General features: G+C 70.9%; 102 protein-coding genes, 2 tRNA genes and 1 other RNA gene (2 of these 105 running past the window's edge). 66 read left to right on the top strand and 39 right to left on the bottom strand.

Annotated features, from left to right (window positions below; translation table 11 throughout):
• Positions 1–974, top strand: partial view of an MFS transporter gene (locus ACLBXP_RS05255; RefSeq protein ID WP_447666513.1) — the 3' portion only. The gene continues 343 nt to the left of window position 1, outside the view; the window shows 974 of its 1,317 coding nt (coding positions 344–1,317); its start codon lies off the left edge, out of view; it ends in the stop codon at positions 972–974.
• A 9-nt stretch (positions 975–983) separates the two neighbouring features.
• Entirely contained in the window at positions 984–2,003 is a 1,020-nt protein-coding gene (locus tag ACLBXP_RS05250; RefSeq protein WP_447666511.1) for a histone deacetylase family protein, read from the top strand.
• Positions 2,004–2,161: 158 nt separating this feature from the next.
• On the opposite strand, the gene ACLBXP_RS05245 is transcribed toward ACLBXP_RS05250, so the two are convergent.
• Positions 2,162–2,236, bottom strand: a tRNA-Gln gene (locus ACLBXP_RS05245).
• A 129-nt stretch (positions 2,237–2,365) separates the two neighbouring features.
• On the opposite strand from ACLBXP_RS05245, the gene ACLBXP_RS05240 reads away from it, so the two are divergent.
• Together ACLBXP_RS05240 and ACLBXP_RS05235 are read left to right on the top strand one after the other, a co-directional pair.
• Entirely contained in the window at positions 2,366–3,121 is a 756-nt protein-coding gene (locus ACLBXP_RS05240; RefSeq protein WP_447666510.1) for an SDR family oxidoreductase, read from the top strand.
• Between the two features lie 129 nt (positions 3,122–3,250).
• Positions 3,251–4,885 carry a peptide chain release factor 3 gene (locus ACLBXP_RS05235; protein ID WP_447666508.1) on the top strand — a complete coding sequence of 545 codons (1,635 nt, stop codon included), beginning with the start codon at positions 3,251–3,253 and terminating at the stop codon, positions 4,883–4,885.
• A 13-nt stretch (positions 4,886–4,898) separates the two neighbouring features.
• Here ACLBXP_RS05235 and ACLBXP_RS05230 read toward each other — a convergent pair whose 3' ends face one another.
• Both ACLBXP_RS05230 and ACLBXP_RS05225 read right to left on the bottom strand, forming a co-directional pair.
• Entirely contained in the window at positions 4,899–5,354 is a 456-nt protein-coding gene (locus ACLBXP_RS05230; RefSeq protein ID WP_447666507.1) for a response regulator, read from the bottom strand.
• An 18-nt stretch (positions 5,355–5,372) separates the two neighbouring features.
• On the bottom strand, positions 5,373–5,846 hold the full coding sequence (locus ACLBXP_RS05225) for a BLUF domain-containing protein (protein ID WP_447666505.1): 474 nt from the start codon (positions 5,844–5,846) through the stop codon (positions 5,373–5,375).
• Positions 5,847–6,083: 237 nt separating this feature from the next.
• Between ACLBXP_RS05225 and ACLBXP_RS05220 the strand changes: the two genes are divergently transcribed.
• From ACLBXP_RS05220 to ACLBXP_RS05205, 4 genes are all read left to right on the top strand, one after another.
• Complete coding sequence (locus ACLBXP_RS05220) at positions 6,084–7,457, top strand: flagellar hook protein FlgE (protein ID WP_447666504.1); 1,374 nt, start codon at positions 6,084–6,086, stop codon at positions 7,455–7,457.
• Positions 7,458–7,489: 32 nt separating this feature from the next.
• The gene (gene flgK / locus ACLBXP_RS05215; protein WP_447666503.1) at positions 7,490–9,355 is read left to right on the top strand and encodes a flagellar hook-associated protein FlgK; all 1,866 of its coding nucleotides are present in this window, start codon (positions 7,490–7,492) and stop codon (positions 9,353–9,355) included.
• A gap of 8 nt (positions 9,356–9,363) precedes the next feature.
• Complete coding sequence (locus tag ACLBXP_RS05210) at positions 9,364–10,947, top strand: flagellin (protein ID WP_447666502.1); 1,584 nt, start codon at positions 9,364–9,366, stop codon at positions 10,945–10,947.
• Between the two features lie 101 nt (positions 10,948–11,048).
• Positions 11,049–11,399: a porin gene (locus ACLBXP_RS05205; protein ID WP_447666501.1), complete on the top strand. Its 351-nt coding sequence runs from the start codon at positions 11,049–11,051 to the stop codon at positions 11,397–11,399.
• A gap of 7 nt (positions 11,400–11,406) precedes the next feature.
• Here ACLBXP_RS05205 and ACLBXP_RS05200 read toward each other — a convergent pair whose 3' ends face one another.
• Genes ACLBXP_RS05200 through ACLBXP_RS05190 form a run of 3 tightly spaced genes read right to left on the bottom strand, consistent with a single transcriptional unit; the run spans position 11,407 to position 13,386 of the window.
• Complete coding sequence (locus tag ACLBXP_RS05200) at positions 11,407–11,883, bottom strand: hypothetical protein (RefSeq protein WP_447666500.1); 477 nt, start codon at positions 11,881–11,883, stop codon at positions 11,407–11,409.
• Positions 11,867–12,229, bottom strand: coding sequence for a rod-binding protein (locus ACLBXP_RS05195; RefSeq protein WP_447666499.1), 363 nt, complete (start codon positions 12,227–12,229; stop codon positions 11,867–11,869). Before ACLBXP_RS05195 ends, ACLBXP_RS05200 begins: the two co-directional genes overlap by 17 nt.
• Before the next feature lie 41 nt (positions 12,230–12,270).
• Positions 12,271–13,386: a flagellar basal body P-ring protein FlgI gene (locus ACLBXP_RS05190; protein WP_447666727.1), complete on the bottom strand. Its 1,116-nt coding sequence runs from the start codon at positions 13,384–13,386 to the stop codon at positions 12,271–12,273.
• Positions 13,387–13,640: 254 nt separating this feature from the next.
• On the opposite strand from ACLBXP_RS05190, the gene ACLBXP_RS05185 reads away from it, so the two are divergent.
• The 5 genes from ACLBXP_RS05185 (at position 13,641) to ACLBXP_RS05165 (ending at position 17,586) form a co-directional block, all read left to right on the top strand.
• Entirely contained in the window at positions 13,641–14,066 is a 426-nt protein-coding gene (locus ACLBXP_RS05185) for a flagellar assembly protein FliX (protein ID WP_447666498.1), read from the top strand.
• Positions 14,067–14,189: 123 nt separating this feature from the next.
• Entirely contained in the window at positions 14,190–15,563 is a 1,374-nt protein-coding gene (locus tag ACLBXP_RS05180; RefSeq protein WP_447666497.1) for an MBOAT family O-acyltransferase, read from the top strand.
• A gap of 4 nt (positions 15,564–15,567) precedes the next feature.
• A complete protein-coding gene (locus ACLBXP_RS05175; RefSeq protein WP_447666495.1) occupies positions 15,568–16,608 on the top strand; it encodes a hypothetical protein in 1,041 nt (346 codons plus the stop codon).
• Between the two features lie 174 nt (positions 16,609–16,782).
• Positions 16,783–17,202: an RNA polymerase-binding protein DksA gene (gene dksA / locus ACLBXP_RS05170; protein ID WP_447666494.1), complete on the top strand. Its 420-nt coding sequence runs from the start codon at positions 16,783–16,785 to the stop codon at positions 17,200–17,202.
• 207 nt (positions 17,203–17,409) lie between these two features.
• Positions 17,410–17,586 carry a hypothetical protein gene (locus ACLBXP_RS05165; RefSeq protein ID WP_447666493.1) on the top strand — a complete coding sequence of 59 codons (177 nt, stop codon included), beginning with the start codon at positions 17,410–17,412 and terminating at the stop codon, positions 17,584–17,586.
• 24 nt (positions 17,587–17,610) lie between these two features.
• Here the strand turns inward: ACLBXP_RS05165 and flgH are convergent, their stop codons facing one another.
• From flgH to flgF, 4 genes are all read right to left on the bottom strand, one after another.
• Complete coding sequence (gene flgH, locus ACLBXP_RS05160; protein WP_447666492.1) at positions 17,611–18,375, bottom strand: flagellar basal body L-ring protein FlgH; 765 nt, start codon at positions 18,373–18,375, stop codon at positions 17,611–17,613.
• A 31-nt stretch (positions 18,376–18,406) separates the two neighbouring features.
• Positions 18,407–19,399: a flagellar basal body P-ring formation chaperone FlgA gene (gene flgA, locus ACLBXP_RS05155; protein WP_447666726.1), complete on the bottom strand. Its 993-nt coding sequence runs from the start codon at positions 19,397–19,399 to the stop codon at positions 18,407–18,409.
• Between the two features lie 131 nt (positions 19,400–19,530).
• On the bottom strand, positions 19,531–20,322 hold the full coding sequence (gene flgG / locus ACLBXP_RS05150; protein WP_447666490.1) for a flagellar basal-body rod protein FlgG: 792 nt from the start codon (positions 20,320–20,322) through the stop codon (positions 19,531–19,533).
• A 17-nt stretch (positions 20,323–20,339) separates the two neighbouring features.
• Positions 20,340–21,080, bottom strand: coding sequence for a flagellar basal-body rod protein FlgF (gene flgF / locus ACLBXP_RS05145; protein ID WP_447666489.1), 741 nt, complete (start codon positions 21,078–21,080; stop codon positions 20,340–20,342).
• A 264-nt stretch (positions 21,081–21,344) separates the two neighbouring features.
• Here flgF and fliL point away from each other — a divergent pair, with 264 nt between their 5' ends.
• Genes fliL through ACLBXP_RS05125 form a run of 4 tightly spaced genes read left to right on the top strand, consistent with a single transcriptional unit; the run spans position 21,345 to position 24,439 of the window.
• The gene (fliL, locus tag ACLBXP_RS05140) at positions 21,345–21,869 is read left to right on the top strand and encodes a flagellar basal body-associated protein FliL (RefSeq protein ID WP_447666488.1); all 525 of its coding nucleotides are present in this window, start codon (positions 21,345–21,347) and stop codon (positions 21,867–21,869) included.
• Between the two features lie 17 nt (positions 21,870–21,886).
• Positions 21,887–23,104, top strand: coding sequence for a flagellar motor switch protein FliM (fliM, locus tag ACLBXP_RS05135; protein WP_447666487.1), 1,218 nt, complete (start codon positions 21,887–21,889; stop codon positions 23,102–23,104).
• A 16-nt stretch (positions 23,105–23,120) separates the two neighbouring features.
• The gene (locus ACLBXP_RS05130) at positions 23,121–23,600 is read left to right on the top strand and encodes a DUF6468 domain-containing protein (RefSeq protein WP_447666486.1); all 480 of its coding nucleotides are present in this window, start codon (positions 23,121–23,123) and stop codon (positions 23,598–23,600) included.
• Entirely contained in the window at positions 23,597–24,439 is an 843-nt protein-coding gene (locus ACLBXP_RS05125) for a MotE family protein (protein WP_447666485.1), read from the top strand. Before ACLBXP_RS05130 ends, ACLBXP_RS05125 begins: the two co-directional genes overlap by 4 nt.
• A 93-nt stretch (positions 24,440–24,532) precedes the next feature.
• On the opposite strand, the gene ACLBXP_RS05120 is transcribed toward ACLBXP_RS05125, so the two are convergent.
• A complete protein-coding gene (locus ACLBXP_RS05120) occupies positions 24,533–25,084 on the bottom strand; it encodes a GNAT family N-acetyltransferase (protein ID WP_447666484.1) in 552 nt (183 codons plus the stop codon).
• 143 nt (positions 25,085–25,227) lie between these two features.
• Entirely contained in the window at positions 25,228–26,394 is a 1,167-nt protein-coding gene (locus tag ACLBXP_RS05115; RefSeq protein WP_447666483.1) for a type III PLP-dependent enzyme, read from the bottom strand.
• Positions 26,395–27,115: 721 nt separating this feature from the next.
• Between ACLBXP_RS05115 and ACLBXP_RS05110 the strand changes: the two genes are divergently transcribed.
• Entirely contained in the window at positions 27,116–27,619 is a 504-nt protein-coding gene (locus tag ACLBXP_RS05110; protein WP_447666482.1) for a GNAT family N-acetyltransferase, read from the top strand.
• Between the two features lie 61 nt (positions 27,620–27,680).
• Here the strand turns inward: ACLBXP_RS05110 and ACLBXP_RS05105 are convergent, their stop codons facing one another.
• Positions 27,681–27,920, bottom strand: a complete 240-nt coding sequence (locus ACLBXP_RS05105) for a hypothetical protein (RefSeq protein ID WP_447666481.1) — start codon at positions 27,918–27,920, stop codon at positions 27,681–27,683.
• A 186-nt stretch (positions 27,921–28,106) separates the two neighbouring features.
• Here ACLBXP_RS05105 and ACLBXP_RS05100 point away from each other — a divergent pair, with 186 nt between their 5' ends.
• The 3 genes from ACLBXP_RS05100 (at position 28,107) to glcF (ending at position 32,282) form a co-directional block, all read left to right on the top strand.
• The gene (locus ACLBXP_RS05100; protein WP_447666480.1) at positions 28,107–29,549 is read left to right on the top strand and encodes a lipopolysaccharide biosynthesis protein; all 1,443 of its coding nucleotides are present in this window, start codon (positions 28,107–28,109) and stop codon (positions 29,547–29,549) included.
• A gap of 83 nt (positions 29,550–29,632) precedes the next feature.
• Positions 29,633–30,814 carry an FAD-binding protein gene (locus tag ACLBXP_RS05095; RefSeq protein WP_447666479.1) on the top strand — a complete coding sequence of 394 codons (1,182 nt, stop codon included), beginning with the start codon at positions 29,633–29,635 and terminating at the stop codon, positions 30,812–30,814.
• Between the two features lie 112 nt (positions 30,815–30,926).
• Complete coding sequence (gene glcF, locus ACLBXP_RS05090) at positions 30,927–32,282, top strand: glycolate oxidase subunit GlcF (protein ID WP_447666478.1); 1,356 nt, start codon at positions 30,927–30,929, stop codon at positions 32,280–32,282.
• Positions 32,283–32,287: 5 nt separating this feature from the next.
• Here glcF and ACLBXP_RS05085 read toward each other — a convergent pair whose 3' ends face one another.
• A complete protein-coding gene (locus tag ACLBXP_RS05085) occupies positions 32,288–33,268 on the bottom strand; it encodes an MBL fold metallo-hydrolase (RefSeq protein ID WP_447666477.1) in 981 nt (326 codons plus the stop codon).
• Between the two features lie 65 nt (positions 33,269–33,333).
• Between ACLBXP_RS05085 and ACLBXP_RS05080 the strand changes: the two genes are divergently transcribed.
• Complete coding sequence (locus tag ACLBXP_RS05080) at positions 33,334–34,113, top strand: helix-turn-helix transcriptional regulator (protein ID WP_447666476.1); 780 nt, start codon at positions 33,334–33,336, stop codon at positions 34,111–34,113.
• Between the two features lie 6 nt (positions 34,114–34,119).
• Here ACLBXP_RS05080 and ACLBXP_RS05075 read toward each other — a convergent pair whose 3' ends face one another.
• From ACLBXP_RS05075 to fumC, 3 genes are all read right to left on the bottom strand, one after another.
• Complete coding sequence (locus ACLBXP_RS05075) at positions 34,120–34,338, bottom strand: ribbon-helix-helix domain-containing protein (protein ID WP_447666475.1); 219 nt, start codon at positions 34,336–34,338, stop codon at positions 34,120–34,122.
• A complete protein-coding gene (locus ACLBXP_RS05070) occupies positions 34,335–34,544 on the bottom strand; it encodes a DUF4169 family protein (protein WP_447666474.1) in 210 nt (69 codons plus the stop codon). Before ACLBXP_RS05070 ends, ACLBXP_RS05075 begins: the two co-directional genes overlap by 4 nt.
• 121 nt (positions 34,545–34,665) lie before the next feature.
• The gene (gene fumC / locus ACLBXP_RS05065) at positions 34,666–36,081 is read right to left on the bottom strand and encodes a class II fumarate hydratase (protein WP_447666473.1); all 1,416 of its coding nucleotides are present in this window, start codon (positions 36,079–36,081) and stop codon (positions 34,666–34,668) included.
• A 118-nt stretch (positions 36,082–36,199) separates the two neighbouring features.
• Between fumC and ACLBXP_RS05060 the strand changes: the two genes are divergently transcribed.
• Positions 36,200–37,585, top strand: coding sequence for a cytochrome P450 (locus ACLBXP_RS05060; RefSeq protein ID WP_447666472.1), 1,386 nt, complete (start codon positions 36,200–36,202; stop codon positions 37,583–37,585).
• A 28-nt stretch (positions 37,586–37,613) separates the two neighbouring features.
• On the opposite strand, the gene ACLBXP_RS05055 is transcribed toward ACLBXP_RS05060, so the two are convergent.
• A complete protein-coding gene (locus tag ACLBXP_RS05055; RefSeq protein ID WP_447666471.1) occupies positions 37,614–38,228 on the bottom strand; it encodes an SspB family protein in 615 nt (204 codons plus the stop codon).
• A 67-nt stretch (positions 38,229–38,295) separates the two neighbouring features.
• Positions 38,296–38,669, bottom strand: a transfer-messenger RNA (tmRNA) gene (ssrA, locus tag ACLBXP_RS05050).
• On the opposite strand from ssrA, the gene ACLBXP_RS05045 reads away from it, so the two are divergent.
• The 6 genes from ACLBXP_RS05045 (at position 38,661) to ACLBXP_RS05020 (ending at position 44,906) form a co-directional block, all read left to right on the top strand.
• On the top strand, positions 38,661–39,476 hold the full coding sequence (locus ACLBXP_RS05045; protein ID WP_447666470.1) for a CPBP family intramembrane glutamic endopeptidase: 816 nt from the start codon (positions 38,661–38,663) through the stop codon (positions 39,474–39,476). The genes ssrA and ACLBXP_RS05045 overlap by 9 nt on opposite strands.
• An 89-nt stretch (positions 39,477–39,565) precedes the next feature.
• A complete protein-coding gene (locus ACLBXP_RS05040) occupies positions 39,566–40,360 on the top strand; it encodes a thymidylate synthase (protein WP_447666469.1) in 795 nt (264 codons plus the stop codon).
• Between the two features lie 24 nt (positions 40,361–40,384).
• Positions 40,385–40,873: a dihydrofolate reductase gene (locus ACLBXP_RS05035; protein ID WP_447666468.1), complete on the top strand. Its 489-nt coding sequence runs from the start codon at positions 40,385–40,387 to the stop codon at positions 40,871–40,873.
• A gap of 193 nt (positions 40,874–41,066) precedes the next feature.
• Positions 41,067–42,224, top strand: coding sequence for an FtsH protease activity modulator HflK (hflK, locus tag ACLBXP_RS05030; RefSeq protein ID WP_447666467.1), 1,158 nt, complete (start codon positions 41,067–41,069; stop codon positions 42,222–42,224).
• On the top strand, positions 42,221–43,180 hold the full coding sequence (hflC, locus tag ACLBXP_RS05025; protein WP_447666466.1) for a protease modulator HflC: 960 nt from the start codon (positions 42,221–42,223) through the stop codon (positions 43,178–43,180). Before hflK ends, hflC begins: the two co-directional genes overlap by 4 nt.
• 178 nt (positions 43,181–43,358) lie before the next feature.
• Positions 43,359–44,906, top strand: a complete 1,548-nt coding sequence (locus tag ACLBXP_RS05020) for a DegQ family serine endoprotease (RefSeq protein ID WP_447666465.1) — start codon at positions 43,359–43,361, stop codon at positions 44,904–44,906.
• 21 nt (positions 44,907–44,927) lie between these two features.
• Here ACLBXP_RS05020 and serB read toward each other — a convergent pair whose 3' ends face one another.
• On the bottom strand, positions 44,928–45,824 hold the full coding sequence (gene serB / locus ACLBXP_RS05015; protein WP_447666464.1) for a phosphoserine phosphatase SerB: 897 nt from the start codon (positions 45,822–45,824) through the stop codon (positions 44,928–44,930).
• Positions 45,825–45,829: 5 nt separating this feature from the next.
• Between serB and miaA the strand changes: the two genes are divergently transcribed.
• Entirely contained in the window at positions 45,830–46,762 is a 933-nt protein-coding gene (gene miaA / locus ACLBXP_RS05010; protein ID WP_447666463.1) for a tRNA (adenosine(37)-N6)-dimethylallyltransferase MiaA, read from the top strand.
• A gap of 4 nt (positions 46,763–46,766) precedes the next feature.
• Here miaA and ACLBXP_RS05005 read toward each other — a convergent pair whose 3' ends face one another.
• Positions 46,767–47,633 carry an NAD(P)-dependent oxidoreductase gene (locus tag ACLBXP_RS05005; RefSeq protein ID WP_447666462.1) on the bottom strand — a complete coding sequence of 289 codons (867 nt, stop codon included), beginning with the start codon at positions 47,631–47,633 and terminating at the stop codon, positions 46,767–46,769.
• A gap of 215 nt (positions 47,634–47,848) precedes the next feature.
• Here ACLBXP_RS05005 and ACLBXP_RS05000 point away from each other — a divergent pair, with 215 nt between their 5' ends.
• The 5 genes from ACLBXP_RS05000 to ACLBXP_RS04980 all read left to right on the top strand — a co-directional run bounded on the left by ACLBXP_RS05000 (position 47,849) and on the right by ACLBXP_RS04980 (position 54,355).
• On the top strand, positions 47,849–49,912 hold the full coding sequence (locus ACLBXP_RS05000; RefSeq protein ID WP_447666461.1) for a carbon starvation CstA family protein: 2,064 nt from the start codon (positions 47,849–47,851) through the stop codon (positions 49,910–49,912).
• 4 nt (positions 49,913–49,916) lie between these two features.
• The gene (locus tag ACLBXP_RS04995; protein ID WP_447666460.1) at positions 49,917–50,141 is read left to right on the top strand and encodes a YbdD/YjiX family protein; all 225 of its coding nucleotides are present in this window, start codon (positions 49,917–49,919) and stop codon (positions 50,139–50,141) included.
• A gap of 85 nt (positions 50,142–50,226) precedes the next feature.
• Positions 50,227–50,424, top strand: coding sequence for a DUF3606 domain-containing protein (locus ACLBXP_RS04990; RefSeq protein ID WP_447666459.1), 198 nt, complete (start codon positions 50,227–50,229; stop codon positions 50,422–50,424).
• A gap of 92 nt (positions 50,425–50,516) precedes the next feature.
• The gene (locus ACLBXP_RS04985; protein WP_447666458.1) at positions 50,517–50,951 is read left to right on the top strand and encodes a tellurite resistance TerB family protein; all 435 of its coding nucleotides are present in this window, start codon (positions 50,517–50,519) and stop codon (positions 50,949–50,951) included.
• A gap of 128 nt (positions 50,952–51,079) precedes the next feature.
• Positions 51,080–54,355, top strand: coding sequence for an efflux RND transporter permease subunit (locus ACLBXP_RS04980; RefSeq protein WP_447666457.1), 3,276 nt, complete (start codon positions 51,080–51,082; stop codon positions 54,353–54,355).
• Positions 54,356–54,393: 38 nt separating this feature from the next.
• Here ACLBXP_RS04980 and gph read toward each other — a convergent pair whose 3' ends face one another.
• Complete coding sequence (gph, locus tag ACLBXP_RS04975) at positions 54,394–55,092, bottom strand: phosphoglycolate phosphatase (RefSeq protein WP_447666456.1); 699 nt, start codon at positions 55,090–55,092, stop codon at positions 54,394–54,396.
• 195 nt (positions 55,093–55,287) lie between these two features.
• Here gph and ACLBXP_RS04970 point away from each other — a divergent pair, with 195 nt between their 5' ends.
• The 7 genes from ACLBXP_RS04970 (at position 55,288) to ACLBXP_RS04940 (ending at position 61,853) form a co-directional block, all read left to right on the top strand.
• Positions 55,288–55,761, top strand: a complete 474-nt coding sequence (locus tag ACLBXP_RS04970; protein WP_447666455.1) for a hypothetical protein — start codon at positions 55,288–55,290, stop codon at positions 55,759–55,761.
• Between the two features lie 140 nt (positions 55,762–55,901).
• Positions 55,902–56,624: a ribose-5-phosphate isomerase RpiA gene (gene rpiA, locus ACLBXP_RS04965; protein ID WP_447666454.1), complete on the top strand. Its 723-nt coding sequence runs from the start codon at positions 55,902–55,904 to the stop codon at positions 56,622–56,624.
• Between the two features lie 73 nt (positions 56,625–56,697).
• A complete protein-coding gene (locus tag ACLBXP_RS04960; RefSeq protein ID WP_447666453.1) occupies positions 56,698–57,255 on the top strand; it encodes a DUF2059 domain-containing protein in 558 nt (185 codons plus the stop codon).
• Between the two features lie 25 nt (positions 57,256–57,280).
• Complete coding sequence (locus ACLBXP_RS04955) at positions 57,281–58,507, top strand: O-antigen ligase family protein (protein ID WP_447666452.1); 1,227 nt, start codon at positions 57,281–57,283, stop codon at positions 58,505–58,507.
• On the top strand, positions 58,504–59,889 hold the full coding sequence (gor, locus tag ACLBXP_RS04950; RefSeq protein ID WP_447666451.1) for a glutathione-disulfide reductase: 1,386 nt from the start codon (positions 58,504–58,506) through the stop codon (positions 59,887–59,889). Before ACLBXP_RS04955 ends, gor begins: the two co-directional genes overlap by 4 nt.
• A 61-nt stretch (positions 59,890–59,950) precedes the next feature.
• Positions 59,951–60,280, top strand: a complete 330-nt coding sequence (locus tag ACLBXP_RS04945; RefSeq protein WP_447666725.1) for an RNA polymerase sigma factor region1.1 domain-containing protein — start codon at positions 59,951–59,953, stop codon at positions 60,278–60,280.
• A 175-nt stretch (positions 60,281–60,455) separates the two neighbouring features.
• A complete protein-coding gene (locus tag ACLBXP_RS04940) occupies positions 60,456–61,853 on the top strand; it encodes a class II 3-deoxy-7-phosphoheptulonate synthase (protein WP_447666450.1) in 1,398 nt (465 codons plus the stop codon).
• A 230-nt stretch (positions 61,854–62,083) separates the two neighbouring features.
• On the opposite strand, the gene ACLBXP_RS04935 is transcribed toward ACLBXP_RS04940, so the two are convergent.
• Entirely contained in the window at positions 62,084–64,906 is a 2,823-nt protein-coding gene (locus tag ACLBXP_RS04935) for an EAL domain-containing protein (protein ID WP_447666449.1), read from the bottom strand.
• 217 nt (positions 64,907–65,123) lie between these two features.
• Here ACLBXP_RS04935 and ACLBXP_RS04930 point away from each other — a divergent pair, with 217 nt between their 5' ends.
• Complete coding sequence (locus ACLBXP_RS04930) at positions 65,124–65,504, top strand: plastocyanin (protein WP_447666448.1); 381 nt, start codon at positions 65,124–65,126, stop codon at positions 65,502–65,504.
• An 18-nt stretch (positions 65,505–65,522) separates the two neighbouring features.
• Here the strand turns inward: ACLBXP_RS04930 and ACLBXP_RS04925 are convergent, their stop codons facing one another.
• A complete protein-coding gene (locus ACLBXP_RS04925; protein WP_447666447.1) occupies positions 65,523–66,797 on the bottom strand; it encodes an efflux RND transporter periplasmic adaptor subunit in 1,275 nt (424 codons plus the stop codon).
• A gap of 184 nt (positions 66,798–66,981) precedes the next feature.
• Positions 66,982–67,056: transfer RNA gene (locus ACLBXP_RS04920), tRNA-Val, on the bottom strand.
• A 132-nt stretch (positions 67,057–67,188) separates the two neighbouring features.
• On the opposite strand from ACLBXP_RS04920, the gene gltX reads away from it, so the two are divergent.
• Positions 67,189–68,532: a glutamate--tRNA ligase gene (gene gltX / locus ACLBXP_RS04915; protein ID WP_447666446.1), complete on the top strand. Its 1,344-nt coding sequence runs from the start codon at positions 67,189–67,191 to the stop codon at positions 68,530–68,532.
• 204 nt (positions 68,533–68,736) lie between these two features.
• Here the strand turns inward: gltX and ACLBXP_RS04910 are convergent, their stop codons facing one another.
• Entirely contained in the window at positions 68,737–69,057 is a 321-nt protein-coding gene (locus tag ACLBXP_RS04910; RefSeq protein ID WP_447666445.1) for a hypothetical protein, read from the bottom strand.
• A complete protein-coding gene (locus ACLBXP_RS04905; RefSeq protein ID WP_447666444.1) occupies positions 69,054–71,378 on the bottom strand; it encodes an FdhF/YdeP family oxidoreductase in 2,325 nt (774 codons plus the stop codon). The genes ACLBXP_RS04910 and ACLBXP_RS04905 overlap by 4 nt, the downstream gene beginning before the upstream one ends.
• A gap of 211 nt (positions 71,379–71,589) precedes the next feature.
• On the opposite strand from ACLBXP_RS04905, the gene ACLBXP_RS04900 reads away from it, so the two are divergent.
• Positions 71,590–71,877: a hypothetical protein gene (locus ACLBXP_RS04900; RefSeq protein WP_447666443.1), complete on the top strand. Its 288-nt coding sequence runs from the start codon at positions 71,590–71,592 to the stop codon at positions 71,875–71,877.
• 4 nt (positions 71,878–71,881) lie between these two features.
• Here ACLBXP_RS04900 and ACLBXP_RS04895 read toward each other — a convergent pair whose 3' ends face one another.
• Complete coding sequence (locus tag ACLBXP_RS04895; protein WP_447666442.1) at positions 71,882–72,958, bottom strand: quinone-dependent dihydroorotate dehydrogenase; 1,077 nt, start codon at positions 72,956–72,958, stop codon at positions 71,882–71,884.
• Positions 72,955–73,302, bottom strand: coding sequence for a DUF952 domain-containing protein (locus ACLBXP_RS04890; protein ID WP_447666441.1), 348 nt, complete (start codon positions 73,300–73,302; stop codon positions 72,955–72,957). Before ACLBXP_RS04890 ends, ACLBXP_RS04895 begins: the two co-directional genes overlap by 4 nt.
• A gap of 321 nt (positions 73,303–73,623) precedes the next feature.
• Between ACLBXP_RS04890 and ACLBXP_RS04885 the strand changes: the two genes are divergently transcribed.
• Together ACLBXP_RS04885 and ACLBXP_RS04880 are read left to right on the top strand one after the other, a co-directional pair.
• A complete protein-coding gene (locus ACLBXP_RS04885) occupies positions 73,624–74,256 on the top strand; it encodes a S24 family peptidase (RefSeq protein ID WP_447666440.1) in 633 nt (210 codons plus the stop codon).
• Between the two features lie 99 nt (positions 74,257–74,355).
• Positions 74,356–75,438, top strand: a complete 1,083-nt coding sequence (locus ACLBXP_RS04880) for an ATP-binding protein (RefSeq protein ID WP_447666439.1) — start codon at positions 74,356–74,358, stop codon at positions 75,436–75,438.
• A 26-nt stretch (positions 75,439–75,464) separates the two neighbouring features.
• Here ACLBXP_RS04880 and ACLBXP_RS04875 read toward each other — a convergent pair whose 3' ends face one another.
• On the bottom strand, positions 75,465–78,731 hold the full coding sequence (locus ACLBXP_RS04875; protein WP_447666438.1) for a hypothetical protein: 3,267 nt from the start codon (positions 78,729–78,731) through the stop codon (positions 75,465–75,467).
• 271 nt (positions 78,732–79,002) lie between these two features.
• Between ACLBXP_RS04875 and ACLBXP_RS04870 the strand changes: the two genes are divergently transcribed.
• The 3 genes from ACLBXP_RS04870 to ACLBXP_RS04860 all read left to right on the top strand — a co-directional run bounded on the left by ACLBXP_RS04870 (position 79,003) and on the right by ACLBXP_RS04860 (position 82,692).
• The gene (locus ACLBXP_RS04870) at positions 79,003–80,793 is read left to right on the top strand and encodes an acyl-CoA dehydrogenase C-terminal domain-containing protein (protein WP_447666437.1); all 1,791 of its coding nucleotides are present in this window, start codon (positions 79,003–79,005) and stop codon (positions 80,791–80,793) included.
• A gap of 94 nt (positions 80,794–80,887) precedes the next feature.
• On the top strand, positions 80,888–82,096 hold the full coding sequence (locus ACLBXP_RS04865) for an acetyl-CoA C-acetyltransferase (RefSeq protein ID WP_447666436.1): 1,209 nt from the start codon (positions 80,888–80,890) through the stop codon (positions 82,094–82,096).
• 116 nt (positions 82,097–82,212) lie between these two features.
• Positions 82,213–82,692: a hypothetical protein gene (locus tag ACLBXP_RS04860; protein WP_447666435.1), complete on the top strand. Its 480-nt coding sequence runs from the start codon at positions 82,213–82,215 to the stop codon at positions 82,690–82,692.
• A gap of 35 nt (positions 82,693–82,727) precedes the next feature.
• Here ACLBXP_RS04860 and ACLBXP_RS04855 read toward each other — a convergent pair whose 3' ends face one another.
• Positions 82,728–83,519 (bottom strand): EAL domain-containing protein, encoded by a 792-nt coding sequence (locus tag ACLBXP_RS04855; RefSeq protein ID WP_447666724.1) that lies wholly within the window; start codon positions 83,517–83,519, stop codon positions 82,728–82,730.
• Positions 83,520–83,626: 107 nt separating this feature from the next.
• On the opposite strand from ACLBXP_RS04855, the gene ACLBXP_RS04850 reads away from it, so the two are divergent.
• On the top strand, positions 83,627–85,825 hold the full coding sequence (locus ACLBXP_RS04850; protein WP_447666434.1) for a 3-hydroxyacyl-CoA dehydrogenase NAD-binding domain-containing protein: 2,199 nt from the start codon (positions 83,627–83,629) through the stop codon (positions 85,823–85,825).
• Between the two features lie 15 nt (positions 85,826–85,840).
• Here the strand turns inward: ACLBXP_RS04850 and ACLBXP_RS04845 are convergent, their stop codons facing one another.
• Together ACLBXP_RS04845 and ACLBXP_RS04840 are read right to left on the bottom strand one after the other, a co-directional pair.
• Positions 85,841–86,686: a 3'-5' exonuclease gene (locus tag ACLBXP_RS04845; protein ID WP_447666433.1), complete on the bottom strand. Its 846-nt coding sequence runs from the start codon at positions 86,684–86,686 to the stop codon at positions 85,841–85,843.
• 47 nt (positions 86,687–86,733) lie between these two features.
• Positions 86,734–89,292: an ABC transporter ATP-binding protein gene (locus ACLBXP_RS04840; protein WP_447666432.1), complete on the bottom strand. Its 2,559-nt coding sequence runs from the start codon at positions 89,290–89,292 to the stop codon at positions 86,734–86,736.
• 281 nt (positions 89,293–89,573) lie between these two features.
• On the opposite strand from ACLBXP_RS04840, the gene ACLBXP_RS04835 reads away from it, so the two are divergent.
• The 14 genes from ACLBXP_RS04835 to ACLBXP_RS04770 all read left to right on the top strand — a co-directional run bounded on the left by ACLBXP_RS04835 (position 89,574) and on the right by ACLBXP_RS04770 (position 103,749).
• On the top strand, positions 89,574–90,233 hold the full coding sequence (locus ACLBXP_RS04835) for a cytochrome c3 family protein (RefSeq protein ID WP_447666431.1): 660 nt from the start codon (positions 89,574–89,576) through the stop codon (positions 90,231–90,233).
• A complete protein-coding gene (locus ACLBXP_RS04830) occupies positions 90,230–93,199 on the top strand; it encodes a TAT-variant-translocated molybdopterin oxidoreductase (protein ID WP_447666430.1) in 2,970 nt (989 codons plus the stop codon). The genes ACLBXP_RS04835 and ACLBXP_RS04830 overlap by 4 nt, the downstream gene beginning before the upstream one ends.
• Positions 93,200–93,202: 3 nt before the next feature.
• Entirely contained in the window at positions 93,203–95,233 is a 2,031-nt protein-coding gene (locus tag ACLBXP_RS04825; RefSeq protein ID WP_447666429.1) for a quinol:electron acceptor oxidoreductase subunit ActD, read from the top strand.
• Positions 95,230–95,757 carry a c-type cytochrome gene (locus ACLBXP_RS04820; protein ID WP_447666428.1) on the top strand — a complete coding sequence of 176 codons (528 nt, stop codon included), beginning with the start codon at positions 95,230–95,232 and terminating at the stop codon, positions 95,755–95,757. Before ACLBXP_RS04825 ends, ACLBXP_RS04820 begins: the two co-directional genes overlap by 4 nt.
• On the top strand, positions 95,754–96,797 hold the full coding sequence (locus ACLBXP_RS04815) for a hypothetical protein (RefSeq protein ID WP_447666427.1): 1,044 nt from the start codon (positions 95,754–95,756) through the stop codon (positions 96,795–96,797). The genes ACLBXP_RS04820 and ACLBXP_RS04815 overlap by 4 nt, the downstream gene beginning before the upstream one ends.
• A complete protein-coding gene (locus ACLBXP_RS04810; protein ID WP_447666426.1) occupies positions 96,794–97,243 on the top strand; it encodes a hypothetical protein in 450 nt (149 codons plus the stop codon). The genes ACLBXP_RS04815 and ACLBXP_RS04810 overlap by 4 nt, the downstream gene beginning before the upstream one ends.
• 4 nt (positions 97,244–97,247) lie before the next feature.
• Entirely contained in the window at positions 97,248–98,213 is a 966-nt protein-coding gene (gene coxB / locus ACLBXP_RS04805; protein WP_447666425.1) for a cytochrome c oxidase subunit II, read from the top strand.
• Positions 98,210–99,895: a cytochrome c oxidase subunit I gene (locus ACLBXP_RS04800; protein WP_447666424.1), complete on the top strand. Its 1,686-nt coding sequence runs from the start codon at positions 98,210–98,212 to the stop codon at positions 99,893–99,895. The genes coxB and ACLBXP_RS04800 overlap by 4 nt, the downstream gene beginning before the upstream one ends.
• On the top strand, positions 99,892–100,560 hold the full coding sequence (locus ACLBXP_RS04795; protein ID WP_447666423.1) for a cytochrome c oxidase subunit 3: 669 nt from the start codon (positions 99,892–99,894) through the stop codon (positions 100,558–100,560). The genes ACLBXP_RS04800 and ACLBXP_RS04795 overlap by 4 nt, the downstream gene beginning before the upstream one ends.
• An 8-nt stretch (positions 100,561–100,568) precedes the next feature.
• Positions 100,569–100,880, top strand: a complete 312-nt coding sequence (locus tag ACLBXP_RS04790) for an oxidase (protein WP_447666422.1) — start codon at positions 100,569–100,571, stop codon at positions 100,878–100,880.
• Positions 100,881–100,978: 98 nt separating this feature from the next.
• A complete protein-coding gene (locus tag ACLBXP_RS04785) occupies positions 100,979–101,794 on the top strand; it encodes a class II glutamine amidotransferase (RefSeq protein WP_447666421.1) in 816 nt (271 codons plus the stop codon).
• Between the two features lie 167 nt (positions 101,795–101,961).
• Positions 101,962–102,699 carry a NepR family anti-sigma factor gene (locus ACLBXP_RS04780; RefSeq protein WP_447666420.1) on the top strand — a complete coding sequence of 246 codons (738 nt, stop codon included), beginning with the start codon at positions 101,962–101,964 and terminating at the stop codon, positions 102,697–102,699.
• A 188-nt stretch (positions 102,700–102,887) separates the two neighbouring features.
• On the top strand, positions 102,888–103,301 hold the full coding sequence (locus ACLBXP_RS04775; protein WP_447666419.1) for a DUF1236 domain-containing protein: 414 nt from the start codon (positions 102,888–102,890) through the stop codon (positions 103,299–103,301).
• A 175-nt stretch (positions 103,302–103,476) separates the two neighbouring features.
• On the top strand, positions 103,477–103,749 hold the full coding sequence (locus ACLBXP_RS04770) for a hypothetical protein (RefSeq protein WP_447666418.1): 273 nt from the start codon (positions 103,477–103,479) through the stop codon (positions 103,747–103,749).
• Between the two features lie 4 nt (positions 103,750–103,753).
• On the opposite strand, the gene mscL is transcribed toward ACLBXP_RS04770, so the two are convergent.
• The 5 genes from mscL to ACLBXP_RS04745 form a co-directional block, all read right to left on the bottom strand.
• Entirely contained in the window at positions 103,754–104,182 is a 429-nt protein-coding gene (gene mscL, locus ACLBXP_RS04765) for a large conductance mechanosensitive channel protein MscL (RefSeq protein WP_447666417.1), read from the bottom strand.
• 89 nt (positions 104,183–104,271) lie between these two features.
• Positions 104,272–105,099 (bottom strand): CDP-diacylglycerol--serine O-phosphatidyltransferase, encoded by an 828-nt coding sequence (pssA, locus tag ACLBXP_RS04760; protein ID WP_447666416.1) that lies wholly within the window; start codon positions 105,097–105,099, stop codon positions 104,272–104,274.
• A 9-nt stretch (positions 105,100–105,108) separates the two neighbouring features.
• Entirely contained in the window at positions 105,109–105,819 is a 711-nt protein-coding gene (locus ACLBXP_RS04755; RefSeq protein WP_447666415.1) for a phosphatidylserine decarboxylase, read from the bottom strand.
• A 98-nt stretch (positions 105,820–105,917) separates the two neighbouring features.
• Positions 105,918–107,831, bottom strand: a complete 1,914-nt coding sequence (locus ACLBXP_RS04750; protein ID WP_447666414.1) for an ABCB family ABC transporter ATP-binding protein/permease — start codon at positions 107,829–107,831, stop codon at positions 105,918–105,920.
• A gap of 110 nt (positions 107,832–107,941) precedes the next feature.
• The gene (locus ACLBXP_RS04745; protein WP_447666413.1) at positions 107,942–109,492 is read right to left on the bottom strand and encodes a LysM peptidoglycan-binding domain-containing protein; all 1,551 of its coding nucleotides are present in this window, start codon (positions 109,490–109,492) and stop codon (positions 107,942–107,944) included.
• A gap of 262 nt (positions 109,493–109,754) precedes the next feature.
• Here ACLBXP_RS04745 and ACLBXP_RS04740 point away from each other — a divergent pair, with 262 nt between their 5' ends.
• On the top strand, positions 109,755–110,351 hold the full coding sequence (locus ACLBXP_RS04740; protein WP_447666412.1) for an LOG family protein: 597 nt from the start codon (positions 109,755–109,757) through the stop codon (positions 110,349–110,351).
• Positions 110,352–110,374: 23 nt separating this feature from the next.
• On the opposite strand, the gene cysS is transcribed toward ACLBXP_RS04740, so the two are convergent.
• Positions 110,375–110,950, bottom strand: the end of a protein-coding gene (cysS, locus tag ACLBXP_RS04735) for a cysteine--tRNA ligase (protein WP_447666411.1). It continues 807 nt past the right edge of the window; only the last 576 of its 1,383 coding nucleotides appear in the window; the start codon falls outside the window, past its right edge — the gene reads right to left on this strand; its stop codon occupies positions 110,375–110,377.

The following is a 110,950-nucleotide window of genomic DNA, read 5'->3' as shown; positions in this document are numbered from 1 at the left end:
CACCGGTGCTGCTCGTGACGCTCCGTTTCGTCCAAGGCATCGCGGTCGGTGGCGAATGGGGCGGCGCAGTCCTATTGGCCGGCGAGCATGCTCCGACACAGGATCGCCGAACGTTCATGGCGTCGTTTGCCCAGCTCGGCAGCCCGGCTGGACTGATCCTCTCCATGCTCATGTTCAAGCTCGTGACCCTTCTCCCGGAGAGCGATCTGCTGTCTTGGGGGTGGCGAATGCCGTTTCTCTTCAGTGCGGTGCTGCTGGCAATCGGCTTCGCGATCCGCGTAGGCGTGAACGAATCACCGGACTTTGTAGCGGAACGCGAGCGGCGTCTCGCCGCGCGGGAAGTTGAACAGGCTCCGCTTCGCGAGATCTTCTCGACTTCGAAGACGATCCTTGTTGCTGCGATCTGTAGCAACGTCCTAAGAATTGCCGGATTTTACTTTACAAACACTTTTATGATTTCTTACGCCACAACGTATCTGGGCATAACACGCGCAACTATCATTGATTGTCTTTTGATCGTGTCCGTCATGCAGTTCGCGATTACGCCGCTTTCCGCCTATATCGCCGACCGAACCTCTGTATTTCGGTTCCTGGTCTGCGTAGCCGCGTATTCCATTGTCGCTCCCTATGCTATGTTCATGCTCGTCGAGCGTGGCGACCTAGTCAGCGTAACGTTGGGCATCGGCATCGCGGTTGCCGGGCTCGGGGCCTTCTACGCGGTCATCGCGGGATACGTGAGCACGTGCTTCCCGACACGCTATCGCTATACCGGCATCTCCATGGCCTATCAGGTCAGCGGGGCCGTGTTCGGAGGCCTTACGCCGATCATCGGGACGATGCTGGCCCAGAGCTATAGCGGCAGCTGGATGCCTCTCGCGATCCTCTTCAGTGCCATCTCCGCGTTGTCGCTGGCTTCGGTTCTGACCTTGCAGGCCCTGCGCAACAGGCCAAGCGCTATTCCACAAGCAGCCTGAGGATCGGCCATGAAAACCTATTTTCACCCGGATCAGATGCTGCACACCCCGCGCACCCTCTTTTCCCGGGGGCGAATGAGGACACCCCAGGAGGTGCCGGCACGCGCCTCGATGCTCCTCGCGGCTGCGCGAGACATGGGCTTCCTGATGACGGAAGCGCGGGATGCGGGCTTGGCACCGATCCAGGCCGTGCATGACGCCCAATACCTGTCGTTCCTGCGCTCCGCGCACGCGGAGTGGATGGACGTGGGTGAGGATTGGGGCGAAGAGGTGATGTCGAACATCTTCGTTCCCGTAGATGATCCGGTGGGTATTCTGGCGAAGGCAGCATGCTACATTGCCGATGGGAGTGCGCCGATCGGAGCGGAGACGTACGCCGCGGCCTACGCCTCAGCGCAGTGCGCGGTCGCGGGGGCTGACGCCATACTGGCCGGGTCCCGCGAAGCGTATGCGCTGTGCAGGCCGCCCGGACATCATGCCCGCCGCGCTTCAGCAGGTGGCTTCTGTTACATAAACAACGCCGCGGTGGCGGCTGAACGGATGAGCGGTCGTCATCCTCGGGTTGCTGTCCTCGACACGGATATGCATCACGGGCAAGGCATCCAAGAAATTTTCTACGAACGCAAAGACGTATATTACATCTCGATCCACGGTGATCCGACAAATTTCTATCCCGTGGTGGCCGGGCATGCGCATGAAGTCGGTTCCGGCGACGGGATCGGCTTCAACCTGAACCTGCCTATCCCGGCCGGATCCCCGGAAAGGGCGTTCTTCGAACAGTTGGACTTGGCCCGCTCCGCCTTGGACCGCTATGCACCGGACGTTCTCATCCTGTCGCTCGGCTTCGACATCTACGAGCATGATCCCCAGGCTAGGGTCGCGGTCAGCGCAGGCGGCTTCGAACGCCTGGGTCGGATCATCGGATCACTCGGCCTGCCGACGCTTGTCGTCCAGGAGGGAGGTTACGCGTTGGACAGTCTCAAGGCACTCTCGACGCGCTTCTTTTCGGGCTTCTGCGCCAGCCGATGAGGGTGAGCCGCATCGCCAACGCGCTGTGCTCCTTCGAGAATAACAGGTCCGACATCCTGAGGACGTTGACCTCGTGCACGTATGCCAGCCTTCGCCTGGGCCGGGTGCGAGCGATCTGAAAGGTGGCCTGAACGACGCTCGATGGCTTAGCGAGGGCTTGGCTGGGGCGCCAGGATTCGAACCTGGGAATGGCGGTACCAAAAACCGCTGCCTTACCACTTGGCGACGCCCCACCGGCGGAAGCCGCGGGCGTGTCTAGACGGACGGGCCGCCGGAGGCAACAGAGGAGTCCGGGCGCCGGGAGCACTTGGGGCCGGGAGCACTTGGGGCCGGGGGGCTTGGGGGTCGGGAGGGCTAGCGACATGGCGGATCGGGCGGGCAGGGCGGTCGCGGTGGTGACCGGGGCGGGGACGGGGGTCGGGCGGGCGGTCGCCCTCGGCCTCGGCGCGGCGGGCTACGCCCTCGTGCTCGCCGGGCGGCGGCCGCAGCCGATCGCCGCGGTGGCGGCCGAGATCGGTCAGGGTGCGCTCGCGGTGGCGACCGACGTGACGGACGCGGCCTCGGTCGAGGCGCTGTTCGCGCGTGCGCTCGCGCAGTTCGGGCGCGTCGACGTCCTGTTCAACAACGCCGGCATCTTCACGCCGGCGGCGGCCGTGGATGAGATCACCCTCGAGGACTGGCGCGCCAGCGTCGACACCAACCTCACCGGTGTCTTCCTGTGTACGCGGGCCGCGTTCCGGATCATGAAGGCGCAGGAGCCCCGCGGCGGCCGCATCATCAACAACGGCTCCATCTCGGCGCAGGTGCCGCGGCCCGCCTCGGCGCCCTACGCGGCGACGAAGCACGCGCTGACCGGCCTCACCCGCGCGACCGCCCTCGACGGGCGCGCGCACGACATCGCGTGCGGGCAGATCGATATCGGCAACGCCGCGACGGAGATGACCCAGGGCTTCGCGGCGAGCGCCCGGCAGGCGGACGGATCGATGCGGCCGGAGCCCGTCATGGACGCCCGGCACGTCGCGGACGCAGTGGTCTACATGGCGGGCCTGCCGCTCTCCGCGAACGTGCCCTTCATGACCGTAATGGCGACGGCGATGCCCTATATCGGGCGGGGTTGAGGGGACCGGGGCCCGCTTTTGCGAATCCGCGCCCGAGGCCCTAGATAGGCGCGGGCGGCCCCGGGCCGCCCGATCCCGACATTCGCCCCCGTGCCGCCCCTCCGGGCGCAGCCCCGAACGTTGCCCGCCATGCTGATGCAGACCGAGACGAAGAGTGAGGCCGCTCGCGCCGCCGCGGCGCCCGCCGACCCCGTCGCGCGCCGCCGCACCTTCGCGATCATCTCGCACCCGGACGCGGGCAAGACCACGTTGACCGAGAAGCTGCTCCTGTTCGGCGGCGCCATCCAGCTCGCCGGCGAGGTCAAGGCGAAGCGCAACCGCGTCTCGACGCGGTCCGACTGGATGGGCATCGAGAAGGAGCGCGGCATCTCGGTCGTGACCTCGGTGATGACGTTCGAGTACGGGGACTGTGTCTTCAACCTCCTCGACACGCCGGGCCACGAGGACTTCTCGGAGGACACCTACCGGACGCTGACGGCCGTCGACTCGGCCGTGATGGTGATCGACGCTGCCAAGGGCATCGAGGCGCGCACCCGCAAGCTGTTCGAGGTCTGCCGGCTGCGCGACATCCCGATCGTCACGTTCGTGAACAAGCTCGACCGCGAGGCCCGCGACCCGTTCGAGCTCCTCGATGAGATCGAAAAGACGCTCGCCCTCGACGTCGCGCCGGTGACCTGGCCGATCGGGCGGGGCCGCAACTTCGCGGGCACCTACGAGCTCGGCTCGAGCCGCGTCCGCCGCCTCGACGCCGCCGACGATGCCGGCACGGTGTCGGTCTCCGGGCTCGACGATCCGCTGTTCGACAGCCTCCTCACCGAGGACGGCGAGGCCGCGACGTGGCGCGAGGAGGCGGAGCTCGCCGAGGGCGGCCTCAAGGCCTTCGACCTCGCCGCGTTCCGGGAGGGCCACCTCACGCCGGTCTTCTTCGGATCGGCGCTGCGCAACTTCGGGGTGCGCGACCTCATCGACGGCCTCGCCCGCTTCGCGCCGCCGCCGCGCGGCCAGGACGCGGACAAGCGCCTCGTGGAGCCCACCGAGCCAAAGATGACGGGCTTCGTCTTCAAGATTCAGGCGAACATGGACCCGAACCACCGGGACCGGATCGCCTTCATGCGCGTCTGCTCCGGCCGCCTCAGCCGGGGCATGAAGGCCCGCCTCGTGCGGACCGCGAAGCCGATCTCGCTGTCGGCGCCGCAGTTCTTCTTCGCGCAGGACCGCGCCATCGCGGACGAGGCCTTCGCGGGCGACGTCGTCGGCATCCCGAACCACGGCACGCTGCGCATCGGCGATACCCTCACCGAGGGCGAGGACCTGCTGTTCCGCGGCGTCCCGAGCTTCGCGCCCGAGATCCTGCGCCGCATCAAGCTCACCGACGCCATGAAGGCCAAGAAACTGCGCGAGGCCCTCCAGCAGATGGGCGAGGAGGGCGTGGTGCAGCTCTTCCTGCCGCAGGACGGCTCGGGCGCGATCGTCGGCGTGGTCGGCGCCCTTCAGCTCGACGTGCTCAAGGAGCGCCTTGCTGCCGAGTACGGGCTCCCGATCGACTACGACACCACTCGGTTCTCGGTGTGCCGCTGGATCGCCTCGGATTCGGAGGCCGAGCTCGACAAGTTCATCGGAAGCCACGGCTCGTCAATGGCGAGCGACCTCGACGGTGCACCGGTGTTCATGGCGACCACCGCGTTCTCGCTCCGCTACGAGGAGGAGCGCTACCCGGCGATCCGCTTCACGGACATCAAGGACTACCAGAAGCGGGCGGCCTGAGCGGAACCGCCGCTCAGAATTTGCCCAGCATCGGGAAGTCGACGCTGAGCGTCGACTCGGTGGCGAGCGGCGCCTCGCGCTTGCGCGGCTTGCGGTTCAGCACCTGCTTGAGCTTGCCCTTCAGCACCGCCATGTCGAACGGCTTGAGGATGAAGGCGTCCGCCCCCGCCTGATGGGCGAGATTCACGTCCTCGAAGTCGAACGATGATTCCGTCAGGATGAAGGGCGTGTTCATCAGGTCGTCGTCCGCCCGGATCTCGCGCAGCAGGGCGAGGCCGTCCATCGGCTCCATGTCGAGGTCCGAGATGACCAGGGCGTAGCGACGCTCGCGCAGGCGCTCCAGGGCCTCGGCGCCGCTCGTCACCCCGTCGACCTCCGGGAAGCCGATGCGGCCCATCAGCATGACGACGAGCTTCAGGAGCTTCTCCTGGTCGTCGACGACGAGGATCGGAGGTGTCGTCTCGCTCATGGGCGGCTCGCGACGCGTTCAGATGAAGAGGTGGTCGATGCCCTGCTTCGTCATCGCGTCGGTCTGGAGGCCGACCGCGAGGGCGTGCAGGGCGCTCGCGCGCGGGGTGCCGCGCTGGAGCATCGGCAGCAGGTTCGCCTTGGCGAACAGAGGTTCTGTGGCCGTGGTGCGCAGGCCGGTCTTGAAGGAATGCACGAACTCGCGCTTGGCGATCTCGCGCCACTCGCAGATCTGCACGTCCCGATGGCGCTGGTCCTCCGCGATGCGGTTGAAGGTCTCGTGGACCGACACGCGCTCGCCCTCGATCACCTGGATCGCGAAATTGCCCTCGATGATGAGGAAGCTCGTGATCACGGAGAACTCGTTCTTTTTCTGGGCCTGACGGGTGATGTCGCCGATCTGGCCGGCCCGGAGCTGAGCGTCGGACGACAGGTTGAGCCGGGAGAAGTAGATCAGGTGGACGAGGCTCGTCCGTTTCGCCCGGGTAGACACGACACGCCCTCGGATTGGTGCGCCTCGACCCTAGGCGAGCGGCCATAACGCTGGGTAAACGCCGCAGCGCTCGGCAAAAGCTGCCGCGCGGCAGCCGCGAACGCGCCGATTCTGCCGGGCCGCGACGCGCCCGGTCCTTTCGGATCAACGGCTTAGCTCTGGCACGCGGGTTGCGCGACGATGCCGGGGACGCGTGCCGCCGTGGCACCGCCCGCCGCGTCGCCGGGGTTTCGTGCCATGGATATCTTCACAGCTCTGCAGACGGCAGTCACCGGCCTGCAGGCGCAGTCCTACGCGATCAGCAACATCTCGGGGAACATCGCGAACTCGCAGACGACCGGCTTCAAGCGCATCGACAGCAGCTTCGTCGACCTGCTCAGCGAGCAGTCCCCGAAGCACGAGGTCGCCGGGACCGTCGTGGCCCAGTCCCGCCTCACGAACACGCTCCAGGGCAACATCATCGCCACGAAGGTGCCGACCAACATGGCGCTGAACGGCGACGGCTTCTTCGTCGTGCAGAGCACGCAGGTCTCGGGTTCGTCGTCGAACACGAACCTGTTCACGCGACGCGGCGACTTCGCCCTCGACAAGTCCGGTCACCTCGTCAACGGCTCGGGGGGCGTGCTGCAGGACATCAACGTCGACAAGGTCACGGGCGCGGTCACCTCGAACGGGCCGATCACCATCAAGACCACGACGCAGGCGACGGCGACCACCTCGATCAGCTACGGCGGCAACCTGCCGGTCAGCCCCGGCTCGACCACCTCGTCGGCCTCGACGTCGCTGCTCTACAGCCCGACGGCCACGCCGAGCCCCGTGGTGCTCACCGGCACCGGGACCGGCACGGTTCCGGCCGACACCGGCACCACCACCGATGCCTCGACCTTCTACAGCAACAGCATCGCGGGCCCCTCGCTGACCATGTACGACACGGAGGGCAACGCGGTGCCGCTCCAGACGCGCTGGGCCAAGGTCGCGGATGCCACGGGTACGCCGCCGGCCGGCGCCACCTGGAACCTGTTCTACGCCAACACGAGCGGCGTCGATGCGGGCAAGACGGACTGGACGAATGTCGGCGACGCCTTCGTGTTCGACAAGGACGGCAAGCTCCCGACCACGATGACCGGTTTCACGATCGAGGCGCCGACCATCAACGGCAAGACCCTCACCGACATCACGGTCAAGCTCGACGGCGACGGCCTGACCCAGACCGGCACAACCGGCAGCGCCGTCACCGACACCCTCGCGCAGAACGGCTCGCCCGCCGGCACCCTCAACGACGTCTCGATCACCGCCGAGGGCAAGATCGTCGGCACCTACTCGAACGGCCTGACCACCGAGGTCGGCACGGTGCCGATCGTCAAGTTCGTCAATCCGGACGGCCTGAAGCCGCAATCGGGCGGGAATTACAGCTACACGCTCGACGCCGGAGCGGCCACCAAGGACCTCGGCAACACCGTCATCCTCGGCTCGAACGTCGAGCAGTCGAACACCGACATTGCCGACGAATTCTCTAAGATGATCGTAACCCAGCAGGCCTACTCTGCGAACACGCGGGTCATGTCGACGGCCCAGCAGATGATGTCCGATCTGCTGAACGTGATCCGCTAGCGGAGGCGTGACGGGGCCGGGAGGGTGTTGCGATGCCGGTGAACCCGCTCAGCACGGCAACCGCCGGCCTGCAGGCGATGCGCGACTCGATCGGCGTCGTCTCGCAGAACGTCGCCAATGCCGGCACCGCCGGTTACGTGAAGCGCACGCTGTCGACGGTCTCGACGGGGCCCGGCAATGCCGGCGTCTCTGTGGGCACGCTGACGCGCTCGTTCGACGCCGCGGCCCTCAGCCAGCTCCGCCTGGAGACGAGCGGGGCTGCCTACACCGCCACGAAGGCGGACATCCTCGCCCAGGTCGACAAGCTCTACGGCACGCCGGGCGACAGCACCGCCCTCGACGGCGTGATGAACAGCTTCACGCAGAGCCTGCAGAACCTCGCCACCAACCCGACCTCGGCCTCCGCCCGCACGGCCGTCGTCTCGGCGGCCTCGACCCTCGCCAGCCAGATCGGCAACATCGCGCAAGGCGTGCAGAACCTCCGGACCGGCGTCGAGACGCGCCTCGGCACCGAGACGCAGGAGGCGAGCGGCGTCCTCGCGACGATCGCCAAGCTCAACCTCAAGATCGCGGCGACGAGCGACGACGGCACCCGCGTCAGCCTGCTGGACCAGCGCGACCAGGCGCTCACGCAGCTCTCCGGCTACTTCGACGTCAAGACGCAGACCGAGGCCGACGGCACCCTGACGGTGCGAACGAACTCCGGGGCCACCCTCGTCGAGCGCGGCGTCGCGGCGACCCTCAGCTTCGACGGCCGGGGCACGCTCGCCGCCGACGACGCCTATTCGGCCGATCCGACGAAGCGCGGCGTTGGCACCGTCATCGCGACGACGCCGGGCGGCGCAAAGGTCGATCTCGGCGAACCCGGGGTCCTGCGCTCCGGGACCATCGCGGCCGAGTTCGAGCTGCGCGACACGATCCTGCCCCAGGCGCAGCGTCAGCTCGACGACCTCGCCGGGGGCCTCGCGCGGTCGCTCACCGACAAGACCGTCACGGGAACCACGACGACGACGGGCGGCACGAGCACAACGGCGATCGACCTGACCGGCCTCAAGGCCGGCAACAGCCTCACCATCCCGGTCACCGTGAACGGCGCGGTGCGCAACGTCGTCCTCGTGGCCGCGAGCGGCACCACGCGGGCCGCCGACCCCGCGATGACGGCGGACGGCAGCGCGCTTGCGCAGACCTTCGACATCACCGGCGCCCCGGGCAGCCTGGTGGCCAACATCACCGCGGCGCTCACGGCCCTCGGGGCACGGACCGGAACGGGGGCGCCGAGCATCACGGTCGGCGGCACCGGGGCGGCGATCACCCTGACGGGCGGCACCGGCACCGTGGTGAACGGCGCCTCGGCCTCGATCACGCAGCCGACGAAGGCGGACGGGGATTTCGGGGACAGCTTCCCACAGATCCCGCTGTTCGTCGACGGCTCGCCGGGCTCCGTCTTCACCGGCTCCCCGATCACGGGGCTCGCGCAGCGCCTGCGCGTCAACGCGGCGATCGTCTCCAACACGACGTCCCTGACGGCGCCCAGCGCCGGCGGGTCGACGCCCGACGCCACGCGCCCGAACTTCATCTACGACGCGCTCACGAGCGCCAAGCAGGTCTTCTCCTCCGCCAGCGGCATCGGCGGCATCCAGGCGCCCCACAGCGCGAGCGTGGTCGGCTTCACGCAGGAGGTCATCGCCTTCCAGGGCGAGGCCTCGACCACCGCCGCGAGCCTCGACCAGGGACAGCAGGTCGCGCTGTCGACGGCCCAGGGACGCTTCGCCGACAGCGCGGGCGTCAACATCGACGAGGAGATGTCGCGGCTCATCGAGCTGCAGACCGCCTACACGGCGAACGCCCGCGTGCTGACGGCCGCCCGCGACATGCTCGACACCCTGCTGCGTATGTGAGGACCGCCATGACGACGATCGCTCCCTTCGCGGCCGGCAGCTACGGCACGGCGCGCAACACGCAGAACCTCCTCAACCTGAAGACCCAGCTCGACGGCCTGTCGACGCAGCTCAGCACCGGCAAGACCGCGGACACCTACGGGGGCCTCGGCATCTCCCGCACCACCAGCCTCAGCGCCCACGCGACGCTGAGCGCCCTCGACGGGTACGATCACGCGATCGACGCGGCGCAGACCCGGGTGTCCCTCGTCTCCGCGAGCCTCACCCAGGTCGCGAGCCTGACCACCACGTTCCGGACCAGCGTGACCAACGCGCCCCTGAACAACGCCGGTACCGCGACGAACAACGCGCAACTCGCCCGCAACGGGCTGGACGCCGCGATCGAAGCGCTGAACCAGCAGGTGGACGGACAGTACCTCTTCGGTGGACGCATCTCGGACACGCCCCCCGTCGCATCGACGGCGTCCCTGCTGTACGGCGACGCTACGGGCGACGGCCTGAGCACCCTCGTCGACGAGCGGATCGATGCCGACCTCGGCAACGATTTGGCGTCGCCGAACACCGGGCTCGGGCGCCTGACGATCGACCCGCCGGGGAGCGGCTCGCCCGCGACCCCGACGAACCGCGTCAGCCTCACCGAGGAGAACGACGACGCGGTGCGGGCTGCCTTCGGCTTCGGCCTCCCGAGCCAACCGACCACCACCGGCAGCTCCCTCTCCGTCGCCTACACGCCGGCGACCGCGACGTCGCCGGCCTCCTTTTCGGTCGACGTGGCGTCGCTGCCGAAGGCGGGCGACAGCATAACGGTCCAGCTGGCGCTGCACGACGGCACCACCACGACCCTGACCCTGACCGCGCAGAACAGCGCCGCCGGCACCTCGACGACCGACTTCGCGATCGGCGCGACGCCCGACCAGACCGCGAGCAACCTGTCCGGTGCGCTCCAGCGCGCCCTGCAGAGCGCCGGGCAGAGCACGCTCGCGGCGAGCTCCGTCGTGAAGGCCACGCAGGACTTCTTCACGGGTTCCCCGGTCCCGCGGATCACGGGTCTGGCCACCCATGCGCCCGCCTACCTGACCACGCAGACCGCCCTCGACACGGCCGGCCTGAAGACCGTGAAGTGGTACCGCGGGGAGGTGTCGGCGGCCGGCGACGCGGATGCCCGCGCCTCGGCGAGCGTGCGCACCGGCGCGACCAGCACGGCGGAGCTCGGCGCCCGGGCGAACGAGACGGCCATCCGCTCCGCCCTGATGGCCTTCGCGGCCGGCGCCCTGTCCAACGCCGAGACCAGCATGTCCACGGACGCGGCGCGCTGGAAGGCCGTCGCGCAACGCACCACGGCCCTGCTGCCCGGTACCGGCGACCTAGAAGCCACCGCGTCGAGCTTCGGCCTCGCGTCGAGCGCGCTGAAGACCGCGAAGGACAGCAACCAGACCACCCGCGCGACGCTCCAAGGCTCCCTCGACGGGGTCGAGAACGTCTCGACCGAGGAGGTAGCCGCCAAGCTCCTGGCGGTGCAGAACCGGCTCCAGGCGAGCTATCAGGTCACGGCCTCACTCTCGAAGCTGTCGCTCGTGAACTACATGAGCTGACAAACGCGCGAGGACCCGGCAGTCACGCGGCAAGCACCCTTGCCCGACGGGCGGGCGCTCCCCTACGCCTCTGACGGGCAGGGTCGGCAGGAGGTGGGTCGGTGATCGCTCGCATCGTCATCGGCGGCCTGGCCGCCGCGCTCGTCCTCGCGACGCCGCTTGCCGCGCAGGAGCAGCGCGTGCCCCGCCAGCCCGTCGCGGCGAACCGCGCCGAGCCAACGCCGCTGCAGCCGTGTCCCAGTTACGGCGCCGGGTTCGTGCGAGTGCCGGGCAGCACCACCTGCCTGCGCCTCTCCGGCCGCGTGCGGGCCGGGGCCGACGCAGGCAGCGCGCCGGCCCGCCTCGCCCCCGTCGAGCCGCCGGTCTCCGGCCGCTTCTCGATCGACACCCGGTCCGACACCGATTACGGGCCGGTGCGGACCTTCGTGCGGGCCGGCAACGGCCAGCCCTGATGGGCGCTCACAGGCTCCGCGACAGCACGAGCGGCCCGCTGCGCGCACCGGTCCCGTAGGGCGACGGGCCGACCGACGGCGCCCCGTACACGCTCGGGGTGCGGGCCCGGCCGATCTCCGCAGCGAGATTCCGGACGAGCCCTTCCGAGACCGTCTTGGCCGTCGCCAGCACCGCTTGGTTAGCCTCGACGCGCGTCGCGAACTGCTGATGTGCCGCCTTCAGTCCGGCGATCCCCTCGGGGGCGAAGCGGGCGAGGGCGATCGCGTTGGCCTTGGCGGTCTCAAGGCCCTGCATGTAGGCCGCCGCGAGGTCGCGCTTGCGCTCCGTCTGGGCCAGAGCCTCCTTCAGCCGGCCGGCGCGGACCTCGCTTGTCTCCTGCGCGAGCACGGCGTCGAGAGCCTGCATGGTGGCGAGGATCGAGGCCACCAGGGCGTCGGCCCCGGCGCGGTCGGCGATAGCCGGCAGCCTAGGCTTTGGTTGCACCGCCTGCCTCCTGCATCTTCATCATCTCGCGGAACACCTGGTCCGCGATGCCGACGCCGCCGCTCTTCACGATCTGGCCGGCATATTCCTTCGTGAGCATCGAGCGGTAGACGCCGCCACCTGTTCCGTTCTCGCCGAGCGGCCCGTCGGTGCCCTCGGACTGGGCGATGCGATCGATGCTCTGTTCGAGGAACATCGACTCGAAGTCCGTTGCGGTCTTGCGCGCCTTGGTCGCCGCGGCCGAGAGCTGCGTGTCGGCCTTCGACAGGCTCTGCGCGAGGTTTCCGACGATCGACTTGCCGACGCCGATGGCGGCGGAGGCGGCGAAGGTTGCGAGCGGCAGCATGGTTCACCTCGCGTCTGGGTGGGAGAGGGATGGCCGGTCCATCACATCAGCTCGATGTCGGCCTGGAGGGCGCCGGCGGCCTTGATGGCCTGGAGGATCGAGATCAGGTCGCGCGGGCCGACGCCCAGTGCGTTGAGCCCGTCCACCAGCTCGCGGAGGGTGACGCCCTCCTTGACCAGGGCGAGCTTGTTGCCGTCACCGGTATCGACCTTCACGCCGGTGCGGGGGACCACGACGGTCTGGCCCTGCGACAGCGGGTTCGGCTGGCTGACCTGGGGCTGCTCGGTGATCGTCACGGTCAGGTTGCCCTGCGCGATCGCCACCGTGGAGACGCGGACGTCCCTGCCCATCACGATGATGCCCGAGCGCTCGTCGACGATCACCCGCGCGGTCTGGTCGGGCTCGACCTTCAGCTGCTCCACCTCGGTGATGAGGCGGATCATGTTGCCGTTGTAGCGCGGCGGGATCTGGATCGTGACGGTGGCGGGATCCGTGGGCTCGGCGGTGTCGGCGCCCATGAAGTCGTTGATCGCGGAGGCGATGCGCTTCGAGGTGGTGAAGTCGGCATTACGCAGGGAGAGGCGAAGCGTGCGCGCGTCGTTCAGCCGGAAGGCCACCTCCCGCTCGATGTTGGCGCCGTTGGCGATGCGCCCGTTCGTCGGCACGCCGCGGGTGATCTTGGCGGCGTCGCCCTCGGCCGCGAAGCCCGCGATCGCAACGGAGCCCTGCGCCAGCGCGTAAACCTCGCCGTCCGCGCCGAGGAGCGGCGTGACGAGGAGCGTGCCGCCCTGCAGCGACTTGGCGTCGCCGAGGGACGAGACCGTCACGTCGATGCGCGTGCCCTGCGCGGCGAAGGGCGGCAGGTTCGCCGTCACCATCACGGCGGCGAGGTTCTGGGTGCGCATGGTGGCGCCCCGGGTGTTCACCCCGAGCCGCTCCAGCATCGCCTGGAGCGACTGCTTGGTGAACGGGATGTTGTTGAGCGTGTCGCCGGTGCCGTTCAGGCCGACCACGATGCCGTACCCGACGAGTTGGTTCTGCCGGACCCCCTCGATGGAGGCGAGATCCTTCACGCGCGACAGGGCGAGGGCCGGCCGGCTTCCGCCGGCGGCGAGCGCCAGCAGGATCAGCAGAAGCAGGAGGCCGTTCGAACGCATTGTCATGCCGGGCTTCGTTTCCGAGCGGAGCTCAGTCCGACCTAGGATCAGCGAGGAGCGTGCCACATCGGCGTGACGGGCAAGCTTCGGAAATACAAAGCATTTTCCGAAGGCGGCACTCGCCGGACGCCCGACGATGCCGGGACGCTTCGTGCCGGGCCGGCAGGATCTGCCGGGGTGTTTACCGGCGCTTAACCCTGCGGGGCGGAAGTGTCGTATGGCGGCCCAGGGATCGGGCCGGGCGGGCGGCTGGTATGCGCATCGACTCACGTTTCTCCGCGCCGGGCGCGGGCACGGTGACGGGCACCAGGCGGCCCGAGCCGGGCCGCGCCTTCAGCCTGACGACCGGGAATGAGCCGGCCACGACCCAGGGCGCTGCCGCGCCCGCGACCCTCGCGGGCCTCGACGCGGTCATCGCCCTCCAGGGCAACGACGAGCAGCCGGCCGAGCGTCGTCGACGCCACGCGCGGCGCGGTCACGATCTCCTCGACGGGCTCGACCGCCTGAAGGCCGCGCTCCTCTCTGGACGCGTGCCGACCCGGGATCTTCAGGCCATCGCTGGGCGTCTCGCCGCCCGCGACGGACACAGCGGCGATCCGCGCCTCGACGATCTGATCGACGCAATCGAACTGCGGGCCGCCGTGGAGCTCGCGAAGCTGCAGGTCGGGCAGCGGGCGTGACGGCGGGCCGTTGACGCTGCGGCCCCGATTGCCGACAAGGCGGCCGCCTTCCGCGGCCGCGCCGGGCGCGGAAGTCCCGGCGGCGCGGCCGGGGCCGCAGACCGCGCCGCTCCTCCGGCCCGCATGCTGTTCAATTCCTTCGTCTTCCTCCTCGCCTTCCTGCCGGCCGCGCTGATCCTGCACGGTCTCGCGGAGCGTTTCCGGCCGAGCTGGCGCCTTCCCGTCCTCGTCGGCCTGTCCTTCGTGTTCTACGGCTGGTGGGATCCGCGCTTCGTCCCGCTGCTGGCGGTCTCGATCCTCGGCAATTGGCTCGTCGCCCGCAGCTTCCTGGCGCACAACCGCGGCGGCCTGATCACCCTCGCGATCGTCCTGAACCTCTGCGTCCTCGGGCTTTTCAAGTACCTGAACTTCTTCGCGGACCTGCTCGCCCTCATCCCCGGCCTGAGCCTGCCGCACAGCGACTGGGTGCTGCCGCTCGGCATCTCGTTCTTCACCTTCCACCACGTCATGTACCTGACGGACCTGCGCGCGGGCCGGGCGCCCGCCTACGGCCTCGTCCGCTACGCGCTGTACATCGCCTTCTTCCCACAGGTTCTCGCCGGCCCCCTGGTGCGCTGGAGCGAGATCATGCACCAGCTCGACGAGCGGCCCTATGCCCGCCCCGACGCCGCCGAGCGGATCGGGCGGGGGCTGCTGCTGCTGACGGTCGGCCTCGCCAAGAAGGTGTTCCTCGGCGACCCGCTGGCCACCTACGTAAACCCGGTGTTCCAGGCGGCCGCCGCCGGCAAGGCCGTCTCCGTGGTGGAGGCCTGGCAGGCGACGCTCGGCTTCACCTTCCAGATCTACTTCGATTTCTCCGGCTACACCGACATGGCGCTCGGCATCGCGCTCCTGTTCGGCATCGTGCTGCCGCAGAACTTCGACGTGCCCTACCGCGCCACATCGCTCCGCGACTTCTGGCGGCGCTGGCACATGACCCTGTCGCGCTTCCTGCGCGACTACCTCTACATCCCCATGGGCGGGAATCGGCGCGGCCTCCCGCTGCAAGTCGGCGCGTTGGCGGCCACCATGACCTTGGGCGGCCTGTGGCACGGGGCGGGCCTTACCTTCGTGGCCTGGGGCGCGGCTCACGGCATCGGCCTCGGGGCGGGCGTCCTATCGCGGCGCGCGGGGCTGCGCCTCCCGGCAATCCTCGGCTGGGCCCTCACGGCCCTCTTCGTGGTGCTCACCTGGGTCCTGTTCCGGGCCCCGACCTTCGAGGCCGCCATCCTCGTCTTCAAGGGGCTGTTCGGGTTCGCGCCGACGGGCTCCGGGTTCAAGTGGCGCACCATCGCCCTCGCGGCGGCGGTGGCGATGCTCGGTCCGACCGCCTGGAACGCCGTCCACCGCGCGGGGCCGAGCCGGTGGCTCGCCGGTCTCGCCGCGCTGCTGTTCGTGGTCATCCTCCTGAAGATCGGGGACGATGCGAACTACGAATTCATCTACTTCCAGTTCTGACGCGATGGCACCGGCGCCTGCGGCACAGGAGAGCGAGGGGGTTGCGGCCAGGTGGCCGGCCTTCGCGCGCACGTTCCTCGGGACGCTCGTCGGCCTCCTCGCGGGTTACCTGGCGCTCGCCTTCGCGGTTGACCCCTACGACAGCGGGCGCTCGAACCTCCTGTCGGTCGGCGCCGTCCGGCCGCAGGGGCCGCGCACCGCAGCGGCGAGCCGGGGACGCGATCCCGCCTTCACCTCGGCGATCATCGGCAACTCGCACATCCAGCTCATCGAGCCGGCGCGCCTCTCGCGCCTGACGGGGCTTTCCGTCGTCAACCTGTCGGTGCCCGCCACCGGGCCGGGGGAGCAGATGCTCCTCCTCGACTGGTACCTGCGCCATCACCCTGTGCCCGAGGCATTGGTGATCGCGCCGGACACCTATTGGTGCACCGACGATCCCGCGCTGCCCAACGCCAAGCCGTTCCCGTTCTGGCTGTTCTCCGACGAGCCCATCGCCTACCTGCGGGGTCTCCTGCGGTTCTCGGTCGCCGAGGAGGTGGCGGGCCGCCTCGGCTGGCTCATGGGCCGAAAGCGGTCGCGTGCCACCCCGGACGGCTGGTGGGACTACGAGCCCGACTACCTGCGCCAGGGCTATGCCGACGATCCCCGCCTCGTCGCCGACCGTGAGACGCGGCCGCCCGACACCCCCGACCCCGGCCGCGCCGGGCCCTTCCCGGCGGCTGCCCGCTTGGCCGACATCCTGGAGCGCGTGCCCGGGACGACCGCGGTCGTGCTCGTCTTCCCGCCGGTCTACGCCGCCGGGCTGCCGCGGCCCGGAACCGCGCGCGCCGACACCGAGGCAGCCTGCAAGGCGGCCATCGCGGCCGCGGTGCGGACCCACCCCCGCAGTGCGGTCCTCGACTGGCGGCGGGACCGGCCGGAGCTCGGCCGATCGGACCTCTTCTTCGACCAGACCCACTACCGCCATCCCCTGGCCCGGAGCCTGACGGACGACCTCGCGAACACCCTCAGGTCGCTTAAGGGAAAGGATACGCCTCCCAAATAGACCTCAAGTCTCGGTTCCACGTGCGAAAAGCGTGGCGCGATTGCCGCATTCCGTGAGGCTCTGCGTCGCTTGTCGTCCCCGTGGCACCGCATCCGTTGTGGCGGTGGGGCGCCTCGACTATACGGCACGAAACATCGCCGCAGACCGGCCGTACGGGAAGTGTGAGGGCGACGCATGGCGAAGGTGACGCTCGAGGAAGGATATGTTCCGTCCGACAACGAGCCCTTCATGAATGATCGGCAGCGCGAGTATTTTCGGCGCAAGCTCCTCGGTTGGAAGAACGACATCTTGCGCGAGGCGCAGGACACGCTGGTCGCGCTGCAAAGCGAGAACGAGAACCACCCCGATATCGCCGACCGCGCCTCGTCCGAGACGGACCGCGCCATCGAGCTCCGCGCCCGCGACCGGCAGCGCAAGCTGACCGGCAAGATCGACGCGGCGCTCTCCCGTCTCGAGGACGGCTCGTACGGCTATTGCGAGGAAACCGGCGAGCCGATCTCGCTCAAGCGCCTCGACGCCCGGCCCATCGCGACGCTCTCGCTGGAGGCGCAGGAGCGGCATGAGCGGCGGGAGCGAGTCTACCGCGACGACTGATCGAAGGGCCTCGCCAGCAAGGGCAAGGCGCTGGGCGCTCATGGTGCAGTGCCGAAAGCGAGAAGTCGCCGCCTCGGGTCGAAAAGACTTCACGCTCAAGCGTGACAGTCTTTAGGCCTGCACAAGCGTCGCACAGGCATCATCGACTGGAACAAAGGCCGGCATCGGCCTCTTTTGCCCGGATAGCATCACATCCGAGGCATTCCCATGGACAATGAAGTCCTCATCCTCGTGCTCGCCCTGGCGACGCTCGCGATCGTCATCGGCGTCGCGATGTGGTCCCGCGGGCGCGTCGCGCAGGCCAAGCGCGATCCCCAACGGTCTGCATTCACAGAGCAGCACGGCGGGCCCCCGCGCCAGAACCGGCCTGGGACCGAGCACTGACGCGAGGACCTGTAGCGGGATCGCTCAGAACGGCAACACGATGTCGACGAACTGCTGTCCGTAGCGGGGCTGCTGCACGTCGGTGATCTGCCCGCGGCCGCCGTAGGCGATGCGCGACTGGGCGATCTTCGCCGAATCGACCGTGTTGTCGGACTCGATGTCCTCCGGCCGCACGATGCCTGCCACGATCAGCTCGCGCACCTCGAAGTTCACCCGGATCTCCTGCTTGCCCTCCACCACGAGGTTGCCGTTCGGCAGCACCTGCGTGACGATGGCCGCGACGTTCGTGGTCACCTGCTCGGCGCGCTGGATCGAGCCCGCCCCGTCGCTCGCAGAGGTGGAGGTGGCGTTGAGGAGCTTGTCGGCGGAGATGCCGACCGCCGCGACGCCTGCCGATTTCTCGAGGCCGAAGGCGTTCGGCAGGCCGAAGCCTTCGGCGTTCGAGCGTGAGCGCTTAGTCTCGTTGTTGAGGTTGGCCTTGTCGGTGACGTTGACCTTCACGGTCACGAGGTCGCCGATCCGTGCGGCGCGCTGATCCTTGAAGAAGGCCCGTGAACCCGTGCGCCACAGCGAGTTCGGCGCGTAGGAGACCGGCTGCACCTCCGGCATGGGCAGGCGCACCGGCTTGTAGCCGGGCTGGCTCGTCGGGTCCTCGATGGCCGAGAGGGCCGGGCGCTCGCCGATCTTCGAGAGCCGATCGACGGTGTTGCAGGCGCCGAGGCTGGCCGCACCCGCGAGAACCGCGGTGCAGGCGAGGAGGCGGGCGAGGGGATGAGGGCGGGCGGGCATCTTGAACTCCACGCGACGACGGTGCGGGGCTTCAGCGGAGGGTGGTCGCCGCGTCGGCGCTCGCCTGGCGCTGCGGGCCTGCGGGACCGACGGAGACGCGGCCGGGGCCGATCACTGTCGCCTGAAGGACTTTCTTGGACGCGACGTTGAGGACGCTGACGGTGGCGCCGAGCCGGCCGCTCTCGTTGGCCTGGCCTCGCATCGACAGGCTGATCCCTGGCGTCTCGTAGACGATGCTGACCGCATCGCCCCGCGCGACGAGGTCGGGCGGGGCCGTGTCGCCGCCGCGCAGGACGGTTCCGGCCGCGAGCGCGCGCTGGGCGACCTCACCTGCGGTGGCCGCCGCCTGCGCGTCCGGGGGTGTGCCCTCGCGGGGGCGGCGCTCGATCACGACGTCGGCGGGGTTGACGGCCTCACCGCGATTCACGCCCCGCGTGAGCACGGCGACCTCCCGCATCTCGATGCACAGGCCGGTCACCCGCAGCGAGGCCTGACGCTCGCCGAGGCTGATCAGCCCACCGACGCGGCGCGACCGGGGATCGTAGGTGACGTCCAGCGCGACCGCCTGCCCGTTGAGGTCGAGCGGCGCGAGGAGAGTCGGCGCCTCGCCGTCGAGGCGGATGCTCAAGGCCTTCGCGTCGAGCCCGTAGGCGGTCTCCAGCGTGCGCTTGAGCGCCGCCTCGATCTCGGGCGGCCCGACCCGCCGCACGGCGCGCTGCACGGCGATCTGCACCCGGCCTCCGGTCTCGACGCTGCCGAGGCCGAGCGCCGCCACGGCCTCGACGATGCGATGGGCCTGGATGGTACCGGTGGCACCGAGCGCCGGCGCCCGGAACAGCGCGCGCTTCGCGCTCTCGCCGCCCGCGCCCTCCACGAGGTCGCCGAGCGTCAGGACGTCGCCGCGCGCGGTGACGTCGCCGCGCAGGCGCAAGGCCTCGGCGGCCGCCGCCGGCAGCACCAGGAAGCCGACTGCGAACAGCGTCACGACGGAAGCGACGAGGCGCAGCACGATGCCGGCGCTCATCGGTGCGACCCGCGGGGCGGGCACCGGCTCGACGGACCGGAGGGCGACGACCGCCTCGGGGAGGGCCGGGTCGGCTGCTTGGGACAGGGTGGCGGATCGGGCAGACATGGCTCGGTGGCTCACGGACGGGATCAGCTGCGGAACATCTGGGAGGTGGTGGAGAGCATCTGATCGGCCGCGGTAACGACCTTCGAGTTCATCTCGTAGGCGCGCTGCGCCGCGATCAGCGACGAGATTTCCGTGACGGCGTTGACGTTCGCCTCCTCGAGGTAGCGCTGCTGCAGGCTGCCGAAGCTGTCCGTGCCGGGGTTGCCGGTGAGCGCGGGGCCTGATGCTGCGGTCTCCAGGAAAAGGTTGTCACCCATGGATTCGAGGCCCGTCTTGTTGACGAACCGAGCGAGCTGGAACTGACCCAGCGTCTGCGGCGCGGTCTGCCCCGGCAGCGTCGCCTGCACGACGCCGGTGGCACCGATCGTGACGTCGCTCGCGTTGTTCGGGACCGTGATGCCGGGATCGATCAGGTAGCCGTCGCGGGTGACGAGTTGTCCCTGCGCGCTGAGGTCGAAGGAGCCGTCGCGGCTGTAGGCGGTGCGCCCGTCCGGCAGCGTGACGCGGAAGTAGCCCTCGCCGCGGATCGCAACGTCGTAGTCCTTCTCGGTCGGCGTCAGCGTGCCCTGCGACATCACCCGGGCGGTCGACACCGTCTTCACGCCCGAGCCGAGGGAGAGCCCCGCCGGAAGCTGCGTGTTCTGGTCGGAGGTCGCCGCGCCGGAGCGGCGGAGATTCTGATAGAGCAGATCCTGGAAATGCGGCTGCTGGCGCTTGTAGCCGGTGGTGCGCAGGTTCGCGATGTTGTTCGAGATGACCTGGACGTTGAGTTCCTGGGCCGCCATGCCGGTAGCGGCGGAGTAGAGGGCGCGCATCGTCTAGCTCCCAATTCTCACGCGACGTCGGCGAGGCGGCGGATCGCCGTGCCCCGCAGGTCGTCGAGGCGCGAGATCACGCTGGAGACCATGTTGTAGGTCCGGTTCACGTCCATCAGCCGCGTCATCTCGATGACCGGGCGCACGTTCGACCGTTCCAGCGCCCCCGATTCGAGGCGGCCGGCGAGGCCCGCGGGCTGCGCAGGCGCGGTCGAGGCGTAGACGTTCGCGCCCTGGTTCGTGAGGGCCTGCGGGTTCGGGAAGGTTACGAGACGCAGGCGCCCGCGCACGCCGAGGTTGGTCGAGACGGTGCCGTCCGGCCCGATCGCCACGCCGCTCTCCTGCGGGCTGATCTGGATCGGACCGGCCTCGCCCTGCACGGCGTAGCCGTCGCTCGTCACCAGTGTGCCCTGCGCGTTGAATTCGAGCGCCCCGTTGCGCGTGTAGCGCTCGCCCTCGGGTGTCTGCACGGACAGGAACGCCTCGCCCCGGATCGCGACGTGGAGCGGGTTGCCGGTCTGCTCGATCGGGCCCTGACCGAGGTTGAGGCTGGTGCCCTGGTCGATGACGTAGGAGACGCGCCGGTCGCTGCCCTTGAAGGTGTCGGCGCTCGCCACCGGCATCAGGTATTCCTGAAAGCGCGCATTGCGGGCCTTGAAGCCGGTAGTCGAGACGTTCGCCATGTTGTTGGCGATGACGTCGAGTTCGCGCTGGAGCGCGACCTGGCTCGACACACCGATGAAGAGGGCGTTCTGCATGGGGTTGTCCGATGCGGGCGCCACCGCGGCGCCGTTAAGCATGCCCGCATCGGCCGTGCCAAGCCGAAAGATTGAATTTTCTTGAGATAAATCAGAAGCTTGGATGGAAAGGATCGGCGCGGGCCCATGCGGCGTCGGCCACCACGCGGCAAAGCCGACCCGGCAGAAACTGCCGCCTTAACGCTGCATTAACCCTGCCCGCCGATACCTGTGATGGAAGCCCGGACCGCTGCGCGCGCTCGGCCGGCGCCCGGAGCACGGCAGATGGCCAAGAAGCCCACCAAGGCGCCCGCCGGGGACGGGGAGGGTGGGGGCGAAGCCCCGAAGAGCAAGAAGAAGCTCGTCATCATCATCGCGGCCGCGGTGCTGCTCCTCGCCGGCGGCGGCGGTGGCGCCTACGTCCTGATGAAGAAGCGGGCGGCCCAAACGGAAGCTGCTCAGGCCGCCGACGGCCACGGCGCGACCGAGTCCAAGAAGACCGCCGCCTTCCTCGACGTCCGCGAGCTGATCCTCAACCTCACGCCGGAGACCGGCGGGGACAAGGCGCGCTTCGCGAAGCTCCGGATCGTGCTGGAGCTTAAGGACGCGAAGGTCGAGGGTGACGTGCGCCCGCTGCTGCCTCGGATCGAGGACACCTTCCAGGTCTACCTGCGGGAGCTGCGCGTCAGCGACCTGTCCGGCTCCATGGGCCTGTATCGGCTGCGCGAGGAGCTGCTGCGCCGGGTCAACATCGCCCTGTACCCGACGAAGGTCGAGGCGGTGCTCTTCAAGGACGTGATCATCCAGTAGGCCGGCCGAGCAAGCGAATGGAACCGGACGACCCGAACCTCGACGACGACGATTGGTCCGCTGCGCTGCTCGAGCAGAACGGCGAGGGCGGGGACGCGTCGCTTGCCGAGGAATGGGGCGCGGCGCTCGCCGAGCAGGGCACCACGCGCAACGCCAGCGACGTCGCCGCCGAATGGGCGACGATGATCGAGGACGGGGAAACCGACAACCTCCCCGAGCTCGCCGGCAACGATCGCATCCTCAACCAGGACGAGATCGACGGCGTCCTGGGCTTCTCCCTGCGCGAACTGTCCGCCTCGGGGGCGGGCGGCGTGCGCGCCATCGTCGATTCCGGCGTCGTCCAGTACGAACGCCTGCCGATGCTGGAGATCGTCTTCGACCGGATGATCCGGTTGCTGTCGACCTCGCTGCGCAACTTCTTTCAGGACAACGTCGAGGTCACCCTCGACAACATCACCTCGGTCCGCTTCGGCGACTACCTCAACGCCATCCCGCTCCCAACCCTGCTGGGGGTTTTCCGCGCCGACGCCTGGGAGAATTCCGGCCTCGTCACGGTGGAGTCGAATCTCGCCTACTCGACGCTCGACCTGCTCCTCGGGGGCAAGCGGGGCGGCTCCTCCACCCGCCTCGACGGCCGCCCGTTCACGACGATCGAGATGCAGCTCGTGCGGCGCCTCGTCGAGATCATCCTGGGCGACCTGGAGTTGTCGTTCCAGCCGCTCTCCCCGGTGCGCTTCGGCATCGACCGTATCGAGACGAACCCGCGCTTCGCCACGATCACGCGGCCGGCCAATGCCGCGATCCTGATCGGCCTGCGCCTCGACATGGACGGCCGCGGCGGCCTCCTGCAAATCCTGTTTCCCTACGCCACGATCGAGCCGATCCGTGAACTGCTCATGCAGAGCTTCATGGGCGAGAAGCTCGGTCGCGATCACGTGTGGGAGGGCCACCTCGCCACCGAGATCTGGCAGGCCGACGTCGCCATGGAGGCGGTGCTCCACGAGATGATGCTGCCGTTGAAGCGTGTCCTGTCGCTGAAGATCGGCGATACGCTGATGTTCGACGCCAAGCCCACCGACCTGATCACCGTGCGCTGCGGCGACTGGGCGCTGACGCAGGGGCGGATCGGGCGGGTCGACGACAACATCGCCGTGCAGGTGACGCGGCCCCTGCGCCGCTCGCGCACGACGCTCCAGGCCTTCGAGGCCTCGATGAACAACCGGACGGACGGCTAGAGATGGGTCTGACACCATGAGCCTCGCCGTGACCCTCCTCGCCGACGCCCTCGTGGCGATCCTGCTCGTGGCCACCATCGTGTCGTCGATGCGGCTGTCGCGACGCATCGCCCTGCTCAAGGGTGACGAGGCCGCCCTCAAGCAGACCATCGGCGACCTGATGGTGGTCACCGGCACCGCCGAGCGGGCGATCCTCGGCCTGCGCACGGCAATCGACGAATGCGACCGGACGCTGGCGGAGCGGCTCGCCACGGCGGAGCGCTACGCGGGCGAGATCGCCGGTCATGTTCAGGCGGGCGAGGGCGTGATCTCGCGGATCGGCGCCATCGTCATGCAGATGCAGGCGGTGCCGCGCCCGTCTGCGCCGCCCGTACAGCCCGTGCCGGCTACTCCGGTCGCGGAGGGGCCGAACAACGAGCGTCTCGGTGCCGCCGCCGCGGCCGCCCTGGCCATGACCGAGCGCGCCCTCAGCCGGGTCCGGAGCCGCGCCGCGTGAAGCGACCCGCCGCCAAGCGCGAGCCCGCAGCGCCGCTCGCAAAGCCCGCGGCACCCGCCCTCGGCCGGTCGCGCCCGCGCGTGCCCCGCCCGTTCCGGCTCCGGCTGATCGACGCCGTGACGCTGGCGGCCGGCGGCCTCTTGGTGCTGAAGGTGTCGGCCATGGTCGTGGAGGCGCCTGGTCTGCAGGTCGAGCCGACCGGCTTTCCCCGGGCGCTCGCCAACGCGCGCACCAACTACGAGCCGCCGGACCCGACAACCACCGGTTCGGTCAGCCCCAAGGAGCCGGAGAAGGAGGCCCGGAAGGCCGAGACGCCGCCGCGTGCCCAGCCGCTCGTGCCGGACCAGGCGACCTCGCCGACGGAGCGCGCGCTCCTCGAGAAGCTCGGCGCGCGCCGGGACGCGCTCAAGCAGCGCGGCGAGGAACTCGACCTGCGCGAGAAGCTGCTCGGGGAGGCCGAGCGCAAGATCGAGGGCAACCTCGGCGACCTCAAGGAAGCCGAGGACAAGGTCGAGACGGGCATGCGCAAGGCTGCCGAGGCCGAGAAGGCCGGCCTCAAGAACATCGTCACGATGTACGAGAGCATGAAGCCGAAGGACGCCGCGCGCGTGTTCGATCGCCTCGGCCACGATGTGCTGGTGCCGATCGTCCTCGCGATGAACCCGCGCAAGATGGCGGAGGTCCTCGCCGTCATGCAGCCGGAAACGGCCGAGAAGCTCACGGTCGCCCTCGCCCTGCGCGCCCGCGGCGGCGCCGGCCCGCAGGCGCAGGCGCAGGCAGGCACCGGCCTGCCGCCGAACGAGCTGCCGGCCATCGATCCGGGCACCGGCGGACGCTGAGCCTGCGCAGGCCGACCCGCTCCGTCCACGCTATCGTGGGACAGCCGGGGTGAGGGATCTCAGGCTTTCGGAGGAACCGCCAGGACCTGCGCTTCAGGCCGCGCGTCGTCGCGCGTCCGTCGCAACGGCTGCCACCGCCTCGGCGGGCAGGGGCACGCCGGTCGCCCGCACCAGCCCCTCGGCACCCGCAAGCGCGCCGTTCCGCAATTCCAGGCCGAGGAAGCGCTCGCGCTCGAACGGGCCGGGCAGCCAGAGGCCGGACGCCGTGGCCTGCGAAAAGCCGAAGCGGGCGTAGTAGGGCGCGTCGCCGACCAGCAGAACGGCCCCGTGGCCCAGCGCCTCGGCGCGACCGAGGGCCGCCTGCATCAGGACGCGGCCGAGGCCCTGCCCGTGGAGCCCCGGATCGACCGCCAGGGGGCCGAGGAGCAGCGCTGGGCGCGCCGGGCCGGCCTCGACGTGCCACAGCCGCACGGTGCCGACGACCCGTGCCTGGTGGGTAGCCGTGAGCGACAGGCCGCGCGCCGGATGGCGGCCCTCGCGCAGGCGCTCGGAGGTCTTGGCAAAGCGCGCGGCGCCGAAGCAGGCGTCGAGGAGCCGCTCGCGGGCCGGCACGTCGCCGGCATGCTCATCGCGGATCTGGATCACGGCCGTAACCCTCCCGGGGTTGGATATCGTGGGAGAAGCGACAGCCCTCGCACCGGCGCGTGGGCACCGGCCGTCCGGGACGGTGGGGTAGGGAAAGCCTCGGACCGGGGCGCCGGGTGGTCCTCCCGCCCGGCGCCAAGTCCTCAGATCACGTATTGCTGCAGCGGGGGGAAGCCGTTGAAGGCCACCGCGGCATAGGTCGTCGTGTAGGCGCCCGCACCTTCGATCAGCACCTTGTCGCCGATCGAGAGGGAGATCGGCAGCGGGTAGGGCACCTTCTCGTAGAGGACGTCGGCCGAGTCGCAGGTCGGGCCGGCGAGGACGCAGGGGCTCATCCGATCCTCGTCATGCTCGGTGCGGATCGCGTAGCGAATCGACTCGTCCATGGTCTCGGCCAGACCGCCGAACTTGCCGATGTCGAGGTAGACCCAGCGCACCTCGTCCTCGGCCTCCGACTTCTTCGACACGAGCACCACCTCGGCCTCGATGATCCCGGCATTGCCGACCATGCCGCGGCCCGGCTCGATGATCGTCTCCGGCAGCCGGTTGCCGAAGTGCTTGGTGAGGGCCCGGAAGATCGCGTCACCGTAGGATTCCACGCCCGGCACCTGCTTGAGGTACTTGGTCGGAAAGCCGCCGCCGAGGTTGACCATCGACAGGTTGATGCCGCGCAACGCGCACTCCCGGAAGATCTCCGAGGCCGAGGCTAGCGCGCCGTCCCAGGCGCCGGTGTTGCCCTGCTGCGAGCCGACGTGGAAGGAGACGCCGTAGGCGGTCAGGCCCTCGCGGTGGGCGTGCTCCAGCACGCCGACGGCCATCTCGGGCACACAGCCGAACTTGCGGGAGAGGGGCCACTCGGCGCCGGCGCCGTCGCAGAGGATGCGGCAGAACACCTGTACGTCGCGCGGGTCGATCTCGGCGGCCGTCGCGGCGCGCGTGATCTTCTCGACCTCGGCCTCGCAATCGACCGCGAACAGCCGCACGCCGAGCCGGAGGGCGCACCCGATGCAGCGCTCCTTCTTGATGGTGTTGCCGAAGGAAACCCGGTCGGCCGTGGCGCCGGCGGCGAGCGCCATCTCGATCTCGACCACCGAGGCGGTGTCGAAGCAGGAACCCATGTCGGCGAGCAGGCGCAGCACCTCGGGGGCCGGGTTCGCCTTTACGGCGTAGAACACGCGGGTGTCCGGCAGGGCGCGGGCGAACGCGGTGTAGTTTTCGCGCACGACCTCGAGGTCGAGGACCATCACGGGGCCCTCGTCGCGGCCGAGGTCGCGGCGTGCGCGCAGGAAATCGCGGATGCGATCGGTCATGGACGTCCCCACCACAGGTTCGCAGGCGCCCTTCGCGGGGCGCGATGTCGAAGGTCTGACGGTCCGCGGGGACCGCCGGCGTCAGGGGGCGATGCGTCGCGCGGGCCCGTGCGCTTTGGAGACGCGCGGGTCCGAACGGGCGCAGAGCACCCGGAAGCTGCCGTGGATTGGTAGGGGGAACCCCAACCGCACGCCGGGCAAGGAGAAACAAGCCTCTTCGGTGTCGGCCTTTGGAGGGCCGACGAGACCAAAAAAGCCCGTTCGTCGTTGCTTTAAGCTGCGTCCCCCGTGGAGAGCGGGGTTCGCCGGTTTCGCCTCCGGCTGCCGGTTGTTGTCGGGGTCCGGTGTTGCCACCTGGATGCCGGCCGGAGGGAATCCACCCTGTCGACCATCGATCCTTTAAGACCCCTGGCGGCTGTCCGGCAGTTGACCGGATGCCCACCAACCGACACGCGGCCACAGGCACGTGCGAAATTGGGCAAGCGCGATATACGGTTCGGGCGCTTCGGCCACAAGGGAAATCGTTGGGCGCTGCGGAGGATTTCCCCGTTCTTTCGCGGGCTTGTTGCAGAAAAGCGTCGGCAGGGTTGAGACGGCCTTTCCAACAGGCCGGAGAGGGCGCATCTCACGGACCCGAAGCGGCTGCGACCGCGCCGGCACGGGAATCCGAAGTGAGGCTGATGAGCGCGACCCACAGCATCCGCAGCGGTCGGGCGGCGGCGTGAGCGCACCCGCCGGCGACATCGTCCCTGCCCTGACGGTACGGGCGGCCACGCGGGCCGACCTCGACGCGCTGATGGCGCTGGAGCAGGCGGCCTTCGTGTCGGACCGCGCGGAGCGTCGCGCCATACGCCACGCCATCGACGTGCCGAGCATGACCGTGCTCGTGGCGACCATCGAGGATGAGAGCGGAGAGTCGATCCTCGTCGGTGCGGCGACGCTCGAGCGCCGCCGCAACACCGACATCGCCCGCCTCTCCTCCATCGCGGTGTCACCGGCACGGGCCGGCCTCGGCCTCGGCGGACGCCTCCTCGATGCCGCCGAGGCGGATGCGCGGGCGCATGGTCGCCGTCGCCTTCGGCTCGAGGTGCGCGCCGACAACGGGGCCGGCATCCGGCTCTACGAGCGCCGCGGCTACGACCGCTTCGCGACGGTCGCCGACTACTACGAGGACGGGATGGAGGCCTGGCGCTACGAGAAGCGCCTCGGCGAACCTAAGCGGTGAACGACCGCGCCTCGGAGCCCGGGCGCGGCGTCGTCGGTTTCGCGCGCCGGGAGCCGCCGGCTCAGTCGCAGCTCTCCTTGTGAACCGTCTTGCGGTTGCCGTCCTCATCCGTCTTCGTCACGGTCTTCGAGGCGCAGCCGTCGCTGGTCTCGCGCGTCTCCACCGTCTTGCGCTCCACCGCGGGACGATCAATCACGACCGTGTCCGGCGCATCGCGGCGGATCACCGTAGTCTCCGCCGTCGCAGCCTGGGCGCCGACGAGCCCGAGCAGCGCCGCGGTCACCAGAAGCTTCGTCGCCATAGTACCCTCCGTTGCATGGATCAAAACACCGCAAGCAACGGTGAGCCGAGCGTAACTGTTCCGCGCGGCGCGCGCGCATCCTCAAGGCCTTCGGCCGAACTCTCGCCAGATTAGGGGAATCTTACCGGGCGATCCGCAGTCTCACCGTCCGATCCCGGCCCGTGACCCGCGAGGCATCGAGCGTCCATGGCCGTCATCGCCGCCTTCATTCTCAATGCCGGGCTGAACTTCCTTCTGGGCCTCGTCATCGCCAAGCTGCTCGGACCGGCCGATTTCGGCCGGTTCGCCCTGGCAACCGCCGGCGCCATCGTGGTCAACACGGTCGTCTTCGAGTGGCTGCGCTTGTCCGCCACCCGGTTCTACTCGGCGCGTGTCCGCGGGGAGGAGCCCTGGATCCGCCACGGGCTCGACCGGGCCTACGCCGTCCTGGCCGCGCTCCTCCTCGGGGCGGCCCTTCTGTGCGCGGGCCTCGGCCTCGGCGAGGGGGCGGACGGCGCGGGGGCCATGATGGGCGGCACCGCGCTTGCGGCACTCGGCATCGGGGTGTTCGACTACCAAGCCGCGCTGGCGCGGGCGCGCTTTGAGGGGCGCCTCTACTTCGGGCTCGTCGCGCTGAAGAACCTGTTCGCGGTCGCGATGATGGCGGCGGCCGCCTGGTTCCTGCGCGAACCGGCCTGGGTTCTGGCCGCGGCGGGGCTCAGCCAGCTTGCGGCGGTGCTGTTCCTCCGTGGGCCCCTGCGCGACCCGGCGGTGCCGATCGTGCGCGTGCGGCTGCGCGAGACCCTGCGGCTGTTCATGCTCTACGGGCTGCCGCTGATCCTGGCCAACACCGTCTACCAGCTCCTGCCGGTGTTGAACCGCGCCACGCTCGCGGCCCACTCGGGCTTCGCGGAGGCCGGCTACTTCGCCCTCGCGGCGGACGTCAGCGCGCGCAGCCTCACCACCCTCGGGACGGCCCTCGACCTCCTGCTGTTCCAGCTCGCCGTGCGGGCCGAGGAGCACGAGGGTCGCGCCGCGGCCGAGCGGCAGGTCGCCGCCAACGCGGCCACGGTCTACGCCCTGCTGCTGCCCTGCGCGGTCGGGTTCTGGGCCGTGCTCCCGGCGTTGGAGGCGCTCGTCGTCCCGGAGGCCTTCCGAGGGCCGTTCACGCTGTACGCGACCCTGCTGATCCCCGGTCTCTTCGGGTTGTCGCTGATGTACTACGCGCTGAACCCGGTCTTCCAGATCCGGCGCCGGACGCTGCCGGTGATCGCCGCCTCGGCGATCGGTCTCGGCGTGAACGGCCTCGGCCTCCTAACCCTGCCGTCGCTCCTCGGGCCGCCGGGCATCGCCGTCGCGCAGAGCCTGGGGCTCACGACCGGGTGCAGCTGGCTCGCGCTGCGGGCCCTCACGGGTCGGGAGCGCCTGCACCTGCCCTGGCGGGATATCGGCGCGGCGAGCCTCGCCGGCCTCGCGATGGGTCTGGCGCTGCTGCCCCTGCGCCACCTTCCGCCCGTGCAGGCCCTCGTGCTCGCCGTGCCCCTCGGCGCCGCGCTCTACGGTCTGCTCGTCTGGCTGTTCGACATCGCCGGCCTGCGCCGGGAGGTCGAGGCGCGGCTCAGGGCGAGACATCCGGCGGCGGCCGAATAGCGAAGCCCTTTGAAAGGCGGCTGCAATCCCCCATCATCCTGGACTAAAGGATCCCCGAAAATGATCCGGCAGGGCAGGGAACGATGGGCGCATACGAGCCGCAGGATGAGGCGGGCGCGGCGGAGATCGTGCGCGGCGCCGCGGGCCGCGCCGAGCGGCTGCGCCTCGTTGGGTCGGACACCAAGGCCGGCATCGGGCGGCCGGCCCAGGACAAGGCGACCCTCTCGGCTGCAGGCCTGACGGGCATCACCCTCTATGAGCCCGCCGAGATGGTGATCGCGGCGCGCGCCGGCACCCCGCTCTTCGAGGTCGAGGCGGCGCTCGCCGCCAGCGGCCAGATGTTGCCCTTCGAGCCCGTGGACCACCGGGCCCTGATGGGAACCACCGGCGAGCCGACCTTCGGGGCCGTTGCGGCCGCGAACAATTCCGGGCCGCGCCGGATCAACATGGGTGCTGCGCGCGACAGCCTGATCGGCGTGCGCTTCGTCAACGGGCGCGGCGAGGTGATCAAGTCGGGCGGCCGCGTCATGAAGAACGTGACCGGCCTCGACCTCGTGAAGCTCATGGCCGGCTCCTGGGGCACGTTGGGCTTCCTGACCGAGGTCACCTTCAAGGTGCTACCGGTCCAGGAACGCGCCACCACACTGATGTTCCGGGACCTCGACGACACCCGGGCGATCGAGGCCCTCTCCGCCGCCCTCGGCTCGCCCTTCGAGCTCACCGGCGCCGCCCATCTGCCAGCCGGCCTCGGTTCGCCGGAAGCCCGGACGCTGATGCGGCTCGAGGGCTTCACCGATTCGGTCGCCTACCGGTTCGGGGAGCTGCGGCAGCTGCTCCGGCGCTTCGGCGCGCCGGAGGCCGTGGAGGGCGAGGCCTCGGCCGACCTCTGGCGGGGCGTGCGCGACGTCGCCCCCTTCGCGGGGAGCACCGAGGCGGTCTGGCGCATCTCCACCGCGCCGACGCGCGGTGCCGAGGTCACCCACGCCATCGGGCGGGCGCTGGCCGCGCGCTGGTACTACGATTGGGGCGGCGGCCTGATCTGGCTCGCCACGGATGCGGGCGGGGATGCGGGTGCCAGTGTGATTCGGTCGGCCCTCGGAGCGGGCGGCCACGCCACGCTGGTGCGGGCGCCGGACGCGGTACGGGCGGCCGTGCCGGTGTTCCAGCCGCTGGCCGAGCCCCTGATGCGCGTCACCCAGGGGATCAAGGCCGCCCACGACCCGGGTGGACTGTTCAATCCTGGTCGGATGTACGCCGGCGTGTAGCGGTCTGCGACGATCCCGCCTCCTCCTGCGCGGGATCCAGCGTATAAGAGTTCCAAGAAAGAACAGCCTGTCCGGCCGGCCCCACGCGACCGGCCGCCCCGAGGAAACGCCGGTGCAGACGAATTTCAGCCTCGCGCAACTCGCCGACCCCACGATGGCGGCGTCGGAGAAGATCCTGCGCACCTGCGTGCATTGCGGCTTCTGCACGGCGACCTGCCCGACCTACCTGCTGCTCGGTGACGAGCTCGACAGTCCCCGGGGGCGCATCTACCTGATCAAGGACATGCTGGAGGGCGGCAAGGCGGCGAGCGCCGAGGTGGTCAAGCACGTTGACCGCTGTCTGTCGTGCCTGTCCTGCATGTCCACCTGTCCGTCCGGCGTGCATTACATGCACCTCGTCGACCATGCCCGCGCGCATGTCGAGGAGACCTATCGCCGGCCGGTGGACGACCGGTTGCTGCGCGCCGTCCTGGCCATCGTGCTGCCCTACCCGGGTCGGTTCCGCCTCGCGCTCCTCGCGGCCAAGCTCGGGCAGCCGTTCCGCCCACTGGTCGCCCGGCTGCCGCGGGTCGGCAACCGCCTCGCCGCGATGCTCGACCTCGCGCCCGCGATCCTGCCGGGCCGCAACCCCACCGACCGGCCGGGCCGCTTCCCGCCGCCCGCCAACACCAACGCCCGGCGGGGCCGCGTCGCCCTGCTGCGCGGCTGCGCCCAGAGCGTACTGCGACCGGACTTCAACGAGGCCGCGATCCGCCTCCTCAACCGGCACGGCGTCGAGGTGGTGCAGGCCAAGGGCGAGGGCTGCTGCGGAGCGCTGACCCACCACATGGGCAAGGCCGACACCTCCCATGCGCAGGCGCAGCGCACGATCGACGCCTGGATCGCCGAGATGGACGGGCCGGACGGGGGCCTCGACGCCATCATCGTGACGGCCTCGGGCTGCGGCACGACTATCAAGGACTACGGCTTCATGTTCCGCAACGACCCCGTCTACGCCGAGAAGGCGGCGCGGGTCTCGGCGATCGCGAAGGACGTCACCGAGTACGTCGCGACCCTCGGCTTGATGCAGCCCGTGGTGGAGACTGACCTCGTGGTGGCCTACCACTCCGCGTGCTCGATGCAGCACGGCCAGGGCATCCGCACGGAGCCGAAGAACCTCCTGAAGCGGGCGGGCTTCACCGTGAAGGACGTGCCCGAGGGCCACATCTGCTGCGGCTCGGCCGGCACCTACAACATCCTGCAGCCCGAGATCGCCGAGCGCCTGCGCGCCCGCAAGGTCGCCAACATCGAGCGGATGCGGCCGGACCTCATCGCTACCGGCAACATCGGCTGCGCCACCCAGATCGGGAAGGGCACGCCGCTGCCGATCGTCCACACGGTCGAGCTCCTCGACTGGGCGACCGGCGGCCCGAAGCCGGCGGCCCTCGAAGCGCTGCCGGAGGTGCGGGTGCCCGCGGCCGCGGAGTAGGGGGCTCACGCATCGAGCTGGTAGGTGAGGGGTATCCAGCGGTACCCCGTCCCCCGGCGCGCCACGTAGCCGAGCGACGGGAAGCTCGTGTGATAGGCCGCGACGAGCACATCCTCGGTGGCGGCCAACTCGTAGATCCGCCGCCGCGTGGCGGCGCCGGTCGCCTTGTCCATATCGAACAGCGCGTGCCACTCGGGATGCGCCAGGGAAGCCACCTCGTGGTGGGCGCAGTCTCCCCAGATCAGCAGGCGCCGCCCCGCGCTCTCGACGTGGAAGGCCGTATGCCCGGGCGTGTGGCCCGGCGCCGCGAGCGCCCGGATGCCGGGTACGATCTCGTCACCGTCCGAGATCAGGCGCGTTCGATCGCGAAGCGGCAGCAGGTGGCTGCGGAAGACCTGCGCCGATCGATGCTCGTTCGTCTCGGGTGATGCCGCCAGGCGGCTCTCGTCCGACCAGAAGGCGTGCTCGGACCCCGCGATGACGACGCCCGCCTGGGCGAAGGCGGGTCTGCCGTCCTCCATCAACCCGCCGATGTGGTCGGTGTGGGCGTGGGTGATCACGACGAGGTCGATGCTGGCGGGGTCAATCCCGGCCTGCCTCAGGCGCTCGCCGAGCCGGCCGCCCGCCGGACGCGGCACGAAGCCGACCGCGCCGTTGCCGGTATCGAACAGGACGCGCGCCCGCCCCGTGTCGACGAGGACCGGCGTGAAGCCCGGGCGGAAGCGCGTCGGCGGAAGCCGGTTCTCCCGCATCAGCGCCGCGATCTCGGCCGGCGTCCGATCCTCGCCCACGATCGGCCACGGCCCGTCGATCATCGCCGCCGCGTCGAGGAGCATCGTCACCGTGAAGTGACCGAGCGCGAAGCGATGGTGGGACGGCTCGCTCACGGGAAGCGGCGCCGAGGTGGCCCGAGCCGGAGCGCCGCGGAGCATCACGGGCAGTGCCAGGCCCGCGAGGGCGAAGCGGCGGCGGTTTGCGTCTATCATCGGGCGAGGCCTCCCGCTCGGCGCAGCTGCGCCGGACTGGAGACGGCGTAGCAGCGTGGCCGGAGATGCACTTGTACGAACGTGCTGCAACCTGCACCGGGCAGGGCCCCCTCTGGCACGTCGCCGGCGATCGGACCTTCTTCGCGGGCCCGCTCACCTACAACGCGGCCCACCAGCACGGCGCGCCGGTCTTCCTCGCGGGCCTGCACGGACGCTTTCGCCTGCGCGCGCAGGGCGGCGCCTGGCTGTGGTGCCGCACGGCGGTGGTGCCGGCTGGGACGATGCACGAGCTCGAATTGCGCGGCGATCCGGTCGCGGTGCTCTACCTCGAGCCGGACGGTGCGGGCCCGCACGGGCTCATTCCGCTGGTGTCCGGCGCGCGGGAAACGGACGGGATCGTCGTCGGCGAGGGGGGCGAAGTCGGGCCTCTCCGCGCGCTCTTCGAGGATCGGTCCGCCGTCGAGGCGGCGGGCCCGGTGCTCGGGGACCTTCTGCGCTTCGCCGTGCCGCGGGCGAGGCGCACCGGGGACGCGCGCATCCGGTGCGCGGTCGAGGCGCTGCGCGCGCGGGCCGGCGCAAAGGTGCCGGTCTCGTCGCTCGCCGCGCGCGCCGGTCTCTCGGCCTCGCGCTTTCAGCACCTCTTCACGGCGGAGGTCGGCGTGCCGTTCCGGCGCTACAGGGCGTGGCTGCGGATGCGAGCCGCGATCGGAGAGATCGTGGGTGGCGCGAACTTCACGCAGGCCGCGCACGCGGCGGGCTTCGCGGATCAGGCGCATTTCGCCCACGACTTCCGCCGCACCTTCGGCGCTCCCGCATCCTGGAGCCTCACCGGCGTGCGCCGCTGAGCCCGGTCAGATGGGTCGGGAGCGCTCGGCGAGTACGAACACCCGGATCGCCGACGACAGGTTCTGGCCGTCGCGGCCGGCGTCGATCGTGCCGATCAGGGCCTGAACGGATGCGCCGCGCGCGTCGGCGATCGCGCGCAGCGCCGTCCAGAACGGCTCCTCCAGGGAGACGCTGGTACGGTGCCCGGCGATCATCACCGATCGCTTGACGATGCCCCGGCTCACGCCTCCCGGTCGTCGCCCGAGGTGGAGGCGTCGGGCGTCAGGCGGTGGCCCTCGTGTCGATCCCGCTCGAGGGCCTTGCGGGTCTCGGCAAGCGTCTTCGCGCGCTTCGGGCGCCCGAACACCACCCGGTTCTCGCCCGCCCGGGCCTCCTTCTCGGCGCGCTCCCGCGCCTTGCGGAACTGTCGCAGGTTGATGATCTCGGCCATGGCCCGGATCCTTGCGCGGGGTGAGCGGGCGCCGTCGGCGCCCGACCCGATGTTAGGGCCTTCGTGCGGTCGAGGAGAAGCGGTTTCCGGTCCTCCGTCGGGACCGTCGAGGTCGTAGAACTTAGTCGGCGCTCGGCGCCAGCATGTCCTCGGGGCGGACCACCCGGTCGAACTCGGCGTCCGTCACGTAGCCGAGGCGCAGGGCCTCCTCCTTCAGGGTGGTGCCGTTCTTGTGCGCGGTCTTGGCGATCTCGGCCGCCTTGTCGTAGCCGATGGTGGGGGCGAGCGCCGTCACCAGCATCAGCGACCGGCTCATCAGGTCGGCGATCTTGTCCTCGTTGGCCTTGATGCCGACGACGCAATTGTCCGCGAAGCTCACGGCGGCGTCGGCCAGGAGCCGCACCGACTGCAGGACCGCGTTGGCGATGACGGGCTTGAACACGTTCAGCTCGAAGTTGCCCTGGCTGCCCGCGAACGACACGGTGGTGCCGTTGCCGATCACCTGCGCGCAGACCATCGTGAGCGCCTCGCACTGGGTCGGGTTGACCTTTCCGGGCATGATCGACGAGCCGGGCTCGTTCTCTGGCAGCGACAGCTCGCCGAGGCCGGAGCGGGGTCCGGAGGCGAGGAAGCGGATGTCCTGCGCGACCTTGAACAGGCCCGAGGCCAGCGCGGTCAGCGCACCCTGCGTGAACACGAGGGCGTCATGCGTCGCGAGCGCCTCGAACTTGTTCTCCGCGGAGGTGAAGGGCAGACCGGTCAGCTCGGCGACCTTGGCCGCGAAGGCCTCGGCGAACTTCGGGTGGGCGTTGAGGCCGGTGCCGACCGCCGTGCCGCCCTGCGCGAGTGCCAGCACGCCGGGGAGCGTCGCGGCGATGCGGGCGCCGCCGAGCGCCACCTGCTGGGCGTAGCCGGAGAATTCCTGTCCGAGGGTGACCGGCGTCGCGTCCTGCAGGTGTGTCCGGCCGATCTTGACGATGCTCTCGAAGGCCCGAGCCTTGGCGTCGAGGGCCCCGTGCAGGTGGCTCAGGGCCGGCATCAGGCGGCCCTGGATCTCGCGCGCGACCGCGATGTGCATGGCGGTCGGGAAGGTGTCGTTCGAGGACTGGCCGCGGTTGCAATGGTCGTTCGGATGAACCGGGCTCTTGCCGCCCCGCTGGCCGCCCAGCCGCTCGTTGGCGAGGCTCGCGATCACCTCGTTGGCGTTCATGTTCGACTGGGTGCCCGAGCCGGTCTGCCAGACCACGAGGGGGAACTCCCCGTCGTGGCGCCCCTCCACCACCTCGGCGGCCGAATCCGCGATGGCCTGCGCGAGGCGCGGCTCCAGCGCCCCGAGATCCTCGTTCACGAGCGCGGCCGCCTGCTTCACGAGGCCGAGGGCATGCACCAGCGGCGCCGGCATGTGCTCGGTGCCGATCCGGAAGTTCTGGATCGAGCGCTGCGTCTGCGCGCCCCAGTACCGGTGCGCCGGGACCTCGATCGGGCCGAAGGTGTCGGATTCCGTGCGGGTGGCGGTCTCGGGGGCGTGCGGCGACATCATGGCCTCTACGTCTGGGTCAGGGCGGCCCCTACTTACGGCAGGGGACCCGCAAGTGCGATGCCGCTTTTCGGCGGTCCTGACAAAAGCGGCGGCCTGTTCCGCCCGATGGGAGCCGATGGACATCGCCCGCGACGACACGATCCGCGCCCGCTTCCGGCCCGCGGTGCCGCCGCCCCGGCGCGAGCCGATGGGGCTCTTCGCCTTCCTGAGGGCCGCCCGCGCCAACCCCATCACCACGTGGATGGAGGACCACTTCACCGCGCCGGTCGTGGCGGGGGAGGGCGCCATGGGGCGCATCACCGTGGTGAGCGACCCGGCGCTGATCCGCCACCTGCTCGTGGACAATGCGGGCAACTACCGCAAGGACGACCTGCAGCGCCGCGTACTCGCCCCGGGCCTCGGCAACGGGCTCCTCACCGCCGAGGGCGACGAGTGGCGCCTGCAGCGGCGCACGCTCGCGCCGGTCTTCTCGGCCCGCACGGTGCGGAGCTTCACGGAGCCCATGAACGCCGCCGGCGCGCGCCTTGGTCGCCGCCTCGCCCGGCGGGACGGCGCGTCGGTGGACGTCGCCCTGGAGATGACGCGCGTCACCCTCGACGTGCTGGAACGGACGATCTTCACGCACGGGCTGCCGAGCGACCCGGACGCCCTGGGGCGGGCCATCACCCGCTTCCTGGAGGCGGTGGGGCCGATCGACCCGCTCGACGTGTTCGGTGTGCCGGCCTTCGTGCCGCGCATCGGCCGGCTGCGGGCTCGGCCCGCGCTCCGCTTCTTCGCAGAGGTCGTGGACGAACTGATCGCGCGGCGCCGCGCGCTGATGCGGGCCAGCGAGGCGCCGCAGGACCTTCTTACGCTCCTCCTCGCAGCCGAGGATCCCGAGACCGGGAAGGGGCTGACCGAGCTGGAGGTGAAGGCGAACATCGTCACCTTCATCGCGGCCGGCCACGAGACCACCGCGAACGCGCTCACCTGGGCGCTCTACTGCCTGTCGCAGGACGCTGAGGCCCGCGCGCGCCTGGAGCGGGAGGTCGACGCCGCCGGCACCGGCGACCTCTCGGTCGAGGACCTGCCGTTCGCCAAGGCGGTGATCGAGGAGACCCTGCGGCTGTTCCCGCCGGTGCCGTTCCTCAGTCGGCAGGCGCTGGCGGACGACCGGATCGGCCGCATCAAGATCCCGCGCGGCTCGCTCGTGATGGTGGCGCCGTGGGTGCTGCACCGGCATCGCACCCTCTGGGACGACCCGGCGGCCTTCGTGCCGGAGCGCTTCCTCGCACCCGCGCGCGAGGCGATTCCCCGCTTCGCCTACCTTCCGTTCGGGGCGGGGCCGCGGGTGTGCATCGGCCAGAGCTTCTCCGTGCAGGAGGCGGTGATCCTGCTCGCGCACATCGTCCGCGCTGTCCGGTTCGACCTGCCGGCCGGGCACCCGCCGGTGACGCCGCTGCATCGGGTCACGCTGCGGCCTGAGCACGGGTTGCGGATGCGCTTGGCGCGGCGGGCTTAGGGCGAGCCGCACCGCTGCCGAGCCGCTCTCAGCTCTTCTTGCGGAAGGCGTCCAGGCTGACGACCTCGGCGCTGCCCTCGGCCGCCTCGGCATCCTTCTTCGGGGCGGGCTTCGCCTCGTCCGCCTTCGCGGCGGCCGGCGGAAGTGCGGGCACCACCTTCGGGCCGCCGCCGAGGGCCGGCAGGCCGACATTGCCCGGCTTCATCTCGCTCGGCTCCGAGGCCGCGCCGCGGGGTCCGTTGCGCGGGACGCCCTGAAGCTCGGCGGGTTCCGGCACCTCGCTCCCATCGCTGAGATCGAACTTGAGGCCGAACTGCACCGAGGGGTCGAAGAAGCCCGTCAGCGCGTCGAAGGGCACCAAGAGCCGCTCCGGCACGCCCGAGAAGGACAGGCCGACCTCGAAGTTGTGCTCGTTGACGCCAAGGTCCCAGAACTGGTGCTGGAGGACGATGGTCATGTCCTGCGGGTACTTCTCCCTAAGGCGCTGCGACATGCGCACGCCCGGCGCCTCGGTGCGGAACGAGACGTAGAAGTGATGCTCGCCGGAGAGCCCGTCCCGGGCCGCGTCTGTCAGGACCTTGCGGACGACGCCGCGCAGGGCGTCCTGCACCAGGAGATCGTAGCGGATCAGATCGTCTGCCATCTGCGGTCGCTTTACCCGGGCTGCCGGCCGGCTATGCCGAGGGTCGGGCGCACCGGATGGAAAAATGAGTGGAGGCTTCTGTTGCCAGGTGCCTCCGAACCCCGCCTATGCGGTGCTACCCGCTAGGACTTCAGGTCGGTTTTGGGAACTGCTTACGCAGCCACCGCCACCGGAGCAAAGTTGTCGTTGGCAACTATTGCAAAGGCCCGATAACGGCGGAACCATGCCGAGCGAAAGCTCACCCTTTACGCCCTCGTCGATCCTATTTCGCCCCCGCCGAAGCCCAACGCCGCGCGTGCGTCCAATGGCCCTGGGCTCGGGTGGAGGCGCCGGGTACCGCCCCCGGGTCCGATAGGTTTATTGCGAAGAACGTTTATCGCCATAGCCGGCCTTGCGACCGGCAAGGGGAATATAGAGGGGATCGCCCCGGTTTTGAAGCCCGATCGTGGAGCCGATGCGCCCGATGTTGCGGCTTTCCGCGCCGGTGGCCTTCGCGCCGCGGGTCTCGCGGTCCTGCGCCTCGCCGGGCTGCTCGTCGCCGTGCTCCTCTATCTCGGCGCCGCGAGCCTCCTCGCGATCCTCGTCGTGCGGGTCGGCGCGGACCTCCTCGACGGCATCGACCCGCTGACCCCGCAGGCCCTGCGGCCGCCCCTCGGGATGAAGAAGCTCGCCCACCGCGAGCTCGCGGTCGACGTCGCACGGCAGCTGATCCTCGCGGCGCTCGTCCTCGCGACGGTGGTGATCCGCGACCGCGGGGCCTGGCGGCGGCGCCTCGCCCTCGACCGCGAGCGGCCGAACGGCATGCGGGCGCGCAACCTCCTCCTGATCCTCCTGCTCTGGCCCATCCTGCACATCGCCTGGGTGAGCGGGACGGCGGAGGCCTTCGGGGCGACCTTCGGACAGGGCGTGCGACTGTCGCCCGCCATGAGCGCCTGGGCCGTCGCGGCCTGGCTCGCCTACGCGGTGGTCCTCGCGCCAGCCGCCGAGGAGCTACTGATGCGCGGCGAGGCCTACGCGCAGGCGGCGCGCTTCCTGCCGCCGGCCGGGGCCATCCTCGCGACCGCGCTCTTGTTCGCCGCGGCCCACCTCTCCGCCTGGGGCCTCGCGCGCCCGGTCTCCCTCCTGCCCCTCGCGCTGATGCTCGGCTGGCTCCGCTGGCGCACCGGCCGCCTCTGGCCCTGCATCGCGCTTCACGGCTGGAGCAACCTCGCCCTCATCGCCTATGTGCTATGGCCCGAGCCGGCGTAGGTCTTAGGTCCGGCGCGGCAATCTGGTAACCCGATGCGGGGAGAATGCCGCCCCCGCCCCGGACTAGCTGGGCCAGAGGATCACGGGCGATGCACGCCTACCATCAGCTTCTCCGGCGCATCCTCGACGAGGGCGTGCGCAAGGAGGACCGGACCGGCACCGGCACGCTCTCGGTGTTCGGCCACCAGATGCGCTTCGACCTGCGCGAGGGCTTCCCCCTCGTCACCACGAAGCAGCTGCACCTGCGCTCCATTATCCACGAGCTGCTGTGGTTCCTCGCCGGCGACACCAACGTGCGCGCCCTCCAGGCCGAGGGGGTGACGATCTGGGACGAATGGGCCGACGAGCAGGGCGACCTCGGGCCGGTCTACGGCAAGCAGTGGCGCTCCTGGGCCAAGCCGGACGGCGGCACCGTCGACCAGATCGCCTGGGTGGTGGACGAGATCCGCCGCAACCCGGATTCCCGGCGCCTGATCGTCAGCGCTTGGAACCCGGCCGACCTCGACCGGATGGCGCTCGCGCCCTGCCACTGCCTGTTCCAGTTCTACGTCGCGGAGGGCCGGCTCTCCTGCCAGCTCTACCAGCGCTCGGCCGACGCCTTCCTGGGCGTGCCCTTCAACATCGCGAGCTACGCGCTCCTCACCGCCATGGTCGCGCAGGTGACGGGCCTCGCCCCCGGCGATTTCGTCCACAGCTTCGGCGACGCGCATCTCTACGCAAACCACCTCGACCAGGCCCGGCTTCAGCTCACCCGCGAGCCCCGCCCGCTGCCGCAGCTGCGCCTGAACCCGGAGGTGCGCCGGCTGGAGGACTTCCGCTTCGCGGACATCGCCATCGACGGCTACGCGCCGCACCCGGCCATCCGGGCGCCGGTGGCGGTCTGAGCCTCACACCCCCAGCGAGCCGCCATGCCCCTCATCACCCTCGTCGTCGCCGTGGCCCGCAACGGCGTCATCGGCCGCGACAACGGCCTCGCCTGGCACCTGCGCAGCGACCTTCGCCGCTTCAAGGCCCTCACCATGGGCAAGCCGATCCTGATGGGCCGCAAGACCTTCGCGTCGATCGGCCGGCCGCTGCCCGGGCGGCGAACCCTCGTGCTCACCCGGGACCCGAGCTTCGCGGCGCCCGGAACGAGCGTCGTCCACGGCTGGGACGAGGCGGTGGCCGCGGCCGACGCGCCCGAGCTGATGGTCGTCGGGGGGGCCGAGATCTACGCCCTGGCGCTGCCGCACGCCGACCGCATCCACCTCACCGAGGTCGCCGACGACCCAGCCGGCGACACCCTGTTTCCCGCCTTCGAGCGCGCCGCCTTCCGCGAGACGCTCCGTGAGCCGCACCCGGCAGGAGAGCAGGACGAGCACGCGTTCACCTTCATCGACCTCGATCGCATCCGTTAACCCCCTGCGCAGACTTAATCCCTGCCCGCGCCAGGGGCGTCGCGTCGCGGTTGTCATCGGCCGGGGGAGTGCCCACCTGCGCCCTCAGGGCGAGCCTTGACAGGACGGGGCGCGGCCAATCAGGTGCAGGCACCGCTCAGGGCGCCTTCAGGCAAGGCGCTGCGGCCCGGTCGAGCAGGAGATCACCTCAAGGATGCCTTGGAGCAATCAGAGCGGCGGCGGTGGCGGCGGGGGAGGACCCTGGGGTCGCGGCAGCGGCAATGGGGGTGGTCCCTGGGGTGGAGGCGGCGGCGGTGGCAAGACCCCGCCAGATCTGGAGGATCTGCTCCGGCGCGGTCAGGACCGGCTGCGCGGCGTGATCCCGGGCGGCTCCTTCGGGGGCGGCAAGAGCTTCCTCGTCGTGGCGGCCCTCGCGGTCGGCGTCTGGCTGCTCACCGGCTTCTACACGGTGGCGCCGAACCAGGTCGGCATCGAGACGATCTTCGGCCGCTACGTCGGCGCCAAAGGTGAGGGCCTGCGCTACAACTTCCCCTATCCGGTCGGCGGCGTCGTCAAGCCGAACGTCGGCCAGGTGAACTCCATCCAGATCGGCTTCCGCTCCGGCGTCGGCACGCAGTCGCGCCTGCGCGACGTGCCCGAGGAGAGCCTGATGCTCACCGGCGACGAGAACATCGTCGACCTCGACTTCGAGGTGCAGTGGCGCGTCAACCCGCTGAAGGCCTCCGACTACGTCTTCAACCTCCAGAACCCGGAGGGCACCATCAAGGCCATCGCCGAGAGCGCGATGCGCGAGGTGGTGGGCCGGCGCAACATCCAGGCGATCCTCACGAACGAGCAGTCGAGCGTCGCGCAGGAGGTCAAGGAGATCACCCAGGCGGCGCTCGACGAGTACGGCGCGGGCGTGCGGATCGAGGTGGTCCAGCTCGTCGCCGTCAACCCGCCCCCCGAGGTGCGGCCGGCCTTCATCGACGTGAACGCCGCGCAGCAGGATGCCGAGCGCGTCCAGAACGAGGCGAAGACCTACGCGAGCCGCGAGGTCCCGCAGGCCCGCGGTAAGGCGTCCCAGGTCGTGCAGGCTGCCGAGGCCTACAAGACGCAGGCCACCGCCGACGCCACCGGCCAGGCGGCCCGCTTCGAGCAGGTCTACCAATCCTACAAGAACGCGCCGGCGGTGAGCCGCGAGCGCATCTTCCTCGAGACGATGGAGAAGGTCCTGGGCTCCGTGCACAAGGTCATCATCGACCAGAGCGGTTCGGGCGTTGCCGGCGGCGCGGCCGCGGGCGTGCTGCCCGTGCTGCCGCTCACCGAGCCGGGCGCCCGCGGCGGCCAGACCACGGGAGCCGCCCGATGAACGCTCAGGCTCTCCGCACCGCGGTCGTCGTCATCGCGGCCGCCATCGCCGTCTCGTTCTACGCGTCGGTGTTCACCGTCGGTCAGATGCAGCAGGCCCTCGTGCTCCAGTTCGGACGCGTCCGAGCCGTGCTGAACCAGACCGGCGAGGACCGGCCGGGCCTCTACTTCAAGTGGCCCTTCATCGAGAACGTCATCGTCTTCGACAAGCGCGTCCTCGACCTCGACCTGCCGGTGCAGACCCTGCTCACCGCCGATCGCCAGAACCTCGAAGTCGACGCCTTCGCGCGCTATCGCATCACGGACCCGCTGCGCTTCTACCAGTCGGTGAACAACATCGGTCTGGCCAACCAGCGCCTGGCGAGCTTCACGAACTCGTCGCTCCGCAACGTGCTCGCCCGCTCGACGCGCGACGCGATCGTCAAAACAGACCGCACGCGGCTGATGAACGAGATCCAGGAAGACGTGAACCGGCAGGCCAAGGCCCTCGGCGTCGAGATCGTCGATCTGCGCATGACGCGCGTCGACCTGCCGGCGCAGAACTCCTCGGCCGTCTATGAGCGCATGAAGACCGAGCGCAAGCGCGAGGCGGCCGACGTCCGGGCGAACGGCGACCAGATCGCCGCCACCATCCGGGCGAAGGCCGACCGCGACGTGACGGTCATCCTCGCGGAAGCCAACCAGAAGTCGGAGGAGTTGCGCGGCCAGGGCGATGCCGAGCGCAATCGCATCCTCGCCGAGGCGTTCGGGCGCGATCCCGACTTCTTCGCCTTCTATCGCTCGATGCAGGCCTACGAGACCGGCCTGAAGGGACCCGACACCCGCTTGGTGATCAGCCCGAACACGGACTTCTTCCGCTACTTCAACGATCCGGCCGGCCGCGCGCCCGCCAATGGAAACCGGGGTGCCTCGGACCCCGGAGCCACGACGGGCTCGACGGCGGGCGCGGCGCGCTGAGCGCCCCGCGGGGTGCGGCGATGCCGCGCTCTGCCGCCATCCGGCCGGCGTCGCCCTTGAACGGCGCGACGCCGGGCCGATCTATGGGCGACGCTCGCGCCCCAGGAGCCGACCTGTCGGCCGACCCGTGGGCCGACCGGCCCCATTAACAGGAAACGCCGTCTTGAAGAGGTCGATCATGCAGCCCGCAAGGCGCGCCGACGCGGCGCGACGGCTCCCCGCGCTCCGGCGCCATGCCTGCGCCGCCCTCGCCGCCCTCATGGTCGGCTCCACGGTGGTCGGCACGGCCGCGCTCCCGATACCGGCCTACGCCAAGGGTCCCGAGTCGCTCGCGGACCTCGCCGACAAGGTGACGGACGCGGTCGTCAACATCTCGGCCTCGACCACCGTCGAGTCCCGCCCCGGCGGGCGGGCCATGCCGCAGCTGCCCCCCGGCACGCCGTTCGAGGATCTGTTCGAGGAGTTCTTCAACCGGCGCGGCAACCGCGGCGAGCAGCGCAACGAGCAGCGGGGCGAGAACGAGTCGCCCCGCCAGCAGCGCAAGTCGAACTCCCTGGGCTCGGGCTTCATCATCGACGCGTCCGGCATCGTGGTGACGAACAACCACGTCATCGGCGACGCCAACGACATCCAGGTGATCCTGCACGACGGCACGAAGCTCAAGGCGGAGATCATCGGCAAGGATTCGAAGATCGACCTCGCGGTGCTGCGCGTGAAGCCCACCGCCGAGCGTCCGCTCAGGGCCGTGCCCTTCGGTGATTCCGACAAGATGCGCCCGGGCGACTGGGTGATCGCCATCGGCAACCCGTTCGGCCTCGGTGGTTCGGTCTCGGCCGGCATCGTCTCGGCGCGGGGCCGCAACATCGAGTCCGGTCCCTACGACAACTACATCCAGACCGACGCGGCCATCAACAAGGGCAACTCGGGCGGCCCCCTGTTCAACATGGACGGCGAGGTGATCGGCATCAACACCGCCATCCTGTCGCCGACGGGTGGGTCGGTCGGCATCGGCTTCGCGGTGCCCTCGGGCACGGCCAAGCCCGTGATCGACCAGCTGCGCGAGTACGGCGAGGTGCGCCGCGGCTGGCTCGGCGTGCGCATCCAGAACGTGGACGACGCCACCGCCGAGGCCCTCGGCCTGAAGGGCGGTGCCAAGGGCGCGCTGGTCGCCGGCGTCGACGAGAAGGGCCCGGCCAAGACCGCCGGTCTCGAGGTCGGTGACGTCATCACCAAGTTCAACGGCAGCACCGTGAAGGCCTCGAGCGACCTGCCGCGCATCGTGGCCTCGACCCCGGTCGGCCAGAAGGTCGACGTGGTGGTCGTGCGCAAGGGCGAGGAGTCGACGAAGTCCGTCACCCTCGGACGCCTGGAGGACAACGAGCGGCCGCAGCTCGCCAATGCCCGTCAGCCCGAGCCCGAGAACGCCGTCCGTCAGGCGCTCGGTCTGAACCTGTCCGGCATCACGGACGAGCTGCGCAAGCGCTACAGCATCAAGGACACCGTCAAGGGCGTCGTGGTCACCCGCGTCGACCCGAACTCGACGGCGGCCGACAAGCGCATCCAGCCGGGCGAGGTCATCGTCGAGGTCGGCCAGGAGGCGGTGAGCACCCCGGCCGACGTGACGAAGCGGGTCGACGCCCTCAAGAAGGACGGCCGCAAGTCCGTGCTGCTGCTGGTGGCGGCCGCGAGCGGCGACGTGCGCTTCGTCGCGGTCGGGCTCGACTAGCGGGCGGCCCGGCGGCGACGATCAGTTGACGAACTCGGCGGCCGCGTAGCCCTGCAGGTACAGCAGCGCCGTGAGGTCGCCGTGGTCGATCCGAACCCCAGCCGCGGCGGCAACCGCGGGCTTCGCCCGGAACGCGACGCCGAGGCCCGCCTCGCCCAGCATGTCGAGGTCGTTGGCGCCGTCGCCCACCGCCAGGGTCTCGGCCGGATCGAGCCCGAGGCCGTCGCGCAGCTCGATCAGCGCCGCCCGCTTCTCGGCCTTACCGACGATCGGCTCCTCGACCGCGCCGGTCAGCTGGCCCCCTGCTACTGACAGGCGGTTCGCCCGGTGCTCGTCGAATCCGATCTTCTGCGCGATCGGGCCGGTGAACAGCGTGAACCCGCCCGAGACGAGGCAGGTGCGGGCGCCGTGCGCGGCCATGGTGCGCACCAGCGTCCGTCCACCGGGCGTCAGGGTCAGCCGGTCCCGGATCAACTCGTCGACGACGTCGACGGACAGGTCCTTGAGGAGGCCGACGCGCTCGCGCAAGGCGGGCTCGAAGGCGATCTCGCCCCGCATGGCGCGCTCGGTGATGGCGGCGACGTGAGCCTTGAGGCCTACCACGTCCGCCAGCTCGTCGATGCACTCCTGCTCGATCATGGTGGAATCCATGTCCGCGAGGAACAGGCGCTTGCGCCGGTGCGCGTCCGCGGGCAGGACCGCGATGTCGATCGGCTCGTCGCGGAACGCCCCGCGCAACCGCTCGCGGAGGGCGTCCGCCGAGGCCGGGGCGGCGGGCACTAGCAGCTCGGCCGCGACCTCCCCGTGGAGGATGCGCGGCTGATGCTCGGTGCGCGTCAGGGACCGCGCCTCGGCCAGCACCGCGTCGGTGATGGCGGGCCGGGCCTCGTTTGCAATCAGGATCGCGACCAGGGTCATCGCCGTTGAGCCGTCCGCCGCAGAACCAGGAGCCGCCGCAGGAACGGCCGGCCGCGATCCTCATCGCAGGGCCCACCGCGTCGGGCAAGTCGGCGCTCGCGACGGCGCTCGCGCTCCGTTACGGCGGCGTCGTCGTGAACACCGATTCGATGCAGGTCTACGCGGACCTCCGCCGCCTCTCGGCCCGCCCGTCGCCCGCGGAGGAGGCCGCGGCGCCGCACCGGCTCTACGGGCACGTGGACGGCGCCGTGAACTACTCCGCCGGACACTTCGCCCGGGACGTCGCGAGGCTTCTGCCGGGGCTCGCCGGACGGATGCCGGTCTTCGTCGGCGGCACCGGCCTGTACTTCCGGGCGCTGGAGGAGGGCTTGTCCGAGCTGCCGCCGGTGCCGGACGAGATCCGCACCCGGATCCGCGCGCAGGCCGAAGGGTGCCCGACGGAGGCGCTCCACGCCGAACTCGCCCAGCGCGATCCCGCCGGTGCAGCGACCCTGCGGCCGAGCGACCGCGCGCGGGTGATGCGGGCCCTGGAGGTCCACGCCGCGACCGGGCGGCCCATTGCGGCGTTCCACGGCAGCCGCGTGCCGGGGCCGCTCGCGGGCTGGCGCTTGCACCGGTACTTCCTGTCCCCCGACCGCGACGCCCTGCGCGCCCGGATCGACGCCCGCTTCCGGGAGATGATCGCCGCCGGGGCGCTCGACGAGGTCGCCGCCCTGCGCGAGCGTCGCCTCGATCCGCTCCTGCCGATCATGCGCGCCCACGGTGTCCCGGGGCTGATCGCGCATCTCGACGGCCGGCTCGGCCTGGAGGCCGCGATCGAGCGCGGGCAGGGCGACACCCGCCGCTACGCCAAGCGCCAGTTCACCTGGTTCCGCCACCAGGCGGGCCCGGACTGGCGCTGGCTCGCCCCCGAGACCGCGATGGCGGAGCTGACCTGAGGCGTCAGCGCTCCAGCCGCGCGATCAGGCTCGACGTATCCCAGCGGTTGCCGCCCATGCGCTGCACCTCGGCGTAGAACTGGTCCACGAGGGCGGTGACCGGCAGCGAGGCGCCGTTGCGCCGGGCCTCGTTCAGCAGGATGTCGAGGTCCTTGCGCATCCAGTCCACGGCGAAGCCGAATTCGAAGCTCCCGGCCTCCATGGTCCGGCCGCGATTCTCCATCTGCCAGGATCCGGCAGCGCCCTTCGAGATCACGTCGAGCACCGCCTCGACGTCGAGCCCTGCGCGCTTGGCGAAGTGGATGCCCTCCGACAGGCCCTGCACGAGCCCGGCGATGCAGATCTGGTTGACCATCTTGGTGAGCTGCCCGGAGCCGACCGGCCCCATCAGCCGGCAGGCGCGGGCGTAGGCGCCGATCGCGGCCTCGACCTTCGCGTAGGTGGCCGCGTCGCCGCCGCACATCACGGTGAGGACGCCGTTCTCGGCGCCAGCCTGGCCGCCGGAGACCGGCGCGTCGATGAAGCCCACGCCGCGATCCTCCGCCGCTGCGGCGAGCTCGCGGGCCACGGCGGCCGAGGCCGTGGTGTGGTCGACGAAGACGGCGCCTCGGCTCATGCCCGCGAGCGCCCCCGCCTCGCCCAGCACCACGCTGCGCAGGTCGTCGTCGTTGCCCACGCAGGCGAACACGATCTCGCAGTCGCGTACGGCCTCCGCCGGCGTCGCGGCGTGGTGGCCGCCGTGCTTGGCCGCCCAGGCCTCGGCCTTCCCGGCTGTGCGGTTGTAGACCGTGACCTCGTGGCCCTTGGCGGCGAGATGACCCGCCATCGGGCCGCCCATCACGCCGAGGCCCAGGAACGCGACCTTCGCCATCACCAAAACTCCGCTGTGAGACATGCCCGCCCGCCGTCTAGATTTGCGCGCGGCGGCCGTCAAACGCGGGTGGGCACCTGAGACAGAACCGCCGTCGCTGTCCGTCCGGGCCTGCGTTTGCATATTTTCTTGCCGGCCAAACTCAGTCACAAGTGCCCGGATCGCCGACAGTGAAGAATCGGCAACGACGACACGTCTCTGGGAGTACGACGCCGATGGGTGCGGTACAGAAGCATGGGCCCTGGGCCCTCGTGGGGGCCCTCGGCGCGGCGGCCCTCGCCATCGTGGCCACGGAGCGCGGCGAGAGCGTGAACGCCCTCTGGATCGTGGTCGCCGCGGTCTGCGTCTACCTGATCGCCTATCGCTACTACTCGCTGTTCATCGCCGAGAAGGTGATGCGGCTGGACCCGTCGCGGCCCACCCCGGCGGTGCGCCACAACGACGGGCTCGACTACGTGCCCACCAACAGGAGCGTGCTGTTCGGCCACCACTTCGCGGCTATCGCGGGTGCCGGCCCCCTCGTCGGCCCGGTGCTTGCCGCGCAGATGGGCTACCTGCCCGGGCTCCTCTGGATCCTCGCCGGCGTCGTCCTCGCGGGCGCAGTGCAGGACTTCATCGTCCTGTTCGTCTCGATGCGGCGCGACGGCCGCTCGCTCGGCGAGCTGATCCGCGCCGAGCTCGGCACCGTGCCGGGCATCATCGCCCTGTTCGGCACGCTGCTCATCATGATCATCCTGCTGGCGGTGCTGGCCCTCATCGTGGTCAAGGCGCTCGCCGACAGCCCGTGGGGCACCTTCACGGTGATGATGACGATCCCGATCGCCATGCTGATGGGCGTCTACTCGCGCTACGTCCGCCCGGGGAAGATCGGCGAGGTCTCCGTCATCGGTTTCGTCCTCCTGATGGCGGCGATCGTCTACGGCGGCAGCGTCGCGGCGCACCCGGTCTGGGGCCCGGCCTTCACCTTCACGGGCACGCAGCTCTGCTGGCTGCTGATCGGCTACGGCTTCGTGGCCTCGATCCTCCCGGTCTGGCTGCTCCTCGCCCCGCGCGACTATCTCTCGACCTTCCTCAAGATCGGCACCATCGTCGGCCTCGCCATCGGCATCGCCATCGTCGCTCCGCACATGCAAATGCCGGCGGTGACGAAGTTCGTCGACGGCACCGGCCCGGTCTGGGCGGGCCAGCTCTTCCCGTTCCTGTTCATCACCATCGCCTGCGGCGCGGTCTCGGGCTTCCACTCGCTGATCTCGTCGGGCACCACGCCGAAGCTCATCGCCAGCGAGGCCGACGCCCGCTTCGTCGGCTACGGCGGCATGCTGATGGAGAGCTTCGTCGCCGTGATGGCGCTGGTCTCCGCCTGCGTGATCGATCCCGGCGTCTACTTCACCATGAACTCGCCGGCAGCCCTCGTCGGGACGACGCCCGAGAGCGCGGCCGCCGCCGTGACGAAGCTCGACCCGAAGTTCACGATCACCCCCGAGACCATCGTCCAGACCTCGAAGGACGTCGGCGAGACCACGATCATCTCCCGCGCGGGCGGCGCCCCGACGCTGGCGGTGGGCATGGCGCACATCATCTCCTCGGCCATCGGCGGCAAGGGCATGATGGCGTTCTGGTACCACTTCGCGATCCTGTTCGAGGCGTTGTTCATCCTGACAGCGGTCGATGCCGGCACGCGGGCCTGCCGGTTCATGGTGCAGGACCTCGTCGGCCTCGCGGTGCCGGCCTTCAAGGAAACCACGGCCTGGGTGCCGAGCATCCTCGCGACGGCGGTTGCGGTGGGGGCCTGGGGCTACTTCCTCTACCAGGGCGTCACCGACCCGCTCGGCGGCATCAACACCCTGTGGCCGCTCTTCGGCATCTCGAACCAGATGCTGGCCGCGGTGGCGCTGACGCTGTGCACGGTGGTGATCTTCAAGATGAAGCGCGAGCGCTACGCCTTCGTCACGATCATCCCGACCGTCTGGCTCTGCATCTGCACCCTGACGGCCGGCTGGCAGAAGATCTTCTCGCCCGATCCCCGCATCGGCTTCCTCAGCCACGCCGACCGCTACGGCTCGGCGCTGGCCGAGGGCAAGGTGCTGGCCCCGGCGAAGAATCTCGACCAGATGAGCCAGATCGTCTTCAACGACCGCATCGACGCGGTGCTGGCGGCGCTGTTCATCGGGCTCGTGGTGGCGATCGCCGGCTTCGGCATCGCGGCCTGCGTGCGCGCCTTCCGGGCCGACCGCTGGACGGCGCTGGAGAGCGACGCCCGCGCGGTGCCGGCGGAGTAGCCCGGTGAGCGCGTCGTCCGAGGCCCTGCGGGAGCGCTGGAAGTCGTTCTCCAAGTGCGTCTGCGACGGCGCGCGCCTCATGGTGGGCCAGGGGGATTACGAGGCCTACGCGGCCCACATCCGCCGGACCCACCCGGGCCAGGAGCCGATGAGCGAGCGCGATTTCTTCCGCAACCGGGAGAACGCCCGCTTCGGCGTCGGCAACCGCAACGGCTTCCGCTGCTGCTGAGGGGGCGCGGCACGATCCGCGCCCTGCGGCGTTGCCTGCCTGCAGCCGCGCGCGCGGCGCGAAGGTGCAGCGTCGAGGAGCGAGCATGACCGACGAGCGGACCGGGAGCGTCGAGCCCAAGGTCGTCAACGTCGCGGAGCCGTGGGAGCGGGCCTACTGGGCGCGCCGCTTCATGGTGCCGGTGGAGCAGGTCCAGGCGGCCGTCGAGGCCGTGGGGGCCGAGCCGGCTGCAGTCGCCGCCCACCTCGGCCGGGACTGGCCGGGTCACGAGGCGATCGTCTGAGGCCCCTCGGTGCTCGTGCCCCGGGACGGCGCCGGTCGCCCCCTTGACTTGACCGTTGAAATTCCCGCGACTCCGCTCAGCGGGAGATCGGCATGAGTATCTTTCAGGACGCCATCCTTCGGTTCGGCCGCACGATCATGTCCTATGCGGGGGATGCGGTGTTCCTGAACGCCGCCGTCTCGGCGGCCGCGAACGTGATCCTGGCCGACGGGGACATCGACGAGCACGAGGTCGATGCCGCGATCTCCGGGATCCGCGCGAACCCGATCCTCGAGAAGTCCTACGACACCCTGCGGGTCGAGCAGGAGCTCTACGAGGCGATCGCGCGGGCGAAGACCCGGGCCGGCCGCGCGGACAACCTGCGCCACTGCCATGCCATCGCCGACCGGCCCCTCGACCAGCGCCAGGACGTCTTCCTGATCGCCGCGGACGTCGCGGATTTCGGCGGCATCAGCGCCGTGGAGCACCAGGCGCTCGACGAGATCGCCGGATCGCTCGGCGTCGACAAGCCGGCCCTGCTGCGCTGAGGCCCTGCGGCATCGCGGCGGAGGGGGTTCGGCCCCTCTGACATGCGCGAGAAACAATTTGCAGGCCGGGTGAACCGGTTGTCTGCAAATGCGCGAAGCCCGGCCTCGGCCGGGGTCGTGGAGACCGCATGGGCCTCGTTCAGTACGCGCTGAAGTTCCGCATCACGATCTACGTGCTCGCCGTGCTGATGACGCTCGGCGGGGGCGCTGCCGTCGTGACCATGCCCAAGGACGTGCTGCCCGTCGTCGACATCCCGGTCGTCGTGGTGGTCTGGACCTACACGGGCCTGTCCACGCCGGAGATGGAGCGGCGCGTCACCACCTACGCGGAGTTCTCGCTCTCGAACAACGTCAACAGCATCAAGCGGATGGAGTCGACGACACTCCAGGGCACCGCGATCCAGAAGATCTACTTCGACGAGACCGTCAGCGTCGATCTGGCGATCTCCCAGACCGTGTCGGCGATGAACTCGATTCGCGCCGCCATGCCGCCGGGCATCCAGCCGCCGATCGTCCTTCGCTTCTCGGCCTCCTCGGTGCCGGTGATCCAGCTCTCGCTGGCCTCGGCCAAGGACAGCCTCACCTCCGTCTACGATTACGCGCAGTACCGCATCCGCCAGCGCCTCACCCAGGTGCCGGGCTCGACGCTGCCCTCGCCGTTCGGTGGCGCGCCCCGCCAGATCATGGTCGATCTCGACCTGAGCGCGCTCCAGGCCCTCGGCCTCACGCCCCTCGACGTCACCAACGCGATGTCGGCGCAGAACCTGACGGTGCCCTCCGGTCTCGCCAAGATCGGCGAGCAGCAATACCCGATCCGCCTGAACGCGACGCCGGAGGCGATCGACGCCCTCAACCAGATCCCGATCCGCGTGGTCGCCGGTCAGCCCGTCCTAGTGCGGGACGTCGCCAACGTGCGCGACGGCGGTCCGCCGCAGGTGAACATCGTGCGCACGGACGGGCTGCACTCGGTGCTGATGCGGGTCTTCAAGAACGGCACTGCATCGACGCTCGACGTGGTCAGCAACGTCAAGAAGGCGCTGCCGGACATCCGGGCCGCCGCGCCCGAGGGCATGACCCTCAAGCCGCTCTTCGACCAGTCGGTCTTCGTCTCGGCCGCCATCGAGGGCGTGCTCCACGAGGCGGTGATCGCGGCCTGCCTCACGGGCCTGACGATCCTGCTCTTCCTGGGCTCCTGGCGCTCGACCATCGTTGTGCTGATCTCGATCCCGCTCTCGATCCTCACCTCGCTCAGCATCCTCGCGGCGCTCGGCGAGACCATCAACGTGATGACGCTCGGCGGCCTCGCGCTCGCGGTCGGCATCCTGGTGGACGACGCGACGGTGGCGATCGAGAACACCTACCGGCTGTTCGAGGAGGGGGAGCCCTTCCGCCGCTCCGTGGTCGAGGGTGCAGCCAGCATCGCCAAGCCGACGCTGATCTCGACCCTCTCGATCTGCGCCGCCTTCACCTCCGTCTTCGCGCTGACCGACACGCCCAAGTACCTGTTCACCCCGCAGGCGCTCGCGGTCGTCTTCGCGATGCTGACCTCCTACGTCCTGTCGCGCACGCTCGTGCCGGTGCTGATCGATGTCCTGGTCGCCCGCGAGTACGCGGATCGGCACGGGGGCGGCAGGCCCGAGCCGGCCCGGCGCAGCCGCGTCGGGAGCGCCCTCGCGCTCCTCGGCCGTCCCGTCGTCGCCGTGGCGGGCGGCCTGCGCCACCGCTTCGAGGCGGGGTTCGCGCGGTTCCACTGCTCCTACCTCGGGCTCCTCCACGCGGTGATCCGCCGGCGGGCGGTGACGCTCGCGGTCGTCGGGCTGGTGCTCACCGGCACCGCCGGGCTGTTCGGCTTCGTCGGCCGGGACTACTTCCCGCAGGTGGCCTCGAGCCAGATGACGCTGCACCTGCGCACCCGGCCCGGCATGCGCATCGAGACCGCCGAGCAGGTCTTCGCCGCCGTCGAGAAGACCGTGCGCGAGGTGGTGCCGGAGGGCGAGATCGACCAGATCCTCGACAACATCGGCCTGCCCTCGAACAACTACAACTTCGCCTTCTCGGACGGCTCGTTCGTGGCCTACAACGACGGCCAGATGCTGGTGAGCCTCAAGGAGGGCCACGGCTCGGTGGCGGCCTACACGAAGCGCCTCCGCGAAGTGCTGCGCGAGCGCTTCCCCGACCTGACGGTCTACTTCCAGCCCTCCGACATCATCACTCAGATCCTGAATTTCGGCACGCTCGCGCAGATCGACATCCAGGTCTCGGGCCGCAACCCCGAGAAGGACCTCGCGGCCGCCCAGGCCATCGTGCGCCGCCTGCGCGAGACCCGGGGTGCCGTGGACGTCCATCTGCACCAGATCATCAACACGCCGCAGTTCTTCGTCGACGTCGACCGGCGCCTCGCCTCGGAGCTCGGCCTGACCCAGCAGCAGGTCGCGCAGGGGATCAACGTCTCCCTGTCCGGCTCCTTCCAGGTCACGCCGAACTTCTGGACCGACCCGAAGACCGGCGTCCCCTACCAGCTCTGGGTGCAGACGCCGGAGTATCGCAACGATTCGCTCACCGCGCTCCAGAACACTCCGCTCCTCGTGCAGGGCGGCGGCAGCGACGGGCCCGGGGTGCTGACGCTGCTCTCCAGCGTCGCGAACCTGCGGCGCGAGGGCACGCAGACGGTGATCAACCACGTCAACACGGCGCCGACCTTCAACATCTACGCGGCCGTGCAGGACTCGGATCTCGGCTCGGTCGCGCGCGCAATCCGGACGATCGTCGACGAGGAGCAGAAGACGCTGCCCGCCGCCGACAAGATCATCGTGCGCGGTCAGATCGAGAACATGGAGAGCGCGTTCTTCCGCCTCGGCATCGGCCTCGCCATCGCCCTCGTCGCCGTCTACCTCCTGATGGCCGTGAACTATCAGAGCTGGGGCGACCCGTTCGTGGTGCTGGCCGCCCTGCCGCTCGCCTTCTGCGGCATCGTGGCGAGCCTGTTCATCACCGGCACGACGTTCTCGATCCCCTCCCTGTTCGGGGCGATCATGTCGGTCGGCATCGCCTCGGCCAACTCGATCCTCCTCGTCACCTTCGCGCGGGAGCATCGCGAGAAGACCGGCTGCAGCGCCGTCGAGGCGGCCCTGCTCGCCGGCGAGACGCGCCTGCGGCCTGTCCTGATGACCGCCGGCGCGATGTTCCTCGGCCTGATCCCGATGGCGCTCGGCACGGGGGAGGGCGGCGAGCAGAACGCGGCGCTCGCCCGCGCGGTGATGGGCGGTATCGCCCTCGGCACGCCCTCGACGCTGCTGTTCGTGCCGTTCCTCTACACGCTGCTGCGCCGCGGCCCGGTGGCTCCGCCGCAGAATTACCTCGACGGCTCGGCCCCGGGGGAGACGGCCCACGCCGGCTCGCGATGAGTGCACCGCATGGGTGATCCGATCGCGCAGAGGCGGCGTCAGGCGTCCTGAGACACGGCGCCCACGGGTACGAGGTCGAGCACGGCGGCCGGGAGGTCGTCGTAGTGCGTGACCACCCGGTCCGCCCCGAGATCGCCCACCGGGGTGTCCGTGTAGCCGAAGGTGACGCCGATCACCGGGATGCCGGCCGCTTTCGCCGCGTCGATGTCGGCGCGGCTGTCGCCCACCATCACGGCGCGGGCCGGATCGCCGCCCGCGCGGGCGATCGTCGACGTGATGTGGCGCGGGTCCGGCTTGAAGTAGGGGAAGGTCTCGCGGCCGCAGATGGCCGCGAAGCGGCCCGAGAGGCCGAGCTTGTCGAGCAGCTCGACCGAATGGCCTTCGACCTTGTTGGTGCACACGGCGAGGCGGAAGCCCGCCGCCTCCAGCCGGTCCAGGGCCGCGGCGACGCCGGGGAACAGATGCGAGTGGTCGCACAGGTGCGCGCCGTAATAGTCCAGGAACGCACCGAACAGCTCCTCGAGCTTCTCGGGGGACAGCGGCTCCCCGGCCGCCGTGAAGCCGCGCTGGATCAGCGCCCGCGCGCCCGCGCCGATCATCTCCCGAGCCTCATCGAGGGGCACGGGCGGCAGGCCCTCCCGGCCGAGCAGCACGTTCAGGGTCTGGAGCAGGTCGCCCGCGGTCTCCGCGAGGGTGCCGTCGAGGTCGAAGACGGCGATCGGGGGCAGGCTGGTCATGCGGGGTCCTCGGGGGGCCGGTCGGAATTGGTGTCGGCGCCCTGCTACGCGCTCGCGGGCCCCCTCGGCAACCGCCGGGCTGCCCGGCCGCGACCGGATGCTCTCGGAGACCGTCGACGGCGCCCAAGACTTGCCCGAAATCTCGCCGATGGCAGGTCGCGAGACCCATTCCGAGCCCGCGCCCCGAGAGTCCCCATGCCATCGCGCCCCGAGATCCCCCTCCTGGCCTCCCTCGTCCTCGGCATCCTCGCGGCCGGGCCGGCCGGCGCCGGCTCCTACGCGTTCGTCGCGGCGCCCGCGATCGACCTCAACCGGATCTACCGCGTCGAGACCCTGACCGGGGAGGTGACCGCCTGCCAGTACGGCCTGCGCGAGGGCGGCGGCATCGGGCAGACGATCTGCTTCGGAGCCGGCGACGGCGCGGAGGCGCAGGCGGCGGGCGAGTACGGCCTGCTCGCCTCGCACCACACCCGCGAGGCCGGCGTCTACCGGGTCAACCACCGCACGGGGGAGATGAGCAGCTGCTACGTCCTGACCAAGGACGAGGTGGTGGTCTGCACCGCGCCCGCAACCGCCAAGGCCGGGGCCGCCGCGGACGCGCCCGTCTCCGGGCCGGTGCCGGGCCGAGCGGGCGCGAGCGCGACCCCGCCCCAGGGCACGCGCCCCTGACGCCTCCTTTGCGGCGACATTCATCCCGGGGGCATCGCCCTTCCCGCCAAACCGGGTGGCGTGCTAGGGCAGCCGCGGTTCCGGAAGGCGGCCCGCAGCCCATCCTCCCGAGCCGTCGTGTTACCCATCGGAGCTTGCAAGTGAGCGGTCCCGAAGCGAGCGGTCCCGATCTCCGCAGTGCCGCCGCGGCGCGCGCCCTCGAACTCGTCGAGCCGGGCATGCGCCTCGGAATCGGCACGGGCAGCACCGCCAATGCCTTCGTGGAGCTGCTGGGCGCTCGGGTGCGGGCGGGGCTCGACATCGTCGGCGTGCCGACCTCCGAGGCCACCCACGTGGCCGCCGCGCGCGCGGGCATCCGCCTCGCGACCCTCGACGAGGTTCCGGAGCTCGACCTGACCATCGATGGCGCCGACGAGGTGGACGACCGCCTCCGGCTCATCAAGGGCGGTGGCGCCGCGCTCCTTCGCGAAAAGATCGTCGCCTGCGCGAGCCGCCGGATGGTGGTGATCGCGGACGCCGCCAAGCACGTCGAGACGCTCGGCGCCTTCCCGCTGCCGATCGAGGTGAACGCTTTCGGCCTCGCGGCGACGCGGCGCGCCGTCGCCGCCGCCCTGGCGCGCGCCGGCTGCACCGGCCCGGTCGACCTCCGCATGGCCGGCGACGCGCCCCTCGTCACGGACGGCGGCCACCACATCCTCGACGCGCGCCTCGGCCGCATCCCCGATCCCGAGGCCCTCTCGGCGGCCCTCTGGGCGGTCCCGGGGGTCGTCGAGCACGGCCTGTTCCTCGGCATCGCCGATGCCGCGATCCTCGCGCAGGCCCGCGACGGGCGCGCCGAGGTGAGCGTCCTCGGCACCCTCTGACCGATCAGCCCGCCCGCGGCCACGGCCCTCCCGATCAACCCCAGCCCTTCCCTTCCTCCTCGGATCTTCCGCCATGCCTCGCCTTCCTGCCGTCGTTCTCGCGGCCGTCCTCCTCGCCGCGAGCAGCGCGCAGGCGCAGCAGCCCGCCAAGCCCCCGGCCAAGGGCGCGCCGGCCAAGCCCGCCGCCCCCGCCACCCCGGCCGCGCCCGCGCTGACGCCGAACCACCTGTCGCTCGCCCGCGAGGTGATGCTGAATTCGGGCATCGCCCGCTCGTTCGATTCGATCCTGCCGGCCTTCGGCGAGCAGATCCGGCAGCAGGCCGTGACCCGCCCGGAGCTCGCCAAGGACCTCGACGAAGTGCTGAAGACGCTTCAACCCGAGATGGAGCTGCAGAAACAGCGGATGCTCGACACCGCGGCCCGCATCTACGCCAACAAGCTCAGCGAGGCGGAGCTGCAGGAGATCGCGGTGTTCTTCCGCTCGCCCGCCGGCAAGCGCTACGTGGAGACGCAGCCGCAGGTGCTCGACGAGATGGTCCAGGCCATGCAGACCTGGACGCAGGACGTGTCCGAGTACGTCATGGTCCGCGTGCGCGCCGAGATGGGCAAGCGCGGCCACCAGATGCAGTAGGGCGGTCCCGCTCCAGCCCCTCGCGATGAGCCCCGCTCCGCGGCTCCGCGCGGCCTCCGCCGCGACGCTGGCCCTGATGCCGCTCGCCATGGCGCTGGCCAACCGATCGAGCCCGCTCCTCGTCGGTATCGCGGCCCTGCTGGTCCTCGCGGCCGCGCTGATCGAGGATGCGGCCGCGGCGCGCGCGGCGCTGACGCGGCCGCTCGCGAGCCCCCTAGGCCTCGCGGCGCTCGCCTTCCTCGGATGGTGCGCGCTGTCCATCGCCTGGAGCCCGTTCCCGGCGCTGTCGCTCCGGACCGCCGGCGAGTTCCTGCCGACCCTCGCGGCGGCCTACATCCTGGCGCGGCTCGCTCCCGGCCGCATGCCGGGTTTCGCGGCGCCGCTCGCGGGCGCGGCGCTCGTCCTCGCGAGCCTCTACGTGGTGCTCGGGCTCGCCGCCGGGCTGCCGGTGCAGCGTGCCCTCGGGATGCGGGTCGCCGATTTCGTGTTCAACCGGCCGGTCCTCACGCTCCTCCTTGTCGCCGGGCCCCTGGCGCTCGTGCTCGGCCGGCGCTCGCGGGGCGGGGCACGCTGGCAGTGGGTTAGCGCCATCGCGATGCTCGTCTTCGCGGCCGCCGCGATCCTGCACTCGGTGAGCGGCGCGGCCGCCCTCGGCCTCGTCGCCGGCGGGGCCATGTGGCTCCTCGCCCGCGTCCTGCCGGGCCGGATCGCGATCGGCCTCGCCGGGCTCGGCCTTGGGCTCGCGGTGGCGCTGGCGCCGATCGAGGGCGACCTTCTGGAGCGGGTGATGCCGGAAGCCGCCCACGCGCGCCTGGTGCAGTCCTCCTCCCGCGCCCGCGTCGCCATCGCCCGCAGCTTCGGCGCCGCCGTCGCGGCCGAGCCCTGGCACGGGGCGGGCTACGCCACCGCGGCGCGCTTCGCCGAGACGCCGGTGGCGGCGGTGCTGCCGGCGGAGATGCGGGTGCTCGCGGCGGTCGGCCACCCGCATAACAGCTTCCTCCAGGCCTGGGTCGAGCTCGGCCTCGTCGGTGCAGTCCTGGCGGCGGCCGTCCTGTTCCTGAGCCTGCGCGCCGTGTCGTCCCTGCCGGATGGAACGCGGGCGGTCGCCCTCGGGCTCGTGGCCGCGGCGGCGGCCGTGGCCTTCGTCGAGCACGGTGCCTGGCAGGCATGGTGGACGGCCGGGCTCGGCGCTGCCATCACGTGGCTCCGAGAGGCCGGCACCCGGCCGGCGGTGCAGACGGACAGCGCATGAGCGAGACTTTCGACGTCGATCTCTTCGTCATCGGGGGCGGGTCCGGCGGCGTCCGGGCCGCGCGCATCGCGGCCGGCTACGGCGCCCGCGTGAAGCTCGCCGAGGAGTATCGGGTCGGGGGCACCTGCGTGATCCGCGGCTGCGTGCCCAAGAAGCTGATGGTCTATGCCGGACGTTTCGCGGACGAGTTCGAGGACGCGGCGGGCTTCGGCTGGACGGTGGAGAGCCCGCGCTTCGACTGGAGCGTGCTGAAGCGCCGCCGCGACGCGGAGGTGACCCGGCTCGAAGGCATCTACGACACCAACCTGATGCGCGCGGGCGTCGAGATCGTGCCGCAGCGGGCGGTGATCGAGGATCCGCACACGGTGCGCCTCGTCGGCAGCGGCGAGCGGGTGCGCGCGCGGGTGATCCTCGTGGCGGTGGGTGCCGCGCCCGTGAAGGAGCCGCTGATCCCGGGCGCCGAGCACGCCATCACCTCGAACGAGGTGTTCGAGCTGGAGACCCAGCCCGGGCGCATCCTCGTGGTGGGCGGCGGCTACATCGCCGTGGAGTTCGCGGGAGTCTTCGCGGCGCTCGGCACCCGCACCACCCTGCTTCACCGGGGCGACCGCCTGCTGCGCGGCTTCGACGACGAGGTGCGCGACGCCCTCGGCGAGGCCTATGCCCGGCGCATGGACCTGCGCCTGAACCGCACGGTGCAGCGCCTGGAGCGACGCCCGGACGGGGTCGCTGCCGGCCTCGACGACGGCAGCGAGATCCTGGTCGATCAGGTCCTCGTGGCCACGGGACGGCGCCCCAACGTCGAAGGGCTCGGCCTCGATCGGGTCGGGATCGCCCTCGACGAAGCCGGGGCGGTGCCGGTCGATGCGACCTCCCGGACCTGCGTGCCCTCGATCTACGCGGTCGGCGACGTGACCAACCGGGCGAACCTGACCCCGATCGCCATCCGCGAGGGGCACGCCTTCGCCGACACGGTGTTCGGCAACAAGCCGTCCTGCGTCGATCACCGCCTCATCCCGACCGCCGTGTTCTCGACGCCCGAGATCGGCGTGGTCGGGCACAACGAGGACGTGGCGCGCGAAATCTACGGCGAGGTCGACGTCTACCGGGCGCGCTTCCGGCCCATGAAGGCGACCCTGTCGGGCCGCGACGAACGCACGCTGATGAAGATCATCGTCGACTGCGCCAGCGACAAGGTGGTCGGCGTCCACGTCTTCGGGCACGACGCCGGCGAGATCATCCAGGCGGTGGGCATCGCCGTGACGATGGGCGCTACCAAGGCCGATTTCGACCGCACCATCGCGGTCCATCCCACCACCTCGGAGGAGCTCGTCACCATGCGCGTGCCGGAGGTGACGAAGCGGCCCGTCGGCGTCGGCTAGGCACCGCAAGACTCGACGCCGCCGCCTGCCTGTCCATATCAGCCTCATGAGCGAGCGTGAGATGGGCAAGCGCGGAACGGGCAGGCGGGACGGTTCGAGGCGGGACGACGCGCATGCGCGCCGGCAGGCCGTCATCGACGGACTGCTGGCGGACGCCCTGCGCCCGGCCTACAGCTATCGCCTTCCCACGCAGGAGGCGCTCGCCCCCGACATCCGCAGCGCCATCGACAGCCTGATCGCCCGGGCGGACGCCCGGCGGAGCCGCTGCCTCACCTACGAGGACCTCGAGGAGGCGCTGCCTCCCCGTGACGTCTCGGCGGAGGATCTCGAAGCGATCTTCTGGATCCTGGCCGAGCACGGCATCGAGGTGGAGGACGGCGGCGCCCACTGAGCGCCCGCCGGACCAGCTCGTCGGCCTCGTCGTGGAGGCCCCGGCATCGGCGCGCCGCGCAGTCCGCACCTGCAGGATAAGTCCTCGCTTCTCCAACGAATCGACCGTATAAGCCGCGCTCTCCGCGGGCCGCCTCGGCCCGCGCAGTGACGCGAGGGGCGCACGGGAGACGAACATGGGCGAGCGTGGGACACCGAAGAGCTGGTCGCCGAGGACCTGGCGCAACCTGCCGATCCAGCAGGTGCCCCAGTATCCGGACAGCGCCGCGCTCGAGGCGGTGGAGACGCAACTCGCGAGCTTTCCGCCCCTCGTGTTTGCAGGCGAGGCCAGGAAGCTGAAGGCGTCGCTCGCCCGCGTCGCTGCCGGCCAGGCTTTCCTCCTCCAGGGCGGCGACTGCGCCGAGAGCTTCGACGAGCACTCGGCGGACAACATCCGCGACTTCTTCCGCGTTTTCCTGCAGATGGCGATGGTGCTCACCTTCGCGGGCGGCTCGCCCGTGGTGAAGGTCGGCCGCATCGCGGGGCAGTTCGCCAAGCCCCGCTCCTCTCCGACCGAGACGCTCGACGGCGTCGCGCTGCCGAGCTACCGCGGCGACATCGTCAACGGGCTGACCTTCACGGACGAAGCGCGGGTGCCCGACCCGCGCCGCCAGCTCGAGGCGTACCGGCAATCGGCCGCGACGCTCAACCTGCTGCGCGCCTTCGCGACCGGCGGCTACGCGAACCTCGAGAACGCGCATCGCTGGATGCTGGGCTTCGTGAAGGATTCCCCGCAATCCTCGCGCTACCAGGACGTCGCGGAGCGCATGAGCGACGCGCTCGACTTCATGCGCGCCATCGGCATCAACCCGGAGACGCACCAGGAGGTCCGCACCACGGACTTCTACACCAGCCACGAGGCGCTGCTGCTCGGCTACGAGCAGGCGCTGACCCGCGTCGATTCGACGAGCGGGGACTGGTACGCCACCTCCGGCCACATGCTCTGGATCGGGGACCGCACTCGCCAGCCGGACCACGCGCACGTCGAGTACGCCCGTGGCATCCGCAACCCGATCGGCCTGAAGTGCGGCCCGTCCATGACGGCCGAGGGTCTGATCCGGCTCGCCGACCTGCTCAACCCGGAGAACGAGGCCGGGCGCCTCACGCTCATCTGCCGGTTCGGGGCCGACAAGGTCGGTGAGCACCTGCCCGGCCTGATCCGGGCGGTGGAGCGCGAGGGGCGCCAGGTGGTCTGGGCCTGCGATCCGATGCACGGCAACACCATCGCGGCCGGCCGCTACAAGACGCGGCCCTTCGAGCGGGTGATGCAGGAGATCGAGGGGTTCTTCGCCGTGCACCGCGGGGAGGGGACCTACGCTGGCGGCATCCACCTCGAAATGACCGGCAAGGACGTGACCGAGTGCACCGGCGGCGCCCGCGCGCTCACGGCCGACGACCTGCAGGACCGCTACCACACCTACTGCGACCCCCGCCTGAATGCCGAGCAGGCGCTAGAGGTGGCGTTCCGCACGGCCGAGCTCGTCAAGCGCGAGCGGGCCGAAATCGAGCGGCCGCGCCTCGACGCGGCAGAATAGCGTGAGCGTTCGCGCGGCGGCACGATGTCATTCGTGCCGCCGCGCTGAATTCTCTCAGTGTAGCCAGTTGGTGAAAAAGTAGATCAGCAGGATGATCGGCAAGGGAATGCCGATCAACCACAGCAAGCCGCCTTTCAGCATCGCTTCTCTCCGTTAGCATCAAGCACAAGCCAACGGTGCAGAGCTTCGGCGGGTTCCTCGAATGATGACGTCGCCGTGATCGAACGGCCTCAGGCGATGGCGCGGATCTCGCCGTTCCAGCGCCTGATCAGCGGGGGCAGCTCGACGGCCGGCACGGGCCGGCTGAACAGGTAGCCCTGCACCTCGTCGCAGCCCTCCGCCCGCAGCAGGGCGAGCTGCTCCTCGGTCTCGACCCCCTCGGCGGTGGTCGTCATGCGCAGGCTCGATCCCATGCTGATCACCGCGCGGACGATGAAGCCGGTGCCGTCCTGGGCGCAGAGATCGCGCACGAAGGACTGGTCGATCTTGATCTTGTCGAACGGGAAGCTTCGCAGGTAGCTGAGCGACGAGTAGCCGGTCCCGAAATCATCCATCGAAACCCGCACGCCGAGGCTCTTCAGGCTGTGCAGCATGGTCGTGGCGGTGCCGGGCTGCCCGACGAGCACGGATTCGGTGATCTCCAGCTCCAGGCGCCGGCCCGGCAGCCCGCTCGTCCGGAGGGCCTCGCGGGTGGCCGTGATGAGGCTCGCCGAGGTGAACTGCACCGCCGAGACGTTGACGGCGACCTTGATGTCGCCGGGCCAGCGCACCGCCTCGTGGCAGGCCTGGCGCAGCACCCACTCGCCGAGCGGCACGATCAGGCCGAGCTCCTCCGCGAGCGGGATGAACTCGCCGGGCGAGACGAAGCCGCGCACCGGGTGCTTCCAGCGCAGCAGCGCCTCGAAGCCGCAGATCCGCTCCGCCCGCAGGTCGTAGATGGGCTGGTAGTAGACCTCGAAGGCCTGATCGGCGACGGCCTCGCGCAGGTCGCGCTCCAGCTCCCGCCGCGCGCGCAGGCGGGCATCCATGTCCGGCTCGAAGAACCGGAAGGTGCCGCGCGCCTCGGCCTTGGCCCGGTCGAGGGCGACGTCCGCGTTCTGCAACAGGCGGTCGGCGCTTGTGCCGTCGAGGGGTGCCAGCGACACGCCGATGCTCACGCCGACATCCACGCGGTGGCCCGACAGGACGTAGGACGCGCTGAGCACGTCCACGAGGCGCTTGGCGAGCACGGCCGCGTCCTCGGCCCGCTCGACGCCGCGCTGGAGGATCGCGAACTCGTCCGCTCCGAGCCGAGCGACCATATCGGTGTCGCGCAGGCAGGCCTGCGCGCGGCTCGCCGCGGCCTGGATCAGCGCGTCGCCGACGACGTGCCCGAGGGTGTCGTTCACGGTCTTGAAGTCGTCGAGGTCGAGGCTGAACACCGCGAAGCCCGCGTGGCCGGGCTGGGCGAGGGCGGCCTCGATCTGCTCGGTGAGGAGCACGCGGTTCGGGAGTTCGGTGAGCGCGTCGTGACCGGCCATGAAGGCGAGGCGGGCCTCCGCGTTACGGCGCTCCGTGACGTCCTCGTAGGTCGCGACGAACCCGCCGTCGGCCGTGGCGCGCCGCTCGATGGCGATGACGCGTCCATCACCCAATTCCTGCGTTGCGCTGAGGCTGTCGGCCCGCCCGAACGCATCGCGTTCCTCGCCCAGCATGTCGGCGAGGGTCCGGCCCGGGTGGTTGCCGGCCGCAAGGCAGGCCGCCAGCACCTCCTGCGCGTGCATGCCGAGTCGGACGGCATCGGGCGGGAGGCGGTAGATCTCGCTGTAGCGTCGGTTGACCAGGATCAGGCGGCTGCCGGCATCGTAGAGGCAGAGGCCCTGGGACATGTTGTCGAGGGCGGCGTCGAGGCGCAGGTTCATCGCCGTGAGGCCGGCCTCCTGCTCCTTGAGGACGCTGATGTCGCTGCATACGGCGACGTACCCGCCGGCCTGCGTGGCGCTGCGGCTGATCCTCAGCCAGCGCCCGTCCGCGAGGCGGATCTCGCCGTCCTGCGCGAGGGACGGCTCCGCGAGGGCGCGGGTCGCAGGATCGGCGCCGGCGAGGGCGAGATCCGCCACGGCGGTGCCGGATCGGATGCCGCCGAAGAACTCCGCGGCCTGAGCGTTGGCGAGGGCCACCTGACCAGCGGCGTCGACCACGACGACGCCCTCGCGCGAGCCCTCCAGGGCGTCCGCCAGCAGCACCTGCGCGGAGCGGCGCTGGCTGACCTCGCGCTCCATCATCGCGCGGATGTTGTCGCGCATCGTGGCCATGGCGCCGAGGAGCGCGCCGAGCTCGTCGCGGTAGCCGGCCGGAATGGCGCCGTCGAGGCGCCCGGCCGCGATCCGCTCGGCGACCGCCGAGGCGGCGGCGAGCGGCCCGGTGATGCGGCGCGCGAGCGCCCAGGCGACGAGCCCGGACAGCAGGAGAGCGACGATCGTCGCAACGGCGTAGAAGCGGATCTCGTCGGCCACGCGGTTGCGCGCCATCTGGCGGTAGGTGAAGCCGTCTCCGGCCGTGTAGTTCACGAGGAGTTCGAGCTGGACGTCCGCGAAGGCCGCCTGCCGGTCGAGGGCGTCCCAGCCGGCACTCTGCGACGCGGACCCCGCGGCGCCATCGAGGCCGCGGCGGATCTCGTCCCAGCTCGCGACGGCGCCCTGCACCGCGGCCGCGGCGCGGGCCGCCCGGTCCGACTGCGAGCGCTCCGCCGCGATGACGAGGTCCTCCGCGAGCGTCGTCATGAGATCGGCGATCTCGGCGTCGAGCCGAGCCTGGGCCGCCGGCTCCGTGCTGAGAGCCCGCCGCGCGAAGGCCGAGCGCATCCGGGCGAAATCCGCGGAGGCCGCCCGGGCGTAGTTGATCGACATCAGCGACTGGTCGTAAGTGCGCGCGACGAGGATCCCGGCCTCCCGGATGCCCACGGTCGCGTAGAGGCCGAGGGACCCGGTGATGATCGTCATGGCGAAGAAGGCCGCGAAGATGCGGCCCCGGACCGTGCCGAGCAGGGTCGCCGCGCGGCGGAGAGGCTTCATCAGCATGCGCCGTCCGCCGCGGTGACTGTATCGGATCGTTGGCATCGCAACAGGGGAGTCCTCCCGCGCCTCCGACGACCTTAACTGTCACATGTTAAGGGCGGATTATCCGACGGGCGCAACCGATGGTTGAGTACTGCCCCGGATTCCCCACGGCTTGAGGGTTCCTTAAGCGATCGGCCTGACCATACCCGGCGTTTCTCCTCGGAACGGTCCCATGGCGCACGCCGACTCCCCACCTTCGCGGCTTCCCGTCGACCGGCGGCTCGTCGGGGCGACACTGCTCGCCCTGCTGGCGGGGCTCGCGGTCAGCGCGTGCCTCGTCTCGGGCCTGCAGGCGAGCGGTACGACCGTCTCCCAGAAGGGGCGGGCCTTCCAGCCGGGCTCGCTGGTGCTCGCGCGCGGCGAGACGGTCACCATCGTCAACGACGACAGCGACCTCCTGCACCACGCCTACATCGAGGCCGACGGCTTCAGCTTCGACTCGGGCGACCAGACCCCGGGGAGCCGCACGCCGGTCACCTTCAGCGAGCGCGGCGTGTTCCAGGTGCTCTGCGGCATCCACCCGAAGATGAAGCTCGTCGTGCGCGTCAACTGAGCCCCGCGCCCGCCGCCCTCAGCGGTTGGCGGCCTGGATCGGCTTGCCCTCCTTGGGGTCGGGCAGACGCTCGATGGGCTGGTCGTCCCGCAGATCGGCCGGTGGGCTCAGCACGACGCGCTCGTTGCCCGTCAGCCCCTGGTCCAGCTCGATCGTCCGGCCGTAGTCGCGGCGGATCCGCACCGTGCGCCATTCCGCGCGGCCGTCGTCGCGGGCGAGCGCAACCTGGGTCCCGTTCTGGTTGAACACGAGGGCTTCCGCCGGCACCATCATGGCGGGCGCCGGCCGCGGGATCTTCAGCGTGGCGTAGACGTAGAGCCCCGCCCGCAGCGCGCCGTCGCGGTTCGGCACATCGACCTGGGTGGTCAGGGTCCGCGAGGAGGTCATCAGCGCCACCGAGCTGCGCTCGACGCTGCCCGTGAAGGTCCGGTCCGGCATCTGCGGAACCTTGATGGCGGCCTCGACGCCGGGCTTCACGCCTGCCGACGCGTTCTGCGGGACGTTGACGGAGATGCGCAGGATGTCGTCGCGATCCATGGTCAGGAGCGCGGTGCCGGACCCGTCCGCCTTCACGAGGTCGCCCACATCCACGCTGCGGGTCGTGACGACGCCGTCGAAGGGCGCGATCACGTCCTTGAAGCTCGTCAGTGCCTTGAGACGGTCGACGGTGGCGCCCTGCGCCTTGATGTCGGCCTCGGCGACCTTCACGCCGGCCTCCGCCGCCGCGAGGTTGGCGGATTGGGTGAGCACGCCGGCCTGCGAGGTATCGGCGTTCTGCTTCGAGGCCCAGCCCTGCGTCGCCAGCGTCGAGGTGCGGCTGTTCGTGACGGTGGCAAGGTTCACGTTGGCCCGCGCCTGGTCGACCTGCGCCCGGGCCCGCAACAACTGGGCGTTGAGCTGATCGAGCTGCGCCTCGGCCTGGGCGAGCTGCTGGTCGAGGTCGGGCGCCGCAATGCGGATGAGCACGTCGCCGGCCTTCACGCGGGCGCCGATGTCCACCCGGCGCTCGGCGATGTAACCGGTGGCGCGGGCGAAGATCGCGGCCTTGGCGAAGGCCTGCGTCTCGCCCGGGAGTGTCAGGTCGACAGGCGTGTCGACGCGGTCCACCAGGGCCGTGCGTAGGCGGGGCACCGCCTCCTTGATCTTCCGCTGGGTCTCGGTGGCGGCCGCCCGCTGCTGCCAGTGCCCGTAGCCGCCCCAGGCCAGCATCCCGGCGGCCACGAGGCCGACGAGCAGGAAGGGCGCCTTGCCGGGTGGCGGTGGCACGTCCCGCACGGGTGCGTGCGCCGTCATGACAGGCGTAACTTCATCGTGCGGACGCGCTCCGGGCTTGCGGCCGACCATATACCGGGGCCGGGTCCCTCATAGCACAACGCGCCGACCGCGCGGGCGGCTGTTGTGTTGCTGCGGTGTAAATCCGGGGGGCGCGAATGCCGCAGGGGCGACGCACAGGCTGACGGGGCAGAGGGCCTGGGAATGGTGGGCGCGACAGGGATCGAACCTGTGACCCTTCGCGTGTGAAGCGAATGCTCTCCCGCTGAGCTACGCACCCGAACCGAGGGCCTTCTAGGGCCGGCGGCGCGGCCGCGTCAAGGCCCTCCCGGCGTCGGTCCCGTCGCGGTCACGGGCGCCTGATGTGCGGGGGTGTTGGCGTGCCGGCGCAGATCCGCTTACGAGGAACGCCATGTCGCTCCTCGTCCGCTTCGCCCCGTCGCCGACCGGCTACCTTCACATCGGCAATGCCCGGCCGGCGCTCTTGAACGCCCTGTTCGCCCGTGCCCGGGGAGGCCGCTTCCTCCTGCGCCTCGACGACACCGATCGGGAGCGCTCGACGGAGGCGTTCGCGGCGGCGATCGCCGAGGACCTCGCCTGGCTCGGCATCGTGCCGGACCTGTTCGCGCGCCAGTCGGAGCGCGCCGCGCTCCACGATGCCGCCGCCGAGACGCTGCGGGCGTCGGGGCGGCTCTATCCCTGCTACGAGACGCCGGAGGAGCTGGAGCGCCGGCGCAAGCGCCAGCTCGGCCGGGGCCTCCCGCCGATCTACGACCGAGCCGCGCTGAGCCTGACGGCGGACGAGCGCGCGAGCCTCGAAGCGGAGGGGCGGCGCCCGCACTGGCGCTTCAAGCTCGATCACCGCATGGTCGCCTGGGACGACCTCGTGCGCGGGGAGGCCCACGTCGAGTGCGCCTCCCTGTCCGATCCGGTGCTGGTCCGGGCCGACGGCAGCTACCTCTACACCCTGCCCTCGGTGGTGGACGATGCCGAGATGGGCGTGACGCACGTGATCCGCGGCGAGGACCACGTCACGAACACGGGCGTTCAGGTGCAGATCTTCGAGGCGCTCGGCGCTCCCCTGCCGGTCTTCGGGCACCACAATCTGCTGACCACGGCCGACGGCGAGGGCCTCTCGAAGCGCCTCGGTCACCTGTCGCTGCGCTCGCTCCGGGAGGCCGGCTACGAGCCTGCTGCCGTGCGCTCGCTGGCGGTCCTCACCGGCTCGGCCGAGACGGTGCGGGCGGTACCCTCGCTGGATGAGCTCGCCGGGCTCGTCGACCTCGCCCACATCTCGCGGGCGCCCGCCCGCTTCGACCCGCAGGAGCTCGACGGGCTGAACGCCCGCCTCATCCACGAGATGCCCTACAGCGAGGTAGCGGACCGGTTGGCAGCGCTCGGCATCCCCGAGGCCGGGGCCGAGGCCTTCTGGGCCGCGGTTCGGGCGAACCTCGTCAAGGTCGAGGAGGCCGCCGACTGGTGGCGGGTCGTCGCCGGGCCCGTCGAGCCCGTGATCGCGGACGCCGCCGTGACGGAGGCGGCGCGCGACACTCTCCCACTTGAGCCCTGGGGGCCGGAGACCTGGAAGGCCTGGAGCGGCGCGGTCCGCGACCGCACGGGCGCGAAAGGCAAGGCCCTGTTCATGCCGCTACGGCTCGCGCTGACAGGCCTCGACCATGGCCCGGACCTCGGAGCGCTGCTGCCGCTGATCGGCCGGGAGCGGGCAGCCGAGCGCCTGGCAGGCCGCATCGCCTGAGATGAGGGCGACTGCCGCAGCTTCTGCACGGAGACGCGTGCCCTTTCCCGGGTGAGAGAGAGCCGGTCGAGGCGTTGCGGACACGTGAAAAGGGCAACGCCCGATCACGTCCCGCGCTCCCGGGATCAAGCAGAAGCGCTCCGCTTCGGGCCGACGCATCCCCGGCCGTGGCGCGAAGGATGCCCCGGAAGACGAGGCAGGCGATCAGCGTGTCACAGCATCAGCTGCAGGCTCGACGACGGCCGCGAAACCCGGGCCCGGCGCGTAGAAGCAGCGCTGCGTCCGCGCGTCCCGGCGGGTTACGGTGACGAGGCCGCGCTCCGCGAGGTCGGCCAGGGCCCGCAGCACAAGCGCGTGCGCGAGTCCGAGTCCCAGCGCAGCGCTGCGGCTGTCCGCCGGCAGGCCGAGCTGAAGTGCGGCCAGGAGGCCGGTGCCGAGGGCCGGGACGTCGGGTGCGCGGCGGCCGATCGCATCGGCCGCCGCCAGGAGGGACGCCGCGAGATCAGCGCTATCGGGCTCGCTCACGCGGCTACGGCGACGGACCGGGAACGGATTGCGACGAGCACGGACTTGGAGGTCGGCGTGTCGCTCCCAAGGCCGAAGGTCGACAGCGGCACCAGCACGTTCAGCTCGGGGTAGTATCCGGCCAGCGCGCCGCGAGGCATGTCGAAGGGCACGAGCCGGAAATCCTCTGCGACCCGGGTCACGCCGTCCGCGTGAAGACCCACGATGTCGACTCGCTCGCCGGCTCGCGCCCGGATCTCGGCGAGGTCGTCCGGATGGGCAAACAGCACCCGGCGCTCGCCGTAGACGCCGCGGTAGCGGTCGTCGAGGCCGTAGATCGTGGTGTTGTACTGGTCGTGGCTGCGGAAGGTCTGGAGCACGTAGGTGTCGGCGGCGCGCCCGGCCCGCTGATGCTCGGTGGCCTCCGGCAGCGCGTCGGCCGAGAAGGTGGCGAGGCCCGTCTCGGTCTCGAAGACGCGCTCGGCCGCGAGGTTGCGCAGCATGAAGCCGCGCGGCCGGCGCACGCGCTGATTGTAGCCCGTGAAGCCCGGCACCGTCCGCTCGATGCGGTCGCGGATGCGGTCGTAATCCTCGGCGAGCTCGCCCCAGGCGATGCGGTTCTCGCCCACGGTCGCCGCCGCCATGCCGGCGATGATGGCGACCTCGGATCGCAGCTCCGGCGAGGCGGGCTTGTTGATGCCGCCCGAGCCGTGGACCATGCTCATCGAATCCTCGACCGTGACGATCTGGACCTTTCCGGCACCGTTCCGGTCGATCTCCGTGCGCCCAAGGCAGGGCAGGATATAACCGATCTCGCCCGGGACGAGGTGGGAGTGGTTGAGCTTCGTCGCGATGTGCACGGTGAGCCGGCACGCGGCCAGCGCCTTGGCGACGAGGGTCGAATCCGGGGTCGCCCGAGCGAAGTTGCCGCCGAGCCCGATGAAGGCGCGGGCGGAGCCGTCGAGCATCGCCCCGATGGCGCCGAGCACGTTGTGGCCGTTGCGGCGCGGCGCCGTGAACCCGAACTCGCGCTCCAGCGCGTCCAGGAAGGCGGCCGGTGGTCGCTCGTTGATGCCGACCGTGCGGTCGCCCTGAACGTTCGAATGGCCGCGCACCGGGCAGAGGCCGGCGCCCGGCCGGCCGATCTGTCCGCGCAGGAACATCACGTTGGCCATCTCGCGGATGGTCGCCACCGAATGCCGGTGCTGCGTCACGCCCATCGCCCAGGTGCAGATCACCCGCTCCGCGCCGAGGAAGACCGCGGCCGCCTCCTCGATCTCGCCCCGGGTGAGCCCGGCCTGGTCGACGATCGCCGCCCAGTCCGTGGCATCCACGAGGGTGCGGTAGGCCGCGAAGCCGGCCGTGTGGCGGGCGAGGAACGCACGGTCGAGCACCGAGGGCCGGCCGGCCGCGAGGGCCGCATCATCCGCGGCGAGGACGGCCTTCGCGATGCCGCGGAACACCGCCATGTCGCCGCCGAGGCGCGGCTGATAATAGTGGCTCGCCACCGGCGCGCTCGCGCCGCGCAGCATCTCCACGGTGTTCTGGGGATCGGCGAAGCGCTCGAGGCCGCGCTCCCGCACCGGATTGTAGACCACGACCCGGGCGCCGCGCTGGGCGGCACGGCGGAGGTCGCCGAGCATCCGGGGATGGTTGGTGCCGGGGTTCTGCCCGACGACGAAGATCGCATCGGCCCGCTCGAAATCCTCGAGCAGCACCGTCCCCTTTCCGATGCCGATGGCCTGGGTGAGCGCCACGCCGCTCGCCTCGTGGCACATGTTCGAACAATCGGGGAAGTTGTTCGTGCCGTAGGCGCGCGCGAACAGCTGGTAGAGGTAGGCGGCCTCGTTCGAGGCGCGGCCCGAGGTGTAGAACTCGGCCTGATCGGGATGGTCGAGGCCCCGCAGCGTCGCCCCGATCTCCGCGAAGGCCGCGTCCCAGCTCACCGGGAGGTAGCGGTCGCTCGCGGCGTCGTAGCGCATCGGATGAGTCAGGCGGCCCTGGCCCTCGAGGGCGTAGTCGCTCCAGCCGCGCAGCTCACTGACGGTGTGGCGCGCGAAGAAGGCGGGCGGGGTGCGCTTGTCGGTCGCCTCCCACGAGACGGCCTTGACGCCGTTCTCGCAGAACTCGAAGGAGGAGCCGTGCTCGGGATCGCCCCAGGCGCAGCCGGGGCAATCGAACCCGTCGGGCTGGTTCGCCTTGAGCATGGCGCGGGCGCCCGACAGGGGGGCCCGGCTGCCGAGCAGGTGCTTGCCGCAGGACTTGAGGGCGCCCCAGCCGCCGGCCGCGGAAGAGCGCTTGGTCGCGACCGCGACCTTGGGAGACCCGACCGGGTGGTCCATCGTCGTCGTCCTGGGGTTCTTCGGGAGGTACTTCGGGAGATGTTTGGCCGGTGCCGTCGACCGGCATCTCGCTTTCGCGAGATAAGACCGCCCCCGGGTCCCGCTCAATCGTGGGGCGACGCACCCCCCTCATGCGTTGGATGCGCGAGCCCATGCACCGAATCGTCACCCCGCTTCCGATATGTGCCGGCCGGATCTCAGAGCCGCGGCCGTGAGGGTGCCGCTCCGGGTCGCCGCGGCGGTCGCGGCCGGCGTCGTCGTCGGCCTCGCGCTGATGGCGAGCGACCGGTCGCGCGATGCCCAGTGGGCGGTGACGGCGAACCAGATCGCGGACGCGCGGGCCTACGGGAAGCCCGGGGTCGAGATCGCGCCCGGCCGCTTCGTCACCGAGCCCGAGCGCCGGCCGGATGCCTGGACGCTCCCGGTGAAGTGGGTGCTGGCGGGCGCCGCCGCGGCCTGCGCGGTGCTGGTCGGGACCGGGCTGCGCCCGCGCCCCTGAGCGCTCAGGCGCCGCGGGCGAGCTCGCGGGCGTCGCGCCCGACCGCATCCGCGAGCCGGCCGATCCCTTCCGCGCGCAACCGGGCAAGCAGGCCGGCCTTGATCGCGCCGATCAGGCCCGGCCCCTGATAGACCAGGGCCGAGTAGAGCTGCAGCAGGCTCGCGCCGGCGCGGATCTTGGTCCAGGCCGCCTCGGTCGAATCGATCCCGCCGACCCCGACGAGAGGCAGCCGGTCGCCCACCCGCAGGAAGGTCTCGGCGAGGAGCCGCGTGGACGGGCCGAACAGCGGGCGGCCGGAGAGGCCGCCGGTCTCGCGGGCGAGCTCGCGCTCGGCGAGCGTCTCGGGCCGGGCGATCGTGGTGTTTGAGACGACAAGGGCCTGGACGCCGCGTGCGAGGGCGGTGCCGCAGATGGCGTCCAGGGCATCGAGGCCGATGTCCGGCGCGATCTTCAGGAGGATCGCGGTCTCCGGAGAGACCGCGTCCCGTGCGTCCACGACCCGGGCGAGGAGTTCGTCGAGAAACGCTTCGCCCTGCAGGTCCCGCAGGCCCGGGGTGTTCGGCGAGGAGACGTTGACGGTGACGAACGCGCAGGCGGGAGCGAGCCGGCGGGTGCAGGCGGCGTAATCCGCGAGCCGGTCGGCCGTCTCCTTGTTCGCGCCGATGTTGACCCCGACGAGGCCCGGCCGCCCGCGCCGCGCGTCGAGGCGGGCGGCCACGACGTCGAGGCCCTCGCTGTTGAGGCCGAAGCGGTTGATCACGCCCCGGTCCCGCGTCAGGCGGAACACCCGGGGCTTCGGGTTGCCGGGCTGCGGCCGGGGCACCACGCCGCCGACCTCCACGAAGCCGAACCCGAGGCCGAGCAGGGCGTCCGGCACAGTCGCGCCCTTGTCGAAGCCCGCGGCGAGGCCGACCGGGTTCGGGAACCGGCGCCCGATCACCTCGACGGCGAGGCGCGGATCGTCGGCGGGCGGCCGGAGCGCCGGCGCCAGGGCCAGCGCGCGCAGGGTCAGATTATGGGCGGCCTCGGCGTCCAGCCCGTGCAGGACCGGGCGGACGAGGGGGAACAGGGCGCCGATCATGCGGATGCCTCCGGCGGGAAGACGTGGCGGCCGTCGTCACCGAGAGGCAGCGGCCGCACGGCCCGGACCGCGGAGAGCGGCAGCACGCCGTAGAGGTGGGGGAACAGGTCGCCGCCGCGGGAGGGCTCGTAGCGGAGCGCCGCGCCGAGCGCCTCGGCATCGACCGCGACCAGCAGCAGGTCGCCCTGGCCGGCGAAGTGCCGCGCCGCCGTCTCGGGCGCCTGTCCGGCGGTCGACAGGTGGATGAAGCCGTCGGCCGCGTCGACGGGCGCGCCGGCGAAGTGGCCGGCCGCCTCCGCGTCCTCCCAGAGGCTGCGTGGGCAGATCTTGTAGACGAGCGGCATGGTCGGCTGCGGTGGAGGATGGCCCGGCGGGACGGCCCCCGTCGATAGTGCCAGCGGCCCCCGCCCGCAACCGGCCCGAGCGCGCGACCCGGACGCGGGCTCGAGCGAACGGCGGCACCCGGAAAGCGGGCTCGCCCGAACCGGCGACGCTCTGTCAGGCCAGGCCTGTCAACACGGCCGAATGGATGACCCCCGGCGCGGCGCCGACCGGGGCCATTTCCCCCTGTAATCGCGCTTCGGCGGTTGCATTCGGCGGCCGCTAGTTCTACTTTCCTACAACTAGGCCGTGCGTCTCAGCCACGGGCGACCCTTGAGTCCGCTATGCTGTCACACGAGCAGATCTGGACCGCCATCGACCGGCTCGCCGAGCGGCACGGCTTCTCCGCCTCGGGCCTCGCGCGGCGCGCCGGCCTCGATGCCACGAGCTTCAACCGCTCGAAGCGCGTCGGCCCGGACGGTCGCAAGCGCTGGCCCTCCACCGAGTCCGTTTCGAAGGTCCTGACGGCGACGGGTGCCAGCCTCGACGAGTTCCTGCGCCTGATCGAGGCGCGGGAGGGACCGACCCGCACGACGATCCCGCTCATCGGCATGACGCAGGCCGGATCCGGTCGGCTGTTCACGGATGACGGCTTTCCGGCCGGCGGCCCCGGCTGGGAGGAGATCGAGTTTCCCGATCTCGGCGAGGAGCGGGTGTTCGCCCTCGAGGTCCAGGGCGAATCGATGATGCCCCTCTACCGGGACGGGGACGTGCTCATCGTCTCGCCGGGCGCGAGCGTGCGCAAGGGGGACCGGGTGGTGGTGCGCCTCCACGACGGCGAGGTCGTCGCCAAGGAACTGCGTCGCCGCACGGCGCGCACGGTCGAGCTGGCCTCCCTGAACCCGGAGCACGGGGAGCGGACGGTCAATGTCGGCGAGATCGCCTGGATCGCGCGGGTGATGTGGGTGCGCCAGTAGGCGGACACCCGTCCGGACGGCTTCGGGGTTGCCGTCGCGCCGGATGCAGGTATGCCTTACGCCATCGCGGGCACGGTCCCGGCAGGCCGGGACGGACGGATGGCAGAGCCCGAAGCGAACGGCTCGATCGTGCAGGCCGGTGCGCCGGGCGACGCGGCCTGGGCGCCGCTGCTCGACGCGATGGGGCCGGCCCTGCTGGCTGACGGGTCCCGCCCTGGCAACCCGATCCTGAAGGCCAATCCCGCTTTCCTGAGCCTGACGGGCTTCGCGCCGCACGAGATCACCGGCCGGCCCCTCGCTACCCTCGCGACCGGGACGCTGCCGTCCCCGGGCCCGGACGGGACCCGCGAATTCCTGGCAGCCCGAAAGGGCGGCGACACCTATTGGGCGAGCCTCACGCAGGCCCCGCTGCCCGGCGGCCTTGTCCTCGTTCAGGTCGCGGACGTCACCCGCCGCCGGGAGGCCGAGGGGGCCCTCGCCCTGTCGCGCCAGCGCGAAGCCCTCGGGCTCCTCACGAACAGCGTCGCGCACGAGTTCAACAACTTCCTTCAGATCCTCATCGGCTACATCGACGGGCTGAAGCGCCGCCTCGGCGACCGGCCGGAGCCGTTCATCCAGCGGGCGGTGACCCGGTCGACCGATGCGGCGGAGCGGGCGGCGGTCCTCACGCGCCAGCTCCTCGCCTTCTCGCGGCGGATCGCGCCCGACGTGCGGCCGGTGAACCTCGACGCCCTGGTCGCGCAGGTTGCGGAACGGATCGGGCCGGACCTCCCGGCCGGCATCGCCCTACGGGTCGAGACGAGCCCGGAGCTTCCCCTGGCCATGAGCAATCCGACACAGGTCGAGCTCGCCATCGCCCACATCGTCGCCAACGCCTGCGAGGCGATGCCGCGGGGCGGCACGATCACCCTCAGCACGCATCGCGTGGCGCCGGGGGACCGGGCGGTGCAGCGCCAGGGGGAGGGCGTCGTGGGCATCACCATCCGCGATACCGGGATCGGCATGTCCCCGGAGATGCTCGCCCGGGCGCTCGCTCCGTTCGCCACCAGCCACGAGGCGGGCCGCGGCGCTGGGCTCGCCATCGTGCACGGGCTGATGAAGCGTCAGAACGGCACCATCGCCCTCGACAGCCGACCCGGCGAGGGCACCAGCGTGCGGCTGATCTTCCCCGCGGTCGGCTGAAGCCGGCATCCGGCGGCGCGCCGCCGCTACACTCCCTTGCGGCTCGCGGCTGTGAACCCGGCGCTCGGCGTCGGCGCGCCGAGGAGCGTCATCGCCCCGGCACCGCCGTCGCGTGGAGCCGGCGGCTCGTTTACGGCGGGCTCGGGCTTGCGCGGCTTGAAGTTGGCCGCTGCCGCCCGCGCATTGGCCAGGTCGCCCGGGCTGAGCTTCGTGGCGACGTCGTCGCGCTTCTTGGCGGCGTCCTCGTCGCCCTGAGCCGCGGCCGCCGAGAACCAGGCGTAGGACTGTACCAGATCCTGGGTCATCCCGAGGCCGCGGGCGTAGAGAACCGCCAGATTGTACTGGCTGTCGCGCACGCCGAACTCGGCGGCGCGGCGGAACCAGGCCGAGGCCGAGGCATAGTCGGGCCGGCCAGACGCGCCGGGGTTCTCCGCGTAGAGCACCGCGAGGTTGTGCATCGAGCGCGCGTGACCCTGCTCGGCGGCCCGGCCGTACCAGAGCTTGGCCTGGGCGAGGTCGCGGACCACGCCCGATCCCTTCTCGTATTGGCCGGCCAGCTTGTACTGGGCCGGGGCGTAGCCCGCGCTCGCGAGGCGCTCGTAGAGCTTGGCCGCCACCGCGAGATCGCGGGGCATGCCGCGCCCGTCCGCCTCGCGCGCGGCGAGCTCGTAGATCGCGGCGCCGTCGCCGTCGAGGGCGGCCTGCCGCACCTTCGACAGGCCGGTCGGCACGCCGCCGAGCTCGCCCGCCAGCGCCGCCATGCCGGAGACTTGCGGAACGGCCGTGTTGCGGCTCACCGGGGCCGCCGGCGTGATCGCCTGCGTGGTCTGAGGGTCGGCCGGGGCGGCCGGCGCCTGCGGCGCGGCGGCGATCTCCGGAGCCGTTTGCGGGGGCGCCACGGGGGCGGCGGGTGCCTCCTTCGGGGCCGCGACGGCGACCGGTGCGGGCGCGCTCGGCGCATCGTTGAACGGATAGGTCCCGATCGCCTGGAGGGCGCCCAGGGCGAGGACGATCGCGGCGAGGCCGAGCAGCAGGGGCCGGCGGCGGCGATCGAGCTCGGCGCGCAGGCGGGCGATACGGGGCTGCGCCTCGGTGGGTTCGCCGGCAAGCGCCTTGCGGGCGCCGCGCGGCTCGCGCCGTTCGCCGGCGAGCGCCGCCTCCGTCGCGACCTCGGCCTGGGCAGCCTGAGCGGCGCGCCGCGCCGCTGCGATGAAGCTCGTCTTGATGTCGCTCGACGGATCAGCCGAATCCTCGGGTTCGCTCACCGGGCGACGGTCGCGGACCGGGCGGGCGGCACCGGGCTCCAGCAGTTCGTCGCTGACCCGAATCGCCTCGGGCACGGCAGTGCGGGGGGCCTCGGGCCGGCGCGGAGCCCGCACTCGCGCGGGCTCGGGTCGACCGAGGGGCTCCTCGACGGCAGTGGAGCCGAGCAGGCGATCGTCGAGGGACTGCGCCCGCGGGGCGACCGGCGCCGGCATCTCCGGCGCGATCGGGCCGGCCCCCTGCGCGACGCGGGAGGCCACGCGATCGAGGGCCTGCTGCACGCCTTCGAGGGTCGCCTGCATGCGCTGGTCGGTGGCGACCTGCCGCGCCTGCAGCTCCGCGAGGCTCGCCCGAAGCAGGGCGAGCTCGCCGCTCTCCGGCGCGGTCCTGGCGGCCCCGATCGTGTCGGCCACCGCGTTGCGCGCGGCGCGCTCGACGGCCGCCTCGTCGGGCGCGGCCGCCCGCAGGGCCGAGACCTGCTGGAGCAGGTCGGTCATGGTCCGTTCGAGGCTCGCGAGACCGGGGTCGCGCCCCGGCGCCTCCAGGCGGTTGGCGAGGGTGACGACCTGCTGCTCCAGGGCGTCGAGGCCCTCGCCACCGGGACGCGCGCCGACCCGATCGACCTTCTCGGCGAGGTTGCGCAGGGCGGCGTGGATCGAGGCGACGTCTCCGCCGGGCAGGGCCGGATGCTTCAGCGTCTCGCCGAGGTTTTCCAGGCGACCGATCAGGTCGCCGACCGGGCTGGCGCTGACGCGGTCGACCTTGTCCGACAAGGCGTCGATGCGCCCGAGAATCGCCTCCGAATCGGCCCCGGCACCTCGCTGGTGGAGGGCGTCGAGCTTTTCGGCGAGGCTCTGGACCTGCTCGGCGAGGTCGGCCGGGGCCGGGCTGCGCAGGCCGCTGCGGATCTCTTCGAGGATCGGGCGAAGCCCCGCGACGCCGGCGCTCTCGCCGCCGGCGCTGCTGCGCAGATCCGCGATCTGTGCGCTGATCGCCTGCAGGCCCTGCACGAGGCTCTGGATGCGCTCGGGGCCGGCGAGCCCGGCGATCAGGCGACGGATCTCCTCCAGCTCGCCGAACAGGCTCGCCAGGGCGCCGCGGTCGGCCGTCACGTCGCCGCCGCTGGCTGCCAGCGCGCCGTCCACGCGGGCGGCGAGGCGCTCGACATCCTGCGAGACGCGGGCATGGACGTTCTCGGCCACGTCGTCGGCGAGTTGCTCAACCTGGGCGCGGATCTGCTCCACGGGGCCCGCGATCGCGACGAGGTCGGCCGATTGCTGGGCGCGCTCGACCCCCGTCGCGAGGGAGATCACCGCCTGCTCGAGCTTGCCGACGTCCTGCCCGGTGGCGAGAGCGTTGATCGAATCACGCAGGCGGGCCGTCTCGCGCTGCAGTTCGGCGATGACGTCCGTGGCTTCCGCCGCCAGCGGGGGGCGCTGCGCTTCGAGGCGGCGCAGGAGGTCCTGCCGCATGGTCGCGACGACGCCCGCTCCGGCCGCCTCGGCGGCGTCCGGATCGGTTCCAACTTCCAGCTGACGCTGCCGCTCGCGGATCGCCGCGACGGCGTCCCGGGTCTCGGCCTCGGCACTGCGTCCGCGGCGCCCCATCGGCCGCGAGGCCGCGAACTGCTCGCCGAGCGCGGCCATTCGCCGCTCGATCTCCTCCAGGCGGCGCCCGGAAGCCTCGTCCGTGGCCCTGCGCTCGCTCGCGATGGTGCGGTCGAGCCCGTCGAGGCGCCGCATCAGCGCGTCGAGGCTCGCCTCGTCGGGGGTAGCACTCCGCGGCGGTGCGGACTTCGCAGGCTTTGCGGCCCGCGGCATCGGAGCCTCCGCCGCCGTGCGCTTCGGGCGCGGTGCCTCGGAGTTCGGCTGCGGCCTCCCGCGCTTGCGGCCCTCGCTCACCCCGCCCGGCACCACGCTGGCGAGCCAGGTCTCCAGGGGGACGCCGGCCCGGCGCGCGACGTCGCGGGCCGCGTCCAGCACGTCCGGATCGAAGCTGTCGAGGCTCGGCGTGGCGTTACGTGTCATCATCAGGCCCGCGATCGCATCCGCGCCGTCCGGCCCGGGCGGGAGGCCCGGACCTGCGTTCATCGGATCAGCTGGGCAGGACCATTAACTTTCTTGGTAAACGTGTGGTTAAGGGGTTGGCCCAAACGGGGACATGTCCCGAGCCGCATGGCGACGATGCCACGGCACCCGCGGCCCTTGCCTCGGGCAGGCGAGATAGTTTATATATGAACTATCGAGGGAATCGCCGGCCGGACCGTGATAAGGTCCGTCGGGTCATGCGGAGGAATGCGACATGCCGAGCTATCGCGCGCCCGTCGAGGACACGCTGTTCCTCCTCAACGACGTGCTCGGTTTCCACCGGCACGACAAATTGGCCGGCTTCGGCGACGCCTCTCCGGACGTCGTGGAGGCGGTTCTCATCGAGGGCGGCAAGCTCGCCGAGGAGATCCTCGCGCCCGTCAATCGCGTCGGCGACCAGGAGGGCTGCACCCGCCACCCGGACGGATCGGTGACGACGCCGGAGGCCTACAAGGCTGCCTACGCCGCCTACGCGCAGGGCGGCTGGATGGGCCTGTCCCTCCCCGAGGCCTACGGTGGCCAGGGCCTCCCGCACACGCTCAACGCTATCATCCAGGAATTCACCTCGGGGGCGAATCTCGCGCTCAGCATGTATCCGGGCCTGACGCAGGGCGCGATGGCGGCGCTCCTCGTCCACGGTTCCGAGGAGCAGAAGGCCACCTACCTGCCGAAGATGGCGGAGGGCGCCTGGACCGGCACCATGAACCTCACGGAGCCGCATTGCGGCACCGACCTCGGGCTCCTGAAGACCAAGGCCGTGCCGAACGCGGACGGCTCCTACAGCCTCACGGGCACCAAGATCTTCATCTCGGCGGGCGAGCACGACCTGGCCGAGAACATTGTCCACCTCGTCATCGCACGCATCGAGGGGGCTCCGGCGGGCACCAAGGGCATCTCGCTCTTCGTCGTGCCGAAGTTCCTCGTGAACCCCGATGGCTCGCTGGGCGCGCGGAACGGCGTCTCCTGCGGCTCCATCGAGCACAAGATGGGCATCCACGGGAACTCCACCTGCGTGATGAACTACGACGGCGCCACGGGCTGGCTCGTCGGTGAGGCGAACCGCGGCCTCAACGCGATGTTCGTGATGATGAACGAGGCGCGCCTCGCGGTGGGCGTGCAGGGGCTCGGCCAGTCCGAGGTCGCCTATCAGAACGCCGTCGCCTACGCGAAGGACCGGCTGCAGGGCCGCGCGCTGACCGGCGCCAAGGCGCCCGACAAGGCCGCCGACCCGATCATCGTGCACCCCGACGTGCGCCGCACCCTCATGCAGATTCGCGCCTTCAATGAGGCGGGGCGCGCCCTCGTGCTGTGGACGGCGCTGCAGGCCGACATCCTGCACCGCTCGGAGGATCCGAAGGCCCGGGCCGCCGCGGAGGACCACCTCGGGCTGATGACGCCGGTGGTGAAGGGCGTGCTCACCGACAAGGGCTTCGCCAACGCCGTCGAGGCCCAGCAGATGTTCGGCGGCCACGGCTACATCGAGGAATGGGGCATGTCGCAGTTCGTGCGCGATGCCCGCATCGCCATGATCTACGAGGGTGCCAACGGCATCCAGGCCATGGACCTGATCGGGCGCAAGCTGCCGCGCGACGGCGGCCGCGCAATGATGACCTTCCTCGGCGAGGTCCAGACGTTCATCAAGGACAACAACGAGGACGAGGCCCTGAAGGCGTTCACGGGCCCGCTCCAGGCGGCGCTGAACGACCTGCAGGGCGCCACCATGTGGTTCATGCAGAACGCCTTCGCCAAGCCCGACAACGCCGGCGCCGGCGCCACGGACTACATGCACCTCCTCGGGCTGGCGGCGATGGGCTACATGTGGGCCCGCATCGCCAAGGCGGCGGTGGCCAAGCGCGGGGCGGAGGGCCAGGCTGAGCGCATGGAAGCCAAGCTCGCGACGGGCCGCTTCTTCATGGAGCGGATGCTGCCGGAGACGGCCCTGCGCTTCGCCCGGATCAAGACCGGGGCCGACAGCACCATGGCGCTGCCGGTCGAGGCGTTCTGACCGTGGCCGGGCTCGGCCCGACGGCGCCCGCCCAGAGCGGGTGCGCCGGGCGACGCCCCGCCGGCCGCGACACCGAACAACCAGGGAAACGCACATGCCCGAGGCCTACATCTACGACCACGTCCGCACCCCGCGCGGCCGCGGCAAGCCGGACGGCTCGCTCCACGAGGTGACGGCCCTGCGCCTCGCCGAGACGGCCCTGCGCGCCCTGAAGGACCGCAACGGGCTCGACACCCGGGCCGTGGACGACGTGGTGCTCGGCTGCGTCGATCCGGTGGGCGAGGCCGGCGGCGACATCGCCCGCGCGGCGGCGCTCGTGTCCGATTACGGCGATCACGTCCCCGGCGTTCAGATCAACCGATTCTGCGCCTCCGGGCTCGATGCGGTGAACTTCGCGGCCGCGCAGGTGATGGCGGGCCAGCACGACATGACCGTTGGGGGCGGCGTCGAATCGATGAGCCGCGTCGGGCTCGGCGCCTCGGGCGGTGCCTGGCCGGTGGACCCGGCGATCGCCGTGAAATCCTACTTCATGCCGCAGGGCGTCTCGGCCGACCTCATCGCCACGAAGTACGGCTTCAGCCGCGACGCGTGCGATGCCTACGCGGTCGAGTCGCAGAAGCGCTCGGCGCAATCCTGGGGCGACGGCCTGTTCGGCCGGTCCGTCGTGCCGGTCCGCGACGTCAACGGCATCGTGCTGCTCGACCGCGACGAGCACATGCGGCCCGGCACCGACATGCAGTCCCTCGCCGGGCTCAAGGCCTCCTTCGTCCAGATGGGACAGATGGGCGGCTTCGACGCGGTGGCGGTCGATGCGCATCCGGACGTGGAGGCGGTCGAGCATGTCCACCACGCGGGCAACTCGTCCGGCATCGTGGACGGCGCGGCGGCCGTGTTGATCGGGTCCCGCGAGGCGGGCGACGCCGCCGGCCTGAAGCCGCGTGCCCGGATCCGCGCCTTCGCCAACATCGGCTCGGATCCGGCCCTGATGCTGACGGGCCCGGTGGACGTCACCCGCAAGGTGCTGGCGCGGGCCGGAATGCAGCTCTCCGACATCGACCTGTTCGAGATCAACGAGGCCTTCGCGGCGGTGGTGCTGCGCTATCTCCAGGCCTTCGACCTCGACCTCGCGCGGGTCAACGTCAACGGCGGCGCCATCGCGATGGGCCACCCCCTCGGCGCCACCGGAGCGATGATCCTCGGCACGGTGCTGGACGAGCTGGAGCGCACCGGCAAGGAGCGCGCCCTGGTCACGCTCTGCATCGGTGCCGGCATGGGCACCGCGACGATCATCGAGCGCGTCTGAGGGGTGCGGCGGCGACGCCGCGCCTCCCAAATCCTTGGAAACGCTGGTAGAGGGCGCGCCGCGCGGCCCGCTTTCGGGGCCCGCGCGGAACGAAACGAACGGGAGACACGCCCATCATGACGCGACTGCTCGCCACCCTCTGCCTGACGACCGCCCTCAGCCTGACCGCCGCTCGCGCGGACGAGGCCGCCGACAAGGTCGCCGAGGCGAAGACCCTCGTCGAGAAGACCGTGATCAAGAATCTCACCAGCGGCTTCAACGTCGCCCTGGAGAAGACCGTGGCGACCATGCCGGACGACAAGTCGGCGGCGGTGCGCAAGGAAGTCCAGGCCGAGTTCGACAAGCAGCGCGGCCTCATGCTCGACGGGCTCTCGAAGGAATATGCGGACAAGTTCAGCCTCGCCGAGCTGAAGCACCTCAACGAGATCTACGAGGATAAGACCTACCTCAAGTTTCAGAACCTGAACGCCGATCCGTCCTCGACGGTGACGACGATCTCGCAGAACTCGGTCACCCGGATCCTCAACATGCTGGCGGTGGCGGCCGCGGCCGACAACCAGACGAAGCCCGGCGTCATGCCGGCGCCGACGCGCTGAGGCGGACCGGCTGGGGGCGGGCAGCGATGGCGTCGTCAGGCCACGCGGGCGGCGGAGGCGCGGGTCGGCAGGCCCGCGACCTCCGGCAGGCCCTCCAGGAGCGGCTTGGCGAAGTAATAGCCCTGGAACAGGGCGATGCCGAGATCGCGCAGGGCATTGAGCTCCGCCCGGGTCTCGATGCCCTCGGCCAGCACCGTGACGCCGAGGGCTCGGGCGATGGCGACGACGCCGGACACGATGGCATGGCGGCCCGCATCGCCGTCGATGCCGCGCAGGAGATCCATGTCGATCTTGATGAGGTCGGGACGGAACCGCGCGAGGAGGCTCAGGCCCGCGAAGCCCGCGCCGAAATCGTCCAGCGCCGTGAGGAAGCCCTGGCGGCGGTAGGCCGCCACGATGTTCTGCACGTGCGCGATGTCGCGGAAGCGCTCGTTCTCGGTGAACTCGAACATGATCCGGTCATGCGCGAAGCCGACCCTGCGGGCGGCCTCCAGCGAGGCCCGGATGCAGGCGTTCGGCTCGTAGACGGCGTTCGGCATGAAGTTGATCGACAGGCGCGTGGCGCCGTCCCGCGGGAAGAGCCGCCCGGCAAGCTCGATCGCCTTGACGCGCGCGGCCTGGTCGAAGCGATAGCGGGTCTCGTCGGTGACACGGTCCAGGATCGAGCCGGCCGACTGCCCCTCGGGCCCGCGCACGAGGGCTTCGTAACCCCAGACGCGCCCGGCCGAGAGGTCGAGAATCGGCTGGAAGGCCATCGTGAAGGCAAAATCGAGGGGCGCTCCGTCCCGGCAGGCGCGGCAGGCTGCAGGCTTCTGCGCGGCGGACATCGTCATCGCTCGGTCTCTGTCTCGTCCCCCAGGGTGCAGCATCGTCCCGCAAGGTGACCGTGTCCTTAACGCCGTTTCTCAAACGTGTTTCAGCCGGAGGTAATCCCATGGACCTGAAGAACTTCCGCTCCGAAGTCGGTGCCGACGGCGTCATGGTCGCGACCTGGGACATGCCGGGCCGCTCGATGAACGTGATCACGATGGAGATCGTCGACGAGATCGAGGCGATCGTCGATGCGGTCGCAGGCGACGCAAGCGTCAAGGGTTGCGTGATCACCTCCGGAAAGGAGAATTTCTCGGGGGGCGCCGACCTCACGATGCTTCAGGGCCTCGGCCGGGAATACGAGGCTCTCAAGGCCAAGGACGGCGAGGAGGCGGCGATGCGCCACTTCTTCGAGGCCTCTCGGCGCCTCAGCCTGGTGTTCCGCAAGCTCGAGACCTGCGGCAAGCCCTTCGTGGCGGCGGTGAGCGGCATCTGCCTCGGCGGCGCTTTCGAGCTGGCGCTTTCCTGCCATCACAGGATCCTGTCGGACGAGCCCGGAACCCGCGTAGGCCTGCCCGAGATCAAGGTCGGCCTCTTCCCCGGCGGCGGCGGTACCCAGCGGGTCGCGCGCCTGATGCAGACCGGCGACGCCCTGCAGATGCTGTTCAAGGGCGAGCAGATCCGCGCGCCGATGGCCCGCGGCATGGGCCTCGTCCAAGAGGTCGTGCCGAAGGCGGAGCTCGTCGAGCGGGCGCGCGCCTGGATCCTCGGCGGCGGCTCGGCGGTGGCACCCTGGGACGTGCCGAAGTTCAAGGCCCCCTCCGGCAAGGTCTACTCGCCGGCCGGCATGATGATCTGGCCGCCCGCCAACGCAATCTACCGTCGCGAGACGCACGACAACTACCCGGCGGCCAAAGCCATCCTGGCCTCGGTCTACGAGGGCCTGCAGCTTCCCATGGACCTCGCCCTCAAGGTCGAGAGCCGCTACTTCGCCAAGATCCTGCGCACCAGCGAGGCGCAGGCGATGATCCGCACCCTCTTCATCTCCATGGGCGAGCTGAACAAGGGCGCGCGCCGGCCGAAGGACGCGGGCGAGACGACGATCGCGCGGGTCGGCGTCGTGGGCGCGGGCTTCATGGGTGCGGGCGTCGCCTACGTCACCGCCAATGCGGGGCTCGACGTCGTGCTGATCGACCAGTCGATCGAGGCGGCCGAGAAGGGCAAGGCCTACGCCCACAAGCTCGTGACGAACCAGATCAACAAGGGCCGTGCCAAGACGGCCGACCGCGACCTACTGCTCGGGCGCATCCAGACCTCGGCGGATTACGCCGACCTGCGCGACTGCGACCTGGTGATCGAGGCGGTGTTCGAGGACCCGGCCGTGAAGGCGGAGGTGATCGCCAAGGTCGAGGCGGTGATCCGGCCGGACGCGATCTTCGCCTCCAACACCTCCACGCTGCCGATCACCGGCCTCGCGAAGGCGAGCCGGAACCCCGAGCAGTTCGTCGGCATCCACTTCTTCTCGCCGGTCGAGAAGATGATGCTCGTCGAGATCATCAAGGGTGAGACCACCGGGTCGCGGGCGCTCGCCACCGCCCTCGACTACGTGCGCAAGATCAAGAAGACCCCGATCGTCGTGAACGACGCCCGCGGGTTCTTCGCCAACCGCTGCGTCGGTGCCTACCTGCTGGAGGGCCACAAGATGCTCGCCGAGGGGGTGCCTCCGGCGATGATCGAGAACGCGGGCAAGATGGCCGGCATGCCGGTCGGGCCCCTGTCGCTCAACGACGAGGTGGCCATCGACCTCGCGCTCAAGATCGCCCGGGCGACCGAGGCGCAGCTCGGAGCCGAGGCGGTCGACCCGGCGCAGAAGACCTTGCTCGTCGAGATGGTCGAGGGCCAGGGGCGGCTGGGCCGGAAGAACCGGAAGGGCTTCTACGACTATCCGGAGGGCGCGCCGAAGCGCCTGTGGCCGGGCCTGAAGGATCTGCAGCCGAACCGGCTCGATCCGGAAGAGGTGGACATCGCCGAGCTGAAGCACCGGCTCCTCGTGGTGCAGGCGCTGGAGGCTGCCCGCACGGTCGGCGAGGGCGTCGTCACGGATCCCCGGGAGGCCGACGTCGGCTCGATCCTCGGCTTCGGCTTCGCGCCGTTCACCGGGGGGGCCCTCTCCTACATCGACTTCATGGGCGCCCGGCGCTTCGTGGAGCTGGCGCAGGGCCTCGAAGCCAAGCACGGCCCGCGGTTCGCGGTGCCAGACAACCTGCGGTCGATGGCGGAGACCGGCGGCACCTTCTACGGCGAGGCCGCCAAGGCAGCCTGAGCCTTGGGCTCGCCGTCAGGAGGCGGCGAGCAGGCCCCGGAGGCGCTCGACGTCTCCGGCGTTGTCCGAGAGCAGGTCGGTGATGTCACCGATCGCGAGCGCCTTCACGTGGCGGCAGCGCACGCCGTGGCGGCCCGCCATGCAGGTGCAGCGCAGGCTGAAGCGGCCCGAACGGTCCTCCGCCACGCTCACCTCGTAGCGGTTGCCCGTGCTGCCGCTCACTGCGAAGCGGAGGGCGGGCTCCCGGACCGGGCGCAGCGCCCGCGCGGCGCGCGCGGCGAGGCCATCCGGCTGCCGCGCCGCGGCCGGGGCGAGGCGCGTGACGGCGAGGCCCGCCGTCCGGGCGAGGTCCGGGACGGTGTCCGCGCCCGTCTGGCGCATCGCCGCGAGGGCGATCTCGGCGCAGGCGTAGGCATCCTCGCCGGCGTCGTGATGCGCGAAGCGGATGCCGAGGCGGCCCGCGACCTTGCCGAGGCCGCATCCGGCCGGATCCGGAAAGACCCGCCGGGCGAGCTGCAGCGTGCAGGCATACGTGAGGGCCGGCACCGGAAGGCCCGCCCCGATCAGCCCGGCCTGCAGCACGCCCATGTCGAAGGGGGCGTTGTGGGCAAGGAGCAGCCCGCGCGTGAGATCGGGCAGGAACTCGGCGATGACGGCGCCGAAGCCGGGCTCCCCGGCCACGTCGGCCGGCAGGATGCCGTGCACCCGGATGTTGCCGGGCGAGAACCGCATCTCGGGGGGGCGGATCAGGCGCGCCTCGCGGCGCACCACGCGGCCCTCCTCGATCCAGGCGAGGCCCACCGCGCAGGCGCTGTCGCGGCGTTCGTTGGCCGTCTCGAAATCGATCGCCAGAACCGTCATGGTCTCGCGTTCTAGGCGGCCCGCCGCCCCCGCACAATCGCGCGGGCTCAGGCCGCGGCTGCGGCCTCGTGCGGCACGACCATGTTCCGGGCGACGCCGATCACCGCGTCGAACGGGTCCATCGCCGACACATCGTCGTCCGGCAGGCAGACGATGAGCCCAAGCCCGGAGCGCGCCGCGCGCAGGGCCGCGAGGCGCTCGCGGAAGTCGTCCGGCTTGCGCTCGTCGAGGAGGATCGCGACCACCAGGATGTCGGGACGGCGGATGAGGCAGCGGGCGAGATCGACGGCGACGCGCTCCCGCGCGCCGATCGCGCCCTCGCCGAGGCCGCTTCCCGCGGCTCCGGGCTCGACGGCGCTGTCGAGGCCGAGGCGGTACACGGCGCGCTCCAGACCCTGCTCGGCGAGGATGCGGCGGATGAGCGCCCGCACCCGCGCCTCGGCGCCGGCCTCGCCGTGGGCGATGCGGCCGAAGAGCAGGTTCTCCTCCAGGCTGGCGGCCGGGTTGAGGCGCCCGGGATCGTAGAACTCCACCTTGTCGACGAGGTGGGGCGGCAGCATCCGCGCGAAGGTGTGGCGGGCCGAGACAAGGCGGGCCTCGAAGGCGGCGTCGATCAGCCCGAAGCGATGGCGCGTCTCGCTGTAGCGCAGGGCGAGCCCGATCAGCCGCTCGCGGTCGCGCTGCCCGGGGGGGCCCCGGCGCCATCCCTTGGCCTCCTGCTGGCGGGCGACGAGATCCTCGAAATAGGCGCGCTCCGCCGCGGGAAACAGCGAGAAGGCATCGAACAGCGGGTGGTCGTTCGGGAGGTCGGCGAAGATCTCCACGAGGCTCTGGGCCACGGCGAGGCCGATCGTCTGCAGAGGCCGGGTGAGGTCCTCGGCCTCGAGGATCGCGCGCATGTAGGGGTGCCCGGCGAGCTCGGCCTCCGCGAAGGTGCCGTCCACGGCCTCGCCGAACAGGATGTTCTCGCCGACCGTCGCCTGATGGTTGTAGTGGGCCGGGTCGAAGGATTCGACGAGCCGCTCCGCCCGGTCGGCCCGCAGGGCATCGCGCGTCGCGCGGCGGGCGGCGACGACGGCGCGGGCGAGCTCGGGATCGCTTGCCGGGTCGACCCGGCCGCCGAGGCCGCGCGTGTACACGAAGGCGTCGAGGCCGGTCAGCCGCAGGACACGCACGAACTCCGCCTCGTCTGGCGGGTGTCCGGGGTCCGTCCCGTAGAGGATGTTCTGTCCCAGCGTACCCTTGATCAGGATCGCCTCGCCGGCCGCGAAGGCGATGCGGCGGGCGCGCTCCGCCGGGTCGAGGGTCCGCAGGTCCGCGCCCCCGTAGGCGACGGCGCCGGCCGTGGGCTCGACGTGGCCGGCGAGCACGGCCGCGAGCACGCGGGCGCCGCTGCCCCGCCCGCCCGTGATGGCGATGTGGGCCGGCATCCCGACGGCGAGGTCGACCCCGGACAGGCGCTCGCCGCTGCCCGCGTCATAGGCCCCGACGCCGCGGGCGACGAGGCTGCCGCCCTCGGGGAAGGGCGTGCCGCGGCTGCCGGCCCAGGTCCGGCGCGTCTCGAGCCCGTCGTGCAGGCGCGCGATCTCGCGGAACACCGGCGCCACCGCCTCGCGCACGAACCACAGGCGGATCGCGACCGCGAGGAGGAGCGCGGCGATCGCGAAGGCGCCGAAGGCGGCCGCGAGGGGGCCGGGCTCCACCTGCGCGGCCATGACCTCGTTCGGCGCCAGGCCGCTGCGCCACAGGGCGGTGCCGAGGGCGATGGCCGGGAGCACCACGGCGAGCGCGAGGGCGGGCGCCCGCGCGTAGGCGAGCCGCGCCTCGGCCCGGCCGAGGGCCGTGCGGCGCGCCCGGATCTTGCCCTTCAGGCGCAGCCGCTCCTGGTCCGCGGTGCCGTGCCCGCGCACCGCGGGCATCCGCCGGACGAGGTCGGCGAGGGTGCGCTCGGCCGTGACGTTCGCCTGCGCGCGCAGATCGGTCCGGGCCCGCTCGCGCTGCAGGATCAGCGTCCGGGCCAGCGCCCCGGCCAGGAGGCCCACCGCGGCCACCGGCACGAGGCGCGGCGCGGCGAGCGCGGCGAGACCCAGCGCCATCACGACGGCGCCGAGGGCGAGCGCGGGTGCCAGGATGCCGACCGCGAGCAGCCCGTCCACGCGGCGGAGCGCGTCGCCCACCGCGCCCGCGAGGCTGCGGACATCGTCGCGGGCCGCCGCCGGCGCCGTGAGGATTGCGTCGGTCGCGCGGGTGTGCAGCCGGCCCGCGCCGCGGGTCTGCGCGGCAAAGCAGAGGCGCGCCACCACCCAGCCGAGGCCCGCCAGGGCGAGGGCGGCGAGCGAGAGGCCCGTGAAGGCCGCGAATTCGAGGTCCGCCGGGCTGAGCGCGATGCCGCCGAGGATCACCCGGTCGCCGCCCTGCAGGTGCAGGACCAGCCTCAGGAAGGGCAGGGCCGGCGCCTCGTCGCGCGTCAGCGTGCCGACGAGGTCCGAGATGCACAGGAGCACGAAGACCGTGAGCGGGCCGCCGAGGCCGAGCGACAGCGCCACCGCCGCCGCGTGCCGGCCCGGCGCCGAGCGCCAGGCGAAGAGGATCGGGTCACGCTCCATGGCCGCTCATGCCATCTCCTGCCGCTTCCCCGGGCCCGCCCTGCGCCATAAGGCCTCCGGCCGCGTCCGCAAAGCGCGGCGGCGCACGTCGCGCGACCCGCCCACGCTGAAGCCCACGCCGACGTGACGCGCGGGCAAACGGCGGATCCATTGTCTTATGTAAGGGCTGCCCTCTCTTCCTGCGTGCATGGTTCGTGCTTGGCTTGCGGACCTCCGGTGCGGGATCGTTACGGCTTGCAGCTCAGGTTGAAGGATTCCGGCCTGGCCCGGGAGCGCGTCTGATGGCGCAGCTCTTCTCCGCCGGCGCGGACGCGATCTACCGGCTGGCGCTCCTCACCGGGCTCGCCTGCCTCGCCGGCGTGCCGGTCGTCGCGGCGGGCATCGTGACCTCGGATTACGTGACCGGCGTCGGCATCGCGCTGCCGCAGCCCGCGCCGTTCAGCCACAAGCACCATTCGGGCGAACTCGGCGTCGATTGCCGCTACTGCCACACGACGGTGGAGACGCAGGCCACCGCCGGCATCCCCCCGACCCACACCTGCATGACCTGCCACTCGCAGATCTGGACGGGCTCGGAGATGCTGAAGGTCGTGCGCGACAGCTACGCGGACAACAAGCCGTTGCAGTGGGAGCGACTGAACAAGCTGCCCGAGTATGTCTATTACAACCACTCGGTGCACGTCACGAAGGGTATCGGCTGCTCGACCTGCCACGGCGACGTCACGGCGATGCAGCTGACGTACCGGGCGAACGCCTTCGAGATGCGCTTCTGCCTCGATTGCCACCAGAACCCGGAGAAGTACGTCCGGACGAAGGATCAAGTCTGGAACATGACCTGGAGCCCACCGCCGGATCAGGCGACCCTGGGCCCGAAGCTCGTGGCCGAGAACCACATCCGCGGCGGCGACCGCCTGACCGAATGCTCGGTGTGCCACCGATGAGCGCGCCAGACCTCGCCGCGCTCCGCGCGCGCCTCGCCGCCGGCGACGGACCGGCCTTCTGGCGCAGCCTCGATGCCCTGGCGGACACGCCGGAGTTCCAGGCCTACGTCGAGTCCGAGTTCCCGGCCGCCTCCCGCCTCGCCGCGGCGCCCGACCGGCGCGGCTTCCTGAAGATGATGGCGGCCTCGTTCTCGCTCGCCGGCCTGACGGCCTGCGACGGGCCTGACGGCCGGCGCTACGAGCTGCCCTACGTGAACGCCCCCGAGCGGATCGTGGCGGGCGCGCCCCTGTCCTACGCCTCCTCGGCCCTGTTCGACGGCTACGCCAACGGCATCCTGGTCACGACGCGCAACGGCCGGCCGATCAAGGTCGAGGGCAACCCGGACCATCCCTGGAGCCTCGGCGGCACCGACGTGCTGGCCCAGGCCTCGGTGCTCGGCCTGTACGATCCGTTCCGCTCGCAGGCGGTCCAGCGCCTCGGGCGCCCGGCCTCCTGGGCGGCGTTCCAGGGCGCGATGCTCGGCGAGGTCGCCGCCTGGCGCGCCGCGGCGGGCGAGGGCCTGGCACTGCTCACCGGCCCCGTCACCTCCCCGTCGCTGGCCGCCGAGATCGGGCGGCTGCGCGAGGCCTATCCGCAGATGCGCTGGTACGTCACCGGCGGCGTCAGTCGCGACGGCCTCTACGAGGGCGCCCGGCGCGCCTTCGGCAGGCCGCTCGAGACGCGGCCCGACTTCGGCAAAGCCCGGACCATCGTGTCCCTCGACGGCGACTTCCTCGATCTCGGCCCCGGGCAGATCGGCTTGTCCCGGCGCTGGATCGACGCCCGCCGCGCGGCCTACCAAGACGGCCGCCTTCTGGCGCTGCACGCCGTCGCCGCGACCCCGAGCCTCACGAGCGCCAAGGCGGATCACGCCCTGGTGGCGGGCACCGACGAGATCGCGAGCCTCGCCCGGGATCTCCTCAGCCTGGCCGAAGGCGGCTCGGCGAGCCGGACGGACGGCGCCGCGGCCGCTTGGCTGCGGCGAGCGGCCGCCGACCTCGCGGGCGCGCGGGGTGCCGGCATCGTCACGGCCGGCCTGCCCCAGGCGCCCGAGGTTCACGCCCTGGTGCACAGGCTGAACGTCACCCTCGGCAACACCGGTGCCAGCGTGCTCCACACAGCGCCGGTCGGGGAACTCGGCGGCGGTACGCTGGCGGAGCTCGGCGAGGCCATGGCGACCGGGTCCGTTCGGGCGCTCGTGATGCTCGGCGTCAACCCGGTCTACGAGGCGCCCGGCGGCCTCGATTTCGCGGCGCGCCTTGCCAAGGTGCCGCTGAAGATCCACGCCGGCCTCTACTTCGACGAGACCGGGGCCCATTCAGACTGGCACTTGCCGCTGGCCCATACGCTCGAAGCCTGGGGCGACGCCCGGTCGCTCGACGGGACGGTCGGCCTGGTGCAGCCCACCGTCGCGCCCTTCTACAACGGGCGCTCGGCCCTGGAGATCGCGGCCTTCCTGGGCCGCGGCGAGCGCCGTGAGGGGCTCGATCTCCTGAAGGCGCAGTGGCGAGGGCAGGGCGAGGACGACGCCGCCTTCACGGCCCGCTTCGATGCCGCGCTGCAGGCCGGCTTCCTGGCCGACACGGCGCTGCGCCCGGAGGCCGTCACCCTGGCGGCGGCGACGCAGGGTGCCGCCCCCGGCGATGCACCGGCCGGCCGGGCCGGAGCGGAGGATTCCGCGGCGGGCGGGATCGACGTGGTGTTCCGCCCCGACCCGACCATCTGGGACGGCACACACGCCGACCTCGCCTGGCTCCAGGAACTCCCCAAGCCCCTCACCAAGGTGGTGTGGGAGAACGTGATCGCGGTGAGCCCCAAGCTCGCCGAGGACGAGGAGCTGGCGACCGGCGACATCGTGCGCATCGAGGCGGCGGGCACAGCGATCGAAGGGCCCGTCTGGGTGACGCCGGGACAGGCCGACACCACCGTCACGCTCACCCTCGGTTACGGCCGCGCGGTGCCGGACCACCTCTCGACGGGCCTCGGCTACGACGCGAACCGGCTGCGACCCGCCGAGACGCCGTGGCGGCTCGCCGGGGCCACGCTCGCCAAGACCGGGGCGCGGCGCCGGCCCGCGACGACGCAGGACCTCGGCACCATGCAGGGGCACGACCTCGTACGGGTGCAGCCGGTGGGCGGCGCACCCGTGGGCGAGACCGCGAGCTTCGCCCACCCGACCTTCTACGCGCAGGACCCGAAGGCCGATCGTGGCGAGGCCGCCGCGTGGGGCATGGTGATCGACCTCGACGCCTGCACCGGATGCAACGCCTGCGTCACCGCCTGCCAGTCCGAGAACAACATTCCGGTGGTCGGCCGCGCGGAGGTGGAGCGCGGCCGCTGGATGGGCTGGCTGCGCATCGACCGCTACTACGCGGGCGGCCTCGAAGCGCCCGCCACCCATTTCCAGCCCGTGCTCTGCATGCATTGCGAGCAGGCCCCGTGCGAGGTCGGCTGCCCGGTCGAGGCGACGCTGCACGACAGCGAGGGATTGAACCTGCAGGTCTACAACCGCTGCGTCGGCACGCGGACCTGCCAGAGCTACTGCCCCTACAAGGTCCGGCGCTTCAACTACCTCGACTACACCGGCGACAGGCCGGCCGTGGAGCAGCAGCAGCGCAATCCCGAGGTGACCGTGCGGGCCCGCGGGGTGATGGAGAAGTGCACCTACTGCGTCCAGCGCATCGCCGCCGCTCGCATCGCCTCGGCCAAGGATGCGCATGCCCCGATCCCCGACGGGACGGTGGAGACCGCCTGCCAGGGGGCATGCCCGACTCGGGCCATCGTGTTCGGCAACCTGCGGGACGAGGGAAGCCGCGTCGCCGCCGCGCGGCGCGACCCGCGCAACTACGCGCTCCTCGGAGAACTCAATACACGGCCGCGCACGACCTACCTCGCCGCCCTGCGGCCGGCCGAGCGGGAGGGCTGAGCCGTGTCCGGCAGCACCCTCCCGAACCCGCCGGCCGGCGGCCTGATCGGGCCCAACGAGACGGTCGCGGGCATCGGCCGCGCGGTGACCGGCATCGCGTTGCGCCACCCCATGAACCGGCGCTGGTGGATCGCCTTCGCGGCGGCGCTGGCCCTGCTCGGCCTGTTCGCCGCGGCCCTCGCCTACCTCCTCTTCTCGGGCGTCGGCGTGTGGGGCAACAACAACGCCGTCGTCTGGGCCCTCGACATCGCGAGCTACGACTGGTGGATCGGGGTGGCCTCCGGCAGCCTGCTCGTCTCGGGCGTGCTGCTCCTTCTCGGCGCGGAGTGGCGCAGCGCGGTCAACCGCATCGCCGAGACCGCCGCGCTGCTCTGCACGGTGGCGGCCGGCCTCTACCCGATCATCCACCTCGGGCGTCCCTGGTACTTCTACTGGAACCTGCCTTACCCCAACACCTTCGGGCTGTGGCCGCAGTTCCGCTCGCCCCTCGTCTGGGACGCGATCGACATCGTGTCCTTCCTCGTCGTGTGCGTGAGCCTCTGGTACATCGGCCTCCTGCCCGACCTCGCCGCCCTGCGCGACCGCGCCTACGAGGATGCGCTCTCGCTGCGCCGTCGCAACGCCCGCGGGCGCAAGCTCGCGCTCCTGCGGGCGCAGGTCTACGGGATCGCCGCGGCCGGCTGGCGGGGCTCGGCCTCGCACTGGCAGCTCTGGGTGCAGGGCTACCGCACGATCGCGCTGCTCGGCGTCCTGCTCGTCTTCTCGCTGCAGACCGGCGCGTCCGTGATGTTCGCCGGCTCCGTCCTGCCGGGCTGGCACGACACCATCCTGCCCGTGACGTTCCTCGTGAATGCCGTCTTCTCCGGTGTCGGCATCACCGCGGCGCTGACGGTGCTGATCCGCTCGGTCTACGGCCTCGATGCGCTCATCACTGAGCGTCACCTCGCGATCCTCGCCCGGCTGATGCTCTGCCTCGGGCTCGCGAGCCTGACCTGCTACGCCACCGAGTTCTTTTCCACCTTCCTGCACGGCGACGCCTACGAGCGGGCGACCCTCGCCCGGCGGGTCACCGGGCACCACGCCTGGGCGTTCTGGACGGTGGTCGCCTGCCTGCTGCTCCCGGCGCAAATCTTCTGGAGCGCCCGTGCGCGTGCCTCGGGCGGCCTCGTCGCCGCAGTCGGGCTGCTCGTCGGTCTCGGCGCCTATGCGGACCACTGCATGGTGCTGATCGTCACCCTGCAGCAGGACTTCCTGCCCTCCTCGCGGCTTGCCTACCACGAGACGATCTGGGGGATCGCGACCTTCGTGGGGTCGATCGGCCTGTTCCTCACGGTACTGCTGCTGTTCCTGCGCTACCTGCCCGTGGTGTCCATCACGGAGTCGCGGCGCCTCGCCCTCGCGACGGTGCCGGCGGCCCGCGAGGCGGAGCGCGCGATCGACCGGCCGCCTCCGCCGAGCGATGCCTACGAGCAGGTCGAGGCCGACGCGCCGCTCTGGGGCGTCAGCGCGGAGTTCGGCTCCGCGCGCGAACTCGGCCAGGCCATGGAGGCTTTGTCCCGCGCCGCCGGTACCCATGCCCACCTCGACGCGCACGGTCCCGTGCCGCTGCGGCGCGCGCTCGACGCGATGGGCCTGCGCAACCGCTCGATCCGCCCCTACGCGGTGGCCGGGGCGCTCGCGGGCTGCGCCGGCTTCTTCGCCCTGTGCCTCTACGCCACCGCCTACGACTACGTGTTCCTGATCGGCGGCCGCCCGCGCCTGTCGTGGCCGTCCTTCGTGGTGCCGAGTTTCTCCTTCGGCATGATGACCGGCGTGCTCGCCATTCACCTCGCCCTGCTCGTGCTGAACCGACTGCCCCGGCTGAACCACCCGGCCTTCAACATCCCGGGCTTCCTGAGGGCGAGCGACGACCGCTTCTTCCTCTCGGCCGAGGCGCAGGGCGATCGCTTCGACGCAGCTCTCCTCGAACGCACGCTGGCGGACCTGCCCGCCGGCGAGGGCCGCCCGCTCGCGATCCGGCGGATCGCCCGATGAGGTCGCTCGCACCGCTCGGGCTCTGCCTTCTGCTCTCGGCCTGCGGCGAGGCCAACATGGCCGAGCAGCCGCGCGCCAACACCTGGGACCGCAATGCCTTCTTCTCGCAGGGCATGACGATGCGCCAGCCCGTGCCCGGAACCGTGCCGCGCGCCGATCCGGCCCGGGAGCTGCCGCAGCCCGCGACGATCACCGCCGCGATGCTCCAGCGCGGCGCCGAGCGCTACGACATCTTCTGCACGCCCTGTCACGGCAGGACGGGTTCGGGGCGCGGCATGATCGTCGAGCGCGGCTTCCCGGCCGCAGGCTCTCTGACCGGCGACCGCCTCAAGGCCGCCCGCGCGGAGGAGCTCTACGAGGCAATCGCGAAGGGCCACCGCGCGATGTTCGGCATGGCCCAGATGATCCCCTCGGCCGATCGGTGGGCGATCGTCGCCTACCTGCGCGCGCTCCAGGCGAGCCAGGACGCGACCGTGGCGAGCCTGCCCGACGAGGACCGCCGGCGGCTGGAGGCAACCCGATGAGCGCCGCCGCCCTTTCCAGCCGCGGCCGGCGGCCCCTGCTGGCCGGGCTCGTCGGCCTCGCCGCCCTCGGCCTCGCCGCGGCGGCGGGCGGCGCGAAGGGCCTCGCCGTCTCCTACCTGGCGGCCTGGCTCGTACTGCTGGGGCTGCCGGTCGGCGCCCTGCCGCTCGTGATGATCCTGGCACGCGTGCGCGCTCACCGCCCCGACAACTTCGATGACGGGCTTCTCACGGCCCTCCGTCGCGTCCTGCGCCTGATGCCGGTCGCGGCGCTCCTCGGCCTTCCGATCCTGCTCGGCCTCGGCCTGATCTATCCCTGGACGCAGGGCACGGGCGCCGAGACGGCGCTCGCGCGGATCTGGTTCACGGGCCCCTTCTTCGCGCTGCGGGTCCTGCTCTACCTCGGCGCCTGGCTTTGGATCGCGCGGACGGCGTCCGACCCGCGCGGCGACGGCCCCGCGATCCTTGCGGTCTGGGTGCTCGCCGTCGTCGCGATCCTGGCCGCGACCGACCTCGTCGGGTCGCTCGATCCGCGCCTCGGCTCAAGTCTCCTCGGGATCCTCCTGATCGCGGCCTGGAGCGGGCTCGCCCTCGCGGCGGCCCTCCTTCTCGCGCCGGACGGGCCAAGGCCATCCGCGGACACCCGGTCGGACATGCTCGCAGTGCTCCTCGGACTGTGGGCGTTCCTGCACTTCGTCCAGTTCCTCATCGTGTGGTCCGCCAACCTGCCGCAGGAGGTGCTCTGGTACTTCGCGCGCGGCGGCCTCGCCGGGCGCGGCCTGAGCATCCTCGGCGGCGCGCTGATCCTCGCCGCGGCGCTCGCCACGCTCCGGCACGCGCCGACGGCCCTCCGCGGGATCGCGGCCGCGAGTTTCCTCGTCCACGCGCTGGAGATGTTCTGGTTCGTGACGCCGAGCGTGCGCGACCGCTTCGTCGTGAGCTGGACGGACGCCTTCGCGGCGCTGGGTGTCGCCGGGCTCGCGGCGGCGCTCGTGGCAGGGCTTCCCGGTCTCGACCGCGCGGCTCGGAGGACGCCCGCATGACGGCGCGCCAGCCATTCGGCCTCGTCCCCGCGATCCTGACGGGGCTCGGCCTGCGCCCCACCCAGGCGGCGGAACAGCCCGCGCCTGCACCGCAGGAGGGCACGGGCCACGAGACCTCCGACGTCAACGTGCGCAACACCGCCCTGGTGATGGCGGGGCTCGGCGGAACGGCGCTCCTCGCGGTCGGCCTGATGATCTGGCTGATGAGCCTCGTCGCAGGGGTGCAGCGCCGGGACCTGCCGCCCTTCACGGCGCAGCAGACGGCGCGCATACGCCCGCCGCCGCCGAACCTGCAGGCCGACCCCTACGCGGACATCGCGCGCCACGACGCCGCCACGGCGCAGGCGCTCGACGGCTACGCCTACCTCGACGCGGACCGAACCCGCGCCCGCATCCCGATCGACCGGGCCATGGCGCTGACGGTCGGCCGCTCGCTGGACCCCTGACGCAATGCTCCAGCACCAGTCCGCCCTCGCACTCTGGCCGGCAGCGGCCTCGGCCACCGCGACCGAGGTCGACTACCTGATACTGGCCTTCACGGTACTGACGCTGCTGCTCACCGTGCCGGTTTTCCTGGCCATCACCTACTTCGCGGTTCGTTACCGCGACGGGATCGACGTCGACCGGAGCCCGAGCGGCATCCGCTCGAACCTGATCGAGCTGAGCTGGATGCTGATCCCCTTCGCGCTCACGCTGATCTTCTTCGTGTGGGGCGCGCGCCTGTTCGTCGAATCGAAGCATCCGCCGCCGGACGCCATGACCATCGAGGCGATCGGCCGGCAGTGGATGTGGAAGTTCCAGCACCCGACCGGCCAGTCGGAGATCAACGACCTGCACGTGCCCATCGACCAGCCGATCCGCATCCGCATCATCAGCCAGGACGTGATCCACGCCCTCTACCTGCCGGCGCTGCGCATGCAGATGGCGGCCCTGCCCGACCGCTACACCGAGCTGTGGTTCAAGGCCGAGCGGGCCGGCACCTATCGGCTCTACTGCTCGGAATATTGCGGCACCGACCATTCGGTGATGGACGGCAACATCACCATCATGACGCAGGGCGAGTACCAGGAATGGCTGGTGCGCGGCGGCGCGCAGCAATCCGGCGTCGCGGCTGGGCGCGCCGTCTACAACGCCTACGGTTGCGGCGCCTGCCACGACCGGAACGCCGTGGTGAAGGCGCCGAAGCTCGCGGGCCTCTACGGCCGCGACGTCAGGCTCGCGGACGGGCGCACCGTCCGGGCCGACGAGACCTACCTTCGCGAAAAAATCCTGAACCCGAACCAGAACCGGCTCGCGGAGGGGTACAAGCAGATCATGCCGAGCTTCGCCGGCGTGATCCCCGCCGACGATCTCGACCGCCTGATCCTTTACCTTCGCGACGACAGCCATATTGCCGAGGGCGAGGTGACCCGATGAGCGCCACCGGATCCGTCGAGGCCGGCACGGACATCGCCGACCGCGAGCCGCACATTCCGGCCTCGACCCTGCACCGGCCGGACGATTACCTGCACGCCCAATCGACGCTGCGCTCGTGGTTCCTCACCACGGACCACAAGCGCATCGCCATCCTCTACCTCGCCTCGATCACCGCCTTCTTCGTGATCGGCGCCGTGGCGGCGGGGGTCGTCCGCCTCGCGCTGATCGTGCCGAACGGCGCGATCATGGCGAACGACACCTACAACAAGGCCTTCACCATCCACGGCGTGGTGATGGTCTGGTTCTTCCTCATCCCCTCGATTCCGGCGACCTTCGGGAACTTCCTGATCCCGCTGATGATCGGCGCAAAGGACCTCGCCTTCCCGAAGCTCAACCTCACGAGCTGGTACGTCTTCATGGCGGGCGCGCTCTTCACCATGGCTTCGGTGGTGCTCGGCGGCGTCGATACGGGCTGGACCTTCTACGCGCCGCTCTCCACGGCCTTCTCCAACACCTGGGTCCTTCCGGCGCTGATCGGCGTCACGATCGTGGGATTCTCCTCGATTCTCACCGGGCTCAACTTCGTCGTCACGATCCACACCATGCGGGCGCCCGGCATGACGTGGTTCAAGCTGCCGATCTTCGTCTGGACGCACTACGCGACGAGCCTGATCTTCCTCCTCGCGACGCCGGTGATCACCACGGCGCTGATCCTGCTCATCATGGAGCGGGCCTTCCACATCGGCGTGTTCGATCCGGCCTACGGGGGCGACCCGGTGCTGTTCCAGCACCTGTTCTGGTTCTACTCGCACCCGGCCGTGTACATCATGGTGCTGCCCGGCATGGGCGTGATTTCCGAGATCGTTCCGGCCTTCGCGCAGAAGAAGCTCTTCGGCTACCGCTTCGTCGCCTACGCCGCGATCGGCCTCGCCTCGGTGACCTTCTTCGTCTGGGGCCACCACATGTTCATCAACGGGCAGAGCGACCTGGCCTCCCTGGCCTTCTCGGTCCTGTCCTTCGCGGTGGCCGTGCCGTCTGCGGTCAAGGTCTACAACTGGACGGCGACGATCCATAAGGGACGGCTGCGCCTCGATACGCCGATGCTCTACGCGATGGGCTATATCGGGCTGTTCGTGCTCGGCGGCCTCACGGGGCTCTACCTCGCGACGCTCGCGATCAACCAGCACATCCACGCGACCTACTTCGTCGTGGCGCATTTCCACTACATCATGGTCGGCGGCACCGTGCTGGCGTTCCTGGGCGGCCTGCACTTCTGGTGGCCTAAATTTACGGGGCGCATGTACAACGAGGCCTGGGGGCGCATCTCGGCCCTCTTTATCTTCATCGGCTTCAACGTCACCTTCTTCCCGCAGTTCATCCTCGGCTACCTAGGCATGCCGCGGCGCTATGGGACCTATCCGCCCGAGTTCCAGCTCCTCAATATCCTGTCCTCGGCGGGCGCAACCATCCTGGCGGCGGGCTACATCTTCCCGATGCTCTACCTCGTCTATTCCCTCTGGTTTGGCCGCAAGGCGCCGGCGAACCCCTGGGATGCGAAGGGCCTGGAGTGGGAGACGGCATCGCCGCCGCCCACGCACAACTTCAAGGAAGCGCCTTCCATACCCGAGATGCCCTACGACTACCCGATCCAGGAGCGGGAATCGCGGAGCCAGCACCAGTGAGCGCGGCCCCGTCCACCCCGGCCCAGCCGGTCGGCGTCGCCCGCGTCGAGCATTTCGCGAGCGTGGAGCAGCAGCGCTACGCCGCGACCCTCGGCATCTGGGCCTGGCTCATCACCGAGCTCCTGCTGTTTGCGGCGCTGTTCCTCGTCGCGCTGATCACCCGCATCGAGCACCCGGAGGCGGTGCAGCAGGCGGCCCGGCACCTCAAGTTCTGGATCGGCGCGACGAACACCGTGGTGCTCATCTGCTCCAGCCTGACCATGTCCATGGCGATCGAGTTCTCGCGGATGGGATGGCAGCGCGCGATGGTGCGGGCGATGCTCGCCACGGCCGCCCTCGGCAGCCTGTTCCTGATGCTGAAGGGCTACGAGTACTACGCGGATTACGAGGAGCACATGATGCCGTTCCTCGCGCGCCACCCCTACGAGCTCGCCGAGACGCCCCCGACGCGCCTGTTCGTGAACCTCTACTACGTGGCGACGGGCCTCCACGGCCTGCACCTGCTCACCGGCATCAGCCTGCTCCTCGGGATGACCTGGATGGCGGCCAAGCCCGGCTTCCTGTCACGCCATCAGAACTGGATCGAGGTCTACGGCCTCTACTGGCACTTCATCGACCTGATCTGGATCATGGCGTTCCCGATTCTCTACGTCGTCAACCGGTGAGGCGGATCATGCGCGGCCCGCTCTCCGACCTGTCCGCCGAGGATCGGGCGCTCCTGCGCCAGCGGCTGCGCACGCCGTTCATGACCTTCGCGGCGCTGCTCGCCCTCCTCGGCGTTAACGTCGCCCTCGGTGCGACGCTTCCCTTCGCCAACGTCTGGATCGTCGAGCTTCTCGTCGTCACCGTCATGGTGGCGATCATCCTCCTCGTCTCGATGGAGGTCCGCCACGAGCCGCCGCTCGTTCGCCTGTTCGCGGTGCTCGGCTTCTTCTGGGTGGCCATCATGATCGGCATGACTCTGACCGACTACCTCGCGCGCTGAGGGCGCCGCCGGGGCGCAGCGATTGTGTCGCGCCGGGAACTTTCCTAAGCGTGACGGCCTATGCCATCCCGGCCCGTAGCGCGAAGCGTCCGACGAGAATGTGCGAACTGCTCGGCATGAGCGCGAACGTGCCCACCGACATCCGGTTCTCGTTCGCGGCCCTGGCTCGCCGCGGCGGCGAGACCGGCCCGCACGCGGATGGCTGGGGCATCACCTTCTACGAGGGACGCGGCTGCCGCAGCTTCCACGACCCCGAGCCGAGCGCGCAGTCGGAGCTGGCCAAGCTCCTGCGCCGCTACCCGATCAAGAGCCGCATCGTGATCGCGCACGTGCGCAAGGCTAATCGCGGCCGGGTGAGCCTGGAGAACACCCACCCGTTCACCCGGGAACTCTGGGGCCGGCGCTGGACGTTCGCGCATAACGGGCAGCTCAAGGGCGTGAAGCGGTTGCCCCTGAATTGGTTCGAGCCGATCGGCACAACCGACAGCGAGCACGCCTTCTGCTGGATGCTCGACCAGTTGCAGGGACGCTTCCCGAACCTGCCGCCGGCCAGCACGCTCGACAGGGCCGTCGCCGACCTCTCCGCCGAGCTGCACGGGCTCGGGGTCTTCAACATGCTGCTGTCGGACAGCCGGACGCTCTACGCCCATTGCGGAAAGCGCCTGTGCTACCTCACCCGCTGCGCCCCCTTCGGCACAGCCACGCTGGTGGACGAGGACTGGCGGGTGGATTTCGCGCAGGAGACCACCGAGCGCGATGTCGTCACCGTGATCGCGACGCAGGCGCTCACGCGCGACGAGCAGTGGACGGACATTTCGCGCGGCCATGTCCTGACGATCCGGGACGGTGCCATACGCCTGCTGCAGCCGCGGGGCCGCCCCGCCGGCACCGTCGTGCGCTGCGCAGCGGGTTAGCCCCGACGAAAGCGTGACCATGCGCCCCCCGTGATGGTGCGCGGGGGCGCGATGCGCTACAACGGAACCCAAACAGGGATGCCGCCGCGCCCGCGCGCCGCTCACACTCCCGCCTCGTCGGTTCGGGACCGCCGGCGAGACCCGCCCGCTGAAGATTGCGACGAGCCATGAACCACGAGATCGATACGACCCTCGACCATCCGGACGACGCGCTCGACGGACGCCCCAACCTTTCCCACAGCATCCGCACCCATCTCGGCGACCAGCTGCGCACCGCTTACGAGACCATCGGGCAGACGGACCTGCCGAGCCGGTTCGCCGAGCTCATCGAGAAGCTCGAGGCCGCCCTCCGCGCCCGCGGCGAGGCCGTCGAGCCGGAGTTCCGGAACGGCCTCCTGGCCGCTGTGCCGTCGCTGCGCGCCTTCGCGCTGTCGCTCACCTCGAATCCGGCCCGCTCGGACGACCTCGTGCAGGACACCCTGCTGAAGGGCTGGCAGCACCGCGCCCGGTTCCAGCCCGGCACCAACCTCAATGCCTGGCTGTTCACCATCCTGCGCAACATCTTCTACTCCGACCACCGCAAGCGCGTGCGCGAGGTCGAGGACCAGGACGGGTCCTACGCCGCGCGGCTCGCGACGGCGCCGCACCAGGGCGACCGGCTCGACGTCGAAGACCTCCAGAGCGCGCTGGCCAAGCTCCCGCCGGACCAGCGGGAGGCTCTCGTCCTCGTCGGGGCCGAGGGCGTCTCCTACGAGGAAGCCGCCACCATCATGGGTTGCAAGGTCGGCACCGTGAAGAGCCGCGTCAGCCGCGCCCGCGGTCGCCTCGCGGAACTGCTCGGCTACGACGAGGAGGATCTGGGCTCGGATCGCTTCATCCAGTCAGCGATGCCGAAGGAGGCCTGAGGTCACGGCGGCCGTCGGATCGCTCCCGGACCGCCTATGACGGGCCGGGCGGCACGACGGACCTGCGGGCCGCATCGCCGGCTCATCGGTATTTTTTGACGCATCCGTTTCAGGGGGTCGCGCGTTACCGGCCCAAGCTCCACCATGCGCCCCGGCGCGGTGGGCCGTTCTGAAACGGAGTTGTACGCATGAACATCAAGACCCTTCTGGCCGCGTCCGCCCTTGCCCTCTCGCTGCCGCTCGCGGCGCAGGCCCAGGGCACCCTGCCGGGCGCGGCGCGCGGCGCGGAAGCCGGCGCGGACGCCGCCGGCCCGATCGGCGGCATCGTCGGCGGGGCTGTGGGTGCGGCGACCGGCACGGTCGGCGGCATCCTCGGCGTCGACATGGCCCCGCGCTTCCGGACCTACGTGCGCGAGCGCAACGTCCGGTCGTACGATTACGACGGCCGCGTCGCGGTCGGCAGCACGCTGCCCTCCTCCGGCGTGACCTACTACGATGTGCCGGACGAGTATCGCGTGCGCCCCGGCTACCGTTACACGGTCGTGAATGACCGTCCGGTCCTGGTCGATCGCGGCCACCGCATCGTCGAGGTCATCGACTGATCACGGCTCCGCCGGACAATCGATCGGCGGATTTCGGCCCCGGAGCACACGCTCCGGGGCCTTTTCTGTTTCGCTGCCGGGGACGCGCGACTTGCGGACCGCTGCCGAATGCGCCCGACGACGCAACGCTCGGGCGATTCGGCCGTTGTTGGCCTCGAATGCACGGAGACAGATGATGACGGATGGAGGATCGGAGAGCGAGCCGAAGCTGCCGGAGCCGGTGCGCGATCATCTCGGCCAGCAACTGCGGGGCGTCTACGGCGTCGCGGCGGGCAAGCCCGAATATCTCGGCGACGACGGCCTCCCGCAGGAGTTCGAGCCGCAACTGCGTCGCCTCGAAACCCGCCTGAAGACGCACGAGGAGGGAACCGGCGCCGTCGAGCACGCACTCGACCGAATCCTCGATGCGTTCGGGGTGAAGCCCGGCGAGGAGCAGCCCCGGACCTGAGCGGTCAGGGGTTCGGCTTCGTGGCCAGGATATCGCGGATCTCCGCGAGCAGCTTCACATCGGCCGGCAGCTCCTTGGCGGCCTCGGGTTGGGTCTCGGCCTGATGCTGCAGCTTGTTCATGGCGCGGATGACCATGAAGAGCACGAAGGCGACAATGACGAAGTTCAACGCGATCGTGAAGAACTGTCCGTAGCCCAGGACGGCACCCTGCTTCTTCGCCTCAGCATAGGCGAGGCCCGCCTGCACCTTCGACGACAGCGGGATGTAGTAGTTCGAGAAATCCAGCCCGCCGGTGATCGCACCGATCACAGGCATGAACAGGTCCTGCACCGCCGACGTCACGATCGCGCCGAAGGCGGCGCCGATGATGACGCCGACCGCGAGATCGACCACGTTGCCGCGCAGGGCGAACTTCTTGAATTCCTCGAGCATGACCCACTCCGTCGCGTCGCGCCGGGAAGGTTAACGGCGCGTGCCGCATTGCGGCAAGGCGAAGCCGGCGGATCTCCACCGTTCGCTGGTCAGATGATCGGCTGATCCGTCGCCTCGGGCCGGTGGGCCTCGAGCTTCATCCGGCGCCGGTACTGGGCCGCACCAATCGGCAGGAACAGCAGGTACGAGCCGGAGAGCGCCACCAACGCCTCGAACGGGAAGCTGATCAGGATGCCGAAGGCCGCCACCGCGACGAGGAAGAGCGGCAGCACGTAGCCCCGCGGCACCCGCTTGCCCATCGTCTTCCCCGAGAAGGTCGGAACCGTCGAGACGACGAGGAGCGCGATGCCCAGCACGTAGGCGAGGATGAGCGGGGCCGCCCAGGCTTCGAAGGTCAGGCCGAGGAAGTGCAGGTAGAGCGGCAGCATGGCGGTGAGCGCGCCGGCCGGTGCCGGCATGCCGACGAAGTAGTCCTTCTTCCATTCCGGCCGGTTCGGATCGTCGAGCATCGCGTTGAAGCGCGCGAGCCGCAGGCCCATGGCGATCGCGAAGATCAGCGCCACGATCCAGCCGATCGACTTCAGGTTGAAAAGGGCGAACCCGTACAGAATGAGCGCCGGGGCGCAGCCGAAGTTCACGAAGTCGGCGAGCGAGTCGAGCTCCGCCCCGAACCGCGAGGTTCCCTTGAGGAGGCGTGCGACGCGGCCGTCGACCCCGTCGAGCACGGCCGCGACCACGATGGCGATGACGGCCGGCTCGAACTTCCCCTCGAAGGCGAGCCGGATCGCCGTGAGCCCGAGGCAGAGCGCCATCAGGGTAATCATGTTGGGCGCGATCATCCGGAACGGCACCGGCTTGAAGCGCCGCGGCTTCGGCTCGTTCGGATCGGGCGCGAAGGGCGGGAACAGATCGTCCATGCGGACTCCTCAGATGCGCCGGAACTGCCGCTCGGGGCCGCCGCCGAGGTCGGCCAACACCGTCTCGCCGGCAACGGCCTTCTGTCCGAGGCCAACGAGCACGCGGGTGCCCTTGGGCAGGTAGACGTCCACGCGGGAGCCGAAGCGGATGAGGCCGAAGCGCTCGCCGACGCTCAGGCTGTCGCCCGCGCTGACGAAGCCGACGATGCGCCGCGCCACGAGGCCCGCGATCTGCACCACGCCGACCCGGACGGGCAGGCCCTTGTGCTGGGTCTCCATCACCAGCCCGTTGCGCTCGTTGTCCTCGCTGGCCTTGTCGAGCTCGGCGTTGAGGAACAGGCCGGGCGTGTAGTGGATCTGCCCGATCCGGCCCGTCACCGGGACCCGGTTCACGTGGCAATCGAAGACGTTCATGAAGACCGAGATGCGGGTCATCGGCTCGGGCGGCAGGTCGAGCTCGGGCGGCGGCAGAACGGTCGAGATCAGGTTCACGCGGCCATCGGCGGGCGAGACCACGAGGCCCTCGCCGAGGGGCGTGACGCGCTCGGGGTCGCGGAAGAAGTAGCAGACCCACAGGGTCAGGATCAGGAAGATCCAGCCGAAGAACTGGGAGAAGTAGCCCGCGAGCACCGTCAGCACGATGCCGATCAGGATGAAGGGGTAGCCCTCCTTGTGGATCGGCACGAGCACGCGGCGGATCGTCTCGAAGAGATCGGTCATGGGTGCTCAGGTTTCCTCGGGCTGTGGCGGGTAAGGACCGCCGCGCTGGCCCGCGCGGATGGCAGCCCCATCGGCATCCGTCAATGGTGGGCCCACGCCTACTCCGCCGGAACCGGGTCGAGCGTCACCGTCCGCGCGACCAGCGCGCCCGCCTCGGCTGCGTCCTCGGCGCGCTTCAGGCGCTCGCGGGCTTCGTCCGCCTCGCGCTGGCGGTTCCACATGGCCGCGTAGACACCGTCCTGGGCGAGCAGCCCGGCATGGTCGCCGCGCTCGACGATGACGCCGCGGTCGAGGACGAGGATCTCGTCGGCGTTCACGACGGTCGAGAGGCGGTGCGCGATCACGAGGGTGGTGCGTCCCCGGGACACGCGGTCGAGGGCGTCCTGGATCTCGCGCTCGGTGAAGGAGTCGAGGGCCGACGTCGCCTCGTCGAGGACGAGGATCGGGGGGGCCTTGAGGATGGTGCGCGCGATCGCGACCCGCTGCTTCTCGCCGCCCGAGAGCTTCAGGCCACGCTCACCGACGGGCGTCTCGTAGCCCTCCGGGAGGCTGGCGATGAACCGATCGATCTGGGCGAGGCGGGCGGCCTCCTGCACCTCAGCCTCGGTGGCTTCCCAGCGCCCGTATCGGATGTTGTAGCCGATTGTGTCGTTGAACAGCACGGTGTCCTGCGGAACCATGCCGATCGTCGCCCGCAGCGAATCCTGGCGCACCGCCGCGATGTCCTGGCCATCGATCAGGATGCGCCCCGCCTGCGGTTCGTAGAAGCGGAACAGCAGCCGCGACAGCGTGGACTTGCCCGCCCCTGACGGACCGACGATGGCGACGGTCCGGCCGGAGGGCACTTCGAAGCTGATCCCGCGCAGGATCGGCCGCTCGGGATTGTAGGCGAAGCGCACGTCCTCGAAGCGGACCGTCGCCGCGCCGACCGCGAGCGGCGGGGCACCGGGCCTGTCCGCGATCTCCGGATTCCGGTGGAGGATGCGGAACATGTCGTCGATGTCGATGAGCGCCTGTTTGATCTCCCGGTAGATCATGCCCATGAAGTTGAGCGGCATGGAAAGCTGCACGAGCATCGTGTTCACCAGCACGAACCCGCCGATGGTGGTGCGACCGGCGATGATGTCGCGGGCTGCGAGCCACATCACGATCGTCATGCCGATGGTGAAGATGATCGCCTGCCCGGCGTTGAGGACGGCAAGCGAGACGTAGGTCTGGGTCGAGGCACGCTCGTACTTCGCCATCGAGGCGTCGTAGCGCTGCGTTTCGCGAGTCTCGGCGCCAAAGTACTTGACCGTCTCGAAGTTGAGGAGCGAGTCCACCGCCTTGGTGTTCGCGTCGGTGTCCGAGTTGTTCATGCGCCGGCGGATCTCGATCCGCCACTCGGTCGCCTTGTAGGTGAAGCCCAGGTAGGCCCCGACCATCACGAGGACGACCGCGGAATAGAGCCAGTCGAACTCGTAGGCGAGGACGCCGAGCACGAGGACGAGCTCGACGATGGTCGGCACCAGCGTCAGCACCATCAGGCGCGACAGCTCCTCGATGCCACCGCGGCCGCGCTCCAGCACCCGCGTGAGCCCGCCCGTCTTGCGCTCGAGATGGAAGCGGAGCGAGAGGCGATGCATGTGCTCGAAGGTCTGCAGCGCCAGGCGGCGCACCGCGTGCATCGCGACCTTGGCGAACAGGCCGTCACGGACCTGCGTCAGACCGGCCATCGTCACGCGCGACAGTCCGTAGAGGCCGATCAGCAGCATCGGCGCCGCAAAGAGCCCCGCCGGGACCGGCTCGCCCTTCGCGGCCGCAACGAGCGCGTCCGTCGCCCATTTGAAGGTGAACGGCGTGACCATGGTGGCGAGCTTCGCCACGAGGAGCAGGCCGAGGGCCGCACCGATGCGCCGCTGCAGGTCCGGCCGGGTGTGGGGCCAGAGATAGGGCCAGAGCCGGCGATAGGTCGCGAGAAGGCCGGGGCGTTCCGGCGGCTCGCCGCGCGTGGACGCGGGATCGGGGGTCATTCGGGCAAATCCGGGGGAGGGCTCAACGGCGCTCGGCTCAAGCCGCATATAGGCCGCCGGTTCGCCGATCAGAACCCGCCCGCGGAGCAGGGCGGCCGCGCGGGCCGCGCTCAGCCCCGCTTGCCGCCGCCGCGCTCCGCCGCGGCCCGATCCTCAGGCAGCACGAAGATCTGCCCGGGGTAGATCAGGTCCGGATTGCGGATCTGCTCCTGGTTCGCGTCGTAGATCACCGTGTAGCGGTTCCCCAACCCGTAGGCCCGCCGGCTGATCTGCCAGAGGCTGTCACCCCGGCTGATGCGTGCGGTGTTGATCTCGGCGACGAACACCTTGCCCACCGCTTGCGGCGGCTCCACCGGTTCTGCGACGGCCCCGCCGGCGGTCGCAACGGCGCGTGCGGGCCGATCCGCCTCATTTGGCGGAGTTTCCGCGCGGCTGGGGGGGTCTGCCGGCTTGGCAACGGTTGCGGCAGGACCGGTGGCAGGACGCTGCTCGGGAGCATGGCTCGCGACGCCGAGGCTCCCCTCGGGTTGCGGCTTGAGATTGGCGGGCGGGGCGGGGGCGCCGCCGTGCCCGACGCCCGGCCGGGTGGTGTCCGATGGCGGCGATCCGGGATCGCGGCCGGCGACGCGGACCGCGGCCTCCGGCACCGTGAACGGGACCTCCGCGCGGGCCTTCACCTTGCCGGTAACGGAATCGACCTGGTCGATCCGCACGCGGTAGTCGCCTGGCTTCACGCCGCGGCCGATCGTGAAGGTCGCCTTGCCGTCCGGCCCCGTACTTGCGGGCGCGATCAGCGTGTCGTTGAGATAGAGGCGCACGGTCGCGCCGGGCACGGCCTGGCTGGTGACGAACAGGCGGCCGCCCTCCTGGGCATCGACGCTGACGATCTTGACCGGCGGCGCGCTCTGCCCTGCGTCCTTGGCCGCCGTCTGAGCGGGTGGCTTACCGGGGGCGGTCCCGCCGGGTGTGACCGGCGCCGGGGATGAGCCCGCCGCCTGGCGCGACGCCTCGGCGCCCTTCGCGACCACCGCGGCGGGATCGGGCTGCGACAGCACCACGGTGGGTTGATCCGGGGCGGACAGGGCGACGAGCGGCTTCGCATCGCGGTTGGGCGCGACGACGACGGCGACGCTCTGGCGCGAGCGGGTCTCGCCCCCCTGCCCATCCGTGGAGCGCAGGACGATCTCGCTGTCGCCGGGGGCGAGGGGCGGCGGCACCATCGCGAACTGGCCCTGCGGGTCCGCGATGGCGCGAGCCACCGGACGGCCGTTGACCAAGAGCTCCACGGCCGTGTTCGGCGCGCCGCGACCGGCCACCACGCTCTCGCCGTTCGGCTCCACCCGCACGAGGTCGAAGCTCGGCGCGGCCGAGGGGGCCGGGGGCTGCGGCGCCGGCGTCTGCGGCGGCACGGCGGTTGCCTGACGCTCCTCGGGCGCCGTCGGGGCGCGTGGTGGGGCGGCGCCTGCGTCGCGTTCGGCCGGCCTCGCGGCATCCGGCGCCGGCGGGCTCAACAGGCTGCGCTCGGACGAGGCGCCCGACCCGGCACCGGGGTTGAGGCGCCGCATGATGTCGCCCGGCCCGAACCAGGCCAGGACGAGGATGAACCCGCCGATGAGACCGGCAAGCGCAAGAACGAGGCTGCGCCGCAACTCCGCCGTCATGGCGTCCTACTCCCAACATCCGTCGCCGGGGCACTTGCCGCGCCTCAGCCTCGGACCGCCGAAAAACCGTCGACGTCACCCGCCATATTACCGTACATGACCGGGACACCAAGCGGCTCACGCGTCAGCACAGCTGAATTGCACGTGAATTCAGCAGTTTGGCACAACCGTGACGGGCCCGAGCCCGGTCGGCAGACGGATGCGCGTCCGCGCACCGACGATATCGCACAGCTCCGCGTGCAACCTTGAAGGAGGGTGCCGGATGGCCCCGGTGAAAACGGTCTGCGTCTATTGCGGCTCCGGCTTCGGAGGCGATCCTGCCTTCAAGGCGGCGGCCGAGACCCTCGGGCGCTCCCTCGCGGAGGCCGGCATCGGCCTCGTCTACGGCGGCGGGAATGTCGGCCTGATGGGCACCGTGGCGCGGGCGGTCCTCGACGGCGGCGGGCACGTCACCGGCATCATCCCCGATTTCCTGAAGGCCCGCGAGCACATGCTCGACGACATCCAGGAGACCATCGTCGTCGGCGACATGCACACCCGCAAGCGCCTGATGTTCGATCGATCCGACGCCTTCGTGGCGCTGCCTGGCGGCATCGGCACCCTGGAGGAGCTCGTGGAGCAGCTCACCTGGGCGCAGCTCGGGCGGCACGCGAAGCCGATCCTGCTCGTTTCCGTCGGCCGCTTCTGGGACCCGCTGCTGACCCTGTTCGAGCACATGCGCGGCCACGGCTTCATCCGCGAGGGGCTCGACCTCAACTATCTCGTGGCCGAGTCCGCCGCCGCGGTGGTGCCGATGCTGCGCGAGACCGGCATGGAGCCGAAGCCCGCAGCGGAAGCCTTCGTGAAGGAGCGCCTGTAAGCGGCGCCCCCCCGGGCCTCGCCTCAGGACGCCAGCGTCCAGGTCGTGGTCCCGTCCTTGTTGTCCTTGACGGTGACCCCCATCGCCGCCAGCGCATCGCGGGCCCGGTCCGACGCCGCCCAGTTCTTGGCGGCGCGAGCCTCGCGGCGGGCCGCGATCAGGGCTTCGACCGCAGGGACATCGACGCCCGAGGCCGCGACGGAAGCTTGCTCCCGCTCGCCCTGCGTCCGTGCGAGGAAGCCCATCAGGTTCGCGCCGGCCCTCAGCGCGGCCGGGTCGTCCAGGCGATGCAGCTCCGCGAGGGCCGCAGCGGTGTTCAGATCGTCGAGCAAGGGCTCCATGACGGTGGCCGGGGGCTCCGTCGCGGGTGCCGCCTCGCCGATCTGCCGGTACCACCGGTCGAGGGTCCGCGCCGCCTCCTCGAGCCCCCGCACCGTCCAGTCGATCGGCTGGCGGTAATGGGTGCGCAGCATGGCGAGCCGCACCACCTCGCCCGGCCAGTCGCGCAGCACCTCCCGGATCGTGACGAAGTTGCCGAGCGATTTCGACATCTTCTCCCCCTCCACCTGCAGGAAGCCGTTGTGGAGCCAGACGTTGGC

The organism is Methylobacterium sp. A54F (assembly GCF_053346035.1).
This window is presented reverse-complemented; position numbering and strand designations above follow the sequence as displayed.

What these genes read in the sequence shown, in the direction of transcription:
- ACLBXP_RS05250 (WP_447666511.1), top strand. Translation starts at nt 984, where the DNA reads ATGAAAACCTATTTTCACCCGGATCAGATGCTGCACACCCCGCGCACC.
- ACLBXP_RS05240 (WP_447666510.1), top strand. Translation starts at nt 2,366, where the DNA reads ATGGCGGATCGGGCGGGCAGGGCGGTCGCGGTGGTGACCGGGGCGGGG.
- ACLBXP_RS05235 (WP_447666508.1), top strand. Translation starts at nt 3,251, where the DNA reads ATGCTGATGCAGACCGAGACGAAGAGTGAGGCCGCTCGCGCCGCCGCG.
- ACLBXP_RS05230 (WP_447666507.1), bottom strand. Translation starts at nt 5,354, where the DNA reads ATGAGCGAGACGACACCTCCGATCCTCGTCGTCGACGACCAGGAGAAG.
- ACLBXP_RS05220 (WP_447666504.1), top strand. Translation starts at nt 6,084, where the DNA reads ATGGATATCTTCACAGCTCTGCAGACGGCAGTCACCGGCCTGCAGGCG.
- flgK (WP_447666503.1), top strand. Translation starts at nt 7,490, where the DNA reads ATGCCGGTGAACCCGCTCAGCACGGCAACCGCCGGCCTGCAGGCGATG.
- ACLBXP_RS05210 (WP_447666502.1), top strand. Translation starts at nt 9,364, where the DNA reads ATGACGACGATCGCTCCCTTCGCGGCCGGCAGCTACGGCACGGCGCGC.
- ACLBXP_RS05195 (WP_447666499.1), bottom strand. Translation starts at nt 12,229, where the DNA reads ATGCTGCCGCTCGCAACCTTCGCCGCCTCCGCCGCCATCGGCGTCGGC.
- ACLBXP_RS05190 (WP_447666727.1), bottom strand. Translation starts at nt 13,386, where the DNA reads ATGCGTTCGAACGGCCTCCTGCTTCTGCTGATCCTGCTGGCGCTCGCC.
- ACLBXP_RS05185 (WP_447666498.1), top strand. Translation starts at nt 13,641, where the DNA reads ATGCGCATCGACTCACGTTTCTCCGCGCCGGGCGCGGGCACGGTGACG.
- ACLBXP_RS05180 (WP_447666497.1), top strand. Translation starts at nt 14,190, where the DNA reads ATGCTGTTCAATTCCTTCGTCTTCCTCCTCGCCTTCCTGCCGGCCGCG.
- ACLBXP_RS05175 (WP_447666495.1), top strand. Translation starts at nt 15,568, where the DNA reads ATGGCACCGGCGCCTGCGGCACAGGAGAGCGAGGGGGTTGCGGCCAGG.
- dksA (WP_447666494.1), top strand. Translation starts at nt 16,783, where the DNA reads ATGGCGAAGGTGACGCTCGAGGAAGGATATGTTCCGTCCGACAACGAG.
- ACLBXP_RS05165 (WP_447666493.1), top strand. Translation starts at nt 17,410, where the DNA reads ATGGACAATGAAGTCCTCATCCTCGTGCTCGCCCTGGCGACGCTCGCG.
- flgH (WP_447666492.1), bottom strand. Translation starts at nt 18,375, where the DNA reads ATGCCCGCCCGCCCTCATCCCCTCGCCCGCCTCCTCGCCTGCACCGCG.
- flgA (WP_447666726.1), bottom strand. Translation starts at nt 19,399, where the DNA reads ATGAGCGCCGGCATCGTGCTGCGCCTCGTCGCTTCCGTCGTGACGCTG.
- flgG (WP_447666490.1), bottom strand. Translation starts at nt 20,322, where the DNA reads ATGCGCGCCCTCTACTCCGCCGCTACCGGCATGGCGGCCCAGGAACTC.
- flgF (WP_447666489.1), bottom strand. Translation starts at nt 21,080, where the DNA reads ATGCAGAACGCCCTCTTCATCGGTGTGTCGAGCCAGGTCGCGCTCCAG.
- fliL (WP_447666488.1), top strand. Translation starts at nt 21,345, where the DNA reads ATGGCCAAGAAGCCCACCAAGGCGCCCGCCGGGGACGGGGAGGGTGGG.
- fliM (WP_447666487.1), top strand. Translation starts at nt 21,887, where the DNA reads ATGGAACCGGACGACCCGAACCTCGACGACGACGATTGGTCCGCTGCG.
- ACLBXP_RS05130 (WP_447666486.1), top strand. Translation starts at nt 23,121, where the DNA reads ATGAGCCTCGCCGTGACCCTCCTCGCCGACGCCCTCGTGGCGATCCTG.
- ACLBXP_RS05115 (WP_447666483.1), bottom strand. Translation starts at nt 26,394, where the DNA reads ATGACCGATCGCATCCGCGATTTCCTGCGCGCACGCCGCGACCTCGGC.
- ACLBXP_RS05105 (WP_447666481.1), bottom strand. Translation starts at nt 27,920, where the DNA reads ATGGCGACGAAGCTTCTGGTGACCGCGGCGCTGCTCGGGCTCGTCGGC.
- ACLBXP_RS05100 (WP_447666480.1), top strand. Translation starts at nt 28,107, where the DNA reads ATGGCCGTCATCGCCGCCTTCATTCTCAATGCCGGGCTGAACTTCCTT.
- ACLBXP_RS05095 (WP_447666479.1), top strand. Translation starts at nt 29,633, where the DNA reads ATGGGCGCATACGAGCCGCAGGATGAGGCGGGCGCGGCGGAGATCGTG.
- ACLBXP_RS05085 (WP_447666477.1), bottom strand. Translation starts at nt 33,268, where the DNA reads ATGATAGACGCAAACCGCCGCCGCTTCGCCCTCGCGGGCCTGGCACTG.
- ACLBXP_RS05080 (WP_447666476.1), top strand. Translation starts at nt 33,334, where the DNA reads ATGCACTTGTACGAACGTGCTGCAACCTGCACCGGGCAGGGCCCCCTC.
- ACLBXP_RS05070 (WP_447666474.1), bottom strand. Translation starts at nt 34,544, where the DNA reads ATGGCCGAGATCATCAACCTGCGACAGTTCCGCAAGGCGCGGGAGCGC.
- fumC (WP_447666473.1), bottom strand. Translation starts at nt 36,081, where the DNA reads ATGTCGCCGCACGCCCCCGAGACCGCCACCCGCACGGAATCCGACACC.
- ACLBXP_RS05060 (WP_447666472.1), top strand. Translation starts at nt 36,200, where the DNA reads ATGGACATCGCCCGCGACGACACGATCCGCGCCCGCTTCCGGCCCGCG.
- ACLBXP_RS05055 (WP_447666471.1), bottom strand. Translation starts at nt 38,228, where the DNA reads ATGGCAGACGATCTGATCCGCTACGATCTCCTGGTGCAGGACGCCCTG.
- ACLBXP_RS05040 (WP_447666469.1), top strand. Translation starts at nt 39,566, where the DNA reads ATGCACGCCTACCATCAGCTTCTCCGGCGCATCCTCGACGAGGGCGTG.
- ACLBXP_RS05035 (WP_447666468.1), top strand. Translation starts at nt 40,385, where the DNA reads ATGCCCCTCATCACCCTCGTCGTCGCCGTGGCCCGCAACGGCGTCATC.
- hflK (WP_447666467.1), top strand. Translation starts at nt 41,067, where the DNA reads ATGCCTTGGAGCAATCAGAGCGGCGGCGGTGGCGGCGGGGGAGGACCC.
- hflC (WP_447666466.1), top strand. Translation starts at nt 42,221, where the DNA reads ATGAACGCTCAGGCTCTCCGCACCGCGGTCGTCGTCATCGCGGCCGCC.
- ACLBXP_RS05020 (WP_447666465.1), top strand. Translation starts at nt 43,359, where the DNA reads ATGCAGCCCGCAAGGCGCGCCGACGCGGCGCGACGGCTCCCCGCGCTC.
- serB (WP_447666464.1), bottom strand. Translation starts at nt 45,824, where the DNA reads ATGACCCTGGTCGCGATCCTGATTGCAAACGAGGCCCGGCCCGCCATC.
- ACLBXP_RS05005 (WP_447666462.1), bottom strand. Translation starts at nt 47,633, where the DNA reads ATGGCGAAGGTCGCGTTCCTGGGCCTCGGCGTGATGGGCGGCCCGATG.
- ACLBXP_RS05000 (WP_447666461.1), top strand. Translation starts at nt 47,849, where the DNA reads ATGGGTGCGGTACAGAAGCATGGGCCCTGGGCCCTCGTGGGGGCCCTC.
- ACLBXP_RS04990 (WP_447666459.1), top strand. Translation starts at nt 50,227, where the DNA reads ATGACCGACGAGCGGACCGGGAGCGTCGAGCCCAAGGTCGTCAACGTC.
- ACLBXP_RS04985 (WP_447666458.1), top strand. Translation starts at nt 50,517, where the DNA reads ATGAGTATCTTTCAGGACGCCATCCTTCGGTTCGGCCGCACGATCATG.
- ACLBXP_RS04980 (WP_447666457.1), top strand. Translation starts at nt 51,080, where the DNA reads ATGGGCCTCGTTCAGTACGCGCTGAAGTTCCGCATCACGATCTACGTG.
- gph (WP_447666456.1), bottom strand. Translation starts at nt 55,092, where the DNA reads ATGACCAGCCTGCCCCCGATCGCCGTCTTCGACCTCGACGGCACCCTC.
- ACLBXP_RS04970 (WP_447666455.1), top strand. Translation starts at nt 55,288, where the DNA reads ATGCCATCGCGCCCCGAGATCCCCCTCCTGGCCTCCCTCGTCCTCGGC.
- ACLBXP_RS04960 (WP_447666453.1), top strand. Translation starts at nt 56,698, where the DNA reads ATGCCTCGCCTTCCTGCCGTCGTTCTCGCGGCCGTCCTCCTCGCCGCG.
- ACLBXP_RS04955 (WP_447666452.1), top strand. Translation starts at nt 57,281, where the DNA reads ATGAGCCCCGCTCCGCGGCTCCGCGCGGCCTCCGCCGCGACGCTGGCC.
- gor (WP_447666451.1), top strand. Translation starts at nt 58,504, where the DNA reads ATGAGCGAGACTTTCGACGTCGATCTCTTCGTCATCGGGGGCGGGTCC.
- ACLBXP_RS04945 (WP_447666725.1), top strand. Translation starts at nt 59,951, where the DNA reads ATGGGCAAGCGCGGAACGGGCAGGCGGGACGGTTCGAGGCGGGACGAC.
- ACLBXP_RS04940 (WP_447666450.1), top strand. Translation starts at nt 60,456, where the DNA reads ATGGGCGAGCGTGGGACACCGAAGAGCTGGTCGCCGAGGACCTGGCGC.
- ACLBXP_RS04935 (WP_447666449.1), bottom strand. Translation starts at nt 64,906, where the DNA reads ATGAAGCCTCTCCGCCGCGCGGCGACCCTGCTCGGCACGGTCCGGGGC.
- ACLBXP_RS04930 (WP_447666448.1), top strand. Translation starts at nt 65,124, where the DNA reads ATGGCGCACGCCGACTCCCCACCTTCGCGGCTTCCCGTCGACCGGCGG.
- ACLBXP_RS04925 (WP_447666447.1), bottom strand. Translation starts at nt 66,797, where the DNA reads ATGACGGCGCACGCACCCGTGCGGGACGTGCCACCGCCACCCGGCAAG.
- gltX (WP_447666446.1), top strand. Translation starts at nt 67,189, where the DNA reads ATGTCGCTCCTCGTCCGCTTCGCCCCGTCGCCGACCGGCTACCTTCAC.
- ACLBXP_RS04905 (WP_447666444.1), bottom strand. Translation starts at nt 71,378, where the DNA reads ATGGACCACCCGGTCGGGTCTCCCAAGGTCGCGGTCGCGACCAAGCGC.
- ACLBXP_RS04895 (WP_447666442.1), bottom strand. Translation starts at nt 72,958, where the DNA reads ATGATCGGCGCCCTGTTCCCCCTCGTCCGCCCGGTCCTGCACGGGCTG.
- ACLBXP_RS04890 (WP_447666441.1), bottom strand. Translation starts at nt 73,302, where the DNA reads ATGCCGCTCGTCTACAAGATCTGCCCACGCAGCCTCTGGGAGGACGCG.
- ACLBXP_RS04885 (WP_447666440.1), top strand. Translation starts at nt 73,624, where the DNA reads ATGCTGTCACACGAGCAGATCTGGACCGCCATCGACCGGCTCGCCGAG.
- ACLBXP_RS04880 (WP_447666439.1), top strand. Translation starts at nt 74,356, where the DNA reads ATGGCAGAGCCCGAAGCGAACGGCTCGATCGTGCAGGCCGGTGCGCCG.
- ACLBXP_RS04875 (WP_447666438.1), bottom strand. Translation starts at nt 78,731, where the DNA reads ATGATGACACGTAACGCCACGCCGAGCCTCGACAGCTTCGATCCGGAC.
- ACLBXP_RS04870 (WP_447666437.1), top strand. Translation starts at nt 79,003, where the DNA reads ATGCCGAGCTATCGCGCGCCCGTCGAGGACACGCTGTTCCTCCTCAAC.
- ACLBXP_RS04865 (WP_447666436.1), top strand. Translation starts at nt 80,888, where the DNA reads ATGCCCGAGGCCTACATCTACGACCACGTCCGCACCCCGCGCGGCCGC.
- ACLBXP_RS04860 (WP_447666435.1), top strand. Translation starts at nt 82,213, where the DNA reads ATGACGCGACTGCTCGCCACCCTCTGCCTGACGACCGCCCTCAGCCTG.
- ACLBXP_RS04855 (WP_447666724.1), bottom strand. Translation starts at nt 83,519, where the DNA reads ATGTCCGCCGCGCAGAAGCCTGCAGCCTGCCGCGCCTGCCGGGACGGA.
- ACLBXP_RS04850 (WP_447666434.1), top strand. Translation starts at nt 83,627, where the DNA reads ATGGACCTGAAGAACTTCCGCTCCGAAGTCGGTGCCGACGGCGTCATG.
- ACLBXP_RS04845 (WP_447666433.1), bottom strand. Translation starts at nt 86,686, where the DNA reads ATGACGGTTCTGGCGATCGATTTCGAGACGGCCAACGAACGCCGCGAC.
- ACLBXP_RS04840 (WP_447666432.1), bottom strand. Translation starts at nt 89,292, where the DNA reads ATGGAGCGTGACCCGATCCTCTTCGCCTGGCGCTCGGCGCCGGGCCGG.
- ACLBXP_RS04835 (WP_447666431.1), top strand. Translation starts at nt 89,574, where the DNA reads ATGGCGCAGCTCTTCTCCGCCGGCGCGGACGCGATCTACCGGCTGGCG.
- ACLBXP_RS04830 (WP_447666430.1), top strand. Translation starts at nt 90,230, where the DNA reads ATGAGCGCGCCAGACCTCGCCGCGCTCCGCGCGCGCCTCGCCGCCGGC.
- ACLBXP_RS04820 (WP_447666428.1), top strand. Translation starts at nt 95,230, where the DNA reads ATGAGGTCGCTCGCACCGCTCGGGCTCTGCCTTCTGCTCTCGGCCTGC.
- ACLBXP_RS04815 (WP_447666427.1), top strand. Translation starts at nt 95,754, where the DNA reads ATGAGCGCCGCCGCCCTTTCCAGCCGCGGCCGGCGGCCCCTGCTGGCC.
- ACLBXP_RS04810 (WP_447666426.1), top strand. Translation starts at nt 96,794, where the DNA reads ATGACGGCGCGCCAGCCATTCGGCCTCGTCCCCGCGATCCTGACGGGG.
- coxB (WP_447666425.1), top strand. Translation starts at nt 97,248, where the DNA reads ATGCTCCAGCACCAGTCCGCCCTCGCACTCTGGCCGGCAGCGGCCTCG.
- ACLBXP_RS04800 (WP_447666424.1), top strand. Translation starts at nt 98,210, where the DNA reads ATGAGCGCCACCGGATCCGTCGAGGCCGGCACGGACATCGCCGACCGC.
- ACLBXP_RS04790 (WP_447666422.1), top strand. Translation starts at nt 100,569, where the DNA reads ATGCGCGGCCCGCTCTCCGACCTGTCCGCCGAGGATCGGGCGCTCCTG.
- ACLBXP_RS04785 (WP_447666421.1), top strand. Translation starts at nt 100,979, where the DNA reads ATGTGCGAACTGCTCGGCATGAGCGCGAACGTGCCCACCGACATCCGG.
- ACLBXP_RS04780 (WP_447666420.1), top strand. Translation starts at nt 101,962, where the DNA reads ATGAACCACGAGATCGATACGACCCTCGACCATCCGGACGACGCGCTC.
- ACLBXP_RS04775 (WP_447666419.1), top strand. Translation starts at nt 102,888, where the DNA reads ATGAACATCAAGACCCTTCTGGCCGCGTCCGCCCTTGCCCTCTCGCTG.
- ACLBXP_RS04770 (WP_447666418.1), top strand. Translation starts at nt 103,477, where the DNA reads ATGACGGATGGAGGATCGGAGAGCGAGCCGAAGCTGCCGGAGCCGGTG.
- mscL (WP_447666417.1), bottom strand. Translation starts at nt 104,182, where the DNA reads ATGCTCGAGGAATTCAAGAAGTTCGCCCTGCGCGGCAACGTGGTCGAT.
- pssA (WP_447666416.1), bottom strand. Translation starts at nt 105,099, where the DNA reads ATGGACGATCTGTTCCCGCCCTTCGCGCCCGATCCGAACGAGCCGAAG.
- ACLBXP_RS04755 (WP_447666415.1), bottom strand. Translation starts at nt 105,819, where the DNA reads ATGACCGATCTCTTCGAGACGATCCGCCGCGTGCTCGTGCCGATCCAC.
- ACLBXP_RS04750 (WP_447666414.1), bottom strand. Translation starts at nt 107,831, where the DNA reads ATGACCCCCGATCCCGCGTCCACGCGCGGCGAGCCGCCGGAACGCCCC.
- ACLBXP_RS04745 (WP_447666413.1), bottom strand. Translation starts at nt 109,492, where the DNA reads ATGACGGCGGAGTTGCGGCGCAGCCTCGTTCTTGCGCTTGCCGGTCTC.
- ACLBXP_RS04740 (WP_447666412.1), top strand. Translation starts at nt 109,755, where the DNA reads ATGGCCCCGGTGAAAACGGTCTGCGTCTATTGCGGCTCCGGCTTCGGA.